This is a genomic window from Sphingobium agri (assembly GCF_023051225.1).
Taxonomy (GTDB): domain Bacteria; phylum Pseudomonadota; class Alphaproteobacteria; order Sphingomonadales; family Sphingomonadaceae; genus Sphingobium; species Sphingobium agri.
This window is the reverse complement of the sequence record NZ_JALKHS010000006.1, coordinates 674940-789488: the sequence shown is the minus strand read 5'-3', so window position 1 is coordinate 789488 and position 114549 is coordinate 674940. Positions and strand designations below refer to the sequence as shown.

The 114549-nt window shown below is 61.6% G+C and carries 107 protein-coding genes, 4 tRNA genes and 1 pseudogene (2 of these 112 running past the window's edge); 62 read left to right on the top strand and 50 right to left on the bottom strand.

Annotation, left to right across the window (positions count from 1 at the left end):
- From mrdA to MU848_RS07120, 3 genes are all read left to right on the top strand, one after another.
- Window positions 1-369: the 3' end of a penicillin-binding protein 2 gene (mrdA, locus tag MU848_RS07130; protein ID WP_247230992.1), read on the top strand. 1665 nt of this gene lie to the left of the window's left edge; the window shows 369 of its 2034 coding nt (coding positions 1666-2034); its start codon lies beyond the left edge, outside the window; its stop codon occupies window positions 367-369.
- Window positions 366-1481 carry a rod shape-determining protein RodA gene (rodA, locus tag MU848_RS07125; RefSeq protein ID WP_247230991.1) on the top strand — a complete coding sequence of 372 codons (1116 nt, stop codon included), beginning with the start codon at window positions 366-368 and terminating at the stop codon, window positions 1479-1481. The genes mrdA and rodA overlap by 4 nt, the downstream gene beginning before the upstream one ends.
- A gap of 124 nt (window positions 1482-1605) precedes the next feature.
- Window positions 1606-1681: transfer RNA gene (locus MU848_RS07120), tRNA-Lys, on the top strand.
- 87 nt (window positions 1682-1768) lie between these two features.
- Here MU848_RS07120 and MU848_RS07115 read toward each other — a convergent pair.
- The 7 genes from MU848_RS07115 to MU848_RS07085 are packed head-to-tail and all read right to left on the bottom strand — an operon-like array spanning window position 1769 to window position 9414.
- Complete coding sequence (locus MU848_RS07115) at window positions 1769-2815, bottom strand: UDP-glucuronic acid decarboxylase family protein (protein ID WP_247230990.1); 1047 nt, start codon at window positions 2813-2815, stop codon at window positions 1769-1771.
- Window positions 2816-2846: 31 nt separating this feature from the next.
- Window positions 2847-3926 carry a CgeB family protein gene (locus MU848_RS07110; protein WP_247230989.1) on the bottom strand — a complete coding sequence of 360 codons (1080 nt, stop codon included), beginning with the start codon at window positions 3924-3926 and terminating at the stop codon, window positions 2847-2849.
- Window positions 3923-5026: a CgeB family protein gene (locus tag MU848_RS07105; protein ID WP_247230988.1), complete on the bottom strand. Its 1104-nt coding sequence runs from the start codon at window positions 5024-5026 to the stop codon at window positions 3923-3925. Before MU848_RS07105 ends, MU848_RS07110 begins: the two co-directional genes overlap by 4 nt.
- A complete protein-coding gene (locus MU848_RS07100; protein ID WP_247230987.1) occupies window positions 5023-6147 on the bottom strand; it encodes a CgeB family protein in 1125 nt (374 codons plus the stop codon). Before MU848_RS07100 ends, MU848_RS07105 begins: the two co-directional genes overlap by 4 nt.
- Window positions 6144-7226 carry a glycosyltransferase family 4 protein gene (locus tag MU848_RS07095; protein WP_247230986.1) on the bottom strand — a complete coding sequence of 361 codons (1083 nt, stop codon included), beginning with the start codon at window positions 7224-7226 and terminating at the stop codon, window positions 6144-6146. The genes MU848_RS07100 and MU848_RS07095 overlap by 4 nt, the downstream gene beginning before the upstream one ends.
- Window positions 7226-8305, bottom strand: a complete 1080-nt coding sequence (locus tag MU848_RS07090; protein WP_247230985.1) for an SDR family NAD(P)-dependent oxidoreductase — start codon at window positions 8303-8305, stop codon at window positions 7226-7228. Before MU848_RS07090 ends, MU848_RS07095 begins: the two co-directional genes overlap by 1 nt.
- On the bottom strand, window positions 8302-9414 hold the full coding sequence (locus MU848_RS07085) for an SDR family NAD(P)-dependent oxidoreductase (RefSeq protein ID WP_315862459.1): 1113 nt from the start codon (window positions 9412-9414) through the stop codon (window positions 8302-8304). The genes MU848_RS07090 and MU848_RS07085 overlap by 4 nt, the downstream gene beginning before the upstream one ends.
- 267 nt (window positions 9415-9681) lie before the next feature.
- Between MU848_RS07085 and MU848_RS07080 the strand changes: the two genes are divergently transcribed.
- From MU848_RS07080 to MU848_RS07055, 6 genes are read left to right on the top strand one after another with little or no spacing between them, the layout of a single operon-like run.
- Complete coding sequence (locus MU848_RS07080) at window positions 9682-10308, top strand: histidine phosphatase family protein (RefSeq protein WP_247230983.1); 627 nt, start codon at window positions 9682-9684, stop codon at window positions 10306-10308.
- Entirely contained in the window at window positions 10305-11132 is an 828-nt protein-coding gene (locus MU848_RS07075; RefSeq protein WP_247230982.1) for a TIGR04290 family methyltransferase, read from the top strand. Before MU848_RS07080 ends, MU848_RS07075 begins: the two co-directional genes overlap by 4 nt.
- A complete protein-coding gene (locus MU848_RS07070; RefSeq protein WP_380800656.1) occupies window positions 11042-12052 on the top strand; it encodes a glycosyl hydrolase in 1011 nt (336 codons plus the stop codon). The genes MU848_RS07075 and MU848_RS07070 overlap by 91 nt, the downstream gene beginning before the upstream one ends.
- 12 nt (window positions 12053-12064) lie before the next feature.
- Window positions 12065-13210, top strand: coding sequence for an inositol-3-phosphate synthase (locus tag MU848_RS07065; RefSeq protein ID WP_201514289.1), 1146 nt, complete (start codon window positions 12065-12067; stop codon window positions 13208-13210).
- Window positions 13210-14235: an MDR/zinc-dependent alcohol dehydrogenase-like family protein gene (locus MU848_RS07060; protein ID WP_247230980.1), complete on the top strand. Its 1026-nt coding sequence runs from the start codon at window positions 13210-13212 to the stop codon at window positions 14233-14235. Before MU848_RS07065 ends, MU848_RS07060 begins: the two co-directional genes overlap by 1 nt.
- On the top strand, window positions 14232-15269 hold the full coding sequence (locus MU848_RS07055; protein ID WP_247230979.1) for a Gfo/Idh/MocA family protein: 1038 nt from the start codon (window positions 14232-14234) through the stop codon (window positions 15267-15269). The genes MU848_RS07060 and MU848_RS07055 overlap by 4 nt, the downstream gene beginning before the upstream one ends.
- Here the strand turns inward: MU848_RS07055 and MU848_RS07050 are convergent.
- The 5 genes from MU848_RS07050 to MU848_RS07030 form a co-directional block, all read right to left on the bottom strand.
- A complete protein-coding gene (locus MU848_RS07050; protein ID WP_281494314.1) occupies window positions 15266-16552 on the bottom strand; it encodes a Coenzyme F420 hydrogenase/dehydrogenase, beta subunit C-terminal domain in 1287 nt (428 codons plus the stop codon). The two genes, MU848_RS07055 and MU848_RS07050, sit on opposite strands and share 4 nt — an antisense overlap.
- A gap of 106 nt (window positions 16553-16658) precedes the next feature.
- The gene (locus MU848_RS07045; protein WP_247230977.1) at window positions 16659-17744 is read right to left on the bottom strand and encodes a polysaccharide pyruvyl transferase family protein; all 1086 of its coding nucleotides are present in this window, start codon (window positions 17742-17744) and stop codon (window positions 16659-16661) included.
- Window positions 17745-18206: a DUF6165 family protein gene (locus MU848_RS07040; protein ID WP_247230976.1), complete on the bottom strand. Its 462-nt coding sequence runs from the start codon at window positions 18204-18206 to the stop codon at window positions 17745-17747.
- A gap of 4 nt (window positions 18207-18210) precedes the next feature.
- On the bottom strand, window positions 18211-19116 hold the full coding sequence (locus MU848_RS07035; protein WP_247230975.1) for a glycosyltransferase family 9 protein: 906 nt from the start codon (window positions 19114-19116) through the stop codon (window positions 18211-18213).
- A 425-nt stretch (window positions 19117-19541) separates the two neighbouring features.
- On the bottom strand, window positions 19542-20579 hold the full coding sequence (locus MU848_RS07030) for a rod shape-determining protein (protein WP_097091709.1): 1038 nt from the start codon (window positions 20577-20579) through the stop codon (window positions 19542-19544).
- 502 nt (window positions 20580-21081) lie between these two features.
- On the opposite strand from MU848_RS07030, the gene MU848_RS07025 reads away from it, so the two are divergent.
- From MU848_RS07025 to MU848_RS06945, 17 genes are all read left to right on the top strand, one after another.
- Entirely contained in the window at window positions 21082-21462 is a 381-nt protein-coding gene (locus tag MU848_RS07025) for a hypothetical protein (RefSeq protein WP_247230974.1), read from the top strand.
- A 290-nt stretch (window positions 21463-21752) separates the two neighbouring features.
- Window positions 21753-23144 (top strand): sugar transferase, encoded by a 1392-nt coding sequence (locus MU848_RS07020; RefSeq protein WP_201514305.1) that lies wholly within the window; start codon window positions 21753-21755, stop codon window positions 23142-23144.
- A gap of 148 nt (window positions 23145-23292) precedes the next feature.
- Window positions 23293-23499: a hypothetical protein gene (locus MU848_RS07015; protein WP_247230973.1), complete on the top strand. Its 207-nt coding sequence runs from the start codon at window positions 23293-23295 to the stop codon at window positions 23497-23499.
- A gap of 398 nt (window positions 23500-23897) precedes the next feature.
- Complete coding sequence (locus tag MU848_RS07010) at window positions 23898-24971, top strand: hypothetical protein (protein WP_236574961.1); 1074 nt, start codon at window positions 23898-23900, stop codon at window positions 24969-24971.
- 26 nt (window positions 24972-24997) lie between these two features.
- Entirely contained in the window at window positions 24998-25816 is an 819-nt protein-coding gene (locus MU848_RS07005; RefSeq protein ID WP_201514309.1) for a polysaccharide biosynthesis/export family protein, read from the top strand.
- Window positions 25813-27240: an ATP-binding protein gene (locus MU848_RS07000; RefSeq protein WP_247230972.1), complete on the top strand. Its 1428-nt coding sequence runs from the start codon at window positions 25813-25815 to the stop codon at window positions 27238-27240. The genes MU848_RS07005 and MU848_RS07000 overlap by 4 nt, the downstream gene beginning before the upstream one ends.
- A complete protein-coding gene (locus tag MU848_RS06995; RefSeq protein WP_247230971.1) occupies window positions 27237-28595 on the top strand; it encodes a GNVR domain-containing protein in 1359 nt (452 codons plus the stop codon). The genes MU848_RS07000 and MU848_RS06995 overlap by 4 nt, the downstream gene beginning before the upstream one ends.
- Window positions 28592-29500, top strand: a complete 909-nt coding sequence (locus tag MU848_RS06990; RefSeq protein WP_247230970.1) for a capsular biosynthesis protein — start codon at window positions 28592-28594, stop codon at window positions 29498-29500. Before MU848_RS06995 ends, MU848_RS06990 begins: the two co-directional genes overlap by 4 nt.
- Entirely contained in the window at window positions 29497-30297 is an 801-nt protein-coding gene (locus MU848_RS06985; protein ID WP_315862426.1) for a WecB/TagA/CpsF family glycosyltransferase, read from the top strand. Before MU848_RS06990 ends, MU848_RS06985 begins: the two co-directional genes overlap by 4 nt.
- 136 nt (window positions 30298-30433) lie before the next feature.
- Window positions 30434-31681: a polysaccharide biosynthesis protein gene (locus tag MU848_RS06980; RefSeq protein ID WP_247230968.1), complete on the top strand. Its 1248-nt coding sequence runs from the start codon at window positions 30434-30436 to the stop codon at window positions 31679-31681.
- Window positions 31682-31685: 4 nt separating this feature from the next.
- Window positions 31686-33050 carry an O-antigen ligase family protein gene (locus MU848_RS06975; RefSeq protein WP_247230967.1) on the top strand — a complete coding sequence of 455 codons (1365 nt, stop codon included), beginning with the start codon at window positions 31686-31688 and terminating at the stop codon, window positions 33048-33050.
- Window positions 33043-33972 (top strand): glycosyltransferase family 2 protein, encoded by a 930-nt coding sequence (locus MU848_RS06970; RefSeq protein WP_247230966.1) that lies wholly within the window; start codon window positions 33043-33045, stop codon window positions 33970-33972. Before MU848_RS06975 ends, MU848_RS06970 begins: the two co-directional genes overlap by 8 nt.
- Window positions 33969-34913, top strand: coding sequence for a glycosyltransferase family 2 protein (locus MU848_RS06965; RefSeq protein WP_247230965.1), 945 nt, complete (start codon window positions 33969-33971; stop codon window positions 34911-34913). The genes MU848_RS06970 and MU848_RS06965 overlap by 4 nt, the downstream gene beginning before the upstream one ends.
- On the top strand, window positions 34913-35881 hold the full coding sequence (locus MU848_RS06960) for a glycosyltransferase family 2 protein (RefSeq protein ID WP_097091719.1): 969 nt from the start codon (window positions 34913-34915) through the stop codon (window positions 35879-35881). Before MU848_RS06965 ends, MU848_RS06960 begins: the two co-directional genes overlap by 1 nt.
- Window positions 35881-37008 (top strand): endo-1,4-beta-xylanase, encoded by a 1128-nt coding sequence (locus tag MU848_RS06955; RefSeq protein WP_247230964.1) that lies wholly within the window; start codon window positions 35881-35883, stop codon window positions 37006-37008. Before MU848_RS06960 ends, MU848_RS06955 begins: the two co-directional genes overlap by 1 nt.
- The gene (locus tag MU848_RS06950) at window positions 37005-38090 is read left to right on the top strand and encodes an acyltransferase family protein (protein WP_247230963.1); all 1086 of its coding nucleotides are present in this window, start codon (window positions 37005-37007) and stop codon (window positions 38088-38090) included. Before MU848_RS06955 ends, MU848_RS06950 begins: the two co-directional genes overlap by 4 nt.
- Entirely contained in the window at window positions 38087-39013 is a 927-nt protein-coding gene (locus tag MU848_RS06945; protein WP_201514325.1) for a glycosyltransferase family 2 protein, read from the top strand. The genes MU848_RS06950 and MU848_RS06945 overlap by 4 nt, the downstream gene beginning before the upstream one ends.
- Here MU848_RS06945 and MU848_RS06940 read toward each other — a convergent pair.
- A complete protein-coding gene (locus MU848_RS06940; RefSeq protein ID WP_236574966.1) occupies window positions 38998-40188 on the bottom strand; it encodes a family 16 glycosylhydrolase in 1191 nt (396 codons plus the stop codon). The genes MU848_RS06945 and MU848_RS06940 overlap by 16 nt on opposite strands.
- Here MU848_RS06940 and MU848_RS06935 point away from each other — a divergent pair.
- Entirely contained in the window at window positions 40187-40408 is a 222-nt protein-coding gene (locus tag MU848_RS06935) for a hypothetical protein (protein ID WP_236576310.1), read from the top strand. The two genes, MU848_RS06940 and MU848_RS06935, sit on opposite strands and share 2 nt — an antisense overlap.
- A gap of 91 nt (window positions 40409-40499) precedes the next feature.
- Here MU848_RS06935 and MU848_RS06930 read toward each other — a convergent pair whose 3' ends face one another.
- Window positions 40500-41843 carry a UDP-glucose dehydrogenase family protein gene (locus tag MU848_RS06930; RefSeq protein ID WP_097092810.1) on the bottom strand — a complete coding sequence of 448 codons (1344 nt, stop codon included), beginning with the start codon at window positions 41841-41843 and terminating at the stop codon, window positions 40500-40502.
- A gap of 271 nt (window positions 41844-42114) precedes the next feature.
- Window positions 42115-42888 carry a competence/damage-inducible protein A gene (locus tag MU848_RS06925; protein ID WP_247230962.1) on the bottom strand — a complete coding sequence of 258 codons (774 nt, stop codon included), beginning with the start codon at window positions 42886-42888 and terminating at the stop codon, window positions 42115-42117.
- Window positions 42889-42966: 78 nt separating this feature from the next.
- Between MU848_RS06925 and map the strand changes: the two genes are divergently transcribed.
- The 3 genes from map (at window position 42967) to glnA (ending at window position 45891) form a co-directional block, all read left to right on the top strand.
- Complete coding sequence (gene map, locus MU848_RS06920; RefSeq protein ID WP_247230961.1) at window positions 42967-43797, top strand: type I methionyl aminopeptidase; 831 nt, start codon at window positions 42967-42969, stop codon at window positions 43795-43797.
- A gap of 239 nt (window positions 43798-44036) precedes the next feature.
- Window positions 44037-44375, top strand: coding sequence for a P-II family nitrogen regulator (locus MU848_RS06915; RefSeq protein WP_097091724.1), 339 nt, complete (start codon window positions 44037-44039; stop codon window positions 44373-44375).
- Between the two features lie 103 nt (window positions 44376-44478).
- The gene (gene glnA / locus MU848_RS06910) at window positions 44479-45891 is read left to right on the top strand and encodes a type I glutamate--ammonia ligase (protein WP_097091725.1); all 1413 of its coding nucleotides are present in this window, start codon (window positions 44479-44481) and stop codon (window positions 45889-45891) included.
- 231 nt (window positions 45892-46122) lie between these two features.
- Here glnA and MU848_RS06905 read toward each other — a convergent pair whose 3' ends face one another.
- Window positions 46123-46776, bottom strand: coding sequence for a histidine phosphotransferase family protein (locus MU848_RS06905; protein ID WP_247230960.1), 654 nt, complete (start codon window positions 46774-46776; stop codon window positions 46123-46125).
- Between the two features lie 90 nt (window positions 46777-46866).
- A complete protein-coding gene (locus MU848_RS06900) occupies window positions 46867-47268 on the bottom strand; it encodes a Mov34/MPN/PAD-1 family protein (RefSeq protein ID WP_247230959.1) in 402 nt (133 codons plus the stop codon).
- A gap of 17 nt (window positions 47269-47285) precedes the next feature.
- Between MU848_RS06900 and MU848_RS06895 the strand changes: the two genes are divergently transcribed.
- Together MU848_RS06895 and rpoH are read left to right on the top strand one after the other, a co-directional pair.
- Window positions 47286-48236 carry an RluA family pseudouridine synthase gene (locus tag MU848_RS06895; protein ID WP_247230958.1) on the top strand — a complete coding sequence of 317 codons (951 nt, stop codon included), beginning with the start codon at window positions 47286-47288 and terminating at the stop codon, window positions 48234-48236.
- 77 nt (window positions 48237-48313) lie between these two features.
- Window positions 48314-49225 (top strand): RNA polymerase sigma factor RpoH, encoded by a 912-nt coding sequence (gene rpoH, locus MU848_RS06890; RefSeq protein WP_097091729.1) that lies wholly within the window; start codon window positions 48314-48316, stop codon window positions 49223-49225.
- 55 nt (window positions 49226-49280) lie between these two features.
- Here rpoH and MU848_RS06885 read toward each other — a convergent pair whose 3' ends face one another.
- Entirely contained in the window at window positions 49281-50306 is a 1026-nt protein-coding gene (locus tag MU848_RS06885; RefSeq protein ID WP_247230957.1) for an acetylserotonin O-methyltransferase, read from the bottom strand.
- Between the two features lie 157 nt (window positions 50307-50463).
- Between MU848_RS06885 and mtgA the strand changes: the two genes are divergently transcribed.
- Window positions 50464-51162 carry a monofunctional biosynthetic peptidoglycan transglycosylase gene (mtgA, locus tag MU848_RS06880; protein ID WP_247230956.1) on the top strand — a complete coding sequence of 233 codons (699 nt, stop codon included), beginning with the start codon at window positions 50464-50466 and terminating at the stop codon, window positions 51160-51162.
- A gap of 39 nt (window positions 51163-51201) precedes the next feature.
- Here the strand turns inward: mtgA and MU848_RS06875 are convergent, their stop codons facing one another.
- The 6 genes from MU848_RS06875 to MU848_RS06850 form a co-directional block, all read right to left on the bottom strand.
- Window positions 51202-51699, bottom strand: coding sequence for a GNAT family N-acetyltransferase (locus MU848_RS06875; RefSeq protein WP_247230955.1), 498 nt, complete (start codon window positions 51697-51699; stop codon window positions 51202-51204).
- Between the two features lie 189 nt (window positions 51700-51888).
- Window positions 51889-53157 (bottom strand): ATP-dependent Clp protease ATP-binding subunit ClpX, encoded by a 1269-nt coding sequence (gene clpX / locus MU848_RS06870; protein ID WP_097091733.1) that lies wholly within the window; start codon window positions 53155-53157, stop codon window positions 51889-51891.
- Window positions 53158-53289: 132 nt separating this feature from the next.
- On the bottom strand, window positions 53290-53925 hold the full coding sequence (clpP, locus tag MU848_RS06865; protein ID WP_097091734.1) for an ATP-dependent Clp endopeptidase proteolytic subunit ClpP: 636 nt from the start codon (window positions 53923-53925) through the stop codon (window positions 53290-53292).
- An 89-nt stretch (window positions 53926-54014) separates the two neighbouring features.
- Entirely contained in the window at window positions 54015-54992 is a 978-nt protein-coding gene (locus tag MU848_RS06860) for a glycosyltransferase family 2 protein (RefSeq protein ID WP_247231710.1), read from the bottom strand.
- Window positions 54993-55126: 134 nt separating this feature from the next.
- Window positions 55127-56728, bottom strand: a complete 1602-nt coding sequence (tig, locus tag MU848_RS06855) for a trigger factor (protein ID WP_247230954.1) — start codon at window positions 56726-56728, stop codon at window positions 55127-55129.
- Window positions 56729-56795: 67 nt separating this feature from the next.
- Window positions 56796-56880 (bottom strand) — tRNA-Leu (locus tag MU848_RS06850).
- A gap of 117 nt (window positions 56881-56997) precedes the next feature.
- Between MU848_RS06850 and MU848_RS06845 the strand changes: the two genes are divergently transcribed.
- The 3 genes from MU848_RS06845 to MU848_RS06835 all read left to right on the top strand — a co-directional run bounded on the left by MU848_RS06845 (window position 56998) and on the right by MU848_RS06835 (window position 58881).
- On the top strand, window positions 56998-57189 hold the full coding sequence (locus tag MU848_RS06845) for a hypothetical protein (protein WP_097092813.1): 192 nt from the start codon (window positions 56998-57000) through the stop codon (window positions 57187-57189).
- Window positions 57190-57344: 155 nt separating this feature from the next.
- Entirely contained in the window at window positions 57345-57944 is a 600-nt protein-coding gene (locus tag MU848_RS06840) for an RNA polymerase sigma factor (RefSeq protein ID WP_097091736.1), read from the top strand.
- Window positions 57868-58881: a FecR family protein gene (locus MU848_RS06835; RefSeq protein WP_247230953.1), complete on the top strand. Its 1014-nt coding sequence runs from the start codon at window positions 57868-57870 to the stop codon at window positions 58879-58881. Before MU848_RS06840 ends, MU848_RS06835 begins: the two co-directional genes overlap by 77 nt.
- Here MU848_RS06835 and MU848_RS06830 read toward each other — a convergent pair.
- Window positions 58878-59576 (bottom strand): NAD-dependent deacylase, encoded by a 699-nt coding sequence (locus tag MU848_RS06830; RefSeq protein ID WP_247230952.1) that lies wholly within the window; start codon window positions 59574-59576, stop codon window positions 58878-58880. The two genes, MU848_RS06835 and MU848_RS06830, sit on opposite strands and share 4 nt — an antisense overlap.
- A gap of 105 nt (window positions 59577-59681) precedes the next feature.
- Between MU848_RS06830 and dapB the strand changes: the two genes are divergently transcribed.
- From dapB to MU848_RS06810, 4 genes are all read left to right on the top strand, one after another.
- Complete coding sequence (gene dapB / locus MU848_RS06825) at window positions 59682-60446, top strand: 4-hydroxy-tetrahydrodipicolinate reductase (RefSeq protein ID WP_247230951.1); 765 nt, start codon at window positions 59682-59684, stop codon at window positions 60444-60446.
- 7 nt (window positions 60447-60453) lie between these two features.
- Window positions 60454-61113 (top strand): endonuclease III, encoded by a 660-nt coding sequence (nth, locus tag MU848_RS06820; RefSeq protein WP_247230950.1) that lies wholly within the window; start codon window positions 60454-60456, stop codon window positions 61111-61113.
- A gap of 103 nt (window positions 61114-61216) precedes the next feature.
- A complete protein-coding gene (locus MU848_RS06815; protein WP_247230949.1) occupies window positions 61217-61603 on the top strand; it encodes a hypothetical protein in 387 nt (128 codons plus the stop codon).
- A gap of 73 nt (window positions 61604-61676) precedes the next feature.
- A tRNA-Arg gene (locus tag MU848_RS06810) sits at window positions 61677-61753 on the top strand.
- Between the two features lie 555 nt (window positions 61754-62308).
- Here MU848_RS06810 and MU848_RS19120 read toward each other — a convergent pair.
- Together MU848_RS19120 and MU848_RS06790 are read right to left on the bottom strand one after the other, a co-directional pair.
- A pseudogene (locus MU848_RS19120) lies at window positions 62309-63349 on the bottom strand (recombinase family protein); the annotation flags it as partial.
- Window positions 63350-65055: 1706 nt separating this feature from the next.
- Window positions 65056-67494 carry a TonB-dependent receptor gene (locus MU848_RS06790; protein WP_247230945.1) on the bottom strand — a complete coding sequence of 813 codons (2439 nt, stop codon included), beginning with the start codon at window positions 67492-67494 and terminating at the stop codon, window positions 65056-65058.
- Window positions 67495-67947: 453 nt separating this feature from the next.
- Here MU848_RS06790 and MU848_RS06785 point away from each other — a divergent pair, with 453 nt between their 5' ends.
- A complete protein-coding gene (locus tag MU848_RS06785) occupies window positions 67948-68877 on the top strand; it encodes a phytanoyl-CoA dioxygenase family protein (protein WP_247230944.1) in 930 nt (309 codons plus the stop codon).
- Window positions 68878-69471: 594 nt separating this feature from the next.
- On the opposite strand, the gene MU848_RS06780 is transcribed toward MU848_RS06785, so the two are convergent.
- The 12 genes from MU848_RS06780 to MU848_RS06725 form a co-directional block, all read right to left on the bottom strand.
- The gene (locus MU848_RS06780; protein WP_247230943.1) at window positions 69472-70776 is read right to left on the bottom strand and encodes an NtaA/DmoA family FMN-dependent monooxygenase; all 1305 of its coding nucleotides are present in this window, start codon (window positions 70774-70776) and stop codon (window positions 69472-69474) included.
- Window positions 70777-70817: 41 nt separating this feature from the next.
- Window positions 70818-71546, bottom strand: a complete 729-nt coding sequence (locus tag MU848_RS06775) for a hypothetical protein (RefSeq protein WP_247230942.1) — start codon at window positions 71544-71546, stop codon at window positions 70818-70820.
- 296 nt (window positions 71547-71842) lie between these two features.
- Window positions 71843-72736 (bottom strand): NAD(P)H-binding protein, encoded by an 894-nt coding sequence (locus MU848_RS06770; protein WP_247230941.1) that lies wholly within the window; start codon window positions 72734-72736, stop codon window positions 71843-71845.
- Between the two features lie 55 nt (window positions 72737-72791).
- Window positions 72792-73586, bottom strand: a complete 795-nt coding sequence (locus tag MU848_RS06765) for a phytanoyl-CoA dioxygenase family protein (RefSeq protein ID WP_247230940.1) — start codon at window positions 73584-73586, stop codon at window positions 72792-72794.
- A gap of 453 nt (window positions 73587-74039) precedes the next feature.
- The gene (gene tnpC, locus MU848_RS06760; RefSeq protein ID WP_247230939.1) at window positions 74040-75656 is read right to left on the bottom strand and encodes an IS66 family transposase; all 1617 of its coding nucleotides are present in this window, start codon (window positions 75654-75656) and stop codon (window positions 74040-74042) included.
- 60 nt (window positions 75657-75716) lie between these two features.
- Window positions 75717-76064: an IS66 family insertion sequence element accessory protein TnpB gene (tnpB, locus tag MU848_RS06755; protein WP_315862423.1), complete on the bottom strand. Its 348-nt coding sequence runs from the start codon at window positions 76062-76064 to the stop codon at window positions 75717-75719.
- Complete coding sequence (gene tnpA, locus MU848_RS06750; protein ID WP_247230937.1) at window positions 76061-76390, bottom strand: IS66-like element accessory protein TnpA; 330 nt, start codon at window positions 76388-76390, stop codon at window positions 76061-76063. Before tnpA ends, tnpB begins: the two co-directional genes overlap by 4 nt.
- Window positions 76391-76799: 409 nt before the next feature.
- The gene (locus MU848_RS06745) at window positions 76800-77531 is read right to left on the bottom strand and encodes a TetR/AcrR family transcriptional regulator (RefSeq protein ID WP_247230936.1); all 732 of its coding nucleotides are present in this window, start codon (window positions 77529-77531) and stop codon (window positions 76800-76802) included.
- An 877-nt stretch (window positions 77532-78408) separates the two neighbouring features.
- The gene (locus MU848_RS06740) at window positions 78409-78984 is read right to left on the bottom strand and encodes a methylated-DNA--[protein]-cysteine S-methyltransferase (RefSeq protein ID WP_247230935.1); all 576 of its coding nucleotides are present in this window, start codon (window positions 78982-78984) and stop codon (window positions 78409-78411) included.
- Between the two features lie 92 nt (window positions 78985-79076).
- On the bottom strand, window positions 79077-81974 hold the full coding sequence (locus tag MU848_RS06735) for a M16 family metallopeptidase (protein ID WP_247230934.1): 2898 nt from the start codon (window positions 81972-81974) through the stop codon (window positions 79077-79079).
- Between the two features lie 104 nt (window positions 81975-82078).
- The gene (locus MU848_RS06730) at window positions 82079-83458 is read right to left on the bottom strand and encodes a DEAD/DEAH box helicase (RefSeq protein ID WP_247230933.1); all 1380 of its coding nucleotides are present in this window, start codon (window positions 83456-83458) and stop codon (window positions 82079-82081) included.
- A 282-nt stretch (window positions 83459-83740) separates the two neighbouring features.
- Window positions 83741-84211, bottom strand: a complete 471-nt coding sequence (locus MU848_RS06725; protein WP_201514380.1) for a pyridoxamine 5'-phosphate oxidase family protein — start codon at window positions 84209-84211, stop codon at window positions 83741-83743.
- Between the two features lie 113 nt (window positions 84212-84324).
- On the opposite strand from MU848_RS06725, the gene MU848_RS06720 reads away from it, so the two are divergent.
- From MU848_RS06720 to MU848_RS06670, 11 genes are all read left to right on the top strand, one after another.
- Window positions 84325-84900: a NifU family protein gene (locus MU848_RS06720; RefSeq protein WP_247230932.1), complete on the top strand. Its 576-nt coding sequence runs from the start codon at window positions 84325-84327 to the stop codon at window positions 84898-84900.
- 94 nt (window positions 84901-84994) lie between these two features.
- Window positions 84995-85627 (top strand): tRNA (adenosine(37)-N6)-threonylcarbamoyltransferase complex dimerization subunit type 1 TsaB, encoded by a 633-nt coding sequence (gene tsaB, locus MU848_RS06715; protein ID WP_247230931.1) that lies wholly within the window; start codon window positions 84995-84997, stop codon window positions 85625-85627.
- Window positions 85624-86103 carry a ribosomal protein S18-alanine N-acetyltransferase gene (rimI, locus tag MU848_RS06710; protein ID WP_201514386.1) on the top strand — a complete coding sequence of 160 codons (480 nt, stop codon included), beginning with the start codon at window positions 85624-85626 and terminating at the stop codon, window positions 86101-86103. The genes tsaB and rimI overlap by 4 nt, the downstream gene beginning before the upstream one ends.
- Before the next feature lie 111 nt (window positions 86104-86214).
- Window positions 86215-86637 (top strand): MucR family transcriptional regulator, encoded by a 423-nt coding sequence (locus tag MU848_RS06705; RefSeq protein ID WP_247230930.1) that lies wholly within the window; start codon window positions 86215-86217, stop codon window positions 86635-86637.
- A 120-nt stretch (window positions 86638-86757) separates the two neighbouring features.
- Window positions 86758-87180 carry a Fur family transcriptional regulator gene (locus tag MU848_RS06700; RefSeq protein ID WP_097091818.1) on the top strand — a complete coding sequence of 141 codons (423 nt, stop codon included), beginning with the start codon at window positions 86758-86760 and terminating at the stop codon, window positions 87178-87180.
- A gap of 131 nt (window positions 87181-87311) precedes the next feature.
- Window positions 87312-87944 carry a lysophospholipid acyltransferase family protein gene (locus MU848_RS06695; RefSeq protein ID WP_380800654.1) on the top strand — a complete coding sequence of 211 codons (633 nt, stop codon included), beginning with the start codon at window positions 87312-87314 and terminating at the stop codon, window positions 87942-87944.
- Window positions 87945-87953: 9 nt separating this feature from the next.
- On the top strand, window positions 87954-89303 hold the full coding sequence (miaB, locus tag MU848_RS06690; protein ID WP_247230929.1) for a tRNA (N6-isopentenyl adenosine(37)-C2)-methylthiotransferase MiaB: 1350 nt from the start codon (window positions 87954-87956) through the stop codon (window positions 89301-89303).
- Between the two features lie 122 nt (window positions 89304-89425).
- A complete protein-coding gene (locus MU848_RS06685) occupies window positions 89426-90430 on the top strand; it encodes a PhoH family protein (protein WP_201514391.1) in 1005 nt (334 codons plus the stop codon).
- Between the two features lie 49 nt (window positions 90431-90479).
- Window positions 90480-90989: an rRNA maturation RNase YbeY gene (gene ybeY, locus MU848_RS06680; RefSeq protein ID WP_247230928.1), complete on the top strand. Its 510-nt coding sequence runs from the start codon at window positions 90480-90482 to the stop codon at window positions 90987-90989.
- An 11-nt stretch (window positions 90990-91000) separates the two neighbouring features.
- Window positions 91001-91948 (top strand): hemolysin family protein, encoded by a 948-nt coding sequence (locus MU848_RS06675; RefSeq protein ID WP_201514403.1) that lies wholly within the window; start codon window positions 91001-91003, stop codon window positions 91946-91948.
- Between the two features lie 196 nt (window positions 91949-92144).
- Window positions 92145-93632 carry a DUF2142 domain-containing protein gene (locus tag MU848_RS06670; RefSeq protein WP_247230927.1) on the top strand — a complete coding sequence of 496 codons (1488 nt, stop codon included), beginning with the start codon at window positions 92145-92147 and terminating at the stop codon, window positions 93630-93632.
- Here the strand turns inward: MU848_RS06670 and MU848_RS06665 are convergent.
- From MU848_RS06665 to MU848_RS06650, 4 genes are read right to left on the bottom strand one after another with little or no spacing between them, the layout of a single operon-like run.
- Entirely contained in the window at window positions 93594-94334 is a 741-nt protein-coding gene (locus MU848_RS06665; protein WP_247230926.1) for a phosphatase PAP2 family protein, read from the bottom strand. The genes MU848_RS06670 and MU848_RS06665 overlap by 39 nt on opposite strands.
- Window positions 94312-95721 (bottom strand): dihydrolipoyl dehydrogenase, encoded by a 1410-nt coding sequence (gene lpdA, locus MU848_RS06660; protein ID WP_247230925.1) that lies wholly within the window; start codon window positions 95719-95721, stop codon window positions 94312-94314. The genes MU848_RS06665 and lpdA overlap by 23 nt, the downstream gene beginning before the upstream one ends.
- A gap of 17 nt (window positions 95722-95738) precedes the next feature.
- Window positions 95739-96140, bottom strand: a complete 402-nt coding sequence (locus MU848_RS06655; RefSeq protein WP_247230924.1) for an acyl-CoA thioesterase — start codon at window positions 96138-96140, stop codon at window positions 95739-95741.
- On the bottom strand, window positions 96140-97438 hold the full coding sequence (locus MU848_RS06650) for a pyruvate dehydrogenase complex dihydrolipoamide acetyltransferase (RefSeq protein WP_247230923.1): 1299 nt from the start codon (window positions 97436-97438) through the stop codon (window positions 96140-96142). Before MU848_RS06650 ends, MU848_RS06655 begins: the two co-directional genes overlap by 1 nt.
- Before the next feature lie 208 nt (window positions 97439-97646).
- On the opposite strand from MU848_RS06650, the gene MU848_RS06645 reads away from it, so the two are divergent.
- Entirely contained in the window at window positions 97647-98102 is a 456-nt protein-coding gene (locus tag MU848_RS06645) for a universal stress protein (protein ID WP_097092817.1), read from the top strand.
- A 119-nt stretch (window positions 98103-98221) separates the two neighbouring features.
- Here the strand turns inward: MU848_RS06645 and rnr are convergent, their stop codons facing one another.
- The 3 genes from rnr to MU848_RS06630 form a co-directional block, all read right to left on the bottom strand.
- Window positions 98222-100573 carry a ribonuclease R gene (rnr, locus tag MU848_RS06640; protein WP_247230922.1) on the bottom strand — a complete coding sequence of 784 codons (2352 nt, stop codon included), beginning with the start codon at window positions 100571-100573 and terminating at the stop codon, window positions 98222-98224.
- Between the two features lie 178 nt (window positions 100574-100751).
- Entirely contained in the window at window positions 100752-101402 is a 651-nt protein-coding gene (locus MU848_RS06635; protein WP_247230921.1) for an MOSC domain-containing protein, read from the bottom strand.
- Window positions 101403-101444: 42 nt separating this feature from the next.
- Window positions 101445-101663: a hypervirulence associated TUDOR domain-containing protein gene (locus MU848_RS06630; RefSeq protein ID WP_097091841.1), complete on the bottom strand. Its 219-nt coding sequence runs from the start codon at window positions 101661-101663 to the stop codon at window positions 101445-101447.
- Window positions 101664-101782: 119 nt separating this feature from the next.
- On the opposite strand from MU848_RS06630, the gene MU848_RS06625 reads away from it, so the two are divergent.
- The 6 genes from MU848_RS06625 to MU848_RS18990 all read left to right on the top strand — a co-directional run bounded on the left by MU848_RS06625 (window position 101783) and on the right by MU848_RS18990 (window position 105996).
- The gene (locus tag MU848_RS06625; RefSeq protein WP_247231706.1) at window positions 101783-102961 is read left to right on the top strand and encodes a glycosyltransferase family 4 protein; all 1179 of its coding nucleotides are present in this window, start codon (window positions 101783-101785) and stop codon (window positions 102959-102961) included.
- Window positions 102962-102988: 27 nt separating this feature from the next.
- Window positions 102989-104308 carry a replication-associated recombination protein A gene (locus MU848_RS06620; RefSeq protein WP_247230920.1) on the top strand — a complete coding sequence of 440 codons (1320 nt, stop codon included), beginning with the start codon at window positions 102989-102991 and terminating at the stop codon, window positions 104306-104308.
- Window positions 104309-104324: 16 nt separating this feature from the next.
- The gene (locus tag MU848_RS06615) at window positions 104325-105185 is read left to right on the top strand and encodes a hypothetical protein (protein ID WP_247230919.1); all 861 of its coding nucleotides are present in this window, start codon (window positions 104325-104327) and stop codon (window positions 105183-105185) included.
- A 30-nt stretch (window positions 105186-105215) separates the two neighbouring features.
- A tRNA-Thr gene (locus MU848_RS06610) sits at window positions 105216-105291 on the top strand.
- Between the two features lie 137 nt (window positions 105292-105428).
- Window positions 105429-105602, top strand: a complete 174-nt coding sequence (locus tag MU848_RS06605; protein WP_247230918.1) for a hypothetical protein — start codon at window positions 105429-105431, stop codon at window positions 105600-105602.
- A 271-nt stretch (window positions 105603-105873) separates the two neighbouring features.
- Complete coding sequence (locus tag MU848_RS18990) at window positions 105874-105996, top strand: hypothetical protein (RefSeq protein WP_281494313.1); 123 nt, start codon at window positions 105874-105876, stop codon at window positions 105994-105996.
- Window positions 105997-106180: 184 nt separating this feature from the next.
- Here MU848_RS18990 and MU848_RS06600 read toward each other — a convergent pair whose 3' ends face one another.
- The 3 genes from MU848_RS06600 to folE are packed head-to-tail and all read right to left on the bottom strand — an operon-like array spanning window position 106181 to window position 108451.
- The gene (locus MU848_RS06600) at window positions 106181-106957 is read right to left on the bottom strand and encodes an enoyl-CoA hydratase-related protein (RefSeq protein WP_247231704.1); all 777 of its coding nucleotides are present in this window, start codon (window positions 106955-106957) and stop codon (window positions 106181-106183) included.
- Between the two features lie 52 nt (window positions 106958-107009).
- Entirely contained in the window at window positions 107010-107846 is an 837-nt protein-coding gene (locus MU848_RS06595; RefSeq protein ID WP_247230917.1) for an SDR family oxidoreductase, read from the bottom strand.
- Window positions 107843-108451 (bottom strand): GTP cyclohydrolase I FolE, encoded by a 609-nt coding sequence (gene folE / locus MU848_RS06590; RefSeq protein ID WP_097091846.1) that lies wholly within the window; start codon window positions 108449-108451, stop codon window positions 107843-107845. Before folE ends, MU848_RS06595 begins: the two co-directional genes overlap by 4 nt.
- A gap of 197 nt (window positions 108452-108648) precedes the next feature.
- Between folE and MU848_RS06585 the strand changes: the two genes are divergently transcribed.
- The gene (locus tag MU848_RS06585) at window positions 108649-109230 is read left to right on the top strand and encodes a nucleotidyltransferase family protein (RefSeq protein WP_247230916.1); all 582 of its coding nucleotides are present in this window, start codon (window positions 108649-108651) and stop codon (window positions 109228-109230) included.
- Here MU848_RS06585 and MU848_RS06580 read toward each other — a convergent pair.
- Entirely contained in the window at window positions 109227-110888 is a 1662-nt protein-coding gene (locus MU848_RS06580) for an MFS transporter (RefSeq protein WP_247230915.1), read from the bottom strand. The two genes, MU848_RS06585 and MU848_RS06580, sit on opposite strands and share 4 nt — an antisense overlap.
- A gap of 182 nt (window positions 110889-111070) precedes the next feature.
- Between MU848_RS06580 and MU848_RS06575 the strand changes: the two genes are divergently transcribed.
- A complete protein-coding gene (locus MU848_RS06575; protein WP_247230914.1) occupies window positions 111071-112279 on the top strand; it encodes an acetyl-CoA C-acetyltransferase in 1209 nt (402 codons plus the stop codon).
- Between the two features lie 99 nt (window positions 112280-112378).
- A protein-coding gene (locus MU848_RS06570; protein ID WP_247230913.1) for a 3-hydroxyacyl-CoA dehydrogenase NAD-binding domain-containing protein crosses the window boundary here: on the top strand, window positions 112379-114549 show its 5' portion. The gene runs 7 nt beyond the window's last position; the window shows 2171 of its 2178 coding nt (coding positions 1-2171); the start codon lies at window positions 112379-112381; its stop codon lies beyond the right edge, outside the window.

Sequence of the window (114549 nt, the reverse complement as noted above, 5' to 3'; positions counted from 1 at the left end):
GTCTGCTTCGCGCCCACGAGCAATCCCCGTTATGCGGCATCCGTCGTGATTGAACATGGCATGGGCGGCTCCCGCGCTGCCGCCCCGGTGGCGAAGGATGTGCTGACATATTTGTTCGATCCAGCAAAGGCGATGGCCCGGCTGGAAGAATTGGAGAAAGGCTGGGGCGGCCCTCCCGCTGAGCGGATGGAACGTCAAATGGCGGCCTACCGTCTCGCCAAGGCGATCAAAAAAGGGGAAGTCGTTCCCAAGCCAGCCGATGCTTCAGAGGCGGAGAATAGCGCCAACGCAGCTGCGTCGGCCAATGTGTCAGAGACTGCGGATAACCCTCCGCCTCAGCGAGATCCGAACAGGGAAGCAGGTCGGTGAGCATCATTCCCCAGCCGCTTACTGAATTTCCCTGGAGGGTATTGGGCATTCTCCTCGCGATCGCGGGCTTTGGAACGCTCGTACTTTATAGCGCCGCCAGCGGCAGCATCACGCCCTGGGCCATCAACCAGGCCGTCAGGTTCGTCATCTTTACGGGAATGGCGTTCGTCATCAGCCGGGTGCCGCTAGAACTTTTCGCGCGGTTCGCTTTCCCTGCCTATGGGGCCGTTCTCATATCACTGGTGCTTGTGGAACTGATCGGCGGCGTCGCAGGCGGTAGTCAGAGGTGGATCAACCTCGGCTTCATGCAATTGCAGCCATCGGAATTCATGAAGCCGATCATCGTACTGGCGGTGGCCCGCTTTTACGCATTGCTGCCCGTGGGAGAAATTCGACGCTGGACGGCCATATGGCCCGCGCTGGTCCTGATCGGTGTACCATGGGCGCTGGTGCTGGTGCAGCCGGACCTTGGCACGGCGACGATGATTGCTGCGGGTGGCGTAACTGTAATGTTCCTTGCCGGATTGCCGCTGCGGTTGTTCGTCGGGTCGGGACTGGCGATCGCAGCCATCATCCCCATCGCCTTCAGCTTCCTGCATGATTATCAGCAGAAACGGGTCCTGATCTTTATGGACCCGGAAAGCGATCCGCTGGGGGCCGGATACCATATCAGCCAATCGAAGATCGCAATCGGCTCCGGCGGTATCTGGGGCAAAGGATTCCTCAAGGGCACCCAGAGCCACCTCGACTATCTTCCCGAAGGACATACCGACTTCGTTTTCGCCACCATGGCTGAGGAATGGGGACTGGTTGGGGGGGTATTTCTGATCGGCGCCTTCCTGTTGCTGTTCCGCTGGGGGATCGGCGTATCGCTGCGTACACAAGATAAATACGCGCGGCTGGTCGCGTCGGGGCTGACGACGACCATCTTCTTTTATGTGGCGATCAACCTCATGATGGTCATGGGATTAGCCCCGGTCGTCGGTATCCCCCTACCCTTCATGTCCTATGGTGGCTCGTCCATGCTGACCGTCATGCTGTGCATCGGCATCATAATGGCCATCGAGCGTTCGACCCGCCGCAGTGGACGCAAGCCGGGAAATTGGGGCTGAAACCGGCACTGGCGCAAAATTTTTTGCAGCGCCGCGATTTACTGTTTGCAAAGCCGAAGGATAATGCTAACCGCCCGGCCACGCCAAGGCGAGGCTCCGAACGGAGCAATCCGAAAGCGAGTGTGGACGCATAGCTCAGTTGGTAGAGCAGCTGACTCTTAATCAGCGGGTCCTAGGTTCGAGCCCTAGTGCGTCCACCACCTTCCCTCTATCTTCAAATAGTTAGCAACGGAAACTCGCAAAATCCGAGAGTTACGGAGATCACCTGAATTGGTGGACCGCCTCCACTACTCCGCTGCGAGACCGGCGCTGGCTGTCGAGGCCGCTCCCGCGATGGCGCCATCGAAGGCATAGTCGGGCATCTGCGAAAACAGCTCCTTCTCGAAGAAGGCGCAGGTGATCGCGAGCCCCTCGGCCAACGAGACACGGGGTTCCCAGTCCAACAGTGTCCGCGCGCGCTTGATATCGGGGCGGCGGCGCCGGGGATCGTCGATCGGCAACGGCTTGCGGATGACGCGTGACCTGGTGCCGGTCTGCGCCCTGACCAGTTCCAGTACCTCCATCATGCTATATTCTTCCGGATTGCCCAGGTTGATGGGTTGAAGGTCGGCCACGTCCGATTCCATCAGACGCATGAGCCCATCGACCATGTCAGACACATAGCAGAAGCTGCGCGTTTGCGATCCGTCGCCGTAGATGGTGATGTCTTTCCCCGACAAGGCCTGGCAGACGAAGTTGGAGATGACCCGCCCATCGTCCGGATGCATGTTGGGGCCATAGGTATTGAAGATGCGCGCGACCCTGACATCCGCGCGGCCCAGGCGGGCGAAGTCGAAGGCAATGGCTTCGGCGGCTCGCTTGCCCTCGTCATAGCATGCACGGGGGCCGGTGCAGTTCACCCAGCCACGATAATCCTCACGTTGGGGATGCGCTTCAGGATCGCCATAAACCTCACTGGTGGAGGTCAGGAGGAAACGGGCGCCATTCTGTTCCGCGAGCCGCAGCAGCCGATCCGTGCCCACGACGCTGGTCAGCATCGTATGTTCAGGGTCTGCCTGATATTGCGGAGGCGACGCTGCGCAGGCGAGATTGTAGATGCGCGTGATATCCCGGCGGCGTGTCACGGCATCGGGCAACGGATCGACGATGTCGGCACGGATGAAGCTGAAGGCGCGATGGCCCTCCAGCATTTCAACATTCACTTCGCGCGCAGTCTGGAGATTGTCGAGGCAGATGACGTCATGCCCCTGCTCCAGAAGAGCGCGGCAAAGATGGGAACCGATAAAGCCAGCTCCGCCTGCGACCAGCGACACATTTTTCTTCATGCTTATCATCCGTTGTTATCCTTCTCCCTTTGCCGGGACGTCATCCTGCGAGTGCGACCTTATGCTGCGCCTGCATCGCCGAAGCTTCGTGGAGGTAGGTTTCGAGCTGCTGCGCTCGATGGTCGGCGGTATGTTCGGCGAGGATGCGGGCGCGCCCCGCTTCGCCGACAGCCGCGCGCTCCTCATCCAGCGCGACGATCACCTGCTCGGCATTCCAGGCGAACAATATCTCCTTGTTTGGTGTCAGCAGGTCGCCAAGGCCTGGCCAAACGTCCGAGATGATCGTGGTCCCGCAAGCCCCCGCCTCGAACAGCCGGACGGAGGGTGACCATCCCGCCTCAATCATGTCGGCGCGCGTCACGTTGAGGGTGAAGCGTGAGGCCGAATAGAATTCCGCATGGTCCTGCGGGGGCAGATGCTCGATCCGCTCCACATTGGCTGGCCAATCGATGTCCGCCGGATATTGCGGACCGGCTACGACGAAGCGCCGGTCAGACATCAGCCGCGCGGGTTCGATCAGCAACCGTTCCAAGGTGGGCTGGCGATCTGGACTATAAGTGCCGAGATAGGACAGGTCCCAGCGCTTCGGCACATCTATCGGCCGGTAGGCGGCCGGATCGACCGAACAATAAAGTGCCCTCGCCATGGGCGAGCCATATTCACGCTCCAGCAGATCAAGCGTCGGGCCGCCAGTGAAAGAGCAATAAATGTCATATCCAGAGATGAGGTCCGGCGACAGATAATCACATTTTCCCGCACGCACATTGGCCAAGGTGATCGGCGTGTCGATGTCGTATAAAAGCGTGGTGCCGCGGGCATGGCGCTGCACATATTGGCCGACCGCGATACCTTCCGGCACATAAGAACCGACCATGACCGCGTCGGCACTTTCGATCTCCCCGCGCCAGTGATCGAGCGAGGGAAGATCATCGTAGAACGCCAGACGGCAATAATCTGGATCCACTAGGTCTCGCTGGCTGGCATACCAGGGGACATCACGCTCAAGGAACAGAATGTCATGCCCCCGCTTGGCAAAAGCCGACAGCAGGGCTCGGAAGGTGGTGGCATGGCCATTGCCCCAGGAGGATGAGAGGCTGAGGCCGAGGACGACGAGTTTCATGCTCTTTCCATCTCCTGTTGCGGTGTCTTGGCGGCGCGCCGTTCACGCAGAATGGCATCCACCTCCTCTCCACGCAGGGCATAGCTATGTTCGGCGCGGACGCGGGCCAGAGCGGCTCGGCCAATCATCCGCGCGCGTTCGGGCGTGAGCGTAGCGAGGTGGTCGGCGACGTCCTGCCCGTCGCGGGCGACCAGCACTTCCTCATCAGGCTTCAGGAACAACTCAATGCCTTCCCAGGCGTCGGTGATGAGGCAGGCTCCTGCTCCCGCTGCTTCGAAAACGCGGGTGGCAGGAGAGAAACCGATATGCGCCATGCTGTCCCGGGCGACGTTGAGCACCGCGAGCGGCGTACAGTTGAAAGCATTATGTTCCGCCGTGTACACATGGCCGCGATGGCGAACGTTGGACGGCATCGCCTTGCTTTCCCATCCATTGCCACCGATGAGAAAGCTGCGTTCTGAAAGCAACGTGGCGGGCTTGAGGAAAAATTCCTCGACCCGGGCTTCACGGTCCGGCAGGCGATTGCCTAGAAACGCCAGGTCGCAGGCGAAGCGCGGGTCCGGTTCGACCGGGAAGTGGCTCTGCGGATCGAGGGCGTTGTAAACGGGAATGCAGTCGCGCGCCCCCATTTCCCGATAAGCGCTCACCACCGGATCGCCGCCGCCATAGGTCAGCACGAGGTCCAGCCCCGGCAGCGCCCGCCGGACAGCATGATCGGGCGCGGCCCGCATTTCATCCAGGGTAGCCGCCGCATCCACGTCCCAGAAGATGCGCAGCGCGTCAGGGCGAGCGCGCTCCATCACGCCCTGCAATAGCTCGTCATCGAATACGCCAACGCCGCTCGCCTTCACCACGACATCAGCGTTCGCCGCCTGATCCATCACCTCGTTCAGCGCTTCGGTCGTTGCAGGATAGACCACCACGCACGCCCATTCAGGCGGATCGATGTCGCGATGCTGCTGGCGATCGAAGGCGTCGGGCTCAAAGAATGTGACGTCATGGCCGCGCTCAGCCAGTTCGCGCAGGATGCCGCGATAATAGGTCGCCGCCCCGTTCCAGTAGGAGGAAAGCAGGCTGGAACCGTAGAAGGCAATTCTCATGCGACATTCCTTGCAAGCGAGATCGGTGTGGCGAAGGCATCGAGCGACGCGATGATCCCCAGAAGCTGCTCTGCGCGATGCGCACAGCTATGGCGGCTGCGTATCGTTTCCAGCCCGCTGCGGATCAGCGACGCGCGCAGGTCCGGATCGGATGCAACTGCGCGAAGATGATCCGCCATTTCCTTCCCATCGCTCGCGAATAGGAAGTCCTGCCCGGGACGGAAGAGATGCTCGCTATCCTCCCATGGCGCTGACAGCAGCGGAATGCCGCAGGCCAGCGCCTCAAACACGCGGATGGTCGGGATGCCGGGCAGCAGCTGCGTGTAGTAGCGGCGCGGCACATGAACCGTGGCGAGATGCTGCGCGAAGATGGCGGGCGCGCGAGCATTGGCTGCCCAGCCATGATAATCTACGCCATAGCGCTTCAGTGTGGCGAGGGCCTCGTCAGGATAGCGTACCCCGTAGATGTCGAGGGGCAAGTTAGCCTGTGACGCGGGGCGAAAAAGGAAATCTTCCAATTCGGCTGTTCGCTCGCCATCGCCCCAGTTTCCAATCCAGACGACGCCTTGGCGATCCTTCTCCACTTGAGGCGGATGGAAATGCTTGAGGTCTGCTGCTTCGTGCCAAGTCCAGACGCGGTCGCCCCAGCCCCAACGGCGATAAACCTCGGACAAGGTCTCACCGAACGCCAGCACCCCGTCATAGGCCGACAGGTCGAAAGCGCGGATAGCCTGGGGATCTGAGACAGCACGGTGGTGCGTGTCGTGGAAGAGGAGCGTGAATGTTGCGCCTCGTGCACGGAGGCCGCCAAGGGCGGCTACCAGCGTGGGATCATTCCACTCATGCACGATGACGACCTCGGCACCATCAATTAGCGCTTCCGGTTCACTGTCGGGCCCATAGCTGAAGGTTTTGAGTTCAGGGTAAGCGGCATGGAAGGCGGAGAGGCCTGCTTCGCCATGATCTGCAAGGAGATTGGAGAGGCTCCAATTGCCTTGCGGCTCCAGCGCCAGCACATCATGGCCCAGAGCGGCCAGTTCGCGCAGTACGCCGCGAAGGAAATGCGCGTTGCCATGGTTCCAGCATGATAGCAGCGAGTGGGTGAAGTAGCGGATCTTCATGCGGCGACCCTTTGTTCGGCCATGGCATAGTGGTGAGCCATCGCTCCCGCCATGGCAGCGGGGATGTAGCGGTGGGCTCGTTCCTGTGCCCTCCCCCCGGCGTCCAGGCGGGCAGCGCGGCTGCTCAGCATATGCTCGATCGCGCGGGCGTAGCCTTTGGCATCGTGCGCATCGACGAAGGTGGCAGCGCCTTCCCACAGCTCACGGAATGTCGCGATATCTGATAATATGAGGGCGCACCCGGCTGATGCCGCTTCGAGGACGGCAAGCCCGAACGGCTCGTAAAGCGCTGACGAAGCGAAGACTGGCCGCTCGCTTAGCCTCTCGGCGAGTCCAAACTCATCGAGCGTGCCGATCGCCTGAAGCGATTCTATGGCAAGCGCAGCGCCATGTGGTGCCATGACCGGACCTGCGGCGAGAAAGGGAGCGCTGATCCGGGCAGCAGCCTCATCCAGCACGCGGACATTCTTGCCGTCATCCCATAAACGCCCGGCCGTGAAGACATAATCGCGCATTGGTTTTCGCGCCGGGACTGGCAGAGCCCGGCCATTATGCACTGTAAAGGGCATGACGCCATAGACCCGCCGAACCGCCTCTGCGAAGGCTGTGCTGGGGGAGATCGCAACGGCGGCATGCTGAAGGCCGCGCGCCACCATCTCTGTCCGCCAGACGAAGTCCTCGGGCATGTCTCCGCCGTGGACCGCCGCCCACCAGGTCGCGACGCAGCTATGCTGGACCGCGATGACAGGGCAGGGATAGCGCCCCATGCTGACGAGGGCGGGAGTGTGAAGTTGAACAAGGTCGGCGCCGAGATCGCCCGCCATCTCGGCCAGCCGCCGCTCGGCCTCGATCACCGGCGCGGGATCGGCCGCCAGCCAGTCAAGCTCAAGCCCGCTATCGACCAGGCCGATGCTGGCCGACCCGGCGATACTGTCGCGGGCTGCTTCATTGGGAGACGGTCCCATCACCGCAAGCGTGACCTGGTAGCCAAGCGGTTCGAGGGCGCGGGCAAGGTCGGTGGAATATTGCCAGACGCCGCCGACGGCATCGCATGTGAGCAACAGATGACGCATCGCCATCAAAGCGCCCTCGCCGCCATCGCGGGGGCCGTGACGGCCTTACCCTCCGGCCGTTCAGCAAGCAGCCATTCCGCCAGGTCGGCGACCCCCTTCTGCCATGGCGTTCGGGGTTTGAGATCCACCGCCTTCTGAAGCTTGCGCGTATCCGCCACGAAATAGCGCTGATCGCCCGCCCGCCAGTCCGCCATGTCGATAAGTGGCTGGCGGCCGACATAGTCGCCAATGAACTTCAAAATCTGGTGCAGGCTGACGGCATTGTCCGGCCCGCCTCCCAGGTTGAAGGCCTGGCCGCTGAGCCTGTCGATGTCGCGCCATACCGAAAGATAGGCCCCGACCGCGTCCCGCACGTCGAGAATGTCGCGAACCTGACAGCCATCACCATAGAGGATGATGCGCCGCCCTTCGATCGCGCTGATCAGGAAGTGAGCGACCCAGCCCTGGTCCTCCGTCCCCATCTGCCGCTGACCATAAATGCAGCTCATACGCAGCACGGCCGTGGGCACGCCGAAGCTGCGCCCATAGTCGAGCACATATTGATCCGCCGCCCCTTTCGAACAGCCATAGGGGGTGTGGAAGTCGAGCGGGCGGCTTTCGTCTATGCCATGCTCGCGCAAGGTGCTTTCGGCGGGATGATAGGCGCCGCCCTCAAGCCGGAACTCTACATCCTCAAGACCACCATAGACCTTGTTCGTCGATGCGAAGATCACCGGCGGCGGAGAAACGCAGCGCCGTGCGGCCTCCAGCACGTTGAACGTGCCGAGCATGTTGATCTCAAGGTCTGCGCGCGGGTCGGAAAAGCTGGTGGTGACGGCGACCTGCGCCGCCATGTGGAACACAGCCTTGGCCTTGGCTACAGCCCCCTCCACCTGCCCCACATTCCGGACATCAGCGATGATGGGGATGATGCTGGCCCCATGGCGCTGTTCCAACCATCTGAGGTTCCGCTCAACCCCTGGACGGGCAAGGCTGTCGTAGATGATGACCTCCTCGCCTTCCCCAGCCAACCGGTCGGCGATGTTGCTGCCGATGAAGCCAGCGCCACCGGTAACAAGAACGGGTCTGCGATCGGGCGGCGTCATGCGACCAGCCCTCTCGCTTCGAGTTCGGCGCGCGCCTGATCGACGCGATCGTCGGCGGTCTGCTGCGCCACCCATTCGGCCAGTTCGGCAAGACCTTCCTGGAAGTCCTGCCGTGCCTGGAAGCCGAGTTTCTCCTCCGTCAGGCTGGTGTCGCAGAAACAATGACGTATGTCGCCTGTGCGCGCCTTGCCGACAATCTCGGGCTCGATGCTGTTGCGACCCATCGCCTGCGCAAGCTTCTCCGCCACTTCCGTAACAGATCGATCATGGCCAGAACCGATATTGAAGGTGCCGCCGGCCGCTTGCGGCAGTTCAAGCGCGTCGGCAAATGCGCGGGCGACGTCACTAACATGTACGAAGTCGCGGCGTTGCTCGCCATCTTCGAAGATCATCGGCTTCTGACCGTTCAGCAGCCGGGATGCGAAGATTGCCAGCACGCCAGTGTAGGGATTGGAAAGCGCCTGCCCCGGCCCGTAGACGTTGAACAGTCGCAGGCAGACGCCCTCCATCCCATAGGGCGCCGTCATGATATGGGTCGTGCGTTCCTGCACATATTTGTTGAGCGCATAGATGGACGCGAGATTGGGCCGCTTCCATTCCGGCGTCGCGATCGGCGTGAGCGGGCGCCCTGCTCCGTCAAGCGGTTCCCAAATCTTCTGATTGTCGCGAATGGCACCGCGCTCTGCATCCTGAACGACTTGTCCGTCCGCGTCGCGATAGAGCCCCTCGCCATAGATGCTCATCGAGGACGCGGTAACAACGCGCCGGACGGGGTTGCCGATCAGCCTTTCAAAGAGAACAGCCGTCCCCACATCATTGACGGATGTGTAACGTTCCACCTCATACATGGACTGTCCCACGCCTACCTCGGCGGCGAGATGGATAACGCAGTCCACGCCTTTGAGGGCATGCTCGACCACATCGCCGTTGCGCACGTCCCCGCGGATCAGTTCTACCTCGCTATCCAGATCCTCGGGCCGCTCACCATCGCCGTGGACTTGTTCGATCAGATTATCGAGCACGCAAACTCTGTTCCCGCGCGCCAGCAACTCCTTGCAAACCGCCCGGCCGATAAAGCCCGCTCCGCCAGTGACGAGTATATTCTCCACGGCCAATCCCCTCATGATGGTGAAACAGCCGCGGGAAAGGCGGCTCATTGCAGTAGGGCAACAACAGGTAATGGCAGCAGCAACATCTTCTTCTACCGGCTAGTTCCCCGAATTTCCGTCCAACATTGACGATAGAGCCAACAGAATATCTCTGATTACTAACCTATATTATCTGCACTAACTTATGTGTATCATTAGCTTTTACTTGCCTACGAAACTCGGATCGGATATGGAACTTTCCTTACTTCGATATTGTTAGCAGCATCTATGTTGATGCTTGCGACACCCCAGAAAACACATCAAACTTGTTTTCACCTCATTCGCCATGGCGCGCATGATGAGTTGGGACGAGTTCTGAGCGGACGCGCGGGAAGCATTCCTTTGAATGAGGAAGGAGGCCGTCAGGCGAAAGCTTTGTCGCGCTGGGCGACCCAAGAACATGTCAGCGCTATTTACTCCAGCCCCCGCCCGCGCACCGTGGAAACGGCTTCGATAATCGCAGACGCGGCCAAATTGGAGGTACAGATCGCGCCGGATTTGGATGAGCTCGATTTCGGCGCTTGGAACGGCAAGGCCTTTGACGAGCTGAGTGCAGATCCCCTCTGGCAGCGCTGGAATGACAGCAGGGCCACCGCCGCCACCCCCGGTGGCGAAACGATGGCAGCCGCGATCGATCGAGGGGTCGCGTTTCTAAATTCCGTGGCGGAAGCTCAGCCGGGCGGCACGTTCCTGTGCGTCACCCATTGCGACATCATCCGGGGCATGGTCGCTCATTTCCTGGGTTTAAGCTTCGACAACATCCTCAAATTCGACGTTCAGCCTGGATCGGTCAGCACGGTGCTGCTCGGCCCGTCCGGCGGTCGCGTCTCTCGCCTGAATGAGGTGCCAGCATGAAGACAGTGAAGATCGCCGCTGACCACAAGGATGATGGCGACCTTCGTCGTCGGATTGCAGAACTGGGTCCTTGGTTTCACAATCTGCACATCGGCGGGATAGAGACCGCGCCTGATCATTTCCTGGGCGATTATCCCGCCTTCAAGTTCGCCCGGTTCGCAGACGCCCTGCCTGAAGACCTCACTGGCAAGTCGGTCCTCGACATTGGCTGCAACGCTGGCTTCTATTCCATTGAAATGAAACGCCGTGGCGCGGCGGAGGTCATAGGGATCGATTCAGACGATCGGTATCTGGCGCAGGCACGCTTTGCAGCCGGCACGCTCGGCTATGATGATATCAGCTTCCACAATCTTTCAGTCTATGACGTGGCAAAGCTTGGTCGGCGGTTCGATGTCGTCATCTTCATGGGAGTACTCTATCACCTGCGGCACCCGCTGCTCGCGCTGGACCTGATCCGCGAACATGTCGCGGGCGACTTGCTGCTGTTCCAGACGATGCAACAGGGGTCGGCTGATGTCCTGCTGGTACCGGAAGACCACCCCTTCCACGTTCCCGGCACCAACCGGCCTCCCACCTTTTTCGACAATCCCGCCTTCCCGCGAATGCACTTCATCGAACGCAAGTTCGCGCATGATTGGACCAACTGGTGGGCGCCCAACAAGGCAGGCAGTCAGGCACTGTTGCGTGCCGCTGGGTTCACCATCGAGGCCGAACCCGAAGAGGAAGTCTATCTCTGCCGCGTTGCCCCTGTCCCCTATGCGGACCTGATGGGCAGCGCGGCGGTCTATCCAGCACAATCACCGCAGGAGGGAACGCAGGCATGATCGAAGCCGCGATGATCTGGAACGAGCCCAACAACAAATCGCATTGGGACCTGGAGATCGATCCCGACTGGTCCCGCTATGCAGACATGGTGGTCCGGGCCGGATCAGCCATTCAAGACGTTAATCCGGCGGTGACTCGCGTATTGGGCGGCATGTCTCCGATCGATCCCCACTGGGTCAACCGCATGCGCGATCATGGAGCGCTGGATGCTGTGGATGTCGTGGCAGTCCATGGCTTCCCGCTCGACTGGAATTTGTGGCCGATCCATGACTGGCCGGACAAGATTGCGGAGATCGAAGCGGTCGTTCCAGACAAGCCGATCTGGGTGACGGAGGTCGGCGTCGGCTCCTTTGGGGCTGAGGAAGTGCAGGTGTTCGGCGTCAACCGCACGGCGGAACTGCTTGTCGGCCGCGTGCCCCGCATCTTCTGGTACAGCCTTTATGATTTGCCCCAGGAATGGGGGGCAACCACCCGGCACCGCGAGGCCGAAGGGTCGAGCTATTACCGCCATTTCTACATGGGACTCATCCGGGCGGATGGCACGCCCAAGCCTGCGCTGGAGGATTATGCCAAGGTGGCTGGCGACATGGGGTTGATGCAATGGTTCCATTTCGAAGACCCGCGCCTGGATGATGCCGTGGCCTGGATGAAGCGTCTCGGCGTCCGCCACCTTCGTACTGGCCTGTCCTGGGCCGACAGCTTCCGGCCCAATGCAATCGACTGGTTCGACCGGCAGATGGAGGCATTGGCGGACTTCGACGTGACGGTGACCTTCTGCTTCACGCCCGAGCATCTGGGCATCGCGCCCCATCATAGCAGCGCGGTTCACGAGCCCGATGCTTTCGCTGATTTCTGCGCCTGGATGATCGATCGCTACGCCCCCGCATCGGCAACCATGCCAGCGGTTCGCACCGCCTGAAGGAGAAGGAGCATGACGTCATCACCGCATAGCCTGGCGAGGCAGCCGATCAACATCGCCATCATCGGCGTGGGCAATTGCGCCAGCTCGCTAGTTCAGGGGCTGTCCCACTACAGGGCTGAAAGCAATGATCATCTGGGGCTGATGCATTGGGATCTTGGCGGCTACCGCCCTTGCGACATTCAGGTGGTCGCAGCCTGGGACATCGACCGGCGCAAGGTCGGGCAAGATGTCGCGCAGGCCATCTTTGCGAAGCCCAACTGCACCCAGATCTTCTGCCGCGAGGTGCCCGAACAGGGTGTGAAGGTGGAGATGGGCCACATTCTCGACGGCTATGCAGAGCATATGGCGGATTATCCGGACGATCGGACCTTCCTCCTAGCAGAAGAGGAAGCTCAGCCGAGCCGCAGCGATATCGTCAAACGCTTGCGAGAAGCGAAGGTGGACGTGCTTCTGAATTATTTGCCCGTTGGATCGCAGGAGGCGACCGAATTCTATGCGCAGTGCGCGCTGGACGCGGGCGTGGCATTTGTGAACAACATCCCGGTCTTCATCGCCAGCGATCCCAAATGGGCGGCGCGTTTTGAAAGCGCAGGCGTTCCAATCATCGGCGATGACATCAAGGCACAGTTGGGCGCGACCATCGTCCATCGAGTGCTGACCGACCTGTTCGCCAAGCGCGGCGTGAAGCTGGACCGCACCTATCAACTCAACACCGGCGGCAACACCGACTTCCTCAACATGTCGAACCGTACCCGGCTGAAGTCCAAGAAGATTTCGAAAACGGAGGCAGTGCAATCGGTCGCTGAAACCCGGCTGGAGGATGAGAATATCCATATCGGCCCGTCGGATTATGTCGCCTGGCAGAATGACAACAAGGTCTGTTTCCTTCGTATGGAAGGGCAGCTGTTCGGGGGCGTTCCGATGAACCTTGAACTGCGCCTGTCGGTGGAGGACAGCCCCAATTCGGCTGGAGTGGCGATCGACATGATCCGCTGCGCCAAGGTCGCGTCGGACCGCGGCATTGGCGGGCCCGTCCATCCTGCCGCTGCCTATTTCTGCAAGCACCCTCCGGACCAAACGACTGACGACCGAGCATATGAGGCGCTTGAAGCCTTCATCAATGGAGAGGGCGCGGTGGCGCTGGCGGCGGAATGATGGATCAGATGATGCCCCTCACCATAGATGACGGCCGCGGAGATCATACTGGTTATGCGCATGCCGCCACGATGCGGGTAGCGACCGTCACGGCACCAGGCACAGTGCGGATCGACCATGCGCAACTTCCTGAGCCAGGTCCGGGGCAGGTCCGGTTGAAACTGGAAGGATGCGGAGTCTGCGCATCCAATCTGACGCCATGGGCCGGGCCGGAATGGCAGCAATATCCGCTGGAACCCGGGTCTCTGGGGCATGAAGGATGGGGTGTTATCGACGCCGTGGGTGAAGCTGTTACCAGCGTGAAGCCGGGCGATCGGGTCACGGCCCTCTCTTATGCCAGCTATGCCGAATATGATCTGGCGGAGGAGTCGGCGATCGTTCCCTTGCCTCCTGCCCTTGACGGCATCCCTTTCCCCGGAGAGCCGCTGGGCTGCACGTTCAACATCTTCCGCCGGGCCGACATTCACGCTGGTCAAACCGTCGCCATAATCGGCGCCGGTTTTCTGGGCGCTATATTGACGCAGCTCGCAACCGAATCTGGCGCTCGCGTGATCGCCATATCGCGTCGGCAGTGTTCGCTTGATCTCGCTCGCAGCTACGGTGCCGCCGAAACGATCATGATGGACGACCATCACGCCATCATCAATCGGGTGAGCGACCTCACCGGCGGCCGCTTTTGCGATCGGGTCATCGAGGCCGTGGGCAAACAATGGCCGCTCGACCTGGCAGCCGAACTCACCGCAGAGCGCGGCAAGCTGATCATCGCAGGCTATCATCAGGATGGCCCGCGCCAAGTCAATATGTGGCTCTGGAACTGGCGTGGGATTGACGTCATCAATGCGCATGAGCGCGATCCCGCCACCTATGTGGAAGGCATCAGGGAAGCCGTCGAAGCTGTCGCGTCAGGCCGACTGGACCCGGCGCCGCTCTATACGCATCGCTATCCGCTTGAGCAGCTGGGCGAAGCACTAGACGCCACCCGCGACAAACCGGACAATTTTGTGAAGGCGCTGGTGATCCTATGAACCTTTCCTCAAGCGAAGCCCTCGCCTCCGCAATTACTCTCCCTCGCCCCCGGCTGGGGTTCCTTGGCGTCGGCTGGATCGGCCGCAACCGGATGGAAGCGATGCTCGCGACCGGCGGCATCGAAGCTGCGGCGATCGCCGACGCGCTCCCCGGCAATACGGCGGACGCTGCGCTGCTTGCACCGGATGCTGCACAGCTGGACTCGTTGGACGCCTTGCTGGAGCAGTATCTGGACGGCATCGTCATCGCCACGCCCAGTGCGCTGCATGCCGAACAGTCGATCCGTGCGTTGGAGCGCGGCATTCCTGTCTTCTGCCAGAAGCCGCTGGGGCGGAGCATCGCCGAAGTGGAGGCCGTGATCGCAGCCGCCAAGGCGTCCGACCGCCTGCTGGGCGTTGATCTCTCCTATCGCGGGACCGAGGGCATACGCGCGATCAAGCAGCAAGTCGACGCCGGGGAGTTGGGCCCGATCCATGCGATCGATCTGACCTTCCACAATGCTTACGGTCCCGACAAACCTTGGTTCTATGATCCTAAGCTGTCGGGAGGCGGCTGCATGATGGACCTGGGGGTTCATCTCATCGATCTCGCTCTCTGGACGCTAGGGTTCCCGCAAGTGGACCATATCGACGCCGACCTGTTCAGTAAGGGTCACCCACTGACCGACAGGGATAGCCAGGTCGAGGACTTCGGCATTGCCACGGTCCGCCTTACCAACGGATGCGTTGTGCGCATCGCCTGCTCCTGGCACCTTCCTGCGGGGCAGGACGCCGTCATCACCGCAGACTTCTTCGGGGGCAAGGCAGGTGCAGCCTTCCGCAACGTCAACGGCTCCTTCTATGACTTCAAGGCGGAGCTTTTCCATGGCACCGCGCGGCAGACGCTGGCGGAGCCAGGCGACGCTTGGGGCGGGCAAATGGCGAGTGCCTGGGCAACGCAACTCGCCCGATCGCCCCGCTTCGATCCGCAATGCGAAAGCCTCGCCGCCGTCGCGGCCGTCATGGACGGTATTTACGCCGCAAGCCTGCGTTAGCCAAGCCGCCGTTCCGCCCAGTCGAATGCTGCGCCCAATCGCCCTCGTGAATAGGTGACGCCATGATAGAGCTTTAACATCAGGCGCCCCCAAGCCATGAAGATGCCCGGTCGCCCCAGCCTTTTCGCCAGCTGGAATGCACCGCTGCTCCCTCGGCTGATCATGTAGCGCAAACGGTATATCAGCTTACGACGCCATCCAAGATGGTGATGCCCGGAGTGTACACGTTTACGCGGCTTTACGTCTCGGCGGGCCCATCCGAGGCGATAGGCGAGCCCTTCCCGCCGCTGCCGGAATCCCGCTGCTTGAGTCTCCCGCACAAAGCCGGCATCGACGGGGCTGAGCGCGACCCGGCCTTGCTCCATCCCGTTTCGCAAAAGCGCGTGGATCTCAGGGGACCGTACGACCACGACGTTGGTCCCGCGGCCATCCGAAGAATAGGGTTCTACCCACGCATCACCGAAGCTGATGTCGGCCGTCTCCGCCACTACATCATCACAAAAATCGCACGCGCTGTTCTGGAAGAAGCCAGATCCCCAGTCGCCATCGACGAGGTGCCACCAATCCTGTTGCCGCTCTTCACCATTCCGGCAAGAAAGCTGAGCCCTGTACCAGTTTGCCGGACGGCTCGGGTCCTTCAGCCGATACTCCACCCGTGCCACATCGCGCACATCGACGCCCATCTGCCAGCCGAAGCTCTCTACCATGTTCCGGCTCTTCATATGGCCGCACACCAGACCCAGCGTGAAAACGATGCGCTCACGCAGCACCGTATCCTGCGCGCAGGTCAGGTGAACCGATTTGATAAAGCAAGGAATGCCGACAATGGCATAACGGCCCGGAACGGCACGAATTTCCTCCAATATCCCTGCCATATCGACCGGATAATAGCGGGACTTCGCGCCCCGGTTCAGCGCATCGAGATCACGCGAGATGCTGTAGCGAAAGAAGCGCCCGCCTGCGTCGGGATCGGCGGGTGCCACATGAGCGATGCCATCAACCAAGCCGCGCTGCAGCAGTTCTGCCGCGACCCAACTTACCATGCCGCCCGAACTGCCCCGATCACGGTAGCTGTCCTCCAAAGCGTGCCCAACATAGGCTCCCTCGAACCGGCCAATCCACTGATCCGATCCTGCCGCTTTGGGGAAAAGACGGGCCGCAATGCTATCTTCATCTTCTGACTGAGGCGAGAATGGGCAGAGAGTTGAGAAAGCACGGGTCCGCGAGCGCATCCATTCGCGCGGTCCATCCGGCTTCAACTGCCCTTCGCGATCCCAATCCATCCGGGCGCCGCTGCAAGCCGCCTCGGCCGCACATGCCCCGCACCCAATGCAAAGGCCGGATCGCACCATGTCCCGTGGACTAACAGGCTCATCCCGACCCATAACTTCAGGGCACCAGCGCGTAGAGAAGATAATCGGCTGAATGTTGCCGCAACCGCGACAACCGATCGCTCACTCGATCGTCAAGCGGGTCGGTAAGTAGAGAAGCATAAAATCCCGCGCCCGTTCCCTGCCGGGCCAGTCGGCGCTCCAATCCCAAACGCCGCATCAAATCATAAACCTTGTTCGCGCGATAGGAGGATGGCACCGTCACGAACGGCTTCTGGTTCAAAATCGCAAAAACGCAGCCGTGGAAGAAGCTGGTCACGACGGCATCCGCGCTCGCCATGAAACGCGCAAATTCATGCGGTCCGCAGGCGAGGCGCTGCTCATCGGCCCAATCATTGCGGTAGCCGATGCTGACGATCCGGCGGCCGCTTTTCATGGCCCATGCCCGGACATGATCCGACAACCAGCTGGGGAAATTATGTCCGTAAACGGCTACCACCCCCTCCCCTTCCCTCTCTTCGCCAGCGAATTGCGGCGGGAACTGAAGACACGGGTCCAGCACCAGGGCCGGATCAACATCCAGCGCCGAGCGAACCATGCTCCGGCTATTCTCATCCCGCACCGAAAGCGAAGCAAAGCCGCGCAACTGATCCGCCCAATAGGGCGGAAGTCCATCGGCAGCATCCTGATTGCCGAAGCTGGCGGCATAGGAAATCACCCGCCCGCGAAGGCCGGTTCCATAGAATGTCGCGCATCCCCCGTACCAGGGGTGGCGAAGGTTCCACACCTCGTCACTGCCTACGATGATAGCGTCATATTCCTCCAGCTTGTCCGGGCGGTGGAGAGGAAAAGCGACTGACAGGGGCAACTGAGCGAACGCCTCTAAAAATTTCCGGGTCTTGCGCCCGTAGGCTGCGAAGTCCGACCTCGGCGTCGGTTGAGGCAAGGTGGGACGAAAGGCGCATCTGATCTCGGCCCTTGCCGCAGCCGCGCATTCGTGATCCAGCAGCACCGCGTCCGCGCCCAACGCTCTCAGGCCGTCTACCAGGCACCGAGCCTGCCAATAGGAACCATAGTTAATGCAACGGTGAAAGGTCAGGATGCCAAGGCGCCTGCCCAGAAGAGGCTGATGCCTGCCGTGCATCTAACGGGTCCGGTCCGCCAACGACGCGCCTTCTCGCAAAGGGCGCTGGAATGCCCCCGAATTCCCACCCTCGGTGGCATAGCTTTTTTCCTCCACCAATTCCGATTCCAGTACGCGGTTGATCTCACGCTTTATGGCTGCCCGCCGATCGTTCATCTGGTAGACTGAGCGAGCCAAGGCGACGAAACTCGTCCCGAAATCGACGGCAGCCTCTCGTTCGCGGATCGCATCTTCGATATCCCACAATGCTTCATTCACCTGCTTCAGGCTGTGACGCAACGGCTCGACTTCGGGCACCTTCAACGCCTCCGCGCCGATGACGCTCAGCAGCCGATATTCCCTGCTGACATTCCTATGGGCAGAGATCGCTTCGATGCGCGCACGCTTGATCTCCAGTATCGTCAACTTGTCGATCAACTCGCCCCAGGACACGGGCACCGAAGGCGTAGGCATCTGTCCCATCGCACTAACCTTTCGCTGACCCGGTATAGCGCATCGCCAGATCGCGCCGAACCTGTTCCACCACTGGTTCCCAGCCGCCGCCATCCTGATCGGCATAGATGCGCATCGACGGATACCAAGGCGTCCGGATGCCAGCCGCGGGCCAGCGCCAATCCGGATTTGCGTTAAGCAGCAACCAGACCGGCTTGCCCATGGCCCCAGCCAGATGAGCGATCATCGTATCGACCGTGATTACGAGGTCCGTGGCCGCGACCAAAGCCGCCGTCGCCTCCATGTCAAAGGGACAGCCCTCCCGATTGATGACCGGAAGCGTGGTCGGCTCAGGCATCAGACTGAGGCAGCGCGCTTCTTTGCACAGCGGGGCAAACAGTTCAGGGGCGATCGATCGGGACGGGTCCCACTCCCCCGCCCCATAACAAAGTCCAACCGTGCCGCGCGGCAGCACTCCAGGACTAGCAGTAAGGTAAGGAACGGATGTGTCTTCAGGCCTCGCTTTCAACGCGAAGCCCAGCTCGGTTATCTCCATGTCGCATTCCGATGGCGGGAGCGGCCGTGCCTCGTCGAAAGGAAGAAAGCGGATGGACGTTTCGCCCGCTCGCGTTGCTGATCGCTGCAAAACAGGCAGCAACCGTGGCTGCACCTCCACGGTCAGCGATCGCGTCCTTGCTCGCAACAGCGGAAGAAAACGGACGAACTGGATCGTATCGCCCAGTCCATGGTAACAGCGTATCAGGCAGTGCTTACCGCGATAGGAGCGGCCGTCCCAAACCCAACGCATATGATAGGGAAGCGTCGGATCGTCCCGCCTGGCTGGATCACGCTCTGCCAACTCCTGTTCGGCCAGCGCCCAAGCGGCGGCATATTCCCCTGCTCGCATGGACGCTATCCAATGTGACATGCGGTCAGCCATGTGCTTCAAAATCCGCGCCTACGACGCAAGTTCATGTTGGTTGCCGATATCCCAGGTTAGCGGCGTGAACCCGGCGCCCAGCGGCCTGGTTCACCATGGCGAGGACAAGGGGCGTAGAATATCCGCGAAACGTTGGAGCGCCTTCGCTCGACCGGACAGGCTCGCGCGGATTGTTGAAGATGATGAGCACGGGGATCGTCACTGGCGCTGCGGATGACGCCCCTCCACGATCGGCACCTCTGCCAGCGTTGGCGCCAGATATGGCCTTGGCTTCCTCTGGATAGCCCTATCCTGCTGCCGATGATGTAGCCCATCAGTCGTAGGCGCGCGCAAAGGGCAGGTGGACCAATCTGTTGGGCTGGCTGACTACAGGCGTCACTTTCCTTTGCACGATGGCGCTCGTGGGCAGTTGCTTGCTCTAACGATCAGGAAATGGCGAGGACGCCCTGATAAGCATTATCTTCCAGAGCCTTCCCCGCACCCATCGCAACGCACATCAGCGGCGTCTCGGCGATCTTCACCGGCAGGCCTGTTTCCTCCATGAGAGCTTCGTCGAGCCGCCGCAGCAGCGCACCGCCACCGGTCAGGGTGATGCCTTCCTCGATAATGTCCGCCGCGAGTTCGGGAGCGGTCTGCTCCAGCGCGGTTCGCACCGCCATCTTGATCTGGCCGACCGGTTCAGCAAGCGCTTCGACGATCTCCGCTTCGCTGATCGTCATTTCGGCCGGGCGTCCATTGACCAGGTCCCTCCCTTTGACGATGATCCGCCGCCCCTCACCATCAGGCAGGGTCGCCGCGCCGATTTCACACTTCACCCGCTCCGAAGTTGCTTCGCCGATCAGCAGATTGTGGTTGCGCCTGATGTGGGAAGCGATGGCATCATCCATACGGTCGCCGCCCACGCGAGCGGAATTGCTATAGGCGATCCCCCGCAGCGACAGGACAGCGACTTCCGTCGTCCCGCCGCCAATGTCGACTACCATTGCGCCGCGCGGCTCCGTCACCGGCAAGCCCGCGCCTATCGCTGCCGCCATCGGCTCCTCGATCAACTGCACATGGGCCGCCCCCGCATTGGCGGCAGCGTCACGCAGAGCCCGCCGTTCTACCATGGTTGATCCCGAAGGCACGCAGACCACCACCTCATGACGGCGTCCAAACCGGCTGCCGTTCAGCGCCTTGTCGATGAAGTGTTTGATCATCTGCTCAGCCACGTCGATGTCTGCGATGACGCCATCGCGAAGCGGCCGGATTGCCTGAATATTGGCGGGCGTCTTTCCCATCATCAGCTTGGCTTCATTGCCTACGACCTTCACGCGGCGGAAACCTTGCTGTGTCTCGATGGCTATGACCGACGGCTCATTGAGGACGATCCCGCGATCGCGGACATGGATGACTGTGTTCACCGTGCCCAGGTCGATGGCCATGTCAAACGCGGAGGACGAAAGGAACCGTGGTAATTTCATTGAAGAATGGCGATCTTTTCGGAAGGGACGGCTGGGCTCGCCCCTGCCTACACGCCCGCGCGAGCAGAAGAGGGCTGCGACGACCCGTCCGGTTACTGGGGCCAGCCGAATTGCTTTAGCTCGGTGCCCCATCAAAAAACCCCGCTCTCAAAGCTGAGTAGCGGGGCCAGTTTGGGTCGCAATGCGGGCATATGCCTGCGCTGAACAATAGGTCATGCCGCTGAACTGATTTCAAGATGCACAAATTTGATCCAGATGAAGAGGTCCATTACTGAAACGGATTCAAATGGTTGTTCAAAGGCATAGACGGGCATCTGACGACTACAAATAACCTAATTTATCGAATTTTTAATGGCAGGCGGGCCGCCATTTTCTGCTCCCCGCCTCAATGGCATCTGATCCTGCTATCCATCTTGTGAGATGCGGCCGATTAGCCGCCACAAGCGACGATGCGTCAATTCGCTGTCTTCCAAACTGAACATGATGGATTTCAGACCACAGCATGTCCCGCTCCATTTTTCGGAGATCTTTCGCGGCCACCAAGATCATGTCTGGGGCGTTGCTCCTTAAGAAGCCTAGGAAAATCCTGACAGACCACTTCTTTTTTGAGCCAGTTTTCCTATGTGATATAGGCGCATATTGCTCGGGGCCTTTGCAGATGATCGACTTGTCACCTCAACCTCAGGATAAGACAGCCGATACAACGGAATTGTCCGCCGCGCCCCGGCACGATTCTGCGATCAAGACGTCTTCTTCAAAGAAGCACTTTCAGCTCTTCACATATGAGAATGCCGAAACCGGCATCCAGTTCTGCTCGCGCTGGGCCGGTCCCATCGTCTTACTTGCGACACTGGGCCTGCTCGGCTGGTGGCTGTTCAGCTGATTCGCCAATTGCCTAAGATGATTCGGGCAAGCTGCTCCGTTCAGTGGTAAATTTTCGCTTGCACAATTCCGCCATTGAATTTCAGGTCGTCGTGGAAGTCGGGCGTCACAGCCGCTGAGCCGAACGGATCATCGGAAAAGAGCTTCCGGGCGTCCCATGCATGATTGTCAGCCTCTCACATTTATGTCCTGCTGCTCCGCAACATAATCTCAAGGCAGCGGATGTCTGATGCATGCAAGTTGTCTTTCGGGACGGCTGGCGATTGACGTCAGGACAAAAAAGGGTTGCAGATGTCGAAAATCGATCTGGCGATCGAGGGTTTCCCTAGTCGTCAGCCCACAACAGCCGCCATTCAGCGGAATGTGAGGCTTTGGCTTTGCCTGTTGCTGGCAGCGGCCGATATGGCAGCGCTGGCGATCGGCTTTGTTCTTGGTCTCCGCGCATCTGGTGTGCCATTGGTCTTCGCCGATCTATGGCAACCACTTGGCGGCGGAATGGTCGTCTATGGCATTGTGGCCTTTCACAATCAGGCCTTCAATCCTGTTTGCCTTACCCAGTTGACGCCAAGCTTGCGCAACGCGGCGCTCGCACTTGCCGGGACATTGTTGATCTTTCTGCTGACGCTGTTCTCTCTGAAGGCAACAGGCCAACTCTCACGTCTTGGCATATCGTCCGGCATCATCTGCAGCGTAACACTGCTTGTCGTGCAGAGACTTTTCATCGTGCGCGCCGTGCAACGGAATTTCAGCGACAATTTGTTTGCGCAATTGATGATCATTGATGGCGGCGTCATTCCCGATGATGTCAGCGGCATGGTGATTGTCGATGCAGAAGCGGCGGGCATCAAGGCTGATCTTGACGACCCATATATGTTGCATCGCCTCGGCACATTGCTGCGCGACTTTGATCGTGTGGTGATATCCTGCCCTGGAGATCGCAAGACCGATTGGGCGCAAATGCTTAAGGGTGGCAACATCCTGGGCGAAATTATCGTGCCCGAGCTGGACTCGATGGCGCCTTTGGCGGTGCAGAACCACCGTGGCGTTTCAACGCTCGTTGTAGCACGCGGCCCGCTGAACCTTGCCAATCGCGCGCAGAAGCGGCTTCTGGACATTGCCATCACCGTTCCGCTGTTGATTGCATTGGCGCCGTTGATGATCGCTGTGGCGATCGCTATCCGGCTGGACTCGGCCGGCCCCGTCTTTTTCAAGCAAGAGCGCATCGGCCGCGGAAACCGGCTGTTCCACATCTTGAAGTTCCGCAGCATGCGTGTGGAGCAATGCGATGCTGCGGGAGCGTCATCCACGCGCCGCGACGACAATCGCATAACGCGGGTGGGCGCATTCATCCGGAAGACGAGCATTGATGAACTGCCGCAGTTGATCAATGTGCTGCTCGGCGAAATGAGTCTGGTCGGACCACGTCCCCATGCTTTGGGATCGACGGCGGAAGAACAGCTGTTCTGGCAGGTCGACCGCCAATATTGGCATCGACATGCGCTAAAGCCCGGGATTACGGGACTGGCTCAAATACGCGGATTTCGCGGAGCGACCGAGACTCGCCGCGACATACTCAACCGCGTCGAGGCAGACCTGGAATACCTCCATGGCTGGAGCCTGACGCGCGATATCGCCATCCTGATCGGGACCTTCAGCGTGCTGGTGCATCGCAACGCCTATTGAGGCGATCAGTTACAGACGCATCGCGTGGGATTTTTGCACCACCTCCTTGATTTTGCGATAGAATGAGGCGCACCTGATCTTCGCGCCAACTATTTGTTAACCGTAAAATAGGATATGTCCGTCATCTGAAACAGGGCGGATTTATCAAGTGGCAGACGATCTTGCGCCGGTCGCAGTTGCGCGACCTTCTTCCACAGGCGGCTCAACCGCTCGTCCCATTCCTTCCCAGCCATCATTGGCGCAGCGGCCATTTGCCGACCGCGCTGATCGCGGCGTCGAGATCCTCTCTCGCTGGGCGGGGATTTTCAGCTTCGCAGCTGCGGTAGGCGCGATAGGCTGGCTGCTCATCTCCTGAAACGCATATCCCTCGTTTCTACAAAGTTGTGAATCCCTCTTCTCTTTTCCTTGCTGCCAGATGAACAGTTGTCAGCAGGCGACATGCGCTGCTGATCAGTCGTTTTTGCGATGAAACGAAGCGTGGTTTAGTTACGACAAGCTGCGCCTGCAGAGGTTCGTTTTGTCTGCAAACGCGACTAGCATGCCCTCATTGCTGCAATGCAATAAAGGGTTGCACATTTGGCTATTGCTTACACTCCGCGTTTTTGGAGGCGCCTCAGCGCGCCTGCCATACAAAATTTCTTCATTGTTCACAGAGCAGCAGCGGTAGCGGTCAGCTGCGCTGCCGTTGCCGCTACCCCTTCTGCCGTCACCGCCCAGTCAGCAAAGGTTGATGAGGGCGCCCGACTGAAAACATTGGGGCTGCACGCGACGGCGGGCATCGATCTTCTTTATGATGACAACGTCTATCGCGTCGATGATCAGATAGAGAACCCGACAAAAGACATCATTGTCACGCCTTGGGCCGAGCTGACCTATGGCAAACCAATAGGGCGTCACGATCTTCTGCTGCGTGGTCGTGTCGGATATGACCAGTTTATCTCCGAAGGTCAGCGGAGCAAGTTGCGGCTCGATACCGAAGCGAAGGCGGTGATACGATTTGGGGCGACCTGCTCTGTGACGCCACTTCTATCCTATCGGCAGCAGCGCGCCGATTATGGGGATATCAACCAGCAGACCGAAAATCTCCAGCGGTTCGCCACATTCGGCGCGGACCTGAGCTGCGAACGTCCAGGCCTTTTCCCCGTCGCATCCTATCGCCGCGACCTGACCCGCAATGATGACGCCTTTGATTTCGCGGATCAGACCAGCGACACTTACATGGCGGGGATCGGCTATAATATGCCGAGCCTGGGCACGCTGACGGCATTTTACGAGCGCGTGAACAGCGATCGTAAAAAGCTGGGGATCGAGAACCGCACCAACAGCTATGGACTACGGTTCAAGCGCGAAGTTTCTCCGATCACGCAGTTGGACGCCGAGCTTCGCTGGCTGGACGTAGATAGCGACTCTCCCGCGGTCGGCAGTTATAATGGCCTGGGTTGGGACATCAGTGTTTCCACCGGCATCGTACCGCGTCTCAAGCTTACGGCCACGACCGAGCGCAGCATCGTCAACGACAGCCTGATCGCCAGTGGCTTCGCAATCCGCACCCGGCACAGATTGGCGGGCGAGTTCGCGATCTCGGAACTGACATCAGCTGGCTTTTATGGCGAATTGGAAAAGCGGAAGTTTCGGCAGGATGCCGCCTTGCGTCCATTCTCCATCACGGCCGACCGCAACCAGCGCTTTGGCGCGATGCTGAAGCGCAAGCTGTCGGATCGCTTCGATCTCTCCCTTGATGCGCAGCGCTACAAGCGGCGCACTGATACGGATGTCGCCGAATTTAGTGGAACCCAGGTGACGCTGGGCGCGGCGATCAGATTTTGACCCTCGAACATGAAGGAGCATGAGCTGTGAAAGCAGAGACCCTCCTGACCAGCTTCTCGATCTTCCTCACGGCTGCCGCGGTGTTTCCAGCGTCGGCGCAAACAGCTGTCGCGAACGCCCCGGCGGCGACTGCTCCAGCCCAGCCGGTAGCCGACGCAGGATATCTGCTTGGTCCCGACGATGAAGTGAAGATTTCGATCTTCGGCCAACCGGACCTGTCGTCAACTACGCGGATAAAGGAAGATGGCTCGGTCACGCTCGCCCTGATCGGACCCGTTCAGGCGCGAGGAAAAACGACATCTCAACTGGCGCAGACCATAGCTGCCAACTACGCAAGCGGCGGGTTCCTCACCAATCCATCGGTCAATGTAGAGGTGAGCAACTATGTCAGTCGCTTCGTGACTGTTCTGGGCAATGTGCCGCAAGCGGGCAATTACCCGCTCGACCGCAACTATACGGTCGCGTCCATGCTGGCGAAGGCTGGCGGTTCGACGAAGGACGGCGCCAACGCCGTAATCCTGACACCAGCTGATGGGAGCGGCGCTGTTCGCATATCGCTTGCCGATATGGCGGTGGGGGGTAGCCGCCAGTTGAAGCCGGGCGACATACTGTTCGTTCCTCCGGCCGAGAAGGTCTATGTTTACGGGCAGGTCCAGCAGCCGGGCGCCTTCTCCTTCGTGCCGGGCCAGAGCTTCCGCCAAGCCCTTGCATTGGCAGGAGGACCGACGCTCGCGGGTTCCACCAAGCGCATAAAAGTACGCCGGGGAGGCAAGGAAATACAGGCGAACCTGGATGATCCGGTTCAGCCTGAAGATGTCCTCATCATCCGGGAGAAGCTGTTTTGACTACGATCGATCATGGCTTCGCGCAGGATCGGCCCAGCGGTATGCTGGACTGGCTCATGTCCTTTCGCCGCAACATGGCGTCTGCCCATACGCGTTCTGGCGAGCCTCGCATGAGGGCGGCCGAGCCCTTGTTGCTCGACACACCTGTGGCGCCGGGCTTCCGGCCAATTCAGCAGGAGGATGAGGTAGCTGAAGCGCCACGGGCTCTTTCCATGGGTGCGATGGCGGCGCCTTTGAAGCCGATCAGCTTGCGGCGGGATTCCATTTATAGCGCTTTCAGTACGGCGATGCCGGTGACGGATCGGCACGGGTTGGCCGGACGGAACGGCGAGCTTGAGAAGCTGGTCGAGGCGATCGTCGTTCAGCGGAAACATGCGGTGATCTTCGGAACGCGAGGATCGGGCAAGACTTCGCTGGCGCGGGTTTTCGGCGACCTGGCGGATGAGGCGGGATGCGTCGCGCTTTATGGATCGGCGAGTGGGGACGCGGATTTCGACGCGTTGTTCCGGCCTTTTCTGAGCGAACTGCCGATGAGTGGGGCGGGGCAGGAAAAAGCGCGCAAATTAATGAATGAAACCATTGATGGAACGCGTTTGGCGAACCTGCTGGTGGAAGACGTACGGCAGCGTGCGATTTTGATCCTGGACGAGTATGACCGGGTCCGATCGGATGAGGCGAAGTCCGATGTGGCGACGCTGCTGAAGCTGCTCACCGACATTCACTCGCCGGTCCAGGTGGTACTGGTCGGCATCGCGGGAGACGTGGATGGGCTGATCGCGGCGCATCCGTCGTTGCGGCGACATATCGCGCCTCAGCGGGTCGCGCCGATCCCGAAGCCGGAGTTGGAGCGGCTGCTGATGAGCTGCGCGGACAATGCGCGGTTGAGGCTTGATCCGGACGCGCTCGACGCGCTGGCGGGCGCGGCGATGGGGTCGCCCTATCATGCGCGGCTGTTCGGCATGCAGGCGGCGCTCGTCGCCGAGGCGGCGGGCCGCGAACGCATGACCCTGGCCGATGTGGAGCAGGGACTGGCGTCCGCGCTGGAAGACTGGGCGGAGATGAGCGGCGCAACGCATGCGCTGTTCCGCCGCATCCTGTGGGACGCGGGTGCGAACCGGCGGATGATCGCGCTGGCAGGGGTCGCAGCGTCCCAGATGTCGGTCATTTCCTATGACCGGCTCGTGCGCCTGAGCCATGAAGTACTGGGCGGCGGATCGATCAATGAAGGTCAGGCCGCCGACACGCTGCGGCGGCTGGAGCCGATCCTGACACCGATGCCCGGCGGAGAACTGTTCATGTTCGAAGATACGCTGGCGCCGCAGTTCCTGTTGCTGATGGCAAAGCAGCCGGTGCCCGCGACGCCCCCTGCCCCGACGCCTGCCGAAGAAATGCGCGCCATGCTGCGAGGAGTTGACGGGCTATGACCATGAACCCGATCGATCTGCTGTCCGCCGTCCAGGCCCGGTGGCGGACGGCGGCGCTGCTGGGCGGCGCGCTGTTCCTGATCGTCGCCATATTGGCGTTCCTGCAGCCCCGCCAATATGCGGCCACATCTTCACTGCTGCTGGACCTGTCGCAGACAGACCCGACCGACGCCAACAACCAACCGGGCGCACGCGTCGAGGTGGACAGCATATTGGGCACGCAGACGGACGTCATCCGATCCGCCAAGGTTATCAATGCGGTGGCGAAGGAAGCCGGGTTCGTCGATGAACTGCCGAAGGATATCCCGCTCGATGCGCGCGTGCAGCAAGCGGCCGACCGCGTGCGGGCCAGCCTGACCGTGACGACCGGGCGGCAGAGCAATGTGCTGCAATTGCAATATATGGATGCCGATCCGGCCGTCGCGGCGAAGGTCGCGAACCTGGCCGCACAAGTCTACATGCGCGAGCAGGTCGAACTGCGCGCCTCCCCTGCGCGAGGATCGGCCAAATGGTTCGACGAGCAGACGCAGGAAGTGCGCCGCCGGTACGAGCTCGCGCAGAAGCGCCTGTCCGACTTCCAGCGGGCTCATGACATTATCGGCATCAACCGCATGGACCTTGAGGCCGAAAAGCTGAAGAACCTGTCCTATCAGCTTACCCAGGCGCAAGCCGAGGCGGCGGCTGCACGGTCGAAAGCCGGCGCGGGATCGGTGTCCGACATCGAAGGGTCGCTGATCGTCCAGAATTTGCAGGAGCAGGTGGCGACGCAATCAGGGCGTGTTTCGGAATTGTCGAAGACCCTTGGCCCGAACCATCCGAGCATGGTCGCCGCCAACGCCCAATTGTCGGAGCTTCAGTCGAAGCTGGCAGCGGCACGCGCCAGCCAGGCGGGGGCGGTGAACGCCAACAGCCGGGCGGCAAGCAGGCGCGAAGGGGACCTCAAGTCCAACATGGCGGGCCAGGAAGATCGCATGATCCGCATGTCGGACGTGCAGGACCAGTTGATGGTCATGCAGCGGGACGTGGATGCCGCGCGCCAGACCTATGACACGGTGCGCCAGCGCTTCAACGAAGCGACGCTGAAGAGCCAGATTTCGCAGCCCAATGCCAGCTTGCTGGACGAGGCGGCGGTGCCGTTGCTGCCAGCCAAGCCGAACATCATGCTGTGGCTGATCGCGGGGGTTGCGCTGGGCCTGATCGGCGGGGTGGCGGCAGTCGTCATCGCCGAGATCCTGAAGCCCCGCGTCCGTTCCGCAACCGGTGTCGCCAAGGCGACCGAAGTTGAAGTCATCACCGAACTGTTGCCGGTCCCCACACGGGGCGGCTGGTTCCTCAATCGGCAGGAGGCCGCATGAGACTGCGTTCCACGGCAGGCGCCCCACCCCAGTTGATGCCCGGCGGCGGGACCGCCGCGCTCCGGCCCAGAGGACGGGACAAGCAGAGCTTTGCGAAGCTGGCGGTCGATCACGGGTTCCTGGCGGAATCCGACGTCACCCGGGTCGACATGCATGCGCGCGAACATGGGCTTCCCTTTCACGAGGCAGCGGTGGAGATCGGCGCGCTGGATGCCGAGGCGGCCAATCTGCTGGCGGCACTGGCGGGCGGATTTTCGCTGCTGCCGACTGGAGATGAACGGATAGACCCGGCGGTGGTCGCGGCCTTTGATCCTGCAAGCCCCTATGCCGCCAAGGTCAGGACGGTCCGGGCCAAGATGCGGGCAGCGGCGAAGGCGGGCGATCCGTCCGCGCTGCGGTTGGCGGTGCTGTCGGTGGATGCCGGAAACGAGGCTGCGGTGATGGCCGCGAACCTGGCGGTCGTGCTGGCGCAGATGGACGGTCAGACGATGTTGATCGACGTCGACATGGGCAATCCGTCGCTCGACCGGCTGTTCCGCGTCGCGAACAAGGCAGGGCTGGCCGAACAGTTGATGGGCAGCGCGGCGCTGCTGCCAGCGGCCAAGACAGCGATCGAAGGATTGTGGCTGATGACCGCGGGGCGCGCTTCGGGCAGCGCGTCGAGCCTGATCACGCGCGGCCCGCTGGCGGACACGGCCAATGGATGGGGCCTGAAGGAGACATCGATGCTGTTCTACCTTGCCGAGCGCAAGGGCGAGCAGACGCCGGTCGGCAGCATCCTGGCAGGGTTCGACGCCGTGGTCATCGTCGCGCGGCGCGGCGATACCGCGATCGCCGACCTGCGCCGCATCATCGACGATCTTGACCGGCAAGGCGTGCCGATCGCCGGGACGGTCATCGCATGAGTGCTGAGCGGGCCCTGCCTCAACCTTTTCCTGCCGCAGAAATGCAGGAAAAGAACGTCGTGGTGGGCGGCGTTCCGGTTTCCACCCTGTCCCTCGACGCCCTGATCACGAAGATGGTGCGAGAAGCGCCGCTCCGCCGGATGCAGCAGGAAACGCCATTGCTGGTGTTCGACTGCAACGGACAGGGCCTGTCGATGAATGCCATCGACCCGCAGTTCCGGGCCGATCTGGCTCAGGCGGACCTGATCCACGCCGATGGGCAGATCATCGTCAAGGCGTCACGCTGGTTCAGCAAGACGCCGATCGCGGACCGGTCGAGCACCACGGACATGTTCATCGACAGTCTGCCGCGTGCGGCCGCACAGGACGTGCGCTATTATCTGCTGGGCGGCGAGGAGAAGGTGAATGCCGAGTGCGCCCGGCGGGTCACCGAACAGACGCCGGGCCTCAAGCTGGCGGGCCGCCGCAACGGCTTCTGGAAAGCGGAAGACGAGGACGCGCTGATCGAGGAGATCAACGCGGCGGCGCCTGACGTGCTTTGGGTAGGAACGGGGAAGCCGCGCGAGCAGGCCTTTTGCGTGCGCAACCGGGATCGCATTAAGGCGGGGTGGATCGTCACTTGTGGCGGCCTCTTCAACTATGTGACCGGCGATTATCCGCGCGCGCCGATGTGGATGCAGAATGCGGGGCTTGAATGGCTGCACCGGATGGCGACGCGGCCACGGCAGCTGGCCTGGCGCTACATCACCACCAATCCCCATGCGCTTTGGCTGATCTGGAAGCATCGCCATGGCTGATGGGACAGCGGTTGCGCAGGCCCACCCCCTAACCCCCTCCCGCTTGCGGGAGGGGGAACTGGAGAAAGACTTGCCCAACCCGCAGCGAGAGGGGCAGCTGATAGGGCGCGCGACCTCCTGCTCTCCGGAGACGCGCGTGAGGAAATTGGGAAGCGTCTTTGGCCGATTTGGCCTTGCCAGCCTGTCGTCCGCCATCGTGTCGGTCAGCCATCTGGCCGTGCAGCTTTTTTCGATCCATCATCTGGGCACGGCGGCGATCGGTACGCTGGCCTTCCTGCTGGTGATCATCCAGTTCGGCTATGGGCTGTCCAACGCGCTGGTGTCGACGCCCTACACGATCGCGGTCAATCAGGATGACCGGGCCGATTGCACGTCATTCGACTTCTTCTTTCCGGTGAACCTGCTTCTGGCGGCAAGTCAGGGACTGATCTGCGCGGGAATAGCCTGGGCCACGGCATCCCCGGCAGCTGCGGCGATGTTCGGGCTTGCGGGCACCTTGTCGCTCATCCGCTGGTTCGGGCGATCCAATGCCTATGCGCATCACCGGCCCGCGCGCGCGGCGCGATCGGACCTCGTCTATGCAGGGACGATCGTTGCTGGCCTGCTTGTGGCCACGCGGACAGGCGCTGACCTGGCGAGCATCGGCGCGATGCTGGTCGTTGCGAGCCTTGCCGGGCTGTTGCCATTTGGAATTTCCTATGTGCGGCGGCACTTCATCATGCGTCCCACGACGGCGTTGAGCGCCTATCGCCCGGTGTGGCGCGAGCAGTCCGGCTGGACATTGGTGGGGGTGCTTTCAACCGAGGCGACGTCGAACGCGCACAGCTATATCGTGACCCTGCTTGCCGGGCCTGCCGCCTTTGCGCCTGTTGCGGTGGGCATGCTGTTCTTCCGGCCCGTTAATGTGTGCATCACCGCGCTTACCCAGTTGGAACGGCCCCGCATGACCCGTGCGGTGGCGCGCGGGGATCATGACGGCGCGATCAAGTCCGAGCGGATATTCATGGGCGCGCTGGTATTCCTGTGGGCGGGGACATGCGTGCTTGCGGCGCTGGTGCTGTTTGCCTTTCCACAGTTGATCCTGAAACCGACTCTGGATTGGCAGCTGGTCGCGATCGCGGTGGGACTGTGCGCGCTGCTGTCGCTGGTCCAGTGCGTGCAGACGCCGATGAGCGTGATGACGCAGGCGCGCAAGGCGTTTCGGCCGCTCGCCCATCAGAGCCTGCGCAGTTGCGGCGTCGGCATCGCGGCGGTGACGCTGCTGACGCTGGCGGTTGCGCCGATCTTTTCGATTGCGGGCGTGGTGTTGTCACAGCTGGTGATGATGCTGGGCATCTGGCAGCTCGACCGCAAGTGGCGGCTGAGCCAGCGGGCGGAAGGCTGAACCCATGGCGTCATCCTGGCACCGGATCGGCAATGCGACCGCCCTCCCCGCTCCTGCTGCTGGGCAGGAAAGCCGTATGGTCGTGGTCGCGCAGATTTTCTACTTCGTGTTTCTGATGATGGTCTTCATCGGCCAGCAGCCTTTTGCGTCACGGACGCAGGATGAGCTGGTGGCGATGGCGGCGGACAATGACGGGTCGGACCTGTTCAAGCAGGCTCTGTTCATCGGCTTTGCGCTGCTGTTGACGGTGGTGCAGGCGTTGCGGCAGCATCCGCTAAAATACCGGTTCACCTTCTGGCCGCTGGCGATCATGCTGGTCTGGTTCCTGATCACTTGCAGCTGGGGCGTCGATCCGTTCGTGTCGTTCAAGCGGGTGATGCAGCAGTTCATCGTGATCTACATCACCTTCTGCGCTTTGGCGCTGATCGGGCCGGAACGGTTGCTGACCGCGCTGCGATGGGCGCTGATCTCCTCGCTGCTCATATGCTGGGTGTCGATGCCGCTGACCTCAGCGGCGGTGCATCCGCCTACCGAAAGCGACAAGGCGCTGATCGGCGCGTGGCGCGGGTTCTTCTTCCACAAGAATATCGCGGGCGCGGTGATGGCGCTGTGCTTCATCGTGTGCGGCAATGCGTGGATCGACCGGCGCAAATGGTATTATGCGCTGTTTGCCGTCATGGCGTTCGTCTTCGTCATCGGGACGAAGAGCAAGACGTCGCTGGCGCTGTGCGTGGGGATGCTGGCGATCAGCAACATCTACCGCGCGCTGAGCGACAATACGCAGAAACGGGCTATCCTGCTCATCATGCTTGGCTTTGGGATGGTCGGGTTCCTGGGGCTCTACATCGCCTACCAGCCAACGATCGAGCGGCTGTTCGCTGACCCGACGAGCTTTACCGGGCGCGTGTCGATCTGGCGCGTGGTGTTCGATTATCTGGCGGACCACCCGTTCCTGGGGGCGGGCTTTGGCGGCTTCTGGCAGGTGGGGGCGAACTCCCCTGCGCATGACTATCTCAATCAGCAATTCCAGATGCTGACGGCGCATTCGCATGACGGCTATCTGGAAATCTGGGTGACGACCGGGCCGCTGGGGCTGGCGCTGCTGCTGCTGAGCTTCCTCGCGCTGCCGGCCTATTGGTTCCTGACGGGATCGACCAGGGAGAACCAGCATCTGATGGTTCCAGCCTTCGCGATCTGGGTGTTCGTCATGTACCAGAATCTGCTGGAAACTTCCTTCTTCGACAAGGACCGGCAGGTCTGGGTGATCTTCCTCGCGGCGATCGCCACCGCGCACGCAACCTTCAAGGCCAAGCCGCGCCCGCAGTGGCAGCGGCGGCGCATTTCTTCCCGGGAGGCCTTCCATGGCTAGGATCATCGTCTGCATTGCCACATGCCACCGGCCGCAGGGATTGCGGCGGACGCTGGAGTCGATCGCCGCGCTGGAGACGGCGCATCAGATCGAGGTGCTGGTCGCCGATAATGACGCGGCCCGGGCAGAAGGCATGGGCGTGGTCGAGCGGCTCGCGGCGCAAGGCTATCGCTGGCCGATCAAGGCGCTGCTGGTGGCGGAGCGGGGCATTCCGGTGGTGCGCAACAGGCTGGTGGAGGAAGCGCTCGCGCGGCCCGGCGCGACGCATGTGGCCATGCTGGATGATGATGAGGCTGCATCGCCCGGCTGGATCGATGCGCTGGTGGACACGGCCATGCGGTGGAATGCCGATGTCGTGGGCGGAGCGGTGGCGCGGGAGATGGACGCGCGGGTGGCGCACTGGGCCGCGCGGCATCCCTTGTTGCAGGCGAAGCGGCGCGGCACGTCGGGGCCGGTGGCTTTGGTCGATAGTACCGCCAATGTACTGATGACCGCGCAGGCGCTGCACCAGATGGGCGAGCGGCCTTTCGACGAACGCATGGCGCTGACCGGCGGGTCGGACAAGCAGTTGTTCAGCCGCATGGCGCGCAAGGGGTTCCGCTTCGCCTGGTCGGAAGAGGCGCTGGTGACGGAGCTTATCCCGGCGAGCCGGGTGACGGCGAAGTGGCTGCTGATGCGCGGCTACCGGCTGGGCATGACCGACATGATGGTCGAGCGCTTCCACAAGGGACGGCTGCGTACCCTGCTGATCGAAGCGCCGCGCATTGCCGCCGGGTTCCTCGTCGGCACGCTGGGCGCTGCCACAACATTCGACCGGGGCAAGCGCGTCGTGCGGCTGGGCAAGCTGTACCGCGCCATCGGCAAGATCGCCGGGATCGCCGGTTTCCGTTATGAAGAATATCGAAAGGTGCACGGCGCATGAGCGATGCCGCTCCCTTCTTTTCCGTGGTCATTCCCCTCTACAACCGCGCGGCGATCGTCGGTGACACGATCCGATCCGTGCTGTCGCAGGATTGGCAAGATTTCGAGATCGTCGTGATCGACGATGGATCGCTAGACAATCCCCGGCCTGCGATCGAAGCCATCGGCGACAAGCGGGTGCGCTATATCAGGCAGGACAATGCCGGAGGCGGGGCGGCGCGCAACCATGGCATCGAAACAGCGCGGGGACGCTATATCGCTTTCCTCGATTCCGACGATCTTTTCCTGCCGGGCAAGCTATCCATCATGGCCCGCGCGCTGAAGGATGATGACGGCCGCACGGTCCTCTATTCGCGGATGAAGGTAGACCGGGGGGTCGACCGTTACTGGATAAGGCCCGATCGGGGCATCCGGGACGGCGAGGATGTCGGCGAATATCTGTTTTGCGCCAATCAGTTCATGCAGACTTCGACCATGGTCGTGCCAAGCGACATGGCGCGCAAGGTGCTGTTCGATCCGGCTCTGAAAAAGGGACAGGATCTGGACTTCTGCGTCCGGTTGCAGGGCGCCGGGGCGCGGTTCAAGATGGTCGAGGAGCCGCTGACGGTGTGGCTCGATGCGACCGAAGCGGGCCGTACATCCTATGTCCGGGGCTATGAAACCTCGCTCGATTGGCTCGACCGCTGCGGTCATATGCTGACTGGCCGGGCACGGCGCGGCTATCGCGCGACCGTGCTCGCCTATCATATGGCGCCTGTCCGGCCCCTCGCCGCCCTCCGTGATCTGGTGGTCGGGCTGTTTGCGGGCGGCGTGCCGCCAAGGGTGGTCGCACGGCAACTGCTGAGATCGTTCCTGCCAAAACCGCTCTACCGGTCGCTGGTGAACCGTTTCGTGCTGCGGTTCGGCAAAGGCGAACCGGCCCATGGCGGGGCGCGGTCGTGATGACGGCGTGGCAATCGCCATCGCAGCTGCAGGCTGCCGTCGCCGAACCCGTTTTTTCGGTCGTCATCCCTACCTATCAGCGGCGCGACGCTGTCGTGGCCGCAGTGCTGTCCGCGCTGGAGCAGAGCATCGCGGTAATCGAGGTGATCGTCGTCATCGATGGGTCGACGGACGGCACCGAATTGGCGCTTCAGGCCATCAAGGACCCGCGCCTGTCCATCATCGTGCAGCAGAACCGGGGTGCATCGGCAGCGCGCAACGCTGGCATCGATCAGGCACGGGGGCGATATATCGCATTTCTGGACTGCGACGACCGTTTCCTGCCGCATCATCTGGCCGACCTGCTGCCGCTGTTGGAGGAGAATGAGAATATCGTCGCCTATGGCCAGGTGCTGGCAGACCGGGGCGGCGGGCGTAATTTCCTGAAGCCTCCACGCGCGATACAGCGCAACGAGCCGGTTGATCGCTACCTGATGTGCGATCGAGGCTTCATCCAGACGAGCAGCGTGGCGCTCAGCCGCTCGCTGGCGGAGAAGGTGCGGTATCGCGAAGATGTGAAGTTCGGCGATGATACCGATTTTGCGCTGCGCCTGTCGCTGGCAGGGGCAGTCTTCGTGATGGCGAGCCGCCCCGGCACCATCTGGACCGACAGGCAAGCGCAGGACCGCTTGTCGCAGGTTCGCGGCAATGTCGGCAGCCTGGCGTGGCTGGCCGATCTGCGCCCGCATATCTCCACGCGTGCCTTTTCGGGCTATATGGGCTGGCATGCCGCAAAGAGCATCTGGCCGACCGAGCGGCTGCGCGCCATCCGCTATTATCTGACGGCCTTGCTGCATGGCGCTTATGGCCCACGTCTGGCGGGTGCCGTGCTGATGCAGATCGTCCTGCCTGACGGTGTTTACCGAAGCCTTTGCGACCGGTGGATCGATGTCTCGCGCCTTTTCACTGGACGGAGGCAGAGCCTGTGATGCGGCGCGAATTCCTGACAGGCGCAGCGACCTTGGCCGCCTGCTCCCCCATACCGCCCGGCGCGGCGCGCGCGGTGTCGCGCGAAGGGCTGGCCGATCATGCCAGACAATCCGGCCGCTACTTCGGCGCGGCCGTGAAGTCCCGGCTGCTGCGCGAGGACAGGGCCTATCGCGCGGCGGCCGCGCGGGAATGCAACATATTGGTGCAGGAATATGAACTGAAGCGCAAAACCGCCGAACCCAAGCCCGGCAGATATGATTTCAAGGGCGCCGACGAGATCATCGATTTCGCGCAGCAGCATGGGATGCGGGCACGTGGGCACACGCTGGTCTGGTACACGGCCAATCCCACATGGCTGGAACCAGCGGTGGAACGGGCGGGGAAAGCGGAACAGCGACGCTTGATGACCAGCTATATCGACGTCGCCATGCGCCGCTATGCGGGCCGGATCAGCGAATGGGATGTCGTCAACGAGACGCTGGAACCCAACCAGGGCCGGGCGGACGGCATGCGCGCGGAAAACCTTTGGATGAAGGCAATGGGCGAACATTATATCGACCTTGCCTTCCACCGCGCCCGAGAAGTCGATGGCGACGCTACGCTGTTCCTCGGCGATTATGGGCTGGAGCATGATTCCCCGCGGTGCGAACGGCGGCGGACGGCGATGCTGAAGCTGCTCGATCGCTTGCTTGGGCGCGGCGTGCCGATCGATGCTATTGGAATCCAAGGGCACCTCAAGCCCTATAAGGAGCCGTTCAAGCAACGGCAGTTCGCAGACTTTCTCGACACATTGAGCGGATATGGACTGAAGCTCGCCATCACGGAACTGGACATCGCCGATCGTGGCGGGCCTCCCAATCCGGAGAAACGGGATCGCGAGGTTGCGGCGTTCGGCAAGGCTTTCCTCGACGTCGCCTTAGACAATCCTGCGGTGGAATCAGTGCTCTGCTGGGGCATTTCCGATCAATATTCCTGGCTGTCCAATTATCCGGAATATAAGTGGCCGGATGGGCAATTGTCGCGTGGCCTGCCCTTCGACGGCAAGATGGCGCGCAAGCCATTTTGGGATGCGATTGCGGGCGCGTTCGATGCGGCGCCGCCTGTCGGCAGGAGGAACCGGGCATGAGGGTCGCTTCCCTGACAGGGTTGCGCGGGGTCGCGGCGGTTTCCGTCCTGCTTTATCATATCCCGCATCAGCCGGCCTTTTCGCAGTTTGCGATTCCCTTGTTCTCGCGCGCCTATCTGGCCGTGGACCTGTTCTTTATCCTGAGCGGCTTCGTCATTTCCTACGGTTATCATGACCGGGTCGTGACGCATCTGAGCCGGGCAAGCTATGCCGACTTCCTGATCAATCGCATGGCCCGGGTGTGGCCGCTGCACCTGATCGTGACATTGGTGTTCGGGCTTCGCATCCTGTTGAACGTTTCCGGCAACCAGTCGATCGACTTGAACGCGGCCAACGTGATCAGCAATCTATTCATGGTGCAAAGCTGGGGATGGGGGACGGAACCGATCGCTGGCAATAGCTGGTCGGTCAGTACGGAAGTCGCCGCCTACCTGATCTATCCCCTGATTGCGATAGTGGCCTTTTCGCGCTTGGCCTGGGCGCAGGCGGCGCTTTGCATCGGGGTGCTGATGTTCGTGGCATCGTCAGGCCTTGGATCGAGCGGGCCGCTGGACGTCAATGATAGCGACAGCGTGTTGACGCTGTTGCGCTGCGTTGCGGGCTTCTCGCTGGGCGTGCTGACATATCGGATTGCGGACCATCCTGTGTGCAAGGCAGTGATCGATCGCAGGGGCGGCTTTGCAGGGGTCTGCGCCCTGATCGCGCTGGCGCTGCTGTTGCCGGGAGCCGATGTGCTGGTCGTGTGCCTGATGCCTGCGCTGGTGCTGAGCTGCTATTATGATGGGCCTGCCGCGCGCGCTGTGATGGCCAACCGATTGAGCTTTCACCTCGGCCTCATCAGCTATTCCATCTATCTTTGGCATCCGCTGGTGCGTGACGTCGCGGCGCGTACGATGGGTGTGGCGCAGCGGCACGGGATTGCCGGGATGGATTGGCTGTTCGTGCTGGGGATGCTGGTCGTCACCTGGCTGATTTGCTGGGCCAGCTACCTGTTGATCGAGGTGCGCGGGCATCAGCTGATCAAGTGGATGCAAAAGGGACGCCCGCAGCGTCCGGCCGCACTGGAACCGGCGGCGCCATGATGGGCAAGCCGATCTGGATCGCCATCCCGACATTCAAGCGGCCAGCCGAATTGCGGCACTTGCTGGAAACGCTGACGCGGCTGGCGCGGCGGCAGGATGTCATGGTGCTGGTCGCGGACAATGACGGGGAGGCAGCGGATGGCGCTGCTGTGGTGGAAGCTTTGCGAGGGGACGGCTATCCCCTCCCCCTTAGGCTGCTGCGGGTGGCGGAGCCGGGGCTTTGCTCTGTCCGCAACGCGATATGTGAAACGGCGATGGCTGATCCGGCCATGCGGTTCATCGCCATGATAGATGATGACGAGTGGCCTCAGCCGGGCTGGCTGGACGCCCTGCTCGCCTGTCAGGCGCAAGTGGGCGCGGATGTGGTGGCGGGACCTGTCGACTTTCACTTTACGGGGAAACCCCCGCGATGGGCCGGGCAGACGCTGGTGTTCCGGCCCGAACGGCGCGCCTGGGGAGCGACGGGGATGCTGTGGGCCAGCAATAACCTGCTGGTGAGCCGGAGGGCGCTGGAGATGGTGACGCGGCCGTGGTTCGATCCGCGCTTCAACCGCAGCGGGGGCGAGGATCTGGATTTCCTGGCGCGGCTGCGGGAAGCAGGCGCGCGGTTCGCCTGGGCGCCCGAGGCGCGTGTCAGCGAATGGGTTCCGCCGGAGCGGGCGAAGCTGAACTGGGTGCTCAAGCGGATGTGGCGGATCGGCTTTACCGAAACGCTGGCGCGGCGAAAGCGGCGGCCGGGGCGCCTGGCCCGGCTTGCGCTGCTCGGCCGGACGCTGGGCATATTGGCGTTGCGCACCATTGGCCTTGCGGGGCTGATCCTGCCCGGCACGCGCCGCGTGGACGTTGCCGGGCAGTGGGTGAAATGCTGGGGACGCCTCTATGCCCTCTCGGGCGGCGCCCACAGCCATTATGGCGCGTTGTAGATGCGGAAGCTCTTGATGATCATGTCGCCCGAGCCGTCATCATAGGCCCCGCTGGTTTTCACCGCGACGTCCATGATCGGATACCAGCGGTGCCCCTGGAAGGGATTGACCGACTGATAGGTTTCGACCCCGTCCACGAACCAGGTGATATAGTCGCGCTGAATATCCACCGCGAAGCTGTGGAAACCCTGGGAGAAGCCGTTCAGGCCGTAAGCCTGCTCCGCCTGGATCGTGACGCCCCGCTGAAAGCTGCGCACGCCGCCGCTGCCGCCATGGATGGTCTGGCCGATGTGGCGGTCGAAGTCCCAATAGCTCTGATAGCCAAAGCCTTCATAGATATCGATTTCGGGCGGCCAGCCGCTGGTGGAGATCAGCCAGAATGCAGGCCATGATCCGCGGCGGCTGGGCATCTTCGCTACCCATTCATATTGGCCGTAGCCGATCTGCGAGGCGATGAAGTTGCGGCCGTCCAGTACGGTGGCGCCATAATACCAGTTCTGGCCTTCATACCAGATGGGCGTCTTGAGCTTCTGGCTGTGCAGGACGAGCCCCTGCGTACCCCAGTAGACGGGCCCCTCCACGCCGGGGAAGACGGATGAATCGAGGTAGAGGCCGGCTTCGCCATTGGCGATCTGGGTGCGGCCATGCGAGAGCGAGGTGGCCCAGCGGTCCCAGCCGCCGTCAGGGGAGCGCTTGTGCGTCTCCTTCTTAAGCTCGAACTGAAGCGTGCCCGTCGCCGCGAAGGCGCGAGGTTGGCGGAAGGTGCCGCTTGCCTTGAGCGTCGGCGCGGCGGCGCTGGTAGCGGTGATGGTCGCGAGCGATTGCCCCTGCAGGCCGCCCCAGGGTGCTTCGCGCAGCTTCACCTGGAACTGCTGTCCTTCGGCGAGGCTGGTGATCGGCACCTCGACCGTCTGGACGAGCGGATCGCCGGGGCGGAAGATGACGACCGTGTCGACGGTCTGGTAATTATATCCCGACAACGCTCGCAGCGTGCCTGATCCGTTAATCGTGATGACCCGCGCGATGACCGTGTTGGGCGTCGGCCGGTCCAGCGTCACCGGCACATAAGCAGTGCCGCTGCCCGGAAGAACCGTGGCATTGCCCAGCGACAGTGTCGCCTTGTCCGGCAGCTTTGTACCGCTGGCGAAATCGAAAGTGGAAAAGCTCGACGTCATGGTCGAGCTCGGACCAGTCGTGGACGAAGTCGTCGAAGATGTGGTCAACGCTGGTGCGCTGCCCAGCAGAGTGGTTGTCGATCCAGTCGATGAGGTGGGTGACGATCCGCCCGATATGATTGTCGCGGCCCCCGCCGCCATGACGCACAAAAGCGATAATCCGGCTCCAACCATGGAGCCGGTCAGCCTGATATTCATGTTTGCAACCCCCGCTTATTAGCCCCCTTAGGGTCCTATACGAAGGTTAACAAAAACTTCCGGTCAAGCACGGCTCATCGCAAAGGAGAGATCTTTGCGACGAGCCGAGGAACTTATTCAGCTGCCTGGATGAGCGGCTCTGGTTCGGGCTCCGCGCCCCTGCCCACGCTGACATAGGTAAAGCCGGCGGCTTCGGCGTCCGCCGGGCGGTAGATGTTGCGCAGGTCGACAAGGCCGTCCCCGTTCATCACCGACCGGAGGCGTGGCAGGTCCAGAGCCCGCAAGGCGTCCCATTCGGTGACGATCACCACGGCCGAGGCTCCCTTTGCCGCGTCATAAGGGCTGGTGCAAAAGTCCACATTCTGGAGCATCGAACGCGCGGCATCCATGCCTTCAGGGTCATAGGCGCGGACCTGCGCGCCCGCATCCTGCAGTGCCTGGATGATGGAGAGCGAGGGCGCATCCCGCATGTCGTCGGTGTTGGGCTTGAAGGTAAGGCCCAGCACGCCGATCGTCTTGCTCCGTACCGATCCATTGCACACGGCGACCACCTTGCGAGCCATGGCGCGCTTGCGGCTTTCGTTGATCGCCACCGTCGTTTCGATCAGGCGGATGGGCGCGCCCGCATCCTCGGCGGTCTTCACGAGAGCCAGCGTGTCCTTCGGGAAGCAGGACCCGCCATAGCCGGGACCAGCGTGGAGGAACTTGCTGCCGATGCGGTTGTCCAGGCCGATGCCGCGCGCGACCTGCTGCACGTCCGCGCCGACATGTTCGCACAGTTCCGCGATTTCGTTGATATAGGTGATCTTCATCGCAAGGAAGGCATTGGCCGCATATTTGATCAGCTCGCTGGTGCGCCTGCCGGTGAACTGAATGGGAGCCTGGTTGAGGTAAAGCGGACGGTAGACTTCTTCCATCACCGGGCGCGCGCGATCATCCTCTATGCCGATGACGATGCGGTCAGGCCGCTTGAAATCCTGGATCGCCGCCCCTTCCCGAAGGAATTCAGGGTTGGAGGCGACAGCAAATTCCGCGGCCGGATTGGTTTCCCGGATGATCCGGTCGACTTCGTCACCGGTGCCGACCGGAACGGTGGATTTGGTGACGATGACGGTGAAGCCGCGCAAGGAGGATGCGATTTCCCGCGCGGCGTCATAGACGTAGCTGAGGTCCGCATGGCCATCGCCCCGCCGAGCAGGCGTGCCGACCGCGATGAACACGACATCGGCCTCTGCGACAGAGGCAGCAAGGTCCGTCGTGAAGGTCAGCCGTCCCGCCTTCACATTGCGCGCGATCAGGTCGGCAAGACCCGGCTCATAGATGGGAACGCCGCCTCCGCGCAGCACCTCGACCTTTGACACATCCTTGTCGACGCAAATGACGTCATGGCCAAAGTCCGCCAAGCATGCGCCCGAAACCAACCCGACATAGCCCGATCCGGTCATAACGATCCGCATCACCATTCTCCCTTCGAAAGAGCTTCGCGCCTGGCATCCGTTCCGCGAAGAAGGGCGCAAGAAACCAACCCCGCAAAACGCAGGATGACGGGCTCAGCCATTCACCATGAACCGGACGCACAGGCGCTAAAGCCCGACATCCAAAAGCTGGAACCAGCCAGCTATTGATGCGGCGCAGCATAGCGTTCGAGGCCAAGTGGATGCAACGCAGCCCGCCGCTCGGCAGACACATATGAGCGTGGAAGCAGCGCTTACTTACCGGAAAATATGGTCAGATGCCGCCGGTCACGACGGGCCAGCCGCCACTTTCCAGGCGATTGGTGAGATCGGCGACGCACTGTTCCAGGGTTGCCGCGTCCGTTGACCGGATGACGAAGTTCGCGCCTGTCCTTCCTTCGCGGAAGAAGGGATAGCTGCCGATCTGACAGCCTTCATGGCTACGCTCCGTCTTGGCGAGGATATCGGCAATCTCGCTTTCCGCGACCCAGCAGCCGATCTGCGCAGACATCAGCGGGCGACCACCTTCCAGCGTGCCGGTCAACATGTCCAGCATGCCTGCGGTGATATGGGGCACACCGGCCATGATGAAGATGTTGCCGTGACGGATACCGGGCGCGCCCGACATGCGGTTTTCGATGAGGTCGGAGCCTGCCGGCACTCTCGCCATCCGTAACCGCGCGTCGGTGAGGCCGCCGCGCGTTTCATAATAGCCCTGCAGCATGGCGCGCGCCTCAGGGTGAATTTCGACGTTCACCTCAAGCGCCCGCGCAATCGCATCGACGGTGATGTCATCATGCGTCGGCCCGATGCCGCCGGTCGTGAACAGATAGTCATTGCGGGCGCGAAGCGTGTTCACCGCCTCGACAATGGAGTCGCTGTCGTCGGCGATCACGCGGACCTCCCGCAACCTGATCCCCTGCACATTCAGCCAGGACGCGATCTGCGCGATATTCTTGTCCTGGGTTCGGCCGGACAGAATCTCGTCTCCGATCACGATCAGCGCAGCGGTCCAGATGCGTTCGGTTACGGGCATGGGGCTGGCCATAGCCCCTGATCGGTCGGCTGCCTAGCCCGGCGCGAACGGGGCCTCGCAATATCGCCTTGTTCCGCCTATAATCGCATCATGACCGAATATATGACGATGACGGCCGATGCGCCGATTTCCCGATCGACCGCGATCAAATTGTACGACGCGGCAGGCTTTGACGGCATGCGCAAGGCGGGCCGGTTGGCGGCGGAGATCCTCGACGCATTGGTGCCGCATGTCGTGCCGGGCGTCACCACCGGCGAGTTGGACGACATCGTCCGTCGCATGACGCTGGATGGCGGCGGCGTACCCGCGACCCTTGGCTATCGCGGCTACACGCACAGCTGCTGCATCTCGCTCAACAATGTCATCTGCCATGGCATACCTGGCGACCTGAAGCTGAAAGAAGGCGATATCCTGAATATCGACGTGACGCCGCTCGTCGATGGCTGGCACGGCGACACCAGCCGCATGTTCATCGTCGGCGAAACGAGCATCAAGGCCAAGCGGCTCATCGAAGTAACCTATGAGTGCCTGATGCTGGGCATCGAACAGGCAAAGCCCGGCAATCATCTCGGCGACATCGGCTATGCCATTCAGCGGCATGCGGAGAAGCATCGCTACGGCGTGGTCCGCGATTTCTGCGGCCATGGCCTTGGCCGGGTGTTCCATGACAGCCCGGAAGTGGTCCATATCGGCCGTCCGGGAACGGGCCCGGAACTTCGTCCCGGCATGTTCTTCACGATCGAGCCGATGATCAACATCGGGAAGCCGGGCGTGAAGATGCTGGAGGATGGCTGGACGGCAGTGACGCGCGACCGGACGCTTTCGGCACAATTCGAACACAGCATCGGCATTACCGAGACAGGTTGCGAAATCTTCACGAAGAGCCCGGCCGGACTGGATGCGCCGCCCTATCTGGGATGAACTTCCGGCTGCCTAAAAATTAGGCAAGGCTGATCGCAACTGCCCAGAAACCGGGCGATATGGACAAAGATTGCCGCATCTACGAAAGCGTGGCTAAGCGATTCGCCAATTGGCACGGTAATTGATTGTTCAAAGGCGCGGCTCATGTCTTTGGGGGGCATGAAGATCGTTGCTTTTGAGGATGGGTGGATGGAGAGCGTCTCCATCATCAAGCGCGGGTTTGGGTTGGGAATAGAGTGATGAAAAAGATCGAAGCGATCATCAAGCCGTTCAAGCTCGACGAGGTGAAGGAAGCGCTTCACGAAGTGGGCGTGTCCGGCATCACGGTTACCGAAGCCAAGGGTTTCGGCCGCCAGAAGGGGCATACCGAACTCTATCGCGGCGCTGAATATGTCGTCGATTTCCTGCCCAAGGTGAAGCTGGAGGTCGTGGTCGACGATTCTCTGGCAGATCGCGTGGTGGAGGCGATTTCCACCGCTGCTCAGACGGGCCGCATCGGCGACGGCAAGATCTTCATCACCGCAATCGAAGGTGCCGTTCGCATCCGTACCGGCGAGCGGGACAGCGACGCCATCTAAACCGCATCAATTCCGATTTCGCGCCAGCTTCGTGGAGGGGCTGGCGAACTGCAACATCCAAGACCCCTTCGGGGGGGCAAATATGAAAGAAGGGCAAGCGCACATGGCCAACACGCCAAAAGACATCCTGAAGATGATCGAAGAAAAGGAGATCGAGTGGGTCGATCTGCGCTTCACCGATCCCAAGGGCAAGTGGCAGCACCTGACCATGGTGTCTTCCGTGCTGGGCGAAGATGAGCTGAACGAAGGCCTGATGTTCGACGGTTCGTCGATCGAAGGCTGGAAGGCGATCAACGAGTCCGACATGATCCTGAAGCCCGACCTGGACGCCGTCTATGTCGATCCCTTCAGCGCGACCCCGATGCTGATCCTGTTCTGCGATATCGTCGAACCCGACACTGGCGAACTCTATGCCCGTGACCCGCGTTCGACCGCCAAGCGCGCAGAAGCCTTCGTCAAGTCGGCTGGTTTCGGCGACACCGTCTATGTCGGCCCTGAAGCCGAATTCTTCATGTTCGACGACGTTCGCTTCAACAACGACTATAACGAGTCCTTCTACAAGATCGACGACATCGAACTGCCGACCAACACCGGCCGCGAATATGAGGGCGGCAACCTTGCCCACCGTCCGCGCGCCAAGGGCGGCTACTTCCCCGTCGCTCCGGTCGATCCGGCCACCGACATCCGCGCCGAGATGGTCACCACCATGCTCGAAATGGGCCTGCCCTGCGACAAGCACCACCATGAAGTGGCCGCTGCCCAGCACGAACTCGGCCTGACCTTCGGTACGCTGGTCCAGACCGCCGACCGCATGCAGATCTACAAGTATGTCGTGCAGATGGTCGCGCAGGCCTATGGCAAGACCGCGACTTTCATGCCGAAGCCGATCGCAGCGGACAACGGTTCGGGCATGCACACCCACATGTCGATCTGGGACGGCGGCAAGCCGCTCTTCGCGGGCGAAGGCTATGCCGGCCTCAGCGATATGTGCCTCTACTTCATCGGCGGCGTCATCAAGCACGCCAAGGCGCTGAACGCCTTCACCAACCCGACCACCAACAGCTACAAGCGTCTGGTGCCGGGCTTTGAAGCGCCGGTTCTGCTGGCCTATTCGGCGCGCAACCGCTCGGCTTCCTGCCGTATTCCCTATGGCGCGGGTTCGAAGGCCAAGCGCGTGGAATTCCGCTTCCCCGACGCGATGGCCAACCCCTATCTGTGCTACGCAGCGCTGCTGATGGCTGGCCTCGACGGCATCGAGAACAAGATCCATCCGGGTTCCGCGATGGACAAGAACCTCTATGACCTGCCGCCGGAAGAACTGAGCCAGGTGCCGACCGTTTGCGGTTCGCTCCGTGAAGCGCTGAACAGCCTGGAAGCCGACTATGAGTTCCTGCTGAAGGGCGACGTGTTCACCAAGGACCAGATCGAAGCCTATATCGAGCTGAAGTGGCCCGAAGTGTACCGCTGGGAAATGGCTCCCTCGCCGGTCGAATTCGACATGTACTACAGCGCCTGATCCGATCAGACTGTAGGTTATGGAAGGGCTCGGCAGCGAAAGCTGCCGGGCCTTTTTCGCTTTGGTGGGCGAACGCGTCAGCCCGGCGTTGTTGAGCGGAGGGCCTGGATGTGGGCGGTCGCCATGAGAACGCACGGGCCGGCACTGGCGTGATCGGGGCGCGACAAAAGGAGCAGCCCGACCGTTCGGCTGTCTGCTACACTCGTATCTTTTGATAATCTCGTAGGCGGGTCAGCTCTGATCAGGGATCGATGCGCCGAACAGCAACACCGGCTCTCCCGCAGGAGACAGCGCGATCTCACCGCCTGCGCTCGTGACCAGGCTGCGCACCATCCAGGCGGCAGCGGTCCGAGAGGCGAGACCTTCGTCCGGCAGCGTGCCTGCAAGCGCGGAACGCAGATCAGGGTCCAGCACAAGTTTGGGTCCTTCGGCGCGCACCACGATTTCGGTGACACCGGGCCGCCTTTCGGCACCGATATCGAGCTGTCCGCCACGCACCAAGGCGTCGCCTGCGATCAGGGCGAGATTGAGCAGCACCTTGACCGGCAGCTTGTCGAGCATGTCGTCATCGACCAGCCAGCCGATCTTCACACGTCCAGCCCCTGAAAACATGCCCTCGATCGCGACGCGGGCCTCATGCGTGGGGACTGCATCGCCGAAGCCACCCGCCGAGCCAAAGGCCAGGCGGAAGAATTTGAGCTTGTTCGCCGATGTCTTCGCGCTGTCCGCCAGCAAATCCAGGCAGCGCTGGCGCATTTCCGGATCCGTTTCGTCAGCCATCAGTTCCAGCCCATTGTTCAGGGCACCAACCGGGCTCAGCAGGTCATGGCACAGGCGCGAACAAAGCAGGCTGGCGAATTCGATGCTGTCGGTCGGATTGGTCATGAAGGATGTGCCGCCGGAAATGACTGGAAGGAATGACAGGCTAATGCGCTGCCGGGGCACAGGATGCAACCCCGGCCTGCCGCCTTTGCCTCACATGATATCGAGCATTGCGCGGGTGAAGGTCACTTCCCCACCCTCCCCCCGCCCAGCAATCCACAGCCTTGCCTCGTCATCACCGACGATCAGCCACAGACTTCCGTCCGGCCGGGCGCTGGCGGCGTCGGTCGCCGACGGAATAGCCGCGCCGCTCGGATGCGAGTGATAGTGGCCCAATATAGCCGGGCCACCGGCGCGCGCTGCCTTGTGCGCCTTGAGCAACGTCGCCGGACTAAGTTCGAAATAGCGATGGGGATCAGGCGCCACATTCTCCGCCGGGAGAATATCGCTGACATGGCCAGGCTGTCCGAGCAGCAGACCGCAGACTTCCTGACCGCTGGCGGCCGCCAGGGACATGATTTGTTCCAGTGTCGACCTTGAAATCCGGACCATCATTCCTACATGCTTAGCCAATGGGTTCGGGGGTTTCCATCATCGAAGCAACGATCGGTGAAGCGCAACATGGGCTTCGCCTGGACAAGGCGCTTGCCGAGTTGCTGCCGGACCTGTCGCGCGAACGGTTGAAGAGCCTGATCGTCGAAGGTGATGTGACTACCGATGGACGGACGCTCAATCCGTCGATGAAGGTCGCCGTTGGCCAGCTTTTCGCGATCTCTATCCCCGCTCCTGTCGAGGCTGAAGCGATCGCGCAGGATATCCCGCTGACCATCGTGCATGAAGATGCCGACCTGATCGTCGTGGACAAGCCCGCAGGCTTGGTGGTGCACCCCGCAGCGGGCAATCTGGACGGGACACTGGTCAACGCCCTGCTGCATCATTGCCGGGGAGAACTTTCCGGCATCGGCGGCGTGGCGCGGCCGGGGATCGTGCATCGGATCGACAAGGATACGTCCGGGCTTCTGGTGATCGCCAAGTCGGACCGTGCGCATGAGGGGCTGGCGCAGCAGTTCAAGGCTCACAGCATCGACCGCCTCTACGCCGCGATCGTCTATGGCTTGCCGCAGCCGTCTGCCGGAACGGTCGATACCTGGATCGGTCGATCCGATTCCGATCGCAAGAAAATGGCGGTGCATCGGGAAGGGCGCGGCAAGCATGCCGTCACCCATTACCGGCTCATCGAACGGCTTGCGGGGGCTGCCCTGGTCGAATGCAAGCTGGAAACGGGACGGACGCATCAGGTGCGCGTCCATATGGCACATCTCGGCCACCCCTTGATCGGCGATCCAGTTTACAGTAGAGACAGAAAAGGTTTCAAAACGATACTGGAAACGCTGCGTTTCAAAAGGCAGGCATTGCACGCCAAACGGCTGGGGTTCATACATCCCTTAACGGGGCAAAAACTCAGCTTCGACAGTGCACTGCCTACCGACATGCAGGAACTGTTAAGCGAGCTCCACGTATAGGTTTTGACAAGTTTGCGACGGCGCACTGGACGCCTCTTCTGGGTCCCGCCGCGCATGAAAGGGAAAGGTGAAGCGACATGGCTGATAAAAGCAATGTCCCCGCGGTTCCAGCGCTGGGCGGTGAAGCCAGCCTCAACCGCTATCTGTCGGAAATCCGCAAGTTTCCGATTCTGACCCCTGAGCAGGAATATATGCTCGCCAAGCGTTATGCCGAGCATCAGGATCCTGAAGCGGCAGCACAGCTGGTCACGTCGCACCTGCGCCTGGTGGCGAAGATCGCCATGGGCTATCGCGGCTATGGCCTGCCGGTCAGCGAGCTGATCAGCGAGGGCAATATCGGCCTGATGCAGGGTGTGAAGAAGTTCGAGCCGGAGCGCGGCTTCCGCTTGGCGACCTACGCCATGTGGTGGATTCGCGCCTCGATCCAGGAATTCATCCTCCGCAGCTGGTCGCTCGTCAAGATGGGCACCACCGCGGCGCAGAAGAAGCTGTTCTTCAACCTCCGCCGGATGAAGAACAATATCGAAGCGTTCGAGGATGGCGACCTGCATCCCGATGACGTCCGCAAGATCGCGACCGACCTAGGCGTGACCGAGGAAGATGTGATCTCCATGAACCGCCGCATGGCGATGGGCGGCGATACGTCGCTGAACGTCCCGATGCGCGAGGATGGCGAAGGGCAGTGGCAGGACTGGCTGGCTGATACCGATCCGTTGCAGGACGAGCGGGTTGCCGACGAGCAGGAAAAGACGCTGCGTCACGACATGCTTGTCGAGGCGATGGACGACCTGAATGATCGCGAGAAGCACATTCTGGCAGAGCGCCGCCTGGCCGAAGAGCCCAAGACGCTCGAGGAATTGAGCCAGGTCTATGGCGTATCCCGCGAGCGGGTGCGGCAGATCGAGGTGCGCGCCTTTGAAAAGCTGCAGAAGGCGATGATGCGCATCGCTGGCGACAGGATCGGCAAAATGCGGTTGGCGCTGGCCTGACACCGTCCACCGTGACATGTAGGGGCCCCGGAGTGATCCGGGGCTTTTTTCTTGGCTATTTATACGCGATCGCTGCGCTGGCGGGGCCAGCCAGAGGCAATATTTCGCAGCGGGCAAATCCGGCTTCCAAGCACCATTGGCGGAAGTCGGCACCCGTGAAGTCGAAGGCTTCGCCAAATTCGATGAGCATGTTGAGCGACATCAGCAGCCCGAAGATATTCTGCCGGCGTTCGTCATCGATGATGTTTTCGATGGCGACGAATGCTCCGCCCGGCGGAAGTGCTTGATACGCCTTGCCGATCAGCATCTTTTTTGCGTCCAGGTTCCAATCGTGGAGGATCATGCCCATGGTGATCACATCCGCGCGCGGAAAGTCGTCCTCGAAAAAGTCGATCGATCCCGCTGTCACGCGGCCGCGTAACCCTGCCTCCCTGATGCGGCGTTCCGCGATCGGTTGCACGACGGGCAAGTCATAGGACGCGCAGCGCATTTGCGGTTGATGCCCGGCCACGAAGCAGGACAGTTGGCCGGTGGCTCCCCCGATGTCCACCAGCGTGCGGTAACGGCTGAAATCAAAGCTCCGGGCAAAAGCTTCGAAATTCGCCATCGACACGCCGCTCATGGCATCCATGAACTGCTCCAGCCGGGCGGGATCAGCATAGAGACTATCGAACATCGAACGGCCGGAAATCTTCACCTCATTCTGCGGCTTCCCGGTTTTGAGCGCAGGCGTAAGATCTGCCCAGAAGCGGAACAGCCGGGCACCAGCCATTTCCAGTATGCCGCCGATATATTGAGGGCTATGGCGGTCGAGATAGAGTGCGGTCGCTGGAGTATTGGAATAGCGCCCGTCCGCGCCCACGCCTTCCCTTTCCAGCAAGCCTAGCGAGACCAGCGCGTCCAGAAAGTCATAGGTCGCGCGCGGATGCAGCTCCAATGCTTTCTCCAGTTCAGGTCCGGTCATCGGTCGGTCGGCCAGTTGCGTGAAGAGGCCGAGTTCAACGGCGCTGAGCAGCGTCTTTGATGCCCAGAAGCCCATGCCGATCTGAAGGATATGGTCGGGTGGAATATCGGGTCGCATAGTCACTCCTCTCCCTTCACAGACATCTGGCGAGACAGCAGCGACCCTTTTGAAGCAGCATAACACGGAAGAGGGCAAAGGTGCAGCCCGATAGCCGGGCGCATTTTCGATGCGGTGCAATCTTGAACGCACTGGCGTTCCCGCTACGAGAAACGAAATGAGCCCTACAGCTTCCCCTCCTCGACGCCGCCGGTTCCGCTGGGTCCGCGCCATCTTCAAGCTTATGGGCGCGTTCGTTGTCCTGTCTCTGCTGCTGGTATTGATCTATCGCTTCGTGCCGCCGCCCGTGACGCTCACGATGCTGATGGACCCCAATGGGATCACCAAGGATTGGACCAGCCTGGACGAGATCGACCCGAATATGGCACGGGCTGCGATCGCCGGAGAAGATAGCCGTTTTTGCAGCCATCATGGTTTCGATGCGGTCGCGATCGCGCAGGCGCTGCGGCACAATGCCAGCGGCGGACGGATAAGAGGCGGATCGACCATCAGCCAGCAGACCGCGAAGAACGTGTTTCTGTTCCAGGGTGGCGGCTTCATCCGCAAGGGCTTTGAAGCCTGGTTCACCGTCCTGATCGAGGCGATCTGGGGAAAGCGGCGGATCATGGAAGTCTATCTGAACGTCGCCGAAACCGGGATCGGGACTTATGGGGTGCAGGCAGGCGCGATGCGCTATTTCCATCATGGTGCGGCCAAGCTGACGCGAGCGGAGGCCGCCAGGATCGCAGCCGTGCTGCCTCTGCCCAAGAAGCGCGCGGCGATCACCCCACGCGGCTTCACCCGGCGCTATGGCAACAGCATCGCCGCCCGCATCGGCGTTGTGCAACGGGAGGGGCTTGATAGTTGCGTGCGGTGAAACTCAGTCTGCGCGAGGCAGGCATTCATCCCCAGGGATTCACCCCGTAAATGCAGGCGCGTAGGCGACGCTCCCTGAGGGCACCTGCTGAGCATTGAGCGTCAAGCGCATGAAATATTCAGGGGGCGCGCCTTCATAGCGTAGGCGATCATCCTGTTCGAAGCCGAAGCGGCGATAATAAGCCGGATCGCCCAACACGACGCATCCGCCGGCATTCAACGAGCTAAGCTGCGCCAGCCCTGCCCTGATCAAGGCCGAACCGATCCCTTGACCGTGACGATCTGGCCGCACCGACACGGGACCAAGTCCATACCAATTACAATGCTGCCTGTTGATCATAATCGGCGAGAACGCCACATGGCCCAACAGATGGCTGCCATCGATCGCGACCAGCGAGACCAAGAGATCGCCTGCTTCACGCAATCTCTTGATGATGTCGGGCTCTGTATGATCACTGTGCGTCACATTGGCAAATGCCTGCGCTGTGACCTCAGCTATGGCTGAGCAATCGCTTTCCCGTTCTTGTCGAATATGCATCGGCAGACCATAGCCGACATATAAGGGTGCCGACCAGCTCGCGCTGCTCGCGCCGAACCCTGCCCCTGCTGCCTGCGGGAAGGAAGGACCTAAGCTCTGCCCCGCTCGGGACGGTCCGATAAGCCAACAAAAACAGGCTCCGCTGGTGCGATCCAGCGGAGCCTTTTTGCCGCGTCGAAGCTAGTGCCCTCAGGCTGCGTCTTCGGCGCGCTTATCCTTGTCGCTGAAAACGCGGATAGGTTCCTTCGTCCCGGCTACGACATCCTTGTCCACGACCACCTCGCCGACGCCTTCCATAGAAGGAAGGTCGAACATGGTGTCGAGCAGGATCGATTCCAGGATCGAACGCAGGCCGCGTGCCCCCGTCTTGCGCTCGATCGCCTTTCTCGCGATCGCCGTCAGAGCGTCGTCGGTGAAGCTGAGTTCGACATTTTCCATGTCGAACAGCTTGCCATATTGCTTCACCAGCGCGTTCTTGGGCTCGACCAGAATTTTGACCAGCGCGGCGACGTCCAGATCTTCCAGCGTCGCGATCACCGGCAGACGGCCGACGAATTCGGGGATCAGGCCGAACTTCAGCAGATCTTCCGGCTCGCTCTGGCGCAGCAATTCGCCAGTCTTGCGCTCCTCCGGGGCTGCCACATGGGCGCCGAAGCCGATCGACTTGGCTTCCAGACGGTCACCGATGATCTTTTCCAGGCCCGCGAACGCGCCGCCGCAGATGAAGAGGATGTTGGTCGTGTCGACCTGCAGGAACTCCTGCTGCGGATGCTTGCGGCCGCCCTGCGGCGGAACCGAAGCGGTCGTACCTTCCATCAGCTTCAGCAGCGCCTGCTGCACCCCCTCGCCAGACACGTCGCGTGTGATCGAGGGATTCTCGGCCTTGCGGCTGATCTTGTCGATCTCGTCGATGTAGACGATGCCGCGTTGCGCCTTTTCGACATTATAGTCGGAGGCCTGGAGCAGCTTGAGGATGATGTTCTCGACATCCTCGCCCACATAGCCCGCCTCGGTCAGGGTCGTGGCGTCGGCCATGGTGAAGGGCACGTCGAACGTCTTGGCCAGCGTCTGCGCGAGCAGCGTCTTGCCGCAGCCGGTGGGGCCGACGAGCAGGATGTTCGATTTGGCCAGTTCCACCTCGCCCGGCTTGGTGCCGTGGTTCAGGCGCTTATAGTGGTTGTGGACCGCGACCGACAGGACGCGCTTCGCCCGGTTCTGGCCGATCACATAATCGTCCAGCACATCGCAGATTTCCTGCGGGGTCGGCACACCGCCATCCTTCTTGCCGACGAGACCGCCCTTGGTCTCTTCGCGGATGATGTCGTTGCACAGTTCCACGCACTCGTCGCAGATGAAGACGGTCGGCCCCGCGATCAGCTTACGCACCTCATGCTGCGACTTGCCGCAGAAGGAGCAGTAAAGCGTGCTTTTGGAATCGGAGCCTGTAAGCTTAGTCATTCGCCAATCTTTCCTCCCTGCCCCAAGCGAAAAGCCGCGACGGCGAGGGATATTCTGGTCCTAGGATCATCCTAGACCGCGTCGCGCTGGTTTCACAAGGGGAGAAAACAGCGCGCGCGATTAAGATCCATGTCAGCTGTCAGTCGTTTCGGGAGCGGCCGGACGGCGGTCAAATACCTCGTCCACAAGGCCGAAAGCCTTCGCCTCTTCCGCTTCGAGGAAGGTATCGCGGTCCATAGCCCGCTCCACCTCTTCCAGCGACTTGCCGGTATATTTGACATAAAGGTCGTTCAGGCGGCGGCGAATCCTCAGGATTTCCTTCGCCTGAATCTCGATGTCCGACGCCATGCCCTGAGCGCCGCCCGACGGCTGGTGCACCATGATGCGCGCGTTGGACAGGGCGATGCGCTTGCCCGGTTCACCGGCGGCAAGCAGGAAGCTGCCCATCGAAGCGGCCTGGCCGATGCAGACGGTGCCGACCTGCGGACGGATATATTTCATGGTGTCGTGGATCGCCATGCCCGCCGTAACGACGCCGCCCGGCGAGTTGATGTACATCCAGATGTCCTTCTTCGGATTTTCCGACTCGAGGAACAGGAGCTGGGCTACGATCAGCGAGGCCATATGATCCTCGACCTGACCGGTCACGAAGATGATCCGTTCACGCAGCAGGCGGGAATAAATGTCAAAACTGCGCTCGCCGCGATTGGATTGTTCGATGACGATAGGAACAAGCGCAGCCATCGGATCAGACATGATATCGGTCATTTTGCTCTTTCAGGGTGATTTTTGCCCGCTCTCTACATCGGCACAAAAGCGGGCAGGTTCAAGGGGTACTGTGAGGAGCTGGCGCAGCTTCAATCGCGTCGTCCGAAATCCGACGGCGCGCGGAAGGTGAGATAGGCCAGGCGGCGGACTTCCCGCCGCCCGCGCACGACGGTGTCCAGGATCAGCCCGCACATTCCCGACAGCGTCGCGAGGATCATCAAACCAGTGACGAGGATCGCGGTGGGGAAGCGGGGAACAAGCCCGGTCTCAAGATAGGTGATGATCAGCGGCGTTGCGAGGATGATCCCCGTCAGCGCCAGCAACACCGCGAAGATGCCGAAGAAAAGTATCGGCTTTTCGATGCGGTAAAGTGTGAAGATCGTGCGCAGGATGCGCCAGCCATCGCGGAAGGTCGACAGCTTGCTGGCCGAGCCTTCCGGCCGCGCACCATAAGCGGTCATGATTTCAGACACGGGCATGGCCAGTTCGAGCGCGTGGACACTGATTTCAGTTTCGATTTCGAAGCCCGCCGAAAGCACTGGAAAACTTTTCACGAACCGGCGTGAGAAGACGCGGTAGCCCGTCAATATGTCGGTGAAGCTCCGCCCGAACAGCTGCTTCAACAGGCTGGTAAGCGCCCAGTTGCCAAAGCGATGGCCCCGCCGATAGGCTTCTTCCACCTCGCTCCGCCGTGCCCCGACGACCATGTCGAGATTATCTTCCAACATCGCGGCGATAAGCCGGGGCGCGGCGGCCGCTTCGTAGGTCGCGTCCCCATCCGCCATGACATAGATGTCCGCGTCCACATCGGCGAACATGCGCCGGACGACATGGCCCTTCCCCTGCTGGGTCACTCGCCGGACGATAGCGCCTGCACTGGCGGCCAGTTCGTAGCTGCCGTCAGTGCTGTTATTATCGAAGACATAGATGTCGGCTGCCGGGAGCGCGCGGCGGAAATCCTGCACCGTCTGCACGATGGCGCCAGCTTCATTATAGCAGGGCAGGATCACGGCAATGCGAGGACCCGCCGTCCCCTGCCCGCTTGCCAATGCCGGAAATTCCTTCATCTGCCCCATGCCTTCCGCCGAACGCCCCCTCGCTAGGACGGCCAAGATTAATATTTCGTCTGCCCCTCGCCAAAGGAAAAGCGCCCGCGCTTCCTGTCGAAGCCGGGCGCTCGTCCATTCAGGCGTTGAGAGCCTTATTCAGCCTTGGCGGCAGCCTTCTTCGGAGCAGCCTTCTTCGCCTTGGGCTTTTCCTCAGCGGCGGCTTCTTCAGCTACGGCGTCATCCTTCTTGGCAGCAGCCTTCTTCGCGGGAGCCTTCTTGGCAGGGGCTTCTTCCGCCGCGGGCGCTGCTTCGTCAGCTTCGGCTGCCTTCTTCTTGGGCGCCGCCTTCTTGGCCTTGGGCTTTTCGTCATGATCATGGTGATCATGGCCGCAGCCGGGGCCGTGTACGTGGGGCTTCAGATCGCCATCTTCCGCTTCGATCGCAGCTTCCAGCTCTTCGCGGCTGACGGCACGATCGGTGACTTCGGCCTTGTCGAACAGGAAGTCGACGACCTTGTCCTCGTAAAGCGGCGCGCGCAGCTGGGCGGCGGCCATCGGGTCCTGGCGGACATATTGAACGAAGCGCTCACGATCCTGGGGGCTGTACTGCTGAGCAGCCTGCATGATCAGGCGGTTCATTTCCTGGTCGGAAACGGTCACGCCATTGGCCTGGCCGATTTCCGAGAGGAGAAGGCCGAGGCGCACGCGACGGACGGCGATGGCGCGATAATCGTCCTTCTCCGCTTCCATTTCCTTCAGAGCGGCCTCCGGATCAGCCTCATGGCTGGCTTCATGCTGAAGCTGGGCCCAGATCTGGTTGAATTCGGCTTCCACCATGCTCGGCGGCACGTCGAAATCATGCGCAGCAGCCAGCTGATCGAGCAGCTTGCGCTTCATATAGGTGCGGGTCAGGCCGTTATGTTCCTGCTCGATCTGGCCCTTCAGCAGCTCCTTGAGCTTATCCAGACCTTCAAGGCCGAGCGACTTGGCGAAATCATCGTCCAGCTTGGGCTTGTCGGCATCCAGGATGGCTTTCACCGTCACATCGAAGGTGGCTTCCTTGCCAGCCAGATGCGCCGCACCATAATCTTCGGGGAAGGTGACGCTGATGGTCTTTTCTTCGCCCTTCTTGACGCCGGTCAGCTGCTCTTCGAAGCCCGGGATGAACTGGCCCGAACCGATCTTCAGCTTCACATCTTCGGCCGAACCGCCTTCAAAGGCTTCGCCGTCGACCTTACCGACGAAATCGATGGTCAGCGTGTCGCCGTCCTTCGCCTTGTGCGAAGCGGCATGTTCTTCCAGTGCGCCCTGCTGGGTCGCGATGCGGCCAGCAGCCTCATTGACCTGCGAATCGGCGACTTCGACCGTCAGGCGCTCCAGCTTCAAACCTTCAATGCTGGGCGCGGCGATTTCAGGCAGCACTTCCAGCTCGACCTTCACCTCGGCGTCGTTGCCGAACTCAAAGCCTTCATCCAGCTCGACGGACGGCTGCATCGCGGGGCGCAGCTTGTTGTCGGCGATCAGCTTCTGAATGCTTTCCTGGATCGAATTGTTGAGCGCGTCGCGCTGCAGCGATTCCCCATGCATCTTCTTGACGAGGTTGGCGGGAACCTTGCCAGGGCGGAAACCGGGCATGCGGACCTGCGGCGCAATCGTGGCCACTTCCTTTTCCACGCGGGCGTCGATGTCCTTCGACGTGATGGTCACGGTGTAGGCGCGCTTCAGGCCCTCGTTCAACGTCTCGACAGTCTGCATCTCTTCTCTCAAACGCTTTCTTCAGCTGAATTCAGGTGGCGCCTGACATGATCCAAGCCGGGCGCACTGGTGCGGGCGAAGGGACTCGAACCCCCACATCTTGCGATACCAGAACCTAAATCTGGCGCGTCTACCAGTTTCGCCACGCCCGCATCGGCCGCCGGTCGGCGCGGCATAGAGAAAAGCATCCGGGGAGGCAAGCAAATGTGGATAACTTGCCTGGAACTTGCGCAAGGCTCCGCGCGTAGCCTTCAACGAAGGAGAAAAGCATGGCCACTCAGCCCGACCCCGAGCCGATCGGCGTTCCCCCGCCCGATACGATCCAGCCGCAGTCTCCACCAGAGTCGCCCCCGCCTTCGACCCCGGATGAAACCCCTGCGGGCGAGCCGCCGGAAGTCGTGCCCACGCAGCCAGATTATGATCAGCCGGACCGCTCGGTCCCGGAGCTTCCACCGGACTGATCCTGCTATCGTGCGAAATTTACACGGGCGGCGAAAATTTTTCGCCGCTTGATCCAGATCGACCTTCCGGCGCTGGACAGGCCCCTGCAAGCATGATTGAACTGTGACAGATAAAAGAAAGCGGGAGAGGCGCGGCTGACATCAAGGGGGTCAACGTGCATCGTGTTCGCGCCAAGTTAGACTGGTTCAAGACCGTAATTCTTCCTCAAGAAGCCGCCCTTCGCGGCCGGCTCCGGAGGATACTCCCTTCCACCCATGAGCTTGACGACATGGTGGCAGAGGTCATGGCCCGCGCCTTCGCCACCGAAAATTGGGAAAATGTCACCACAGGACGCGCTTACCTGTTCACCATCGCCCGCAACCTGGTGATCGACAATGCCCGGCGCAACAAGGTGGTGAGTTTCGAAACCATCGCAGACCTTGAGCTGTTGCAAGGCGACAGCAATGTCGAAGCTCAACTGCACGCACGCGAGGCGCTGCGCCAGATCGAAGCCATCGTGGAGTCCCTGCCGCCGCAATGCCGTAGGGTTTTTATCCTTCGACGGATTCACGAAAGGTCGATGCTGGAAATAGCGGCGGAGATGTCCCTATCCGTTTCTACAGTTGAAAAACATCTGGCCAAAGCCATCGCTATAGTTATGCGGGCTTGGTCAGAACGCGAGGAAACGGATTTCGAACGTGCAAGCGTCGGGGCCAGGATCAAACAGCAGGGAAGAGGTCGAGGCGGAAGCCGCGCGCCTGCTGGCAAAGCTTAACAGCAATCCGACTGCCCAAGACGAAGCCGACATTTGCGCCTGGATCGAAGCAGATCCGCGCCACGCAATCGCTTATGCGCGCGCGGAGGCTGCGTGGGAAGCTGCGGAACGACTGAAAAGCGCGGCGGCTGATGTCAATCTGCCCCCCGTCAGCGAGGTCGTTACTGAAGAGCAGCAGCGCCGCCTGTCACGCAACATCATGATCGTCGCTGGAATTGCGGTGATCCTGTTCATCCTTGCCGCGATCGTCACGGTCCGCACCTTCAACGATGTCGATCATTACGAAACGCGAATCGGCGAAATCCGCACGATCAGTTTGCCTGATGGTTCCCGCCTTCACCTCAACAGCGACAGCGCGGTCGATGTCCGCTTCACGAGCAACGGCCGCAAGGTTAGGCTGTTGAAGGGAGAAGCCGCTATCGAGGTTGCCCCGGACGCGCAGCGCGAATTCGATGTGGAGGCACGGTCCGCAATCGTGCGCGCGCGGGATACGGCGCTGAACCTGCGCCTTCGGCCATCCCTGATCGAACTGACGGTTACAAAGGGCACCGCCATCGTGAGTTGCGGCAATCGCCCGCCTCGCCAGGTCGCTGCGGGTAATGGCGCGGTGCTGCAACCACGAAGCTTCGTGCTGACCCGGCTCGATCCCAATGTCGTCCGGCAACGCACCGCATGGCGTAAGCAACTGGTGCACCTGGAAGGCGAAACCATCGAACAGGCGGCCGGGGAGTTTAATCGCTACCGCGACGCGCCGATCCTGATCGGAGATGCCCGCGTATCCGCGCTGCGCATCGGCGGTGAATTCCACATAGGCGACAGCGGCAAGTTCCTGTCGCTGCTTCAATCTCGCTTGCCCGTGCGGGCGGTGAGCGGAGACGATGGGTCGATCATGCTTCTTTACCGCGACGCGCCCATCGCAGGAGACAGCGGGATCTAAGGCAGCAGTCGTCGGACGAGGTCCGGTACGAGTTCGCTGGCTGGGCCGATGCGGCTCTCTTCAAAATAGAAGCTGCCTGCAGACGGTTCCAGATTCAGTTCCAACGTGCGTGCCCCTGCGTGGCGTGCCGTTTGAACGAAACCTGCGGCTGGATATACCGCTCCGGACGTGCCTATGGATAGAAACAGGTCGGCCCGGCGCAAGGCCGCATCGATCAAGTCCATCTGGTAGGGCATTTCACCGAAGAAGACGATGTCGGGACGCAGGCTTTTCCTGCTGCAGGCCGGGCATTGGGAGCCGGGCGGCAGCGGATCGGGCCAGGGCAAGGACTCGCCGCACGCAACGCAGAGTGCGGACCGAAGCTCACCATGCATATGGATCAGGCGCCGGGCGCCGGCTCGTTCATGAAGATCATCGACATTCTGCGTTACGATGAGCAGATCGCCGGGCCATCGAGCGTCCAGTTCCGCCAAGGCGTGATGAGCGGCGTTGGGTTGAACTTCGTTCAATTTCGCGCGCCGCTCGTCATAGAAGCGATGCACCAGCGCGGCATTGCGCTCCAGCGCCTCTGGCGTGCAGACATCTTCAACCTGATGCCCCTCCCACAAACCGTCGGGTCCACGAAAAGTCGCGAGGCCGCTTTCGGCCGAGATGCCCGCGCCGGTCAGAATCACGATATTGCGGATGTCTTCCATCGTGCCATCATGTCTTCTGTTCCGGCCGAAAGCTACAGCTTCGCAGATGACAAGGCAGAACCATTCTGGCATCGGGCGAGCAGATTTCCAGGGATGAGCGGGATCATGACTAAGATCGGATTATTCGGCGCAGCAGGCCGCATGGGGCGCGCGATCGCCCAAGTCGCCGTTGAAGCGGGGCTGACCATCAGCGGCGGGACGGATCGCGACGGGAGCGGTGATCTGCTGCCGGGCATGCCCATCACGGCCGATCCGCTCGCACTCGCCCGGAAGAGCGACGTGCTGATCGACTTTTCCGTTCCTGGCGCCCTTGCGGCCCATCTCGATGCTTGCGTCGCCGCAGGCAAGCCCGTGCTGATCGGCACTACTGGGCTTGAGCAGGCGCACCATCAGCTGATCGACAGCGCCGCGCAGCACATTCCGGTTCTGCAGACGGGAAACACGTCACTCGGCGTAAACCTGCTGGCGGCGCTGGTCGAGCAGGCCGCTGCGCGCCTGGGCGGTGACTGGGACATCGAGATTGTCGAAATGCACCACCGGCACAAGGTCGATGCGCCGTCCGGTACTGCCCTCCTCTTGGGGAACGCGGCAGCCCAGGGGCGAGGCATCGATCTAGCCGCCAACAGCGAAAGCGGGCGTTACGGGATCACGGGCGCGCGCAAGCAAGGCACGATCGGCTTCGCCGCCTTGCGTGGCGGATCGGTAGCGGGCGACCATCAAGTGATCTTCGCGGCCGATGGCGAACGGATCGAACTTGGCCATCGCGCCGAAAGCCGGGTCATCTTCGCACGTGGCGCTGTAAAGGGTGCGAACTGGCTGATCGGCCAGCCTGCCGGACGCTATGACATGAAGGCGGTGCTTGGCCTTTGATCCGGCGATGAACAAGGATCAAATCTTCGATTTTTTCAGCCGCCTTGCGGAAGCCAATCCGGCGCCCCGCACCGAGCTGGAATATGGCAACGACTATCAGCTTCTGGTCGCGGTCGTCCTGTCCGCACAGGCGACGGACGTGGGCGTCAACAAGGCGACGCGTGCGCTTTTCCAGCAGGTGGAGACGCCTGCCGAGATGGTAGCGCTGGGCGAGGAAGGGCTGAAGCAGCACATCAAGACGATCGGCCTGTTCAATGCCAAGGCCAAGAATGTCATCGCGCTTTCCGAGATATTGGTGCGCGATTTCGGCGGCGAAGTCCCGCAGGACCGCGATGTGCTGACCACGCTGCCGGGGGTCGGGCGGAAAACCGCCAATGTGGTGATGAACACGGCTTTCGGGCACGAAACCTTCGCGGTCGACACGCATATTTTCCGCGTCGGCAATCGCACCGGCCTTGCCGCCGGAAAGACGCCCCTGGCTGTCGAACTCCAGCTGGAGAAGCGGGTCCCTGGCCCTTTTCGTCGGGATGCGCACCATTGGCTCATCCTTCACGGCCGCTATGTATGCAAGGCCCGCCGCCCGGAATGCTGGCGCTGCATCGTGGCAGATTTGTGCCGCTACAAACCCAAGACCCCTGCTCCCAAGACCGCGCCGAAAACCGGCTGACCCTTCGCCATTATCCTGCGGTTCAGACAAGCTATGCTAAATAGCAGGTGCAACGCGTCTGCTGGCGACGTGTTACCCGTGACGATGATGAGGAGAGACAAGCATGTCCGTCCCTGTTTCCCCGGCACTGCGCTTGGGTATCGCCGTGGTCCTCATGTCCCTGGTCGCCCCGGCGACGGCCAAGACGCGGACCGATAATCTGGTTGCGAATGGCAAACCCGTTGATTGCGTACAGATAAATTCGATCCGGCAGACCGATGTCCGCGACGACCGGACGATCGACTTTATTCTGAACGGCAACAAGGTATACCGCAACATCCTGCCAAACAGCTGCCCCAGCCTCGGCTTCGAGCGCCGTTTCATGTACAAGACGAGCCTTTCGCAGCTCTGCTCGGTGGACATAATCACGGTGTTGTACAGCTCGCCCAACCTGATGCGAGGCGCGAGCTGCGGGCTCGGCAAGTTCCAACCGATGAAGAAGATCAAATAGTCGGCGCGTCGCTATTTTGGTGCTGGCGTCAGCAGTTGTGCTTTGCTAAGCGGCGCTTCGCACCAAGCGACACGCACCCATAGCTCAGCTGGATAGAGCGTTGCCCTCCGAAGGCAAAGGCCAGAGGTTCGAATCCTCTTGGGTGCACCATTGCCGTTCAGCTTTGGGCACCATGTGTGGTGTCACGCCGGTAGCAGCGCGAGAAAGCGCATTCTTCGATCCGATGATCCGGATGATGCGTTTCCCAACCTCCACGCGACCAACTAGCAGTCGCATATACTCGCGACGGACATTCCCCTTTTCGCGAAGCTTCGCAGCCATCAACGCGCTGAAACTGTCCAGCACTGCCGGCGTGATTCGGCGCGCACCATCGGCGAGTTGGCGTTCCAGTGCTTCGATGTCGATGCTAACGCTGCGTTTCTGCGCGGCAATGTTGCCAAGCTCGGTCGCGACCTGCGGATTGTCAGGTGCGCATACACCGCTCCGGACAAGCTTGATCACGTTGGCACTCTCGCCATCGAGCATAGTGAGGCGCGTGCGAAGCCGCTTTAGCTGTTCCCGTCGGCTAGCCTGAGCATCCTCGCTGCGATCGATCCAACTCTGGAGAAGAGCATTGAGGCGGGTAGGCTCAAGCACATGTTCCGCCACCGCTCCCACCACGATATCGTCGAGCGCCTCCATGCGGACGCGGCGGCCAGCGCATTGCGTGAGACCAGCCTTGGAGCGCTTGTGACATGCGTAGTAGCGGTAACGTCCGCCCTTACCAGTTTCGGTCGTCATGCCGCCGCCGCACCCATCGCCGTCACAGCCGCAGATCACCGATCCGGTCAGCAGGTTCGTCCCGGTCTTTACCGCCGCAGCGCCCATTCGCGGGTCGCGCCCCGCCATCTGAGCACGGGCGGCATAAAAGAGATCCTCAGATACCAGGGGAGGAACGGGAATCGGGACCCATTCCTCCTCGGGGCGGGTCTCGCCCGTACGGGAGTCACGCTGGTTATACATGACGAGGCCGATATAGGCGCTGTTGCACAGGATGGCGTGGACATTGGATGTGTGGAAGGGTTTGCCGCCGATTTGGTCGCCGCGCTCGTTGAGGATTTGCGCAAGCCGCGTTATCCCAACGGGCGTGCCCTGATAGCCATTCACATAAGTTTCAAAGATGAAGACCGGCACGTGCATCGTCAGGGGATCATGCTCGAGCTTCTGCCGGTCCTTCCCCTTCGACTGTTTCACGGAGACGGTCTTGAATCCGAGCGGCGGCCGTTGCCCGTTCCAGAACCCCCGCGCAGCGTTCGCGAGCATGGTGCGCTTCACATGCTTCGAATTCTCAGCTGAATGATATTCGTCGAACAGGGCCAGCATCCCGACCGCCAGTTCGCTCGCCGGATCGTCACCGAAGGACTGAGTAATCGAAACGATGCGAACCTTGTGACGCTGAAGCTGCGCCTTGTACTGCATGAAATGCAGGGCATTGCGAAACAGGCGAGATAGCGAATGAACCAGGATGACGTCGACCGGGCGCTCTTCGCTCATGGCCATAGCCATCATCGCCTGAAATTCTCCGCGTCCATCGTTAGTCGCGCTGGCACCCGCATCGACGAAAGTCTTGACGTGGACGGCATCATTGTCTCCGATCCAACGCTCGCCATAGGCGATCTGGTCCGGGACAGAGAGGTCGTTGTTCGCCTGCCGCTTGGTCGAAACTCGGGCATAGATGGCGATGCGCTTGCCGCGAAAGCTTTCCATCAACAATTATCTCCGAACAGACTGGCGATTTCTGCTCCCAACCAGCGATCAATAAGCGCGGCTTCATCGACGATCGACGACCATGAATCGTCCAGGCGGCTGATGACAAGAGGTTTCTTGTCTCGGCACGTCCCGGACATGGACGGTGAGATCTTGTCGTCCCTTCGCGATGGGTTCTTCCTTGCCATGAACAAGGCTGTGCCAATGTTTGCGGGCAAAAACCTGCAAGGTTAGTGTCCGTCAACGCGAAGTTGGTGGAGCTGCTCCCTTCGGTACGCCGGTCCATCTATGAGGCTCCGCGATAACCAACCGGATCGGATCGAGCGCAAATGGAGATGGCACCATAGCGATATCCTGCGCGCCAAGGGCAGCTTGCCGAATGCCCGTGGTGCTAAGCAAATCAGATCGGTTGCCAAGGAGGCGACGACGTCCTCCCGGCATTGTCAGGAGCTTACGGTGCGCAGGCTCGAATCGGTCGAGCATTTCCGGGTCAAGCGCTTGGGCGGTCCGTCGGAGATGCTTCGAGGCCCGTAGTGCGTTGCGCAGGTGCCGACGATAATGAACAATATCGTCCCCGACGCAATCGAACCAAAGATGCGCACGATATCTGCATGGACGGGAAGGATATGTACGAGGCGCTAGACCGCAACCTCCCAATCGACATCGTGCTCGAACGGAAGGTTCGCCATGCCTCGGAGACCGGCCAGCCATTTGCACCGGTGGCCGACCTGTTTCCCACGGAGAGCTGAACGACGAGGATATCGGTCTGCCCGCTCAGCGGCGACGTCATAACTCGACTGATTGCTAAGCCGCGCGAACAAGCGCTGAACGTCGGCTTTTGACAAGAGCGGACGCTCAACCTTCTGCATGCGAACGACGAGTTTGTCCCAAGTGCCGCCTACCGATCGACCCTTCTTTGCCGCTCACCCTCGAATTTTACATGCTCAGGTACGGACGGTCAGCCAATTGAACTACGGCCCTCACAGCTGGCCGATAGGCAAATTTCCGGTCTGGAGCTGACCAACAGAGACAGCTGCCGTTCGGTTGCCTTTAACCGATGCGCGAGGCAGCAACGCTGCCATTTAACGAATACAGATCGGATTCTAAACAGGCTAGTAATGCCAGCTTCAACGATAGCCATCTCGCCCTATGAAACAGAACAGCTTCACTAGCATAGGACCCTATACCGCTTATGCGCGGAATTCTCCAAAATGTGTCGGCTTTCATGAGCAGTTTCTTCCCGTCCCCAGTGGCGACGTTACCGCTGGCTGGCGCTCCAGCTACGTCACGACATCGGAAATCAGCACGGTCCATCGAAGCCCTGCGGCTCGCCGCACCATCGATTGTCCTGTTCAGCGGCGGCTGCGGACGCCCCATGTCAGCCTTATGGTAAAAATGACGAGATTCCGGTCGATTTCGGCATAAGCTGTCGGCCGGCCTTCGGGATCGTCATTACAGCCGGAACCAAGTTCGTCAGCGCGGTCGAGCGAGCCAGGCAGCGCGCATCTTTACGATCATGTTTTGCTGACCCGCGCCGTTCGCCGTCTATACGGCCTCTCGAAGTTGGGAGCCAACTCCGGTTCACACAGAACTTCATACCGCAAGTTCTGTGTCGGCCGCCGTTGCCGCCGAATGCGTTTGCTCGGACAGGGGGCCGGATGACTGAGCCCCCTGTCCGATGAAGCAATGTCTGGATCATATCTGCCTTAGAAGGTGTAGCGGGCGCGAACCCCGTACATCCTCGGCTCACCATAGATGGTCGAATGATAGAGATAGGTATTGTACAGGTTCGGATTGCCGATCCGGTAGAGATTATTGGTCAGGTTAGTTGCGTAAAGACCCAGATCGAGGTTGCTGTTTGCGACCTTGCGCCAGTCTATCGAGAGGCTAAGCGTACCGAAACCTCCAAGTTCCTCGCCCGGCTCTGTTCCGGGTAGCGCCGTCGCCGCCGTATGTTGTGAAGATGTGTGGGAATAGCTCACGAACATCGCGAGCGTCCCAAGATCATTGGCAAGCGGTTGTTCGGCCGATACATGGAAGCTGTATGTGTAGGGTGCGACGCCGGTGAAGGGGACGCAACCCAGATCGACCGTCCCACCCGGAGCAATGAAGTTGCCGTTGCAGTCGAACGCCCCCAGGTTGGTAGTATATTCATAGCTATTATATTTGGCGTCTGTGTAGCTGAAATTGCCGCCAATCTCGACGCCGCGGAACGGCCGTATCGATCCTTCGACCTCGACGCCCTGAACGCGCGCAACGGCTCCCAGAATTTGCGCTCCCAGCAATGCTCCGTTTACATCGGGCGCAGCGCGCTGGATGTTCTTATAGTCCAGATAATAATAGCTGACGTTCAGGAGGCTGCCGACCCCGGCGATGTTGAAGTCGGACTTGAAGCCACCTTCATAAGAAGTGACCTTTTCAGGCTGGAACGTCCGCGTGTTTTCAAAGACGGCGTTGGTATTAATGCCACCTGCCTTATAGCCACGGCTGATCTTGCCGTAGAGCAGAAGGTCGGGAGACACCCGGTAATCGATACCCGCGGTCCAGGTTGGGGCGCCTGTCTTGAGCCTGGCGTTGAACTGGCACTCAGTGGGGTCTGTCACCACCGAACCGTCCGAACAGGAGAAGCTGCCGGGCGCCAGAGTGAGAGGTGTATAATAAGCGGCAGATCCGCTGATAGTGTCCCACGTATAGCGGTATCCACCGGTGATCTTCAGGCCATCGAGGCTGGGCGCGAATGCGCCGAAATCCAATGTGGCCTGGCCATAGAGCGCCTTCGACTTGGTCGTGATCGCATAGGTCAGGCGTTGCGAGTCACAGAAGCCGGTGAACGCGGCCGGGCAGAAGCCGTATACCGTTGCCCCCTGCGAGCCAGTGGGCCGTTGATCGAACAGGAAACCGCCAACCGTGAAGTTCAGCTTGCCGTCGAGCAGCTTGCCCTGAAGCTGCAGTTCCTCGGTTATCGTGCGGAATCGATCACGCGGGATCGTCGGCGCGGGCGGGAGATATTCGACCGGCGTTTCGTCGCCCGGCAGCGTCACCTGTCCCGAAGCCGGGAACCGGCGTGCGTCATATTCGTCCTGCTGGAAGATCGACGCATCATTGTCCACCGCGAAGCGCGTCTGAAACCGCTGATAGCTGATGATGTTGCGCAGCGTCAGGCTGTCGTTCAGATCCAGCGCGGACGTGTTGGTGATGCCCCACGTCTTTGTTTTCTGGTATGTATCGGTGCTGTAGGCCGTCTTACGGGGCCCGCGTTCCTCCGCCTCTGCCGCGGCAGCACGATAGACGTCGCAGGACGCGATCACGTCGGGAATGGTCGGGCCTTCCTGGCAGAAACCGTAGAGCTGCAACCCCTCGATATTGAAACTGCGATTGACTTGGCCGGTGCCGTTGTTGCTGGAATAGGCACCATAGGCCATCGTATAGTTTTCGAACGTCTCGGTGGGCCGGAGGACCAGGCCGAAACGCCCGGAATACCAGTGAAGGTCATCCCTGTCCTTGTTCCAGACGACATCATGGGTAAAGCCGTCGCGATCCTGATAGGCGCCGGTGACACGCAACAAAACCTTGTCGGACACGATCGGAATATTGAACGCACCTTCGAATTCGCGATTGTCATAGCTGCCGATCTTGGCCTGGGCATAGCCGCCGAAATCCGCCGTCGGCTTTTGCGGCACGAGCAGCACCGCGCCGCCCGTGGTGTTGCGGCCGAACAGCGTTCCCTGCGGTCCATTCAGGATCTGCATGCTCTGAAGGTCGACGAAATTACCGGGGCCGCCCTGCTGGTTCACCGAGATCGGCGACGGAAGAGGAACCTCGTTCAGATAGACTACGACGCCAGGTGACGCCTGCAAAGTGGCGCCCTGACCGCGGATCGTGAAGGACTGCGCCTCGCGCGAACCCTGGCCGCTCGTCCCGACGGTGAGCGACGGCACGGCACCCTGAAGGTCCTGGGACTGTGCAATCCCCTGCTGCTGCAGACGATCGGAGGAAAAGGCAGTGATCGAAATCGGGACGTCCTGGGCGCGCTCCTCCCGGCGCTGCGCGGTGACCACGATATCTGAAGAGCCATCGTCGGCAACCGCGGGCGGCGCGCTGGCCTCTGCCGACGTTTGCGCAATCGCCGCGCCCCCCAACATCATGGCTACCGATGTTGCGCAAAAAAGTCCTGATCGAACCGCCTTAGCTCGCAAGTACGCCATACCTTCTCCCCTTTAATTTACAAACGCGTGTTCCGTTGCGGACCTCAGTTGTAATCTGACGTTGTTATTGGCTTCTGTGCGGCTGCGCAGGGGCGATATTGCACCTTCTGCCATCGGTGTAATGGAGAGTGCCGCAAAGCAACCGGTTCCCGTTACCACCGCATAAAGCTTCTGAAGCTGATTGTTGAAGTTTTTCAACTGCTGTCAAGGCATTTGTGCACGTCATGGCTGAAGGCCGACGAAATGGCCTGGCGCGAGAGGTGTCTGAAACCCTCTCCTCCGAAATTGATCTTGACAAATGTTGAATTTTCTCAACTATCAGATTAAGCTAATCCACGGCAATTATGAGGCCCTTCGTATGGAGGGTTTGCAGACACGAAGCGGAGAATTGATATGGCAGTTGGCGACTCCCTCTCTATGGACGAATACAAACTGACCCTGGCGTCTCCAGAGAAGATCGTGCCACTCGATCCCAATCTGGTTCTGCCGAAACCAACGCCCGACCTTGAAACGGCCAAGGCCGATCTGAAAAGGGCTGGGTATGCCATCCTCACTGACGTGTTCCCGGAGGCCGTCGTGCGCACGGCGCGTCAGGTTCTCGCAGACGAGATCAAGCGTGAAGAGGCGATTGATCAAAGCCGGGTGAGCAAGTTCTTTGTCGATCCCGACGCCAAGAATCGTCGCCTTAATCGCTTACCCGATCGCCACGAGGTCTTCCGCCAGATTCTGGAGCATCCTGTAGTGCTGGAATTGACGAAGCATATCCTCGGGCCAACGGTCCTTAACGAGAGCTATCTTGTGCATAGCGTGGATGCCAATGTCACGCGGCCGGGAAGCGGCGCGCAATTCATCCATCTCGACGCCAGCAACGGGGTGGGCCACCAGAAAGCCCCGAACCAGTCGCGGTTCATCTGGTGCCTTGACGAGTTCGCGGAGGAAAACGGCGCGACGCGCGTGGTGCCGGGCAGCCATCTCTGGAACTCCGAAATCGATAACTCAGGCGCGACGTCCTACGAGTCTGTTCCGGCCGAAGCACCGGCGGGCTCCCTCATCATCTACACCGATATGCTCTTGCACGGCACAGGCGCCAACATCTCCACAAACCGTGAGCGCGCGTCGATCAACTTCGGCCTGACGCCACCCTGGTGCCGTCCTTCGATCAACTTTCCGCTCGTCCTCGACCCAGAGGTGATGAAGAACACGTCGCAAACGCTGCGCCAGTTGCTTGGATATAGCTCTGTGATGAACGGTGGAGACTATCCTTGGGAGAACGCGCCGGAGTCGATTCGCTCGCTCTGCGTGCCACCGACAATCGCGTATTGAAGCGCTCTTGTCATGAACACCTCGACGCGGCCACGAGCTGTGTCGAAGCGTTCATGACAGCGCCGCTGGCGAAGGCATCCCTATGTCCATTAAACCCAGACCGTCCGCGCTGCGGAATATGCTGTGATCACAACGCCCATCATTGCATCTCCATGGTTTGAGGAACAGTCAGGAGGATGTGATGTAGCTCCGTATTCCATGCGGATGCGACAATGTACCGTATGAGCGCAATCCAGCGATTGCGGCCATAGGCGATCACTTTGACTATCTCGGACTTGGGCGAAAGACGGCGCGTTGCATCGTCAAGTGCCATTGCGTCAATCAAGGGCCAAGTCCTATTTGCTTCTCCCTCGGTTGTGATGTTGCCGGTCTCGAACCGCCGCCTCTACTCATAGAGTTCGCCGATGTGCTCCAGCAGATCGGCGGTAGCGGTGTCGGCGGGGGCGCATGGATGTCAAATATCCAGCGCGGAAAATGAACGTCAATCTGGTTCAATATTGACGTTCATTCTCTTGAAAGCAAATTCTCGACACGCTGCTTCATGAAAGCAGCAAGTTTTACCTCTTATTGGATACTCTGCATATTGTGCCGGTCTTAAAACTCGCGCAAAATTTCACGCAGCGTAGTACCCGTATATTCCGTGCGAACGGCCCCGGCCTGCTGCAATGCCGGTATTAGTTCATCGACCAGCTGCGGAAGCTGACGATTATAGCCCGATCCTTCGATCAGGAATCCGTCGCCGCCAACCTCGTCCATGACCGCCATCATCTTCTCCGCGATCTGCTGCGGCGTGCCGCTGAAGTCCATGCCGCTCGCGCCCTGACCCATGGAGAACAGATCCCTGAGGGACTTGCCTTCCTCGCGCCCGGCCTTCTTCATGTGATCGAGCGCGCTGGTGTGTCCGCCCGCCACGATGTCCTGCGGAACGGGCCCATCGAGGTCGTACAGCGAGAAGTCGACATCCAGTGACGACGACGCCATGACGATGTTATGCTCGAATGATGCCTGCTTTTCAGCGTCGGTCATCTCCTGCTGCTCGACACCTTCGGGAAGGATATTGACGGGCGTCAGAAAGACCACCTTGATATCGTCCGGATTGCGCCCCTGCGCCTCGGCGCGGTTGCGGATGTCCTCACGATAGGCCTTCATGCCGGGAACACCGCCGGTCATCATGCCCAGCACGACTTCCGCGTTCTTGGACGAAAACGCGCGCCCGCGTTCCGAAGCGCCGGCCTGGGCAAACACCGGATAGCCTTGGGGCGAGCGCACCGTGTTGAGCGGACCGCGCGAGCGGAAATGCTCGCCGACGAAATCGATGGTGTGGACCTTGGTGTGATCGACATAGACGCCGGTCTCGGTGTTCGCGACCAGGGCGCCTTCCTCCCACGAGTCCCACAGTTGCTTAACCAGATCGACATACTCGTCCGCAATATCATAGCGGACGGTGGGCGGCAGCAGTTTGTCCATGCCGAAGTTCAGGGCGGCGTTCTTCTCGCTCGACGTGACCATGTTCCAGCCAGCGCGTCCGCCCGTCAGCGAGTCCACGGTCGAGAGCAGCCGGGCGAGCAGATAGGGCGGGTAGAAAGTGGTGGACGCCGTCGCGATCAGGCCAATGTGCGACGTGTCCTGCGCCATCAGAGGGAGCAGCGGGAGGGGATCGAGCTTGGGCGCCAGGGTGGCGTTTTTCAGGTCGAGTTCCATGGAGCCTGCATATCTGTCGCCGACAATCGTAGTGTCTTCGAACAGGATAAAGTCGAACTTCGCCGCCTCCAGCATCCGGGCGAGCTCTTTATGATAAGATCCATCGATCCAGTTCGAGCCGAACTCCTTGCCGTCACCAGGCCAAGACGTCGCACCGAACTTTGTGAAATATCCAAGATGAAATTTTATGTGTCCCATGGCTATAATCTCCTTATATCATAATGAAGTAATGGCTATATTCAAAGCAGTGACAGAGCATCATCGACGCTGATTTTCCGAAATTTCTGGCGAATCATGCCATTATTCCAGCTATTCTCATGATGCGCTTTTGCAGTTTCTTTCTCGGTTTCGCTTACTTCGTTCACCCGGCTGCGTACGCGCTGGGCCAACCGTCTTGAGAAGAGCTGAATATCCGCATCTCCCGCATCGATGTAGCGCTCGATGTTATCAACAAGCGCCATGGGGTTCAGCGCCAGTTCGACGTCCTGACGCAAGCCGGGCTCTGACGACAGGATTGCGATATCCGCATCTCGCGCTCGTCCCCCGGCAGAGTAGGCGAAGCAGTGCCGAATGCGATCGCGCGCTGCTTCCGGCTCACTCCACGGAAATACCGATTGCGTTGGAGCGCCGTCTGGGACCGCCAGATGTGTTATGGCGCGATCGTTGATTGCCTCGATCAGCACTCCCGCATCCGCCGGAAGAAAGAGTTCACGGTGAGGCGTCACGTCAAAGCTTGAGAAGTCGCCATAGCGTCCACCAGAGTGGAAAAGATATATGTCCGCGTAATGCGGCTCCTTCCTACGGCCAGGGCGCACATCATAATAGGCGGTAGTTACCAGCTGCATCAGCATGCTGGCACCCAAGGCGCTCAAGGGCGAACGAAGAACGACGCCGAGGCGGTCTTCGGGGCGCCAGTCGAGCAAGGCGCGACTGTCCGCAACGTCGCCATCTATCTCGATTCTGAACATCGAGTCCTTCAGTGAGAAAGCGGTATGCATAGGCTGCCTTTCATCACCCCCCGGCCTGTATCCTGCCAGCTGCCTGCCGACGTCCTAGGGATGTTTGCCTTCCGCGCATTATGTACGGATAGTATTCAATGGCAGGTGCGGTCGTCAGAGAAAGAAGGACCTCAGACGCCGAGCCGCAGTCCGACGGGTGGTGGGGAGTGACTGGACGGGTAAGTGTCGAGCTTTGGTAACTGACAGCAGCAGAAAGACTGAGGCCACGCCATTTGCAAAGCTGCTGATGAATTTCCGGTACCATCTCACAAGACGCTCTGGAAAAGATAGCTTTTAAGGACATCACGCAGAGCAACCGGAGGCCGGCCGGATAGTCTCTCAACATCGCCGGTTACGATATCATATCCCCCTTCCGACGTCTTTCGTTTGATATCCACGACAAGGCCACGATAATCTTCAGGATATTTGGCAAGCTGAAGCTCATTCGAAAGTTCTTCCAGAGAAATCTGGACGATATCAACGCGCTGGCCTCCTACCTTTTCTATGAGTTGAGCCCGGTCAGCCAGGGACAGCGATTCATTTCCCGTCGCATTGTAGATGGCTCCTGAGTGCCCCGTTCCGACCAGGACACCTGCCGCCGCGGCCGCCACGTCATCCCGGCTTACAAACCCGACGCGTCCTTCGCCAAGTTCTGCCATCCGTCCCGCGACAGTCGACAGAACCACCTCCTGAGCAAATGACTCCATGAAATAATTAGAGCGAAGTACGGTCCAGCGAGGCGCCGATTTGATGAGGTGCTGCTCGCCCACCCAACTGGCTGCTCCAATATGAGGTTCAGAATCTTCACGCGTACCGGCGTCAGAAATGAGAACGATATGCTCGACGCCAGCGCTTAGCGCCGCGTCTATCGCATGAACCAGCTGCCGGGCCCGAGCACCATATTTTAGATCCAGAGTCGGTATGATCAGCAGCCTGTCCAAGCCGGAATAGGCTTCCCGCAAACTGTCTTGGTCGTCATAGTCGCCAAAGCGCGCCTCATCCGCATAGGCCACGTTGTGCGGCGAACGAGAAATCCCGGCAACCTCATATCTGCCGGGCAATTCGCTCAGCCGCTTCAGAACGGCCTTACCTAATTGACCGCTGGCGCCACTAACCCCGATCTTCATTCTCGATATCCATCCCAGCATCCAAATCTGCATGTCGAAGTTTTTGCTGATTCAATGGCTCAGGCCCTCGTTGACAATCGCTCTTCGCCTATCCCTGTCGAAGTGCCTCAAGCGGATCCGCTTGCGCACCGGCATGTCCATAACCAAATCCAATTTGATACCCCATCAACTTCAGAAGATCGTCTGGAAGGGTCCTTGCAATATCCTGCGGACAGGCCAGAAACTGGTTTTCCTCCTGTCGGACCCAACCAACGCAATAGTTGATCGCCTGCGCGCGCCGAACTTTCTGCGATTGATTGCTGCCACCGGCATGCCACAGCTTGCTCGTGAAAATCATCACGGACCCGCGAGTCATCTCTGCCGGCAATGTGTCTTCCATCGTATACTCGGCGCGCGGGCGGGCGTGACTCCCCGGAACGACGCGTGTCGCACCATTTTCTTCCGTGAAATCCGTGACGGCCCACAATGTATTGCAGGATACGACATAATCGTCCGGGAATGGGAAGCTGTCGAACGTCAGTTCATCCTGATGAATATATTGAGCCGGACAACCAGGCCGCAACGAAATCATCTCGGTTGCACCGAGCTGGACAAGAGGCGAATGACTAAGAACTCCTTTCACAACCCCCAGCACCAGCGGATTCATGACGAGATCACGGCCAGTCTCCGAGCGAGCAATTAAGTTGCCGATGCGCTGGGAGCCGTTGCCGAACCACTCATTCTCGCTAAATGGGGTGACCTCTATATAGGGCTGCATGTCAGCCAATACTTGGTCTACAACAGAGACTGGAACCAAATCATCTATGATAACGTGCCCATGCTCGCGCATTACCGCCACAGCTTCCTCGACAGTGGCAGTGTTAGGCAAGTGTTGCAGCTTCATTGGAATCTTCCTCGGCTTATGGCGTGATTGCATTTCGAAATTGGAAAACTACCTGCGATACTTGCGGCGTCCATGGTGCTGCAGCATGCTAGCTTCAGACCGGGTGGGTGGGCTTTGCCGCTCGCCGAAGAGCTGTGCCGACGCAGCCGAGCGGAACGCAGCCCGGCGGACCTCGGCATCAACCGTATCGCAGCACTCTCGAACCAACGTAGACGAGCTCGTGCAAAGGTTTGTCGTGCGCCGCGTTTCACGCTCTTCGCTCCTCCATGCGCCGTGGACCGTCGTTCGGTGAAGAATGAGCCACGCTTCCAGACCGCCTAAAGTGTCTGTGTGTAAAAACTAATATGCGATGTTGAACAATATCAACTTTATGTCAAGTGAGTCTCGAAATCGAGACGCAAAGCGCCCTAAAAACGGCTCGATGTTAGGTAGGCATTCGGTGAAGGACGCGGATCAGGCGGCTTTTGGTTGATCTTCGGCGGCGCGCCAGTTCCATGGCAGCAGTTCGTGGAGACGGTTCTGGGGGATGTCGGCGATGCGGCTGAGCACATCGGCAAGCCAGGCCTGCGGATCGATGTCGTTGAGCTTCGCTGTGGCGATGAGGCTGAGCATGAAGGCGGTGCGCTGCCCGCCGCGGTCCGAACCGGCGAAGAGCCACGATTTTCTGCCCAGGGCTATACCCCTGAGCGCGCGTTCCGCCGCGTTGTTCGTCAGGCAGATACGGCCGTCATCGAGGAAGGCGGCGAAGGTCGGCCATGCCTTGAGCATGTAATCCATGGCCTCGGCTACATCGCTGTTCTTCGATAGCTTTGACCGATTGTCGCGCATCCATTCTTCCAGATCGGCAACCAGCGGTGCGCTGAGTTCCTGCCGAAGGGCGAGACGCTCCTGTACCGGTCTGCCGTTGATGGCGCGTTCGATGTCGAAGATCGCGTCGATACGGCGCACCGCCTCCACCGCCAGCGGCGAGATGATGGGCGCCTTCTTACGGCGCTTCTTGAGCTGCGCGGCGACATCAGCCAGCTCGAAGAAATAGCGGCGCGCGTGGCTCCAGCATAGGGCGCGGGTCAGCGGCGCCGGCAGTCTGTCGGCCTGGAACAACGCGTTATAACCAGCATAGGCATCCGCCTGGAGAATGCCTCTCCAACTGCGCAGGTGGCTCACAGGATGCTCACCCCGCCGATCGCGGGAGTAATGGAAGATCGCTGCCGGAGGCGCGGGCCCGCCGAATGGTCGATCGTCCCGGACATAGGTCCAGATCCGGCCCGTATCGGTCTTGGTCTTGGCCAGCACCGGCACCGTCGTATCGTCGCCATGCAGTCGCTCGGCTGCAAGGACATGCGCCTCGATCAGCAGGTATAGCGGCATCAGAGCGGCGGTACATGCACCCACCTGATCGGCCAGGGTGGAAAGGCTCAGATCCACGCCTTCACGGGCGTAGCGATCACGCTGGCGGTTGAGGGGCTGATGCGCGCCGAACTTCTCGAACAGCAGCATCGCCAGGAAGCTGGGGCCAAAGAGCCCGCGGGGCGTGACGTGAAACGGCGCCGGCGGCTGCGTGATCTTCTCGCAATCGCGACAGGAGAACTTCTCCCGTACGGTCTGGACCACCTTCCACTGGCGCGGCACCACCTCAAGCGTCTCAGTGATATCCTCGCCCAGCTTGCACAGCCGTTCCGAGCCGCAGCAGGGGCAGGCCTCGGGCGCGGCGATGACGATGCGTTCGCGGGGCAGATGCTCGGGCAAGGGCTTGCGCGCGGGCCGCCTGCGCTCAAACGGCGCGACATTGGTCTTCGCCGCTGCCAGCGCAGCCAGGAGCTCATCTTCGCTGGCAGCGGTCTCGCACTCCTCGAAAGCCAGTTCCATCTGATCGAGCAGATGGCGCGTGCGTTCCGATCGCTGGCCAAAAAGGGTGCGGCGCATCTTCTCGTTCTGCAGTTCGAGAAGGGCATTGCGGGCTTCCAGGTCGGCGTTGATCGCCTTGATCCGCGCGACTTCAGCGGCAACGGCTTCCGCAGCGGCAAGCCGCTCGCGAAGGCTATCAATCTGTGCTTGCGCCTCGTCCCCCATGCCGGCGCGTATAGCAGAAAAGTGCCGGAATCCCTAGCTTTTAAGGCAAATATCGACGATTTATCCGGCCAATGTCGGGCGCCATGTGGCCTGCGGATTACGCCAGTCGATCGCCTCCAGCATGCAGGCCATCTGTGAGGGGGAAATGGCGATCACGCCGTCCACGGCCGAGGGCCAGATGTACTTCCCACGCTCCAGGCGCTTGGCATACAGCGACATGCCGACACCGTCATGCCAGATCACCTTGCAGAGGTCGCCACGACGACCTCTGAAAATGTAGAGGTCGCCAGCGAACGGATCGCGACCGAAACTCTCCTGCACCTGCAGGGCCAGACTGCGCATGCCGCGCCGCATGTCCGTGTGCCCCGTTGCAATCCATATCCGAACGCCAGAGGGAACCGGGATCACGGCTTGATGGACCGCAGCACTGCCGACACCAGCCCGGGCGAGGCGCCAGCGGGAATGCGCACGATCGCCCGTTCGAACTCCACGATGATCGCCGATCCGCTCACCGGTATCGGATCGGGCTGCACCTGCACCTCTGCAAAGCCCTGCGCTGCCTGCCCCATCTGCCGCCGCCATCTGTAGATCTGGTTCGGCCGCAGATCAGCACGGCGGGCAATCTCCGCCACGTTCGCACCGGGCGCCGAAACCGCCGCAACCAACTCGCGCTTCTGCTGGTCGGTCCATACTCGCCGCCGCTCCGGGCCTGAAATTACCGTGATCTGACTCATCGCACCGTCCCTAGTACCGGTGCAAACACCAGCGCTTGCACCGGTGCCATCTCGAAATATCAGCCAATCACCGCAAGGCGGCCCTCACCGGAGCGATACGATGTTAGGGCTCCCGCGCGGCAAGCCGGGGAGGCGGAGACTGTTGGACGGTTAAGCGCTGGAGCGGGATTGTTCGAGCCTGTTGAGCGGTCACTCAACTGCAACCGCGCGCTCGTGCTCCGATAGAACCGATGACCTAGCGCTGCAATGCGGCTAGCAGCCCTCAAAGCGGCATCGGCTACGCCGCAGCTGACGAAACTAACGCGTTCACAGGGCGAGGGAGCAAACCAACGCTGCATTGCCTAACCGTGCCGGAAGAACGCACGGTTGGCTCTCTGGCCACGATGTCAGCATGCGACTATGACGCCGGTCATTCAGGCAGGAGTTCTACGTCGGAACTAATCTCGGACGCTGTAGCGTGCAAAGATCGGCCAATAAGCCGTTGTATATCATCGGGGGTAATTGTCTTCACCATCGCGATCAGTGAATGTGCAGCCATTGCTTTCATGAAAGGCATTCTCGGCTCCCACGGCTTGCCATATCCCGCAAGCACCGTAGCACCCTCCATAGTGGCGTTGATGTACACCGCTAAAGCTTCAGCGTCATCTGCACTAAGGGAGGCATTTAACTGCTTCACAAATGAGCCAATCAACGTATGAACATGACCATATAATGATTCCAAACGTTGTGCGACGAAATCATTATGATTGCTCATTGCCCAAAGCTCAGTCATCAAATGGGTCGTACCTTTTGTTTTAGCACCCTCCATTGTCCCGGTAATGATAAGAGCTAATGCGGCTTCTGCGGATATCTTAGGCTTGTACACATTCTTTTTTAGAAGCTTATCACCCGAGGTTAAAATATCTTGCAAAAGAATCTGAACGAGCACCTCTCTCTTTGGAAAATGACGAGTGACGTTTCCTATCTTCATGTCACATTTCGCAGCAACCCGTTGTAAGGTGAAAGCCGCATATCCTTCTTCAATCAGGACGTCGACGGCAGCTTGAAGTATCTTGTCAACGGTCTTTGAGCCATGGGGTGACTTCCCTGGGCGCACAATGCCAAGATCCATCGCAAGTTCGCTATCACGGGATTTTGTCATTGCACTGCCTTAAACCCCATAGGTTCAACCGATCAAGGCTTGCCTGCTGCTTAACGCTGAGAGTCGCTTCTCTGATTAAGGCGTTGCGGGTCAAGCTGTTTCGCCACACTCAGCAAAGGCGAGGTCCGGACGCTCAACGACGTTATCCTGCCATCATCCCGATAAGAATGAGCACGACCCATCGCATCAGGCGGGATCTGGTTCGCATCTCCTCATGCTACTGTCGGCGCCGACGATTTGCTCCAGTGGAACTTGGCATGATCGCTGCACGTAGGTTGTAAGATGACCGCCGCTTGCGCGTCAAGGCGACGGGCCTTGCCGCCTTAGCCGCTCGGGTCTCAATGCGCAGCACTGGCAAGCCCGCGCGCGTCAGGCCCCAATGAAGCCATGATGACAAAGAGCGTACTTCCATCCTCCTGCATGGAAACACCAAGATGATACCGCTCCATGTATGAGGATGATCCGCGACAAGTATCGACTGGTCGTCGATGTCGATCCCTGGACGGAATTCACCCGGCGCAATCCCGTCAAGCCCTGGTCATGATGAGAGGGGCGTCAAGGGATCGGTTGGCGATCTTAGCAGAGGGAGAGATGTCACCCGATCGTTGATCACTCGGGCTGATTTCAGGATGCCTCGGCCTGTGGAGAACTTTCACGGGATGGCCGCCGTCGAGCGGCTCACGAAGATCGGGCCTGATCAGATTATCGCATCGAGGCCCGGCATTGCGGCCCTTACCATTCACCAACAAGCGCTGGACCTCAGTCCTTGTAAATGTCGGCTTTAGCTATGTTGGTGCCGGTAACCTGCCATTCTGGAAAGTCCCGAATTTGGTCATTCCTGGCCGTAGGGCGCTAATCTGCTCGAACTCGGGGCGGGTTACGGCCATGAAACTGGTCGCGTAACTAAAATTTCCCAGTGATCTGAGTGCCCATCGCTTTCATGTCGGGTGCGCCACTTTCCTCCATTTTTAAGCACCGCCTGCTCATGATCCAGCAGGTATCGCTTGGCCTGCAGGCCGCCAGCAAAGCCGGTCAGCGCTCCCGCCGATCCGATCACCCTATGGCATGGCGCGATGATGGAGATCGGATTGCGCCCGTTCGCCGCCCCGACCGCACGCGATGCCGTAGGGCGGCCGATGTCCGCCGCTATCGCGCCGTAACTGCGCACTTCTCCGAACGGGATGCGAAGCAGAGCCGCCCAGACCTGTTTCTGAAAGGCGGTGCCTTGGAAATCGAGCGGCAGATCAAAGCTGATCAGATGGCCCGAAAAATAGGCGCCCAGTTGCCTCGACGTTTCGCAGAGCAGCGGATGGCCTGGCGCCCTCTCTCCGCGATCAATCCGCACACGGCGCTGGTCATCATTTTCCCATAGAAGCGCGGCGAGGCCCGTGTCGCTGACGATCATGGTGAGATCGCCGACCGGCGACGAAAATATGTCAAAGGCGCATGTCATGGCGCGGCCTTTCTGCTGATGGATGGGCCGCAGCATAATCCGCCTGGTCCGACATTGGCTTCCTGCTTCTTGCCGTCAAAGCAGCTGCCCTTTCAGCGCGCTTCCACGCCCTCGGGGAGGACGACGGCTGACCAGCTCTTTCCCGCGATCAGATATTTGGCGGCAAGCGCCTGGAGCTGGGCGGGCGTTACCGACAGCATGTCCTTGGCCATGGTCTGCATGGCCTGGACATATTGCGGGTTCTGGGTCGCGCCTTCCATCTGGTTCATCCAGAAGGCGTTGCCAGTGCTCGCCCGCATCAGAAGCTGGCGCATCGGCGCGACGGCACGCTGCAATTCATCATCGCTTACCGGATTTTTGGCGAGGTCGGCCGCCGTGTCCTTAACAACGCCGTAGAAATAGTTGACGCGGTCGGGCCGGACCTGGCTGGTCACCAGAATGTAGCCGCCGCTTTCATACGAGAAAGGCCAGTTATTCTGCACGCTTGGCGAGTAGGCGGCGCCTTCCGTCGATCTCAACCGGTCGAACAGACGATCGTTGAAAATCTGAGTCAATATTTCGAGCTGCCGCGCTTCCTTCGTGAGCGTGAAGCCGCCCGCCGTCGGCCACGCCATGACGGCGGCGGCCTGTTCCTTGTCTCCCTTGTGACGCAGGACCACAGGCTTTGAGACAGGAGCGGGGAAACGCATCTGCTTGTTCACGGCAGGAACAGGGACATCCGCCCGTGCCGGCAGTGCGCCGAAAGTTGCTGCCACTGCCTGTATCGCCTCATCCGGCTTCACCTGGCCGAATATCTGCACCTCGATCGGTCCGGACGCGAGCAGCGGTTCCCAGGTTGCGCGGAACGCCTGCGGGGTCAGCGCATCGATTTCCTCACGCGATGGCGTGCGGAAGCGCACATCCTTGTCGTGCAGCAGCCAATTGAGATCGCGCGCCAGCACCGAATCCGGGGCGCGGCCCATGGCGTCATAGGCAACGGCGGTGCCCGTCTTGACCCGCGCGATCGGCGCCGGGTCCCAACCAGGCGCGGCCAATTTGGTCGCGAACAATTGTAGCTGGTCCCGATAATCGGCGGGGCGTGTCACGGCCTGCATTTCGAAGGCGTCGTCGTCGATGGAGAAATCCATCCCCATGCGGCGGCCGTTCGTCAGGTCGTCCAATTCCCGCTGGCCAAGCTTGCCGATGCCGCTCGCCACCAGGGCATAGTTGGCCGCCCAACCCGGAACCGGCTTGGTTGGGGAAAAGGCCTGCTGCCCATGCCCGAAACGGACATTGATCCGCACCTTTTCCGTTTCCGCATCATTGGCGAACAAGGTGAGCTTCACACCGTTGGCAAAAGTGATGCTCTCCATGCCGGGGAGCCCGACCTGTGTCCTGGAGACCACTTTCCCCGGCGCTCCGAGCTTTGGCAGATCCGCCATGGTGACTGCCTTGTCCGCCAGCCGGGCGTTGGTGGCCGCCTTGACGGGCGCAGCTACGGCTGCGGCAAGTTTGGCATCGGCTCCCGGTACAAGCTTGCCTGTGATCAGAAGCGCGCGGAACACGCCAGCCGAGAATAGGCGGCGGGTGGAATCCAGTATCTTCTGGGGCGTCATGGCCGGTTTGCCGGAGCGGAATATGTCGAGTGCTGCTTGAGGACTGACCGTGGTTTCACGAATGTCGACGGCGCTCACCAGATCGCTCGCTTGCTTGGCGCCAGCTTCGGTATCGGCATTTTCGACCTGGATAGCCAGTGCGGTGTCGATCTGCGCATATTCGCGGTCGATTTCGAGCTGGCTGGGCGGGCTGGCCTTTGCGTCCTCGATGATGGCCCGTACGTCGCCAAGCGCCTTTTCCCAATTGTCGCCCGACGGGACGATCGTCACGAAAGTGCCGTCTGCCGATCGGCTGACATCCTGCTGATCGACGCTTGCCTGAATGAAGCTGCCCCCGCTGCGGGCAACCTGTTCAAGGCGGCGGCTGATGATCTGCAGCGCGAGCATGTCTGTCAGCTTGTCCTGATTATAGACGATCGTGTCCGCATGCGGCTTCCACGGACGCAGCCACGCCATGGTCAGGCCCGTGGGCGCACCGGGTTCGACGGCGACGCTGGTCGCGGGAGCCTTGGGATTCGGCTCGCCGAAGTCCGGCAGCGCAGCGCCTTTCCCTGGGACGGACCAGGACGCGAAATTGTCCTTGATCATCTGTTCGGCAACAGCGGGATCGATATCGCCAGCGATCGAGATCACCGCATTTTCCGGACGATACCAACGCTGATGGAAAGCTTCCATCCGGGCTGCGGTGGCGGCATTCAGCGTTGCGACCGTTCCGATCGGGCTGCGATCGGCAAGGGGCTGACCAGCGAAGAAATGACGGCGGCTCGCGTCGGAGATGCGCATTTGCGGCCCGTCGCCTTCGCGTCGCTCGGCGAGCACGACGGCGCGCTCCGCTGCCACAGCGCTGTCGATGATGTTGGGGTCGGCCATCATACCGGCAAGGATCTTCATGCTCTCGCCAAGACTTGCTGGCGTCGCTTGCGGCAGATCCAACGCATAGGTGGTGCCGGTGGGTGTCGTCTGCGCGTTGCTGTCGCTGCCGAAGGTCACGCCGAGCCGCTGCCATATCCGCTTGGATTCGCCGTCGGGCACGTGGCGCGATCCGCGAAAGGTCAGATGCTCCATGAAGTGCGCGTAGCCCTGCTCATCCGGCCGCTCCATCAAGGAGCCGACGTCCATGCGAAGGCGCACCGAAACCTGGCCGGGCGGAACGCCGTTACGGCGGACGGCATAGCGCAGGCCGTTGGGCAACGTGCCGAACCGCCAAGCCGGGTCAATGGGCACGTCGCTATTTTCGTAGAGCCATGGCCTGACCTGCGCCTGCGCACTACCGGCAACAGGGGCCGCTTTCGTGGTCGTCGGATCAGTTCGAGCCGAAAGGGACGCAGGCAAGCCCGACAGCAGCAGTGCGACGACGGACAGCGAAACGGCAGGACGCCGGAAGGAAAAGCTCATGGCGTCATAGCCTAGAGCCAAAATTCTGAATGGCTACTGACAAAGAGCATCCCGGCTCTCTGCAGGGTTCAGGATGGCGCCCCGTAGCGCCATCCTGTCGGACTTCAGCGGCCCCCGGTTTTCTGCACGGCACCCTTGTGCGCGCCGACACCGCCCCGGTTGCGGCGGAAGTTCTTCTTTGCGGGCTTGGCATCGCCATCGGGACGATGGGCGCGTTCGGCGGTGCCGCGCGGCTGCTGCTTCTGCTGATCCTGATAGCGGCGCTGGCCATCGGCGCGGCGTGCCTTCTGCTCCGGCGTCTGCTCGCGGCCCTTGCGTTGCGGCGCTGCCTTGGGAAGGTTGCGGACAGCTTCGACGAAGTTCTCCGGCAGGGGCACGATGTCGAGCTTCACCTTGGTGGTCCGCTCGATCGCTTTCAGATAGGGCCGCTCATCATCGGCCACGAAGCTGATGGCGACGCCTTCCGCCCCTGCCCGCGCCGTACGGCCAATGCGGTGGACATATTGCTCGGGCACATTGGGAAGCTCGAAATTGATGACATGGCTGACGCCTGAGACGTCGATGCCACGCGCGGCGATGTCGGTGGCGACGAGCAGCTTCACATGACCATGACGGAATGCCTGGAGAGCCGTGGTGCGCTGCGCCTGGCTCTTGTTACCATGGATAGCCACGGCCTGAATGCCAGCACCTTCGAGGAAGCGGACGACGCGATCGGCGCCGTGCTTGGTCCGGGTGAAGATCAGCGCACGGTCGATCGGCTCGTTCCGGATGGTGAGGTTGAGCAGCGCCTGCTTTTCCGCCTGGTTGACGAAGGTCGCCTGCTGGCGGACGCGTTCGGCCGTGGTGGATTGCGGAGCGACGCTGACCTTGACCGGATCATGCAGGAACTGCGCGGCAAGTGCCTCGATCTCGCCGGGCATGGTGGCGGAGAAGAAGAGGTTCTGCCGGTCCTTGGGCAGCAGCTTGGCGATACGCTTCAGCGGATGGATGAAGCCCATGTCCATCATCTGGTCGGCCTCGTCGAGGACGAAGATTTCCGTGTCCTTGATGGTGAAGGCGCGCTGGTCGATCAGGTCGAGGAGACGGCCGGGCGTGGCGACGACGATGTCGACGCCGCGGCCTAGTGCGCGGATCTGCTTGTTGATTGGCACGCCGCCGAAGACGACTTCGACCGACAGCTTCATGAAGCGGCCATAGTCGCGGAAGCTCTGCGCGATTTGGGCCGCGAGTTCGCGGGTTGGGGAAAGGACGAGCATCCGGCAACCCTGAAGCGGCGTCGGCTTTGGATTGCGGGAAAAATAGTCGAGGCTGGGCAGCGCGAAGGCAGCGGTCTTGCCGGTGCCGGTTTGCGCGATGCCGCATAAGTCCTTGCCCTGAAGCAGAACGGGGATCGCCTGCGTCTGGATGGGGGTGGGATTGGCGTATTTCTTGGCGGCGAGCGCCTTCAGGATGGGCTCGGCGAGACCAAGGTCGGTGAAATGCATGAATGAACTCTCGAAATAAAAAGGCTCAGGCGCCAACGAGTTGCATATCGCAACCGGACGCAAGGCGGGTTGCGAAACGACCCGCGTGAATAGGGAAGCCTCAAAAGCTTGGCGCAGACTTTCATTGGCCGGCCCCGCAACCCCTTATGTTCAAAGGGCCGGAACGATCACGCTGCCAATCGCTGATGGGCCATGAAGGCCGCCCGCTGCGCTGCGCCGCATATGCATTCATTCATGCAAAAAAGCAAGGGCCCCGCGCGAACGGAGCCCTTTGGAGACAATTCAGAGCGACACTTCCACATGCTTGCCGCGCATTTCGTCACGCACATCGCCGCCGAACAGCTGTTTGAAGACGCCGCCGAGCGACATGTCGGCGCGCCAGATTTCCGCATGGCCAAGGTCGAAGCGGAGCATGAGCAGATTGGGGTCCTGCCGCCCGCCCGGATACCAGGCCGCGACTTCGTGGGTCCAATAGCGGTCGATCACCGCCGGATCGGTTTCCTCCACAAGGGTGCCGTCGATGCACGCGAAGAGATAATGGCCCTTGCCCGAAAACTGCGCCATTGCGGGACCACCGGCAGCGAGACGGTTTTCCTTCGTCGTGTAGAACCAGAAGCAGTGGTTCGCGCCAGGATCAAGCTGCGCGGTCATCGGGAGGCTATGTTCATGCGATCCCTGCAATCCAATCATCAGAAAGGGGCTTTCCGACAATTCGGTCCAGAAACGATGGCGGATATCGGACTCGTTGCTCATCCTCATTCTCCTGTTCATCCAAACATGGGTTTAATCGACAGCAACTGGCGAAGTTCCCCCAAAAGCCCGTCTGGACGCTTGATCTTGCGCCCCCTTCTCTCCACATAGCGGCCATGCTGATCGAGACCGAACCAACGCCCAATCCGGCGACCGTCAAGTTCATCCCCGGCCGGGTGGTCATGGGCATGGGCACGCGCGATTTCGCGACGCCCGAGGAAGCCGAAGCTTCCCCCCTCGCCTCTGCGCTATTCGGCCTGGGCGACGTGACCGGCGTCTTTTTCGGCGGCGACTTCATTTCGGTCACGATCGCGCCCGGCGCGCAGTGGAGCGACGTGAAACCGGATATCCTGTCGATCCTGCTGGAGCATTTTGCGGCGAACATGCCGCTGTTCACGCCTGGATCGGCGGGCGAGATCTTCATCCCCGAGGAAGAAGAGCAATTTGCCGACGACCCGGCCGATGCGGAGATCGTCGCGCAGATCCGCGACCTGATCGACACGCGCGTGCGGCCCGCCGTCGCCAATGACGGCGGCGACATCGTCTATCGGGGCTTCGATCGCGGGACGGTCTATCTGCGGATGCAGGGCGCCTGTTCCGGCTGCCCGTCATCGAGTGCCACGTTGAAGAACGGCATCGAGCAACTGCTGAAACATTATGTTCCCGAGGTGACGGAAGTACGCGCCGTCTGAAACAGGAGCGGCGGCGTTTGGCAAATCGATCCGGATCGACTAACCGCTTCGCATAGCCCATCACGCCCGTCCGCTTTTCTCATAGGGGATTTTCTTGCGCACTCTCGTCATCGACACCGCTACGCAGGCGCTGTCCGTGGCGCTGCTCGATGACGGCAAGACGATCGGTCATTTCCACGAGGTCGTTGGCCGAGGCCATGCCGAAGCGCTGGTGCCAGCGATCGCCGCCCTGCCCGATGGCGGCCGGGCCGACGTGATCGCCGTGGACCTTGGCCCCGGAAGCTTCACGGGGGTTCGCATCGGCATCGCGGCTGCCCGCGCGCTTGCCCTGGCCTGGTCGCTACCGCTCCATGGATATTGCGCGCTGTCGCTGATTGCGGCCAAGGCGGCGCAAAGTCAGGATCAGGATGGAGGGCAGATCGCGGTCACCATCACCGGAGGGCATGGCGAATTGTTCTGGCAATGTTTCGACGCCGACGGCCTGACCGCCGTCACCCAGCCAGCGTCGACACCGATCGCGATGCTCGCCACGATGCTGGATCAGCCGGTGATTTACGGGACCGGCGCCGAAGCTTTGGTGACCGCGCGCGGCCATGGCACCGCCGTCAGCCTTTATCCCAACTCCGCCGACTTCCCGCTCATCGCAGGTCTCGCGCCGCTGCCGCCCTCCCCCATCTATTGCCGGGAAGCGGACGCGCAGCCCATGCCGCAGCAGGCCCGTCCATGATCCCCGGACTGGTTCTGGACATGTATGAGGATGGCGAGCGCAATGCGCTGGCCGACGCGATGGACGTCATGGGCCAAGCGTTCGACCCTGCCTATGGAGAGGCGTGGACATTGCCGCAACTGTCGGGCGTCATGATGATGCCGGGCACCTGGCTCACCATCGCCCGGGTCGATGCGGCGGCGCTGGGCTTCGCCCTCGTCCGATCGGTGCTCGACGAATGTGAATTGCTGCTGCTGGCCGTCCATCCGGCATGGCGCGGCAAAGGCATTGGCCGCGAACTGTTGATCGACAGCCTGAAGACAGCGCGACGCCGTGGTATAAAATCCATGAACCTTGAAGTCCGTTCGTCAAATACAGCCGTCAAGCTGTATGAAAAAACGGGATTTGAATATGTGCATAGGCGCCCTGGTTATTACCGGGGAGCGGACGGTCAACTTCATGACGCCCTCAGCTTTCGTATAGAAATGCTGGGATAGACTGATCACCCTTGCTAAAGGGAAGATCAGGGTATAACGCAGACATACCGCTCCTGAAACGAATTTACTTGGGCGGGTCGCATTACATTCAGCATTCGCGGGATAAAAGAAATGGAAATCGAATCAGCCCAGAGCGAGCTGCTCATTACTTTGACTTCGGATATTGTTGCAGCACATGTTTCCAACAACAGTGTCGCCGTATCTGACGTTTCGACGCTTATCCAGAACGTCCACGCAGCCCTTTCCGGGCTGACCAAGCCTGCCGCTGCGCCGGAAGTGAAGCCGGAACCGGCCGTGTCGGTGCGTTCTTCGATCAAGCCCGACTATATTATCTGCCTGGAAGACGGCAAAAAGCTGAAGATGCTGAAGCGGCACCTGATGACTCATTATCAGATGACGCCGGAAGATTATCGCGCGAAGTGGGGTCTGCCCGCCGACTATCCGATGGTCGCGCCCAACTATGCCGAGCAGCGCCGGTCGCTGGCGAAGAAGATCGGCCTTGGCACGAAGCGCCGCCGCACGCGCGCGAAATAAGCAGCGGCACGGACGATCCGTCATGAGAAGGGGCGCATTTGCCGTGCGCCCCTTTTATAATGGCGTCGATGCCGCTAGATTCCGGCTGATTATTTGACACACCCCAATGAGCGAGCCCGCATGAACCGCAAGATCGATGTAGAAGCCCTTTGCCATGAGAAGGGCCTGCGCATCACCGAACAGCGCCGCGTGATCGCTCAAGTGCTGAGCGATGCGTCCGACCATCCGGACGTTGAGGAACTGCACAAGCGGTCGTCCGCCATCGATCCTGGCATTTCGATCGCGACCGTTTACCGCACCGTCCGCCTGTTCGAGGAAGCAGGCATATTGGACCGGCATGATTTCGGCGATGGCCGTGCCCGTTATGAGGCCGCGCCCGAAGCGCATCACGACCATCTGATCGATGTCGAAACCGGCAACGTGATCGAGTTCGTCGATCCGGAACTGGAACAGTTGCAGAAGCAGATCGCCGAGAAGCTGGGTTTCCGCTTGGTCGATCACCGCATGGAATTGTACGGCGTGTCACTGGAACGCAAGAACTGACAGCCTTGCGGCGGCTGCGCTATTTCTACCGGCTGAGCGCGCTGGCGGCGTCGCTGCTGCTTTGCCTGATCCCGCATCTGCTGTGGCGGGCCGTGGGCGCCCGATCGCCCTGGCCCCGCCGCTTCCTGGGAATGGCGGCGCGCGCGGTGGGTGCGCGGGTGCGGGTGGACGGGCATCCCTTTCACGGCGACAGCTTCATCATCGCCAATCATGTCAGCTGGGTCGATATATTGGCGCTGGGTGGCGCGACCGGCGCTGCCTTCGTCGCGCATGACGGGATTGCCGGGTGGCCGGTGATCGGCTGGCTGGCGGCGCAGAATAATACGCTGTTCGTGGCGCGGAACCGGCGCGGTGCGCTGGGCGGGCAGATCGAGGCGTTGCGCGCCGCGCTGGCGGGGCATCAACCGGTCGCCCTTTTCCCGGAGGGTACGACGAGCGATGGGCAGGCTTTGCTCCCGTTCAAGCCGTCTTTGCTGGCGGTGCTGCTGCCCCCGCCGCGCGCGGTTATGATCCAGCCGGTACATATCGACTATGGGGCAGCGACGGACGAGATTGCCTGGCATAGCGATGAACCGGCGGGCAGCAATGCCAAGCGGCTGCTGGAGCGGCCCGGCCGGATTGAGGTGACGCTGCGTTTTTTGGAGCCGTTTGATCCGGCGCTCTACCCGGATCGCAAGCAATTGGCGGCGGTGGCGCGGGAGCGGATCGCCACGAGCATGGCCATGCACCTGCCGCCTTTCGCTCCGCTGTCGCCGCCTGTATAGCTGGACCACATGAATCGTAACGACGCCCCCAAGACTCCAGCGACATTCCACGTCAAATCCTTCGGCTGCCAGATGAACGTCTATGATGGCGAGCGCATGGCCGAGATGCTGGGCGAGCGGGGCATGACCGTAGCGGCCGATGGGGCGGAGGCCGATCTGGTCATCCTCAACACTTGCCACATCCGAGAAAAGGCGGTGGACAAGGTCTATTCCGACATCGGCCGGTTGAACCGAGAAGATGGCACGCGGCCGATGATCGCGGTCGCCGGTTGCGTAGCTCAGGCGGAAGGGAGCGAGATCAGCCGCCGCGCGAAAAGCGTCGATATCGTGGTGGGTCCACAGGCTTATCACCGGCTGCCCGACCTGATCGAAAAAGCCGGGCGCGGCGAGGAAGCGGTGGATACCGACATGCCGCTGGCGTCGAAGTTCGGCGCGCTGCCAGCGCGGACCAAGCAGGCGCGGCCCACGGCTTTCCTGACGATCATGGAAGGGTGCGACAAATTCTGCACCTATTGCGTGGTGCCTTATACGCGCGGGGCGGAGATCAGCCGGACCTGGGGCGCGATACTGGACGAGGCAAAGGCGGTGGTTGACGGCGGCGTGCGCGAGATCACGCTGCTTGGGCAGAATGTGAATGCCTGGGCGGGCGAAGATGACAAGGGGCGCATGCAGGGCATGGACGGCCTGGTGCGTGAACTGGCGAAGATCGGCGGGCTGGAGCGCATCCGTTACACGACCAGCCATCCCAACGACATGAGCGACGGGCTGATCGCGGCGCATGGCGACGAGCCCAAGCTGATGCCTTTCCTGCATCTGCCGGTGCAGTCGGGGAACAACCGCATCTTGAAGGCGATGAACCGCAGTCATGATGCGGAAAGCTATTTGCGGATCATCGAGCGGGTGCGGGAGGCGCGGCCGGACATCGCGCTGTCGGGCGACTTCATCGTCGGCTTCCCCGGCGAGACGGATGCGGAGTTCGAGGATACGCTGAAGATCGTCGAGCAAGTGCGCTATGCGCAATGCTATTCGTTCAAATACAGCCCCCGCCCCGGCACGCCCGCGGCGGACATGGACGGGCAGATCCCGGCGGCGGTTATGGACGAGCGGCTGGCGCGGCTACAGGCGCTGATCAACCGGCATCAGGTCGAGTTCAACGCGGCGACCGTCGGGCGGCAGACGCAGATTCTGCTGGAGCGCAAGGGACGTCATCCCGGCCAGCTCATCGGAAAAACGCCATGGCTGCAATCTGTCCATGTCACGGCGCCGGAACTTTTCATCGGCGACATGGTCGAAGTGGATATCATCAGTGCCGGTCCGAACAGTCTGGCCGGCGAACTCAGCAGGAGGAAAGCCGCTTGAACCCATTCCAAGTCGTTCCCGGCGCAACGGGAGCTCATCTCCGGACCTGGCTGGCAGGATCAAGGCCCGAGAGATGGATATCCGCCCTTGCGGATAGGACGACAGGAAAGGGAGGCTGCTGAATGTCGAAGAAACCGAACCAGAACCAGCGCAGCGACATGGCGGAACGCGCCCGGTTGGAAGTGACCTTCGAAAAGCCACACTTGTTGGGCGCGCTGTTCGGGCAATATGACCAGAATCTGGTGGCGATAGAGAACCGGCTGGGCGTCTATATCGCGGCGCGGGGCAACAAGCTGCAGATCGAGGGCGAGGCGGAAGCGGCTGCGCGGGCGCGGGACGTGATGACGGGCCTCTACAACCGGATCGCGGCGGGGCAGGAAATCGACAGCGGCGCGGTGGAAGCGGTGATCGCCATGTCCGCCGAACCGACGCTGGACGGCATCATCCGCCACGACGTCGCCGAACCGCCCAAGGTGATGATCCGCACGCGCAAGAAGACGATCGTGCCGCGATCCGCGACGCAGGTCACCTATATGGAGGCGCTGACCCGCAACGACATCATCTTTGCGCTGGGGCCGGCGGGTACGGGCAAGACCTACCTGGCCGTCGCGCAGGCGGTGAGCCAGCTGATCACGGGCAGCGTCGACCGGCTGATCCTGTCACGCCCGGCGGTCGAGGCGGGCGAGCGGCTGGGCTTCCTGCCCGGCGACATGAAGGAGAAGGTCGATCCCTATCTGCGGCCGATCTACGACGCGCTTTACGACACGCTGCCCGCCGAGCAGGTGGAGCGGCGGATCGCGAGCGGAGAGATCGAGATCGCGCCGATCGCCTTCATGCGCGGGCGGACGCTGTCCAACGCCTTCATCGTGCTGGACGAGGCGCAGAATACGACGATCGCGCAGATGAAGATGTTCCTCACCCGCTTTGGCGAGGGGAGCCGGATGGTGATCTGCGGCGACCCGAGGCAGGTGGACTTGCCGCAGCCAGGCATTTCCGGCCTTGCCGATGCGGTGGCGCGGCTGGAGGGCGTCGAGGGCATATCGGTGGTGCCGTTCGGGATTGGCGACGTCGTGCGCCACCCGGTCGTCGGGCGGATCGTGCAGGCCTATGAGGGGCCGGATGCTTGAGCGGGACGCTGTTTCTCGACTTCGCCCGAAACGAACGGAGCTTATTTGAATGATTGAAGTTGCGGTCCTTCAGGAAGAAGGCTGGCCGAAGGAAGATTGGGAATTGCTGGCGCAGCGGGCGGTCGTGGCGGCTATCACCCATAGCCCCTATGCCGCCTTTGCCACGGACGAGGCGCTGTATGAGGTCGCGGTCAAGCTGACCAGCGACGAGGAAGTGCACGGCCTCAACCGTGCCTATCGCGACAAGGACAAGCCGACCAACGTCCTGTCATTCCCGATGGTGCAGCATGACCTGTTGGAGGCGACCGGCAACACCGACGATGGCGAGGTGCTGCTGGGTGATATCGTGCTGGCCGAGGGGGTTTGCGCGCAGGAAGCGGCGGAAAAAGGCATCTCCATCGCCGACCACGCCACGCACCTCATCATTCATGGCACTTTCCATTTGCTGGGATATGATCATATGGAGGACGCCGAGGCGGAAGCGATGGAAGCGTTGGAGACGCAGTCGCTGCTGAGCCTTGGCATTTCCGATCCCTATGGGGATCGCCTGACAGGATAATAGGAAGAACGATGGCTGAAGGCAGTCCGAAGGACGGCAACGGTTCAAAGGAACCGGACAGTAGTAGTCAAGAAGGCGGTTTATGGAGCGGCCTGAAGTCGCTGCTGTTCGGCGAGGAAGAGAGCCCCAGCCTGCGGCGCGAGCTGGAAGAGGCGCTCGACGAATATGACGAGGATGAGCAGGAGGACGGCGCTCCTGCTCCCGCCAAGGGGGACCTATCCGCGATCGAGCGGCAGATGGTCCGCAATCTCCTCCATTTTTCCGAGCATACGGTCGATGACGTGGCGGTGCCGCGCGCCGACATCATCGCGATCGAGGAACGGGCGAGCTTTGCCGAACTGGCGGCATTGTTCGCCGAAGCCGGGCATAGCCGCATCCCGGTCTATCGCGAGACGCTGGATACCATCGTGGGCATGGTCCACATTCGCGACGCATTCGCCATCCTTGCGGGCAAATCGCCCGTGCCGGACAGCCTGGAGCCGCTGATCCGCCAGCCGCTCTATGTGCCCGAAAGCATGGGCGCGCTGGACCTGCTGGCCGAAATGCGCGCCAAGCGGACCCATCTGGCGATCGTTCTGGACGAATATTCCGGCACCGAAGGGCTGCTGACATTCGAGGATCTGGTCGAGGAAATCGTCGGCGAAGTCGAGGATGAGCATGACGACGCGCCCGAAGCGCTGATGGTGCCGCTGGAAGGCGGGCTGTGGGAGGCCGATGCGCGCGCCGAGTTGGAAGACGTCGCGAAAGAAATCGATCCGCGCCTCGCCGATGTGGAGGAAGATGTCGACACGCTGGGCGGCCTTGCCTTCGTCATTGCAGGCCGGGTGCCGGATGCTGGCGAGATACTCGATCATGAGGAAAGCGGCTGGAAGCTGGAAATCATCGGCAGCGACGGGCGGCGGGTGACGCGGTTGCGCCTGCATCCGCCTGTCGAAAAAGAAGAACAGGAAGTCGAATGAAAGCAGACGCCCACCGCAATGATTGGGACGCGTGGGCAATGCTGGGGAAATGTTAAGAGCTGATCGTTAGGCTTCTGCTGCCTCAATGCTTTCGGTTGGAAGCGGCGTGAGGGTGCGGCTAACGATTGCTGCGCTGCCCCCCTCACCCTGCCCTCTCCCCGGAGGGGAGAGGGTTTTCTGGGGGTGGAGCGGCGTTTTGCGGCACGAACGATTATCGATTTCTACGGGGCGCGCGGTCCTGTCGCCCATTGCCGTGCCGGTGACGGGATTGGAGCGCTGGCTGCTGGCGCTGGTGTGCACCGTCACATTGGCGTTCGCGATCATCACGCCGCCCTTTCAGGCGCCCGACGAAAATCAGCATTATATGAAGGCGCTGCTGCTGGCGGACGGCCGGGTCATGACGGAGCAGCGGGGTCCGGAAATCGGGGCCGAGTTGCCGCGATCCGCGCTGGAATTGCATGGGGTGGATTTTCCAACCGAGGTCACCGGAAAGGCGCGGCGCTTTGATCCGGCGATGGTGGAGCGCGCCTGGAGCGCGGACGCGGGGCGGCCGGGCACTGCCTTTGCCGACTTTCCCAATGTCGCCAACTATGCGCCGACGCTCTATGCGCCTTCTGCCGCTGGATTGATGATCGGGGACGCCGTGGGGTTGCCCCGTATCGGGAGCTTCTATGTGGGACGGTTGGTCAATGCTGCGGGCGGGCTGATCTTGCTGACCGTGGCGTTTGGCCTGATGCCTTTTGGGCGCGCGGCCCTGCTGGCGACCGCATTGCTGCCGACATTCTGCTATCAAACGGGTTCGCTTTCGCCCGACGCGGTCATCAACAGCATAGGTTTTGCCGGTCTTGCGCTGTCGCTGCGGCTTGCCGCGATGGGGAGCAGTCCGGCCCGAAACGCGGGGCTGATGCTCGCCGCGCCGCTGCTTGCACTGGCGAAGGGTGTTTATCTGCCGCTGATGGCGGCGGGACTGCAATGGCCGCAGCATCGGCGGGACATGCGGCCATGGCTGCTGATCGGCGCGATGGCTGTTGGAGCGGCCGCGTTCATCCTGTGGATGAACATGTCGGGCGGCAGCCAGGCGCTCTATCATATCGTGTCGCGCAAGACCGGTGAGGACGTCATGACCGCGCCGCTTGCCGCGCAGCTTGGCGTCATCCTGGCCGATCCGGCCGCCTATGTTCGTGCGCTGGGGTCCAGCATCGTCGAACGGTCGCCGGTATATGCGTTGCAGATCGCAGGGCGGTTCGGGTGGAACGCGATTCTGCTGCCGCTGCTCGCTTACCCGGTGGCGGCTGTCATGTTGGCAGCGGCGGTGGCAAGCGGATCAGGCGTGCGGGTCAGCTTGGCGCAAAGGCTGTGGTGGCTCGCCGTGCTTGTCGGCACCGGCCTGCTGATCGAAACGGCCATGTATCTGACGGGAACGCCGCTGGGGGCGGATTATGTGCAAGGGACGCAGGGGCGCTATTTCCTGCCGTTGCTGCCCTTGGCATTGTTGGCCCTGATGCCGGAAACGGGGTTGCGCGGGGCTCGCGGCGTCTTTGCCGGATCGGCGCTGCTGTTGCTGATGATCGCGCTCGCCAGCGCTTATGACAGCTTCTGGGTGCACGGCTTCGTGACGGCGGACGGGATGCCGCCGCATGAGCGGCTAAGCGACGCGCTGCTCCTGCCCTCGCCCCGCTGGTAGCCAGTGGCGCCAGAGGCACAGCCAGCCCAGGCCTTCTACCCAGCCAGCAAGGACATCGCTCGGCCAGTGCACGCCCAGCCAGACGCGGCTGGTGCCGATGAGGGCGATGATGAGCGCGGCGGCGATATAGGGTAAGGCGTAAAGCCCCTGACCCCGATCCCTCGGCTCCGTTCGGGCTGAGTCCTTCGACAAACTCAGGGCGAACGGGGTTGGGCGGCTATGACGAGTGAGCGCACGATGCATCAGCATGGCAAGCGCGCCGAACAGGATCATGGTGCCGGCGGAATGGCCGCTGGGAAAACTGTAGCTGTGCACGATGTCGATGTGCGGCAGCAGATCGGGGCGCGGCGCGGCGAAAATCTGCTTGAGGCCGGTGTTGAGCAAGGTGCCACCGACTACGACCAGCGCGAGCCATTGGGCGGCGTGACGCTGACGCCGGTAGAGCAAGCCCAACGCCACGGCCGCCATGATGAGCAGGCGTCCCACCGTATCGCCCACAGCGGACGCTGCGACCATGACCGTGGTGATCCATGGGGCAGCAACCCTGCCCGCTCCCGCCGCGTTCATTGCCGCGATGTTGAGCGGATCGAACCAGCCGGACCGCTGAAGCAGCGCGATGGCCAGCACGCCGAGAAGCGCGAGGACGAATATCCCCGCGCCTCCTTGCCATGAGCGGCGATCAGATATGGAGCGCGCGCCCATAAGCGGCGAGCACGCTTTCATGCATCGATTCCGAAATGGTCGGATGCGGGAAGACCGTGTGCATCAGTTCCGCTTCGGTCGTTTCCATAGTCTTGCCGATGGTGAAGCCCTGGATCATCTCCGTGACTTCAGCGCCGACCATGTGCGCGCCCAGCAGTTCACCGGTCTTTGCGTCGAACACGGTCTTGGTGAATCCTTCCGCTTCGCCGAGCGCGATCGCCTTGCCATTGCCGATGAAGGGGAACATGCCGACCTTCACCTCATAGCCTGCTTCCTTGGCCTTGGCTTCGGTCAGGCCGACGCTGGCGATCTGCGGATGGCAATAGGTGCAGCCCGGAATGTTGCGCGGGTCCATGGCGTGGGGATGCCTGCCCGCGATCACTTCGGCTGCGATGACGCCTTCATGGCTGGCCTTGTGCGCGAGCCATGGCGGGGCGGTGATGTCGCCGATCGCCCATAGGCCATCGACATTGGTGCGGCACATCTCGTCGGTCTTCAGGAAGCCGCGATCGTCCATCGCGACGCCCAGTTCCTTGAGGCCGATATTTTCCGTGTTGGGGACGATGCCGATGGCGACGATCATGTGGCTGAACTCGGCGGCGCCTTCCTTGCCCGCCTTGTCCTTCAGCTTCACCTTGATGCCGTTGGCGCCGACCTGAATATCGCTGACGCCAGCGCCGGTCAGGATTGTCATGCCCTGCTTCTTCAGCGCCTTTTCAAGGAAGGCGGAGACGTCCGCATCCTCTACCGGCACGACGCGGTCCATCATTTCGACCACGGTCACATCAGCGCCCATGTCGTTGTAGAAGCTCGCAAATTCGATGCCGATCGCGCCGGAGCCGATGACGAGCAGCTTTGTCGGCATTTCCGGCGGGGTCATGGCGTGGCGGTAGGTCCAGACGCGCTTGCCGTCGGCGGCTGCGCCCGGCAGGTCGCGTGCGCGGGCGCCGGTGGCCAGGATGATGTTCTTGGCGGTCAGTTCTTCGGTCTTGCCGTCCTTGGTGACGGAGAGCTTGCCCCCAGACTTGCCAGCCCCGGTCAGCTTGCCCTCGCCCATGTGGACGGTGATCTTGTTCTTCTTCATCAGGTGCGTGACACCCTGATTGAGTTGCTTGGCGACGCCGCGCGAGCGTTTGACCACGGCGGCGATGTCCGCACTGATCTTTTCGGCGGCGAGGCCATAGTCCCCGGCATGCTGCATATAGTGGAAGATTTCCGCCGAGCGCAGCAGCGCCTTGGTCGGGATGCAGCCCCAGTTGAGGCAGATGCCGCCGAGATTTTCACGCTCGACAATGGCGGTCTTGAGGCCCAGCTGCGCCGCCCGGATCGCGGCCACATAGCCGCCGGGGCCGGAGCCCAGAACGATCAGATCGTAATTCTCAGCCATTATCCTGGTCTCTCTTCTTATGCCGCGGTCATGGGCGGCACGGTGCGGGGCTGGCGATCCTCACCGATCGCCACGAAGGTGAAGGTGGCGCGGGTCACGCGATAGGATCGGTCGTCATGACGGGTGCGCCGCCATGCCTCGACATCGATCTTCATCGATGTGCGGCCGACCGAGACGAGCTTTGCGAAGACCGACACTTCGTCGCCAACGACGACCGGGCGGAGGAAGGTCATGCCTTCGACGGCGATGGTCACGGCGCGGCCCTTGCTGTGGCGCGCGGCGACGGAACCGGCCGCCGAGTCCATCAGGCTCATCAGCCAGCCGCCGAAAATATCCCCATAGGGATTGGTGTCGGCGGGCATGGCGATGACGCGGACGGCGGGGCTTTCCTCCGGCGGCAGCTCGTCGGCGGCGTGCATCAGGCGAGCATGCCGATCGGGTTTTCGACCAGTTCGCGGAACACCTGCATCAGGCGGGCGCCGTCAGCGCCGTCGATGGCGCGGTGATCGAAGCTGCCGGTGGCGGACATGACGGTCGCGATCTGGAGCGAGTCATCGACGACGAAGGGACGCTTTTCGCCCGCGCCGATCGCCATGATCATGGCCTGGGGCGGGTTGATGACGGCTTCGAACTGCTTGATGCCGAACATGCCCATGTTGGAAAGCGACGCGGTGCCGCCCTGATATTCTTCCGGCTTGAGCTTGCCGTCCTTCGCGCGGGCGGCGAGGTCCTTCATCGCGGTGGAGATGGCGGCGACGCCCTTGCTGTCCGCGCCGGTCACGATCGGCGTGATAAGGCCGCCGGGGATGGACACGGCCACGCTGATGTCGGCGCGCTGGAACTGAAGCATCTGGTCGCCCGCGAACTGCACGTTGCATTCGGGCACCTGGATGAGCGCAACGCCCAGCGCCTTGATGAGGAGGTCGTTGACCGACAGCTTGACGTTGCGGCTGGCAAGACCGGCATTGAGTTCGGCGCGCAGCTTCAGCAGCCTGTCGAGTTGAATGTCGACGGTAAGGTAGATGTGCGGCACCTGCTGCTTGGATTCGGTGAGGCGGCGAGCGATCGTCTTGCGCATGCCGCTCAATTTGATGACTTCGTGCGGGATGCCGAAGTCCTGCGCGGCATGGGTCGCGGCGGGCGCTGCGGCCGGGGCTGCGGCGGCGGCGGGCGTTGGGGCGGCGGCGGGGGCCTTGGCCGAAGCGCCTTCCAGATCGGCCTTCACGATGCGGCCATTGGGGCCGGAGCCGGAGAGGCTGGCGAGGTCGATGCCCTTTTCCTCGGCTATGCGGCGCGCGAGCGGGCTGGCTTTTACGCGGTCGCCGGATTGGGCGGGTGCGGCCTCCGCCTTGGGTGCGGGAGCGTCTGCCTTCGGCGCGGGTGCTTCTGCCTTGGCGGGGACCGGGTCGGCCTTCGGGGCTGCTGCCTTGGGCGCGGGGGCGGAGCCGCCTTCTGCTGCTTGCGCGAGGTCTTCGCCTTCTTCGGCGATGATGGCGATGACGGTGCCGACCTTCACGCCTTCGGAGCCTTCGGAGACGAGGATCTTGGCGATCTTGCCCTCATCCACGGCTTCGAATTCCATGGTGGCCTTGTCGGTCTCGATCTCCGCGAGCAGATCACCCGACGACACGGTATCGCCTTCCTTCACCAGCCATTTAGCCAGCGTCCCCTCTTCCATCGTGGGAGACAAGGCGGGCATCTGGATTTTCTTGCTCATGCGTGAAGGCCTCTCTTCTTTTCCCGGCCGAGCGGGTAAGCGTTGGATGCCGTTTTGACCCTTTAGGCGGGAGGGTCAAGGGCGCGCCTTGCGCCTTTGGCGATAATCCGCCACATTTCACCAGACTGGTTCACAATTTACCAGATGGGTTCAAACAACAGGGCAGCTGGGGCTTTGGGCTGCCATTTTGGCGTGGGGTGCGACAGCGATGCGGACTTATCTGGTTGTAGTGGACGAATCGCCGGAGGCAGAGACGGCGCTGCGGTTCGCGGCCCGGCGCGCGGCGAAGACGGCGGGATCAATCCGCATCCTTGCGCTGGTGCCGCCCGCCGAGTTCGTGCAGTGGGGCGGCGTTCAGGCGACGATGGAGGATGAGGCGCGGCAGCGCGCCGAAGCGCTCGTCACCAGCGCGGCGGGCACGCTGACGGAGGAATCCGGCATCCGTCCGAGCATCACCGTGCGGCAGGGTGACGCGGTGGCGGTGGTGCGCGAAACGCTGGACGAGATGCCTGATGTTGCGGCGCTGGTGCTGGGGGCGGCGGCGAGCGGGCATCCCGGCGCGCTGGTGTCGCACTTTGCGGGGGCGGATGCGGGCAAGCTGCCCTGCCCGATCATGGTCATTCCGGGCGGGTTGAGCGCGGAGGCGATTGATCGGTTGAGTTGAGGAGCGGTTGTGGTTCATCCAGGAGGGCTGCGGGGTTTACCGATCGAGCTCTGGCCTGTGAGGCATGATAGATCCTGAAACAAGTTCAGGATGACGAGTTGGAGGACGGAAGCGACGGCTTATCGCTTATGCCGTCCCCGCTTTGAGCCGATGTGGCGGATGTTTGCGGGGCGGCCGCGTTTCGCTCCGGGGCGTACGCGGTCCTTCTTGAAGCTTGGCCGCTGCGGCGGGGCGTCGGGTAGCTCGAAGCGCAGGGAGCCGTTGATAGGATCGGCCTCTGCCAGGCGCAGTTGGAGATGCTGACCGACGGTGTAGCGGTCGCCGCTTTCCACGCCTTCAAGGGCGCGGCCCGCTTCATCGAAGAAGAAGCGCTCATCGCCCATGGTGGAAACCGGAACCAACCCATCGCCGCCAAGCCCTGCGACCGTCGCGAAGAAGCCGAAATTCTGGACGCCGGTAATCCGCGCATCGACCAGTTCGCCGACATGGGCGGCGAGATAGGCGGCGACATAGCGGTCGATCGTCTCCCGCTCCGCCTCCATCGCGCGGCGTTCATGCTGGCTGATCATCTCGCCAACGCGGGCCATATTTTCATAGTCATCGGCGCTGAGCGAAGTCCGATCGGGCAGCACGCCGCCCTTGGGCGCGGGCAATTCGAGCTTGTAGGCACCGACCAGCGCGCGGTGGACCAGCAGATCCGCGTAACGGCGGATGGGCGACGTGAAATGCGCGTAGGAACCGAGCGCGAGGCCGAAATGCCCCATGTTGGCGGGGCTGTAATAGGCCTGGGTCTGGCTGCGCAGAATCTGCTCCATGATCTGCGGCTTTTCCTCCGCTTCGCCGATCCGGTCGATCAGGCGATTGAAGGTCGAAGGCTTGATGACCTGCCCCAGCGCGAAGTCGATGTCGAAGGTAGCGAGATATTCCTTCAGCGCGACCAGCTTTTCCCGGCTCGGCGGTTCGTGGACGCGGTACATGACCGGCGCTTTCTTGCCTTCGAGCGCCTTGGCGGCGGCGACATTGGCGGCGATCATATAATCTTCGATCAGCATATGCGCGTCGAGGCGTTCGCGGGCGGCGACGCTGACGATCTTGCCATTTTCGTCGAGGACGACCCGGCGTTCCGGGAGATCCAGGGCGAGAGGGTCTCGCTTGTCGCGGGCCTTGCGGAGGAGTTTCCAGCAGGCCCAGAGGGGTTTGAGGGCGGTTTCGAGGAGGTCGAGTTGGTTCGGCGGAGTTTTGCCTTGTCCACCCCCGGCCCTTCCCGCCTGCGGGAGGGGAGATGTGCCGTCGATTGCCGCCTGGGCGTCTTCGTAAGCGAGGACGGCGGCGACGCGGATGATGGCGCGGGTGAAACGCCAGTTAGTGACTTTGCCGGAGGCGTCGACGGTAAGGTGGCAGGCCATCGCGGCGCGGTCCTGCCCGGCGCGGAGCGAGCACATGTCCGAGGACAGCTGGTGCGGCAGCATGGGGACGACGAGGTCAGGGAAATAGACGCTGTTGCCGCGCTTGCGTGCTTCCTTGTCGAGGGCGCTGCCCGGGCGGACATAATAGCTGACATCGGCGATGGCGACGATGGCGTGATAGCCGCCGGGGTTGGCGGGGTCTTCATCTGGCGTGGCCCAGACGGCATCGTCATGGTCGCGCGCATCAACGGGATCGATCGCGACGATGGGCAGGTGGCGCAGGTCCTCGCGCTTGTCCTCATTAAGGGCGATGCCGGATGCCGCCACCGCCTCATCCTCCACCTGTTCGGGGAAGACGTGCGGGATGCCATGTTTGTGGATCGCGATGAGGCTGAAGCTGCGGGGGGCGAAGGGGTCGCCTAAAATGTCCGTGACTCGCGCGCTGATGCGTGGCGGGCGGCCCACGGGCTCGGCCAGCACGAGGTCGCCGGGTTGAGCATTGCCCGCGTCGCTGATCGGTGTGTCCTTGCGGATGCGCTTGTCGACGGGACGGAGCCAGAGCTTGCCGCCCTCACCCGCTTCGACCACACCCAGCAGCTCCTCGCTCGCCTTGGCGAGTTTCTTCATCGGGTGGGCGACCCAGCCGCGCCCTGCCTCTTCCGTGCGAGCTAGGATGCGGTCACCGATGGTCAGTGCGCCCCTTTTGCCGCGCTCCAGAACGCGCAGGCGAGGCGCGGGCTGGCCCTCGGCTTCCCACCGTTCCGGCGTGGCGATGAGGGTGGTGTCGTCGACATCGACGATGCGCAGCACGGTCACCTTCGGCACGCCGCCCATCTTGTGGAAGGCGCGGGCCGGGCCGATGTCCAGCAGACCTTCGTCGGCCATGTCCTTCAGCAGCGCCTTAAGAGCGATCTTTTCCTGACCCTTGAGGCCGAATGCCTTTGCGATCTCCCTCTTGCCGGCGGGCTGATCGGAGGAGGTGATGAACTCCATCACCTGATCGCGGGTGGGGAAGCCGGCGGGCCGGACTTTGGCGGGTTTTTTCTGCTTTTGGGTCGATGCCATGGTTTAGCTATAGGGATGGGTTGCACGGCATGCCAGATGGCGGGGTAAATTTGGGTGGCGCGCGAGGTCGCTTCTGGTGAAGGGACGGATTAAGGGGCGGGTCCTTGAGTTACACGGGAATCACGCCCTGCCCACCCCCGGCCCCTCCCGCTGGCGGGAGGGGAGAGGACGGGTGCCGTTATTCGACCAGCTTGCGCGCGCGGTCGCGCCAGACCTCGGCCAGGACCGGCATGTTTGCAAGCGCACGAACGGCATCCGGTTCCACCTTATGCCGCCCGCCGATCAGCAAGCGAAAAACGCGTGCGATCGGCCAGTCGGGAAATGGGCGGTCGAGTAGTTCCATGCGCCCTTTGGCTTCCGCATCCCCTTCCCGTAGGACGCGGAAATAGAGACCTGCGCGGCCTGTCTTTACGATGGTGGCAAGCACGTCGCGCGTGCCGAAGCGGTGATCGAGCTTCCAGCATGGTTGGCGTCCATGGCTCACCTCCACCAGCGCGCTGCCGAGCGAGAAGCGGTCGCCGAGGCAGATTTCCTCCTCGGTCATGCCGAAGGAGGCGATGTTTTCACCAAAGGCACCGGGCGCCTGAAGCAGCGGGTGATCGGGCTTGCGCTGGCGCCACCAGTCATAATGGTCCTGCGGGTAGAGGTGGATCGCCTTGTCCCAGCCGCCATGATGGATGGGGTCGGCTACCGCGTCGCCCTCCAGCCCCTGCCATCTTACGCGGACGACGCCGTCCACCGGCCGCTTTGCGATGGCGCTGTAATCGCCGTCGCGAAAGGGCATGGGCGTGCCGGTCAGCAATGCGGCGATGGTCAGATGTTCAGCCATGCCGCCCCTATGGCAGTGGCGCGAAGCCTTGGCGAGAGGGCGTCAGGCGCGGCTGAGTTCCGATGCGAGCTTCAACACCTCGCTGCCGCTATCGGTCTGGACCAGATAAGCGGGGTTCCGTGCCGAGCCGTTGCGGCGGATCAACGCGCCTTCGATCATCTTTTCCACCTGGGCGTCGAAGCGCTCCGCGACACGGCCGCGGCCCACGCCCTGGCCCCAGTTCCATTTGACCCGCATGCCTTTGCGGAAGCCTTCGACCATTCTCTACCCTCTCCTGCCGCACGCGCATGGCGGCGTTTCATGAAATCGCGATGACAAAAATCCCGGCTGCGGGCGGGGTTCCCTTGGGTTTTTCGTTCGCCTGGGTTAAGGGGCGGCAGATGGACGTCACTGGCCTTCGCGTTGCGCTATTCAGCGGCAATTACAATTATGTGCGCGATGGCGCGAACCAGGCGCTCAACCGCTTCGTGGGCTATTTGCTGCGTCAGGGCGCGGCGGTTCGCGTCTATTCGCCCACGATCGCGACACCCGCGTTCGAGCCGACCGGCGATCTGGTGAGCGCTCCGTCCCTGGCGATACCGGGGAGGAAGGAATATCGCGTCCCCTATCGCATGTGCGGGCGCGTCAGGCGCGACCTGAAGCGGTTCCAGCCCAACCTGGTCCATGTGTCGAGCCCAGACCCGTTGGGACATCGCGCGGTCACATGGGCGCGGGGCAACGGGCTTCCGGCGGTGGCTTCGGTCCATACGCGGTTCGAGACTTATCCCCGCTATTATGGGCTGGCATTTCTGGAGCCGGTCATCGAATCGATGCTGCGGCGCTTTTACCGGCGTTGCGATGCGATCGTCGCGCCTTCGGAGTCCATGGCGCAACTGCTGCGCGAACAGCGGATGAGCTATGATGTGGGCATCTGGACGCGCGGGATCGACCGGGAGATCTTCAACCCGGCGCGCCGCGACATGGATTGGCGGCGCTCGCTGGGGATAGAGGATGATGAGCCGGTGATCGGCTTCATCGGCCGGCTGGTGATGGAAAAAGGGCTGGACGTCTTTTCCGACGCGATCGACCAGTTGAAGATGCGCCATGTCCGGCACAAGGTGCTGATCATCGGCGAAGGCCCCGCGCGGGAGTGGTTCCAGAACCGGTTGCCGGATGCGGTCTTCACGGGATTCCAGAAGGGCGACGAGCTGGGCCGTGCCGTCGCCAGCATGGACATGCTGTTCAATCCCTCGATCACCGAGACGTTCGGGAATGTGACGCTGGAGGCGATGGCCTGCGCCCTCCCCACCGTGGCGGCGCGGGCGACGGGGAGCGAGAGCCTTGTCACCGAAGGCGTGACCGGGCGCCTGATCCGTCCGGGAGCGATCGGGGCTTTTGCGGATGCGCTGACGAGCTACTGCACTGATCCCGCCGCGCGAGCCGCTGCGGGAGCAGCCGCCATGGGGGAAGCGGAGCGATATGGATGGGATCAGGTGAACCAGGCTCTGGTCGATACCTATCTCCGTGTGATCCGCCAGCGGGCGCAGGGCGCGCGGCTGCGCTCCAGCCCGGTTCCTTAAAGCGCTCGCCTTCCCTATATCGGGACGATGGCCGATCTTTTTGCTTCCGATGCCGTGAACATGCCCGGGGATGCCGGGGAGAATGCGCCACTGGCCGACCGGCTGCGGCCGCGGACCCTGGCCGATGTCGTTGGACAAGAGCATCTGACCGGGGCGGAAGGCGCGATCGGGCGGATGGTGGCGGCGGGGCGGCTTTCCTCCATCATCCTGTGGGGGCCTCCGGGGACAGGCAAGACGACGATCGCGCGGCTGCTGGCCGATGCGGTGGATATGCGGTTCGAGCCGATATCGGCAGTTTTTTCCGGGGTGGCCGACCTCAAGAAGGTCTTCGCCGCGGCCAAGGAGCATGCCCGGCGTGGGGAAAAGACGCTGCTGTTCGTGGACGAGATCCACCGGTTCAACCGGGCGCAGCAGGACAGCTTCCTACCCTTTGTCGAGGATGGGACGGTGACGCTGGTCGGCGCGACCACGGAAAATCCCAGTTTCGAGCTGAACGCGGCGCTGCTTTCCCGGGCGCAGGTGCTGATCCTGCACCGGCTGGATGCGTCGGCGCTGGAGCTGTTGCTGGAGCGGGCGGAGGCGATCACGCAGCGGCCCTTGCCACTCACCCCGGCGGCACGGGACGCCTTGCTGGCGAGCGCGGATGGCGATGGGCGTTTCCTGCTCAATCAGGTCGAGACGCTCTATTCGATCGATATCGGCGAGCCACTCGATCCGGCGGGGCTGTCGGCGCTGCTGCACCGACGGATGGCGGTCTATGACAAGGATCGGGAGGGGCATTACAACCTCATTTCGGCGTTGCATAAGTCGCTGCGCGGATCGGACCCGCAGGCGGCGCTCTATTATCTGGCGCGGATGCTGACGGCGGGGGAGCAGCCGCTCTATGTGCTGCGGAGGCTGGTGCGGTTTGCGAGCGAGGATATCGGCCTTGCCGACCCGCAGGCGCTCGTTCAGTGCCTGGCCGCCAAGGAGAGTTACGATTTCCTGGGAAGCCCGGAGGGGGAACTGGCGATCGTGCAGGCGTGCCTTTATTGCGCGACCGCGCCCAAGTCGAACGCGGCTTATGCTGCGATGAAGACGGCGTGGAAGTCGGCGCGGGATACAGGGTCGTTGATGCCGCCCAAGAATATCCTCAACGCCCCTACCCGGCTGATGAAAACGATCGGCTATGGCAAGGGCTATCAATATGATCATGACGATGCGGAGGGTTTTTCGGGCGACAATTACTGGCCCGAGGAAATGGAGCCGCAGACCTTCTTCGCCCCGACCGATCGCGGGTTCGAAGCGCGGATAGCCGAGCGCATGGCCTATTGGGACCGGCTGCGGGCCGAGCGCGGCGGCGATTAAGGAAGCGGTTGCGTCCATGACTCCGCGTTTTGCCCGTTATGCCGCGATCGATTGGTCGGGCGCGAAGGGCGTACGGCACAAGGGGATAGCGGTTGCGCTGTGCGAGCGTGGAGACGCCGTGCCCCGGCTCGTCCATCCGGTCGGTGGAGGCTTCTGGTCACGTTCGGCGGTGGCGGAATGGCTGATCGATGCCGCTGCGGAGGCGCCGACGCTGTTCGGGTTCGATTTCAGCTTCGCGCCGCCCTTCGTGGCGCGGGAAGCTTATCTGCCAGGCGACGATGTGCCGGTGACGGGGCCTGACTTCTGGGCCTATGTGGACAGCGTCTGCGATGACCCCGATCTAGGCGCGGCGAGCCTGTTGCACGTCACCCACCGCCGCCATTTCTACTTCGGCAAGGCGGACGGGCCGAAGGCCGACTTCATGCACAACCGGGTGTGCGAAGCCCATTATAATGCGGGCGGCGGGGGGAAGCCGTCCACCGTCTATGACGCGATCGGCGCGGCGCAGGTCGCCAAGGCGAGCTTTGCGGGAATGCGCCTGCTCCATCATGTGCGGGATCATGTTCCGGTCTGGCCGTTCGATCCGGCACCTAGCAGTGGGTCATTGGTGGTGGAAATCTACACCAGCATCGCGGCGCGCGCGGCGGGGCGGCCCAAGGGGCGGACGAAAATGCGAGACCTCGCCGCGCTCGACGATGCGCTCTGCGCGTTGGGCTCTGCGCCCTATGAAGGATTGCCGCCGGATGATCATGGCGCCGACGCGATCGTGACCGCCGCGTGGATGCGCAACGTCGCGCCGAGGCCGAGCCTATGGGCGCCACCTGCGCTCAATCCGCATATTGCCGCAACGGAGGGCTGGACGTTCGGTATCATCTGATAGTAAGGCGCTTCACCGTACGATGGACGCGCCGGCTTAGCTCAGTTGGTAGAGCACCTGATTTGTAATCAGGGGGTCAGGGGTTCGAACCCTCTAGCCGGCACCATCTCTCTCTTGGCGCGCGCCTTCTTCAGATCGCCGGACGCGCTGTCCTAATTGCCCAGTTTCGGCCGCGTGACTTCCACCGTCTTTATGCCGGTGTCGAGCGAACCAGTTCTGGGCTGAGCGTCAGGACCGCCTTTTATGCCCGTGTCCCTGGGCGCGCCGCCGCCGCCGCCGCCACTGGATGCGGCGATCGCTTCGGAACTCAGCGAAGTAGACAAGAGGATGGTCATCGCGGGCGGCACCGTTGCCGCGAACCTGCCGCAAGTCTTTAGGAAATTGCGCCTGTCTTCGGTTGCCGGCGAATTCAACTGATCGTCCATGATGCCATCCTTCTCTATTCGCATCGTAGATTAACAGGTGAAGCATCCGGAAGATTTGGAAAAAAAGAGCTATAGACTTTAGTATAGGGCCAAAGAAAAAGGCGAACCAAACGCAAAATGGGGGCCGGCATCTCTGCCGGTCCCCACTTCCGTCGTGTCCGGATCCGCTTCCCGTTCAGGATGCGATCATCGGACTCGGCGCGCGATGCTTTCGCCAGAAAGGCTTGGCATCGTGTTTGCTCCGGTTTTCCGGCTATGAGGCCATGTTCCGCAGCATGCCTTCAAACTACAATATCCGACGTCCGCTTTCGCGCATGCATGATATCGCCTTTGAAGACCATCAGTTTCCGTTCGAACCGGGTGGTTCCAACGTCAGCCTGATGTGATCGAAACTTCACTCAAATCTTTGATATTATCGCCGATTTGATGATCCGGATTTCTCCGTTTCGTCCGTTTCGGTAGGAGGATGGTCTCACCAAAAGCGAGTCGCTCAAAGCGGAATCTGGCATGCTGGTGACAGACTCCGCCTAAAGCTGTGGATAATTGTGAATAATTTTTCGCCTGTCGCTTTTAGCGCCCTTTCCACACGCCGGGACGCTTTTCGACGAAGGCATTCATGCCTTCGACGCGATCCTCGGTCGCGGTCAGAAGCTGGAACAAACGCCTCTCGGTCGTCAGCCCCTGCCCCAACATAGTTTCGAAGGCGAGATCCACCATTTCCTTGTTCACCATCGCAGCCATCGGCGGCATGGCGGCGATGGCTGCAGCGGTCTTCAACGCATCGTCCAGCAGTTCAGCCGCCGGTACGACCCGCGAGACAAGGCCTGAACGTTCGGCTTCTTCCGCGCTCATCATGCGGCCCGTCAGACACATTTCCATGGCCTTGGCCTTGCCAACGGCCTTGGTCAGGCGCTGCGATCCACCCATGCCGGGCGCAACGCCAAGCTTGATTTCCGGCTGCCCGAACTTGGCCGTGTCGGCGGCGATGATGAAGTCCGCCATCATCGCGAGCTCGCAACCGCCCCCAAGCGCGAAGCCTGCGACAGCCGCGATCCAGGGCTTCCGGGTGGCGACAAGATTTCTCTGCCAGCCGGAGAAGAAGTCCTCCAGGAAGAAGTCGGCTGCGGCCTTGCTGGCCATTTCCTTGATGTCAGCGCCTGCCGCGAACGCCTTTTCGCTGCCGGTCAGTACCAGGCACAATTGCGATGGGTCGGCATCATAAGCGGCAAAGGCGGCGCTGAGGTCAGCCAGCACCTGGGTATTGAGGGCGTTCAGCGCCTGTGGCCGGTTCAGCGTGACCAGCGTGACGGCATCGCGCTGTTCGACCAGGATCGTTTCGAAGCTCATCGTCATCTTCCTTCAAATCTGCGGTGCGGCAGGCGCAAGCGATGCCCCCCGGTCACCGTCCCATATGCATGAAATCGCGGTCGTAGCTGCGCATGTGCGCGCCGCCGTCGACATAGAGTGTCTGCCCGGTGACGGCGCTCGCTTGCGCAAGATAGAGCACAGCTTCCGCAATCTGCTCCGCCAAGGGCAGGCGTCCCAAGGGCATTGCCGATTGCAGCCTTTCCATCTGCGCCTCGTCATAATCGGGCGTTGCGATGGTGAGGCCGGGCGCGACTGCGTTAACCCGGATGTTCGGCGCAAGGCTGGACGCGGACAGGCGGGTGAGCCCGGCCAGTGCCGACTTCGACAAAGTATAGGCCAACTGGTCGGCATGCGGATGATCTATCCGCTGATCGAGAATATTGATGATGCACCGATCCGCTACCCCGGCAGGGATTGTCGCGAACGCCTTCGTCAGCAGGGCGGGCGCGGCGCAGTTTACGGCATAATGCCGCATAAGGTCTTCGGCGGACACATTGTCGAGCCGGTCCTGACCGAAGATCGCGGCGCTGTTCACCAATATGTCGGGCGGTCGGCCGAACCTCTCCGCGACCTTGGCGACCAATTCCTCCGCACTTTCGGGATCGGCGAAGTCGGCCGTGAAACCATCCCATTCCGTGCCGTTCTCGTCGAGCGTCAAGGCGAGAGCGGAATCCAGCCGAGTGTCGTGGCTGCCGTGAATTGCGAGCGAATAGCCCGTGCGGGCGAACCCGGCGGCGATGACACCGCCAAGCCGCCGGTGACCGCCCGTGATGAGCGCCAGGCGCTTGTTCGCCAGCGGGAGCGGGCCCTCGCTCCGCTCCCGCGCGCCGCCGATAGGCCGGTAGGCAGGTGCGTCTTCGCCGTTCACGATTCGATTAGCTTCAGCACTTCCTCGCGACTTTTTTCATCGTCGCGGAACACGCCGAGCATGCGGCTGGTCTTCATCAGAACATTGGGCGTGCGGACACCCCGCCCCGTCATGCAGCCGTGCGTCGCTTCGATCACCACGGCCACGCCCTGGGGTTTCAGATGTTCCCAGATGCAGTTGGCGACTTCGGCGGTCAGCCTTTCCTGGACCTGAAGCCGGTTGGCAAAGGCGTGCAGCACGCGAGCGAGTTTCGAGATGCCGACAACATATTTGCCTGGCAGATAGGCGATGTGCCCGCGCCCGATGATCGGCGCCATATGATGTTCGCAGTGCGATTGAAACGGAATGTCCTTGAGCAGAACGATATCGTCATAGCCGCCCACTTCATGGAAGATGCGCGAGAGGTGATAGGCCGGATCGTCGCCATAGCCGCGGCAATATTCCCGCCACGCACGCGCGACGCGTTGGGGCGTTTCCAGCAGGCCTTCGCGGTCGGGATTGTCGCCAGACCAGCGGATCAAGGTGCGGATGGCATCCGCCACATTCGCGGGCACAGCTTCCTTGATCGCTTCGCCTACGGCCTCGGCATCGGGATCATAGTCCATGGATGGCACTACTCCTCTTTATCTTTGTTCAGGGCGCATATGACCGCTCTGTCAGCGGAATGCCAGCCCTTTACCTATGCTATGGACAGGGGTGGTGCCGGGTGGCACATCAACGCCCAACATATAAAGCCGATCCGAAAAGCATGGCTGTCCCGTCGCTCGTCCACTCCCCATATCCTTCCGCCCGGGATTAAAGCGTGCGGACTGAACAGATCGCCGCCGTGCTGCTGGCCGCTGGCACATCATCCCGTTTCGGGGAGGATGACAAGTTGATCGCTGACCTCAATGGCAAGCCGGTGATCGCTCATACGCTTGAGGCCGTTGCGTCGCTCGCTTTTGGCGAACTGGTGGCGGTGACGCGGCCAATCGCCGATGCTCCCGACATTCATCGAAGGCTGGAGCGGCGCGGCTATAGCATATTGGTCAATGATCGGCCGGAAGAAGGGCTGGCGAGCAGCATCGTCCGCGCAGTTCTCCACGTCATGCCGATAAAACGGTGCAAGGGCATTCTGATCTGCCTGGGCGACATGCCGTTTGTGCCGCAGTCGCATTATAATCGTATATGCCTGGCGGCCGAAGATGTGCGTTCGGTCGTGGCGAGTACGGACGGCTTCTCTTCATCTCCGCCTGCCTTCATCGGGCGGAAGCATTTTCCCGAACTGCTTACATTGCGCGGTGATCAGGGCGCACGGGCGCTGCTGAGCCGGGGCGTTCAGGTGGAGGCGATGGGCAGTTCGCTGATCGATATCGATACGCCGGAAGATCTGGCGAGGGATTAGCTCGACCGGGTAGGATCGGTCATGGGATCGTCCATTTCCCGCACATCGGGCATGCGGCTTATCGGCAGCGACCCCGTCTGCCTTTCCAGCATGCGATGGACGACCGGCGGATTGGGGCCGCTGTGCAGCGCGGCGAGTGTGTCGAAGTTCACCGTGTCAGCGATGGTGCGCCGCCTGTTGTGGCGGACATAGTCGAGCCAGGTGGAGACATGGTAGCGCTCGATCCATAGCTCAGGATCGGCGAGGTCGCGCATCAGGGACCAGCCATGCGCGCCGTCGCGGCGGCGGATGCGGCGCCGCTCGCTCATCGCGGCGAGGAAAGGCACGACCGAGCCCGCCGGAATGCGGTATTCGATGGTGATGACCACAGGCCCGCTGCGGGGTTCGATCGGCACAGCCGTTTGGGGCTCCTGCCAACGGTCTAGGAGGTCTAGATTTTCATCTCCCGTCTGGGGCAGCGGGCGGAAAAGGCCTATCATCGCTGCTGCCAATTGCACGGCGGCGGCTACATGGAGGGACGTCACGACGCCCATATGCTCCGCCAGCCAGCCGAACAGCCATGCGCCGAGCGCCATGCCGCCGAACGCCATCATCTGATACAGGGCGACGGCGCGGGCTAGCACCCAGCGGGGGGCGGACATCTGGACCGAGACGTTGAAGGTGGACAGCGCGATGACCCAACCCGCCCCGCAGAGCAGAAGGCCGATGATCGCGACGACGAGCCAGCCTGTGGACGCCGTGATCGCCGTTCCCACGGCAAGGGCAAGGGCGGCGGAGCGGACGATGGTTTCGATGGGGAAGCGGCGGCGGAGCCTGCCTGACGACAGCGCGCCGAGGACCGCGCCGATGCCGAACGCCCCGCTCAAGATACCGAAGGTCAGCGCGCTACCCTTCAATATGTCGCGCGCGACCAGCGGCATGAGCGCGGAGACGGCGCTCGCGCCGATGCCGAAGGCAGCGCCGCGAATGAGCACGAGCTGGATCTTCGGCGACATGGTGACATAGCGGACCCCTGCCCGCATGGCGTGGCCGAGGCGTTCACGCGGCAGGAGCTTGGGCACGCGTTCCGGCTGCCAGCGCAGCAGGACGAGGGAGAGGCCGATGTAGCTGAGCGCATTGGTGAGGAAGGCGGCGGCGGCTCCGGCGGCGGCGACGATGATGCCGCCAAGCGCCGGGCCGACACTGCGGGCGAGGTTGAAGCCCATGCTGTTGAGGGCGACGGCGCTGGGGAGTTGGGATCGCGGGACCATGTCGCCAACCGACGCTTGCCAGGCGGGGCCGTTGATCGCGGTGGCGCAGCCGACGAGGAAGGTGAAGGCGAGCAATGACCAGGGGGTCAGCAGATCCAACCAGGCGAACAGGGCGAGGAGAGCGGACACCAGCAGCATCGACAATTGGCAGGCGAGCATGACGAGGCGGCGATCGAGATTGTCGGCGACCGCACCTGCCCAGAGCGAGAGGAGCATGATCGGCAAGGTCGTCGACGCCGGGACCAGCGCGACGAGCATGGGAGAGCCAGACAGCGACGTCATCATCCATGCCGCGCCGACCGACTGGATCAACCCACCGAAGTTCGACGCGAGGCTGGCGAACCATATCGCGCGGAAGATGGGGATGGCGAAGGGCGTTGGCGCTGGAGGGGAATCTGCCTCTGACACTGAAAATGCATGAACCTGAAATCGACTGGAGCGTCAAACCCGGAAGGGAGGAAAGGAGTTCAATTCAATGAAGGAAATAGCGGGAAAAGCGCGATCCGCATTGCCTTTACGCTTGCACTTTACGTAAACGTAAATACATTTGCGGCGCGCCTGACGCCAATGCCGAGAGGAATGACCGAGCGATGGAAGCCTTTATCTACGATGCCGTAAGGACGCCCCGTGGCCGGGGCAAGCCGGACGGGTCGTTGCATGAGATCACCCCTGTCCAGCTGGCGACGCAGGTGCTGGAGGCGGTGCGGGATCGCAACGCTATCGACACGGCGGATGTGGACGATGTCGTGCTTGGCTGCGTCACGCCGATCGGCGAGCAAGGCGGCGACATCGCCCGCGCCGCCGTGCTGAACGCCGATTATGAGCAGACGGTGCCGGGGGTGCAGATCAACCGCTTCTGCGCTTCCGGGCTGGAAGCGGTGAACATGGCCGCCGCGAAAATCTATTCGGGCGAAGCGGGCCTCGCGATCGGCGGCGGCGTGGAATCGATGAGCCGCGTGCCGATGTCTTCGGACGGCGGCGCAATCGCCATGGACCCGGCGGTCGCCTACAAGACCTATTTCGCGCCGCAGGGGATCGGCGCCGATGTGATCGCGACCAAGTTCGGCATCAGCCGCGATGATGCGGATGCCTATGCGGTCGAAAGCCAGCGGCGGGCCAAGACGGCCTGGGACGAAGGGCGCTTTGCCAAGTCGATCATTCCGGTGCGTGACGTGATCGGCGAAGTCGTGCTGGATCATGACGAACATATGCGCCCCGACGCGACGATGCAGTCGCTTGGCAGCCTGAAGCCGAGCTTTGCCGCGCTGGGCGAGGAAATGCCCGGTTTCGACGCTATTGCGCTGCTGAAATATCCAGAGCTGGAACGGGTGAACCATGTCCATCATGCGGGAAACAGCAGCGGCATCGTCGATGGCGCGGCCGCGGTGCTGGTCGGCAACAAGGAAATGGGCGAGAAATATGGGCTGAAAGCCCGCGCCCGGATCAAGGCGATGGCGTCGATCGGGTCCGAGCCGCTGATCATGCTGACGGGGCCGGAGTTCGTCGCGGGCAAGCTGCTCAATCGGGCGGGCATGAGCAGCCATGACATCGACCTTTGGGAACTGAACGAAGCCTTTGCGAGCGTGGTGCTGCGCTACATGCAGGCGATGGATTTGGACCATGACCGGATCAATGTGAATGGCGGCGCGATAGCCATGGGTCATCCGCTGGGGGCGACGGGGGCGATGGTGTTGGGGACGGCGCTGGATGAGCTGGAGCGATCGGGCAAGGGCACGGCGCTGGTGAACCTGTGCGTGGGTGCGGGCATGGGGACCGGGATTATTATTGAGCGAGTTTGAAAACGGGTTGGTAGTGGGCTGATCCGAGCGCGGCTCTGGAGGATGGCCCCCACCCCAACCCCTCCCCTGAAGGGGAGGGGCTAAAAGGAGAGCAGGATCGTGCAGACCATTAATTTTGACATCGACGCTGACGGCATCGTGACGCTGACCATCGATGTGCCGGGCCAGTCGATGAATGTAATCGGTCCCGATTTCCTCGCCGATCTGGATGAAGCGATTACGCGCATTGGGTCGGAGGAAGCGATCAAGGGCGCGGTGATTGCTTCGGGCAAGGACAGCGGGTTCATGGCGGGCATGGACCTTAAATATTTCGGGTCGATGCTGGCGAGCGGCGCGGGGAAGCGCCCTGCCCCAGCCGCGATTTTCGAGCAGGTGTTCGTGCTGAACCAGTTGTTCCGGCGGCTGGAAACATGCGGCAAGCCGGTGGCCTGCGCTATCGAGGGCACGTGCGTCGGTGGCGGGTTCGAACTGGCGCTGGCCTGCCATCGGCGGGTGGTGGGCGACAGTCCCAAGACGCAGCTTGGCCTGCCGGAAATCCTGATCGGCCTCTTTCCCGGCGGGGGCGGGTCGCAGCGTCTGCCGCGCCTGATCGGGGTGCAGGCGGCGTTGATGTATATGTTGCAGGGCAAGCTGTTCCGCCCGGCCGAAGCGGCGATGCTGAAGGCCGTCGATGAAGTCGTGCCGCAGGGCACGGCAGTCGAGAAGGCCAAGGAGTGGGTGAAGGCGAATCCGTCCGCGATCGCGCAGCCGTGGGACGTGAAAGGCTTCAAATTCCCCGGTGGTGCGGGTGCGTTCAATCCCGCTTTCGTGCAGACGATGGTCGGCGCAGTGCCGATGACGCTGAAGCAGACGCAGCGGAACATGAATGCGCCCGCCGCTTTGCTGTCGGCGGTCTATGAAGGCGCGCTGCTGCCGTTCGACCGGGCGATCCGCGTCGAGAGCAAATATTTCGCCAAGGTGGCTGCCGATCCGCAGGCAGCGAACATGATCCGCAGCCTGTTCGTGAACAAGAATGCCGCCGAACGTGGTGCGCGGCGGCCGAAGGACCAGCCCAAGGCGCCGACGAAGAAGCTTGCCATGCTGGGCGCTGGCATGATGGGCGCGGGGATTGCGACAGTGGCGGCGCAGGCAGGCATGGAGGTCATGCTGTTCGACCGTGACCTCGCTTATGCGGAGAAGGGCAAGGCGCATGTCGAGGATGTGCTGAAGAAGCGGCTGGGCCGGGGCATGACGCCGGAGAAGATGGCCGAGACGCTGGCGCGCGTGACGCCGACGACCGACTATGCGGCGCTCGCCGGAGCGGACTTTGTGATCGAAGCCGTTTTCGAGGATGTCGCGATCAAGGCGGAGGTCACGAAGAAGGTCGAGGAGGTGCTCGGCCCCGATGTGATCTTTGGGTCCAACACATCGACCCTGCCGATCACGAAGCTTGCCAAGGCGTGGAGCAAGCCTGCCAATTTCATCGGCATCCATTTCTTTTCCCCCGTCGAGAAGATGCCGCTGGTCGAGATCATATTGGGCAAGGAAACCGGCCCGGCCGCCATCGCCAAGGCGCTGGATTTCGTCAGCCAGATCAAGAAGACGCCGATCGTCGTCAATGACTCTCGCGGTTTCTATACCTCGCGCTGTTTTGGCACCTATGTGCAGGAAGGCGTGGAGATGGTGGCCGAGGGGATCAATCCGGCGCTTATCGAAAATGCCGGGCGGCAGTTGGGCATGCCCGTGGGGCCGCTGGCGGTCGGTGACGAGGTGTCGATCGAGCTTGGCCACAAGATCGTCGTCGCGGCTCAGAAGGAACTGGGCGATGCCTATGTGGCGCAGCCGTCCGATGCGGTGATGGCGCGCATGGTCGAGCTAGGGCGGCTGGGCCGTAAGAGCGCGAAGGGATGGTATGATTATCCCGAGGGTGGGAAGAAGCATCTGTGGCCGGGGCTGGAAGAGATGTTCCCGCGTGCGGCGGTGCAGCCCGATGTCGAGGAAGTGAAGGAGCGGCTGCTCTATCGCCAGTTGGTGGAATGTGCGCGCTGCTATGAGGAAGGCGTGCTGGAAACCGTGGAGGATGGCGATCTGGGCGCGATCTTCGGCTGGGGCTTTGCGCCTTGGACCGGGGGGCCGTTCAGCCATATGGATACGGTTGGTATCGGGCATGTGGTGGCGGTGCTGGAACGGCTGGCGGCGCGGCATGGGGATCGCTTTGCGCCGACGGTGCAGTTGCAGGACATGGCGGCTAGTGGGGCGACTTTTTATGATGGAAGTTTGAGGGCAGCCGC

Coding starts and splice junctions, on each gene's coding strand:
- MU848_RS07115 (WP_247230990.1), bottom strand. CDS start 2,815: ATGATAAGCATGAAGAAAAATGTGTCGCTGGTCGCAGGCGGAGCTGGC.
- MU848_RS07110 (WP_247230989.1), bottom strand. CDS start 3,926: ATGAAACTCGTCGTCCTCGGCCTCAGCCTCTCATCCTCCTGGGGCAAT.
- MU848_RS07105 (WP_247230988.1), bottom strand. CDS start 5,026: ATGAGAATTGCCTTCTACGGTTCCAGCCTGCTTTCCTCCTACTGGAAC.
- MU848_RS07100 (WP_247230987.1), bottom strand. CDS start 6,147: ATGAAGATCCGCTACTTCACCCACTCGCTGCTATCATGCTGGAACCAT.
- MU848_RS07095 (WP_247230986.1), bottom strand. CDS start 7,226: ATGGCGATGCGTCATCTGTTGCTCACATGCGATGCCGTCGGCGGCGTC.
- MU848_RS07090 (WP_247230985.1), bottom strand. CDS start 8,305: ATGACGCCGCCCGATCGCAGACCCGTTCTTGTTACCGGTGGCGCTGGC.
- MU848_RS07080 (WP_247230983.1), top strand. CDS start 9,682: ATGTTGATGCTTGCGACACCCCAGAAAACACATCAAACTTGTTTTCAC.
- MU848_RS07075 (WP_247230982.1), top strand. CDS start 10,305: ATGAAGACAGTGAAGATCGCCGCTGACCACAAGGATGATGGCGACCTT.
- MU848_RS07065 (WP_201514289.1), top strand. CDS start 12,065: ATGACGTCATCACCGCATAGCCTGGCGAGGCAGCCGATCAACATCGCC.
- MU848_RS07060 (WP_247230980.1), top strand. CDS start 13,210: ATGGATCAGATGATGCCCCTCACCATAGATGACGGCCGCGGAGATCAT.
- MU848_RS07055 (WP_247230979.1), top strand. CDS start 14,232: ATGAACCTTTCCTCAAGCGAAGCCCTCGCCTCCGCAATTACTCTCCCT.
- MU848_RS07050 (WP_281494314.1), bottom strand. CDS start 16,552: ATGGATTGGGATCGCGAAGGGCAGTTGAAGCCGGATGGACCGCGCGAA.
- MU848_RS07045 (WP_247230977.1), bottom strand. CDS start 17,744: ATGCACGGCAGGCATCAGCCTCTTCTGGGCAGGCGCCTTGGCATCCTG.
- MU848_RS07040 (WP_247230976.1), bottom strand. CDS start 18,206: ATGGGACAGATGCCTACGCCTTCGGTGCCCGTGTCCTGGGGCGAGTTG.
- MU848_RS07035 (WP_247230975.1), bottom strand. CDS start 19,116: ATGGCTGACCGCATGTCACATTGGATAGCGTCCATGCGAGCAGGGGAA.
- MU848_RS07030 (WP_097091709.1), bottom strand. CDS start 20,579: ATGAAATTACCACGGTTCCTTTCGTCCTCCGCGTTTGACATGGCCATC.
- MU848_RS07025 (WP_247230974.1), top strand. CDS start 21,082: ATGTCCCGCTCCATTTTTCGGAGATCTTTCGCGGCCACCAAGATCATG.
- MU848_RS07020 (WP_201514305.1), top strand. CDS start 21,753: ATGTCGAAAATCGATCTGGCGATCGAGGGTTTCCCTAGTCGTCAGCCC.
- MU848_RS06995 (WP_247230971.1), top strand. CDS start 27,237: ATGACCATGAACCCGATCGATCTGCTGTCCGCCGTCCAGGCCCGGTGG.
- MU848_RS06990 (WP_247230970.1), top strand. CDS start 28,592: ATGAGACTGCGTTCCACGGCAGGCGCCCCACCCCAGTTGATGCCCGGC.
- MU848_RS06985 (WP_315862426.1), top strand. CDS start 29,497: ATGAGTGCTGAGCGGGCCCTGCCTCAACCTTTTCCTGCCGCAGAAATG.
- MU848_RS06975 (WP_247230967.1), top strand. CDS start 31,686: ATGGCGTCATCCTGGCACCGGATCGGCAATGCGACCGCCCTCCCCGCT.
- MU848_RS06970 (WP_247230966.1), top strand. CDS start 33,043: ATGGCTAGGATCATCGTCTGCATTGCCACATGCCACCGGCCGCAGGGA.
- MU848_RS06965 (WP_247230965.1), top strand. CDS start 33,969: ATGAGCGATGCCGCTCCCTTCTTTTCCGTGGTCATTCCCCTCTACAAC.
- MU848_RS06960 (WP_097091719.1), top strand. CDS start 34,913: ATGACGGCGTGGCAATCGCCATCGCAGCTGCAGGCTGCCGTCGCCGAA.
- MU848_RS06955 (WP_247230964.1), top strand. CDS start 35,881: ATGCGGCGCGAATTCCTGACAGGCGCAGCGACCTTGGCCGCCTGCTCC.
- MU848_RS06950 (WP_247230963.1), top strand. CDS start 37,005: ATGAGGGTCGCTTCCCTGACAGGGTTGCGCGGGGTCGCGGCGGTTTCC.
- MU848_RS06945 (WP_201514325.1), top strand. CDS start 38,087: ATGATGGGCAAGCCGATCTGGATCGCCATCCCGACATTCAAGCGGCCA.
- MU848_RS06935 (WP_236576310.1), top strand. CDS start 40,187: ATGGTCGAGCTCGGACCAGTCGTGGACGAAGTCGTCGAAGATGTGGTC.
- MU848_RS06940 (WP_236574966.1), bottom strand. CDS start 40,188: ATGACGTCGAGCTTTTCCACTTTCGATTTCGCCAGCGGTACAAAGCTG.
- MU848_RS06930 (WP_097092810.1), bottom strand. CDS start 41,843: ATGCGGATCGTTATGACCGGATCGGGCTATGTCGGGTTGGTTTCGGGC.
- MU848_RS06925 (WP_247230962.1), bottom strand. CDS start 42,888: ATGGCCAGCCCCATGCCCGTAACCGAACGCATCTGGACCGCTGCGCTG.
- map (WP_247230961.1), top strand. CDS start 42,967: ATGACCGAATATATGACGATGACGGCCGATGCGCCGATTTCCCGATCG.
- MU848_RS06915 (WP_097091724.1), top strand. CDS start 44,037: ATGAAAAAGATCGAAGCGATCATCAAGCCGTTCAAGCTCGACGAGGTG.
- glnA (WP_097091725.1), top strand. CDS start 44,479: ATGGCCAACACGCCAAAAGACATCCTGAAGATGATCGAAGAAAAGGAG.
- MU848_RS06905 (WP_247230960.1), bottom strand. CDS start 46,776: ATGACCAATCCGACCGACAGCATCGAATTCGCCAGCCTGCTTTGTTCG.
- MU848_RS06900 (WP_247230959.1), bottom strand. CDS start 47,268: ATGATGGTCCGGATTTCAAGGTCGACACTGGAACAAATCATGTCCCTG.
- MU848_RS06895 (WP_247230958.1), top strand. CDS start 47,286: ATGGGTTCGGGGGTTTCCATCATCGAAGCAACGATCGGTGAAGCGCAA.
- rpoH (WP_097091729.1), top strand. CDS start 48,314: ATGGCTGATAAAAGCAATGTCCCCGCGGTTCCAGCGCTGGGCGGTGAA.
- MU848_RS06885 (WP_247230957.1), bottom strand. CDS start 50,306: ATGCGACCCGATATTCCACCCGACCATATCCTTCAGATCGGCATGGGC.
- mtgA (WP_247230956.1), top strand. CDS start 50,464: ATGAGCCCTACAGCTTCCCCTCCTCGACGCCGCCGGTTCCGCTGGGTC.
- MU848_RS06875 (WP_247230955.1), bottom strand. CDS start 51,699: ATGCATATTCGACAAGAACGGGAAAGCGATTGCTCAGCCATAGCTGAG.
- clpX (WP_097091733.1), bottom strand. CDS start 53,157: ATGACTAAGCTTACAGGCTCCGATTCCAAAAGCACGCTTTACTGCTCC.
- clpP (WP_097091734.1), bottom strand. CDS start 53,925: ATGACCGATATCATGTCTGATCCGATGGCTGCGCTTGTTCCTATCGTC.
- MU848_RS06860 (WP_247231710.1), bottom strand. CDS start 54,992: ATGAAGGAATTTCCGGCATTGGCAAGCGGGCAGGGGACGGCGGGTCCT.
- tig (WP_247230954.1), bottom strand. CDS start 56,728: ATGCAGACTGTCGAGACGTTGAACGAGGGCCTGAAGCGCGCCTACACC.
- MU848_RS06845 (WP_097092813.1), top strand. CDS start 56,998: ATGGCCACTCAGCCCGACCCCGAGCCGATCGGCGTTCCCCCGCCCGAT.
- MU848_RS06830 (WP_247230952.1), bottom strand. CDS start 59,576: ATGGAAGACATCCGCAATATCGTGATTCTGACCGGCGCGGGCATCTCG.
- dapB (WP_247230951.1), top strand. CDS start 59,682: ATGACTAAGATCGGATTATTCGGCGCAGCAGGCCGCATGGGGCGCGCG.
- nth (WP_247230950.1), top strand. CDS start 60,454: ATGAACAAGGATCAAATCTTCGATTTTTTCAGCCGCCTTGCGGAAGCC.
- MU848_RS06815 (WP_247230949.1), top strand. CDS start 61,217: ATGTCCGTCCCTGTTTCCCCGGCACTGCGCTTGGGTATCGCCGTGGTC.
- MU848_RS06790 (WP_247230945.1), bottom strand. CDS start 67,494: ATGATGTTGGGGGGCGCGGCGATTGCGCAAACGTCGGCAGAGGCCAGC.
- MU848_RS06785 (WP_247230944.1), top strand. CDS start 67,948: ATGGCAGTTGGCGACTCCCTCTCTATGGACGAATACAAACTGACCCTG.
- MU848_RS06780 (WP_247230943.1), bottom strand. CDS start 70,776: ATGGGACACATAAAATTTCATCTTGGATATTTCACAAAGTTCGGTGCG.
- MU848_RS06775 (WP_247230942.1), bottom strand. CDS start 71,546: ATGTTCAGAATCGAGATAGATGGCGACGTTGCGGACAGTCGCGCCTTG.
- MU848_RS06770 (WP_247230941.1), bottom strand. CDS start 72,736: ATGCAGATTTGGATGCTGGGATGGATATCGAGAATGAAGATCGGGGTT.
- MU848_RS06765 (WP_247230940.1), bottom strand. CDS start 73,586: ATGAAGCTGCAACACTTGCCTAACACTGCCACTGTCGAGGAAGCTGTG.
- tnpC (WP_247230939.1), bottom strand. CDS start 75,656: ATGGGGGACGAGGCGCAAGCACAGATTGATAGCCTTCGCGAGCGGCTT.
- tnpA (WP_247230937.1), bottom strand. CDS start 76,390: ATGAGTCAGATCACGGTAATTTCAGGCCCGGAGCGGCGGCGAGTATGG.
- MU848_RS06745 (WP_247230936.1), bottom strand. CDS start 77,531: ATGACAAAATCCCGTGATAGCGAACTTGCGATGGATCTTGGCATTGTG.
- MU848_RS06740 (WP_247230935.1), bottom strand. CDS start 78,984: ATGACATGCGCCTTTGACATATTTTCGTCGCCGGTCGGCGATCTCACC.
- MU848_RS06735 (WP_247230934.1), bottom strand. CDS start 81,974: ATGAGCTTTTCCTTCCGGCGTCCTGCCGTTTCGCTGTCCGTCGTCGCA.
- MU848_RS06730 (WP_247230933.1), bottom strand. CDS start 83,458: ATGCATTTCACCGACCTTGGTCTCGCCGAGCCCATCCTGAAGGCGCTC.
- MU848_RS06725 (WP_201514380.1), bottom strand. CDS start 84,211: ATGAGCAACGAGTCCGATATCCGCCATCGTTTCTGGACCGAATTGTCG.
- MU848_RS06720 (WP_247230932.1), top strand. CDS start 84,325: ATGCTGATCGAGACCGAACCAACGCCCAATCCGGCGACCGTCAAGTTC.
- rimI (WP_201514386.1), top strand. CDS start 85,624: ATGATCCCCGGACTGGTTCTGGACATGTATGAGGATGGCGAGCGCAAT.
- MU848_RS06705 (WP_247230930.1), top strand. CDS start 86,215: ATGGAAATCGAATCAGCCCAGAGCGAGCTGCTCATTACTTTGACTTCG.
- MU848_RS06700 (WP_097091818.1), top strand. CDS start 86,758: ATGAACCGCAAGATCGATGTAGAAGCCCTTTGCCATGAGAAGGGCCTG.
- MU848_RS06695 (WP_380800654.1), top strand. CDS start 87,312: ATGGCGGCGCGCGCGGTGGGTGCGCGGGTGCGGGTGGACGGGCATCCC.
- miaB (WP_247230929.1), top strand. CDS start 87,954: ATGAATCGTAACGACGCCCCCAAGACTCCAGCGACATTCCACGTCAAA.
- MU848_RS06685 (WP_201514391.1), top strand. CDS start 89,426: ATGTCGAAGAAACCGAACCAGAACCAGCGCAGCGACATGGCGGAACGC.
- ybeY (WP_247230928.1), top strand. CDS start 90,480: ATGATTGAAGTTGCGGTCCTTCAGGAAGAAGGCTGGCCGAAGGAAGAT.
- MU848_RS06675 (WP_201514403.1), top strand. CDS start 91,001: ATGGCTGAAGGCAGTCCGAAGGACGGCAACGGTTCAAAGGAACCGGAC.
- MU848_RS06665 (WP_247230926.1), bottom strand. CDS start 94,334: ATGGGCGCGCGCTCCATATCTGATCGCCGCTCATGGCAAGGAGGCGCG.
- lpdA (WP_247230925.1), bottom strand. CDS start 95,721: ATGGCTGAGAATTACGATCTGATCGTTCTGGGCTCCGGCCCCGGCGGC.
- MU848_RS06655 (WP_247230924.1), bottom strand. CDS start 96,140: ATGCACGCCGCCGACGAGCTGCCGCCGGAGGAAAGCCCCGCCGTCCGC.
- MU848_RS06650 (WP_247230923.1), bottom strand. CDS start 97,438: ATGAGCAAGAAAATCCAGATGCCCGCCTTGTCTCCCACGATGGAAGAG.
- MU848_RS06645 (WP_097092817.1), top strand. CDS start 97,647: ATGCGGACTTATCTGGTTGTAGTGGACGAATCGCCGGAGGCAGAGACG.
- rnr (WP_247230922.1), bottom strand. CDS start 100,573: ATGGCATCGACCCAAAAGCAGAAAAAACCCGCCAAAGTCCGGCCCGCC.
- MU848_RS06635 (WP_247230921.1), bottom strand. CDS start 101,402: ATGGCTGAACATCTGACCATCGCCGCATTGCTGACCGGCACGCCCATG.
- MU848_RS06630 (WP_097091841.1), bottom strand. CDS start 101,663: ATGGTCGAAGGCTTCCGCAAAGGCATGCGGGTCAAATGGAACTGGGGC.
- MU848_RS06625 (WP_247231706.1), top strand. CDS start 101,783: ATGGACGTCACTGGCCTTCGCGTTGCGCTATTCAGCGGCAATTACAAT.
- MU848_RS06620 (WP_247230920.1), top strand. CDS start 102,989: ATGGCCGATCTTTTTGCTTCCGATGCCGTGAACATGCCCGGGGATGCC.
- MU848_RS06615 (WP_247230919.1), top strand. CDS start 104,325: ATGACTCCGCGTTTTGCCCGTTATGCCGCGATCGATTGGTCGGGCGCG.
- MU848_RS06605 (WP_247230918.1), top strand. CDS start 105,429: ATGCCCGTGTCCCTGGGCGCGCCGCCGCCGCCGCCGCCACTGGATGCG.
- MU848_RS18990 (WP_281494313.1), top strand. CDS start 105,874: ATGTTCCGCAGCATGCCTTCAAACTACAATATCCGACGTCCGCTTTCG.
- MU848_RS06600 (WP_247231704.1), bottom strand. CDS start 106,957: ATGAGCTTCGAAACGATCCTGGTCGAACAGCGCGATGCCGTCACGCTG.
- folE (WP_097091846.1), bottom strand. CDS start 108,451: ATGGACTATGATCCCGATGCCGAGGCCGTAGGCGAAGCGATCAAGGAA.
- MU848_RS06575 (WP_247230914.1), top strand. CDS start 111,071: ATGGAAGCCTTTATCTACGATGCCGTAAGGACGCCCCGTGGCCGGGGC.